This window comes from Hymenobacter psoromatis, from assembly GCA_001596155.1.
Classification (GTDB): Bacteria; Bacteroidota; Bacteroidia; order Cytophagales; family Hymenobacteraceae; genus Hymenobacter.
Window position 1 is genome coordinate 5128708 of the sequence record CP014771.1, and the last position, 115343, is coordinate 5244050.

At 59.8% G+C, this 115343-nt stretch carries 99 protein-coding genes, 1 tRNA gene and 3 pseudogenes (2 of these 103 only partly in view); 64 read left to right on the forward strand and 39 right to left on the reverse strand.

Going from position 1 to position 115343, the window contains the following annotated elements; all coding sequences use genetic code 11:
- Positions 1-2343 carry the 3' portion of an alpha-glucan phosphorylase gene (locus tag A0257_21800; GenBank protein ID AMR29903.1) on the forward strand. Its footprint begins 201 nt before the window's first position, so 2343 of the gene's 2544 nt are visible here — the last part of the coding sequence; its start codon lies beyond the left edge, outside the window; it ends in the stop codon at positions 2341-2343.
- A gap of 101 nt (positions 2344-2444) precedes the next feature.
- Here A0257_21800 and A0257_21805 read toward each other — a convergent pair whose 3' ends face one another.
- Positions 2445-2675 (reverse strand): hypothetical protein, encoded by a 231-nt coding sequence (locus A0257_21805; protein AMR29466.1) that lies wholly within the window; start codon positions 2673-2675, stop codon positions 2445-2447.
- Positions 2676-2764: 89 nt separating this feature from the next.
- Here A0257_21805 and A0257_21810 point away from each other — a divergent pair, with 89 nt between their 5' ends.
- The 3 genes from A0257_21810 (at position 2765) to A0257_21820 (ending at position 5234) form a co-directional block, all read left to right on the forward strand.
- The gene (locus A0257_21810) at positions 2765-3076 is read left to right on the forward strand and encodes a transcriptional regulator (GenBank protein ID AMR29467.1); all 312 of its coding nucleotides are present in this window, start codon (positions 2765-2767) and stop codon (positions 3074-3076) included.
- Positions 3077-3434: 358 nt separating this feature from the next.
- Positions 3435-4421, forward strand: coding sequence for an amidohydrolase (locus A0257_21815; GenBank protein ID AMR29468.1), 987 nt, complete (start codon positions 3435-3437; stop codon positions 4419-4421).
- 411 nt (positions 4422-4832) lie between these two features.
- Entirely contained in the window at positions 4833-5234 is a 402-nt protein-coding gene (locus A0257_21820; protein ID AMR29469.1) for a hypothetical protein, read from the forward strand.
- A 279-nt stretch (positions 5235-5513) separates the two neighbouring features.
- Here A0257_21820 and A0257_21825 read toward each other — a convergent pair whose 3' ends face one another.
- The 3 genes and pseudogenes from A0257_21825 to A0257_21835 all read right to left on the reverse strand — a co-directional run bounded on the left by A0257_21825 (position 5514) and on the right by A0257_21835 (position 9998).
- Positions 5514-6419: a hypothetical protein gene (locus A0257_21825; protein AMR29470.1), complete on the reverse strand. Its 906-nt coding sequence runs from the start codon at positions 6417-6419 to the stop codon at positions 5514-5516.
- A gap of 478 nt (positions 6420-6897) precedes the next feature.
- Positions 6898-7212, reverse strand: coding sequence for a hypothetical protein (locus tag A0257_21830; protein ID AMR29471.1), 315 nt, complete (start codon positions 7210-7212; stop codon positions 6898-6900).
- Between the two features lie 219 nt (positions 7213-7431).
- A pseudogene (locus A0257_21835) lies at positions 7432-9998 on the reverse strand (ATPase).
- A gap of 421 nt (positions 9999-10419) precedes the next feature.
- On the opposite strand from A0257_21835, the gene A0257_21840 reads away from it, so the two are divergent.
- Entirely contained in the window at positions 10420-10608 is a 189-nt protein-coding gene (locus A0257_21840; GenBank protein AMR29904.1) for a general stress protein CsbD, read from the forward strand.
- A gap of 424 nt (positions 10609-11032) precedes the next feature.
- Here A0257_21840 and A0257_21845 read toward each other — a convergent pair whose 3' ends face one another.
- The 3 genes from A0257_21845 to A0257_21855 form a co-directional block, all read right to left on the reverse strand.
- Positions 11033-11980: a hypothetical protein gene (locus A0257_21845; GenBank protein AMR29472.1), complete on the reverse strand. Its 948-nt coding sequence runs from the start codon at positions 11978-11980 to the stop codon at positions 11033-11035.
- A 174-nt stretch (positions 11981-12154) separates the two neighbouring features.
- Entirely contained in the window at positions 12155-12931 is a 777-nt protein-coding gene (locus A0257_21850; protein AMR29473.1) for an ABC transporter ATP-binding protein, read from the reverse strand.
- 183 nt (positions 12932-13114) lie between these two features.
- A complete protein-coding gene (locus A0257_21855; protein AMR29474.1) occupies positions 13115-13873 on the reverse strand; it encodes an ABC transporter permease in 759 nt (252 codons plus the stop codon).
- Positions 13874-14130: 257 nt separating this feature from the next.
- Between A0257_21855 and A0257_21860 the strand changes: the two genes are divergently transcribed.
- Positions 14131-15570 carry a hypothetical protein gene (locus tag A0257_21860; protein ID AMR29475.1) on the forward strand — a complete coding sequence of 480 codons (1440 nt, stop codon included), beginning with the start codon at positions 14131-14133 and terminating at the stop codon, positions 15568-15570.
- 212 nt (positions 15571-15782) lie between these two features.
- Here A0257_21860 and A0257_21865 read toward each other — a convergent pair whose 3' ends face one another.
- The gene (locus tag A0257_21865) at positions 15783-16835 is read right to left on the reverse strand and encodes a transcriptional regulator (GenBank protein ID AMR29476.1); all 1053 of its coding nucleotides are present in this window, start codon (positions 16833-16835) and stop codon (positions 15783-15785) included.
- Entirely contained in the window at positions 16813-18423 is a 1611-nt protein-coding gene (locus A0257_21870; protein ID AMR29477.1) for a PAS domain-containing sensor histidine kinase, read from the reverse strand. Before A0257_21870 ends, A0257_21865 begins: the two co-directional genes overlap by 23 nt.
- Before the next feature lie 427 nt (positions 18424-18850).
- Here A0257_21870 and A0257_21875 point away from each other — a divergent pair, with 427 nt between their 5' ends.
- From A0257_21875 to A0257_21890, 4 genes are all read left to right on the forward strand, one after another.
- On the forward strand, positions 18851-19186 hold the full coding sequence (locus tag A0257_21875) for a hypothetical protein (protein AMR29478.1): 336 nt from the start codon (positions 18851-18853) through the stop codon (positions 19184-19186).
- Between the two features lie 440 nt (positions 19187-19626).
- Positions 19627-20076, forward strand: a complete 450-nt coding sequence (locus A0257_21880; GenBank protein ID AMR29479.1) for a hypothetical protein — start codon at positions 19627-19629, stop codon at positions 20074-20076.
- Between the two features lie 198 nt (positions 20077-20274).
- Positions 20275-21561, forward strand: coding sequence for a hypothetical protein (locus A0257_21885; protein ID AMR29480.1), 1287 nt, complete (start codon positions 20275-20277; stop codon positions 21559-21561).
- A gap of 245 nt (positions 21562-21806) precedes the next feature.
- Positions 21807-22598: a triose-phosphate isomerase gene (locus A0257_21890; protein ID AMR29481.1), complete on the forward strand. Its 792-nt coding sequence runs from the start codon at positions 21807-21809 to the stop codon at positions 22596-22598.
- 1081 nt (positions 22599-23679) lie between these two features.
- Here the strand turns inward: A0257_21890 and A0257_21895 are convergent.
- Positions 23680-23877, reverse strand: a complete 198-nt coding sequence (locus A0257_21895) for a hypothetical protein (protein AMR29482.1) — start codon at positions 23875-23877, stop codon at positions 23680-23682.
- A 752-nt stretch (positions 23878-24629) separates the two neighbouring features.
- Between A0257_21895 and A0257_21900 the strand changes: the two genes are divergently transcribed.
- The 5 genes from A0257_21900 (at position 24630) to A0257_21920 (ending at position 28173) form a co-directional block, all read left to right on the forward strand.
- Positions 24630-26063, forward strand: coding sequence for a F0F1 ATP synthase subunit beta (locus A0257_21900; GenBank protein AMR29905.1), 1434 nt, complete (start codon positions 24630-24632; stop codon positions 26061-26063).
- A 258-nt stretch (positions 26064-26321) separates the two neighbouring features.
- Positions 26322-26636 carry a hypothetical protein gene (locus tag A0257_21905; protein AMR29483.1) on the forward strand — a complete coding sequence of 105 codons (315 nt, stop codon included), beginning with the start codon at positions 26322-26324 and terminating at the stop codon, positions 26634-26636.
- A 13-nt stretch (positions 26637-26649) separates the two neighbouring features.
- On the forward strand, positions 26650-26949 hold the full coding sequence (locus A0257_21910; GenBank protein ID AMR29484.1) for a hypothetical protein: 300 nt from the start codon (positions 26650-26652) through the stop codon (positions 26947-26949).
- 464 nt (positions 26950-27413) lie between these two features.
- Positions 27414-27821 carry a hypothetical protein gene (locus A0257_21915; protein AMR29485.1) on the forward strand — a complete coding sequence of 136 codons (408 nt, stop codon included), beginning with the start codon at positions 27414-27416 and terminating at the stop codon, positions 27819-27821.
- A 13-nt stretch (positions 27822-27834) separates the two neighbouring features.
- A complete protein-coding gene (locus A0257_21920) occupies positions 27835-28173 on the forward strand; it encodes a hypothetical protein (protein ID AMR29486.1) in 339 nt (112 codons plus the stop codon).
- A gap of 465 nt (positions 28174-28638) precedes the next feature.
- On the opposite strand, the gene A0257_21925 is transcribed toward A0257_21920, so the two are convergent.
- Entirely contained in the window at positions 28639-29025 is a 387-nt protein-coding gene (locus A0257_21925; protein AMR29487.1) for a hypothetical protein, read from the reverse strand.
- A 204-nt stretch (positions 29026-29229) separates the two neighbouring features.
- Between A0257_21925 and A0257_21930 the strand changes: the two genes are divergently transcribed.
- Positions 29230-29934, forward strand: a complete 705-nt coding sequence (locus tag A0257_21930) for a hypothetical protein (protein AMR29488.1) — start codon at positions 29230-29232, stop codon at positions 29932-29934.
- 363 nt (positions 29935-30297) lie between these two features.
- Here the strand turns inward: A0257_21930 and A0257_21935 are convergent, their stop codons facing one another.
- The 6 genes and pseudogenes from A0257_21935 to A0257_21960 form a co-directional block, all read right to left on the reverse strand.
- On the reverse strand, positions 30298-31548 hold the full coding sequence (locus tag A0257_21935; GenBank protein AMR29489.1) for a hypothetical protein: 1251 nt from the start codon (positions 31546-31548) through the stop codon (positions 30298-30300).
- A 66-nt stretch (positions 31549-31614) separates the two neighbouring features.
- The gene (locus A0257_21940) at positions 31615-33060 is read right to left on the reverse strand and encodes a hypothetical protein (protein AMR29490.1); all 1446 of its coding nucleotides are present in this window, start codon (positions 33058-33060) and stop codon (positions 31615-31617) included.
- Between the two features lie 420 nt (positions 33061-33480).
- Entirely contained in the window at positions 33481-34104 is a 624-nt protein-coding gene (locus tag A0257_21945; protein AMR29491.1) for a hypothetical protein, read from the reverse strand.
- A gap of 11 nt (positions 34105-34115) precedes the next feature.
- Positions 34116-34493: a copper-transporting ATPase gene (locus A0257_21950; GenBank protein AMR29492.1), complete on the reverse strand. Its 378-nt coding sequence runs from the start codon at positions 34491-34493 to the stop codon at positions 34116-34118.
- Between the two features lie 92 nt (positions 34494-34585).
- Positions 34586-36856, reverse strand: coding sequence for an ATPase (locus A0257_21955; GenBank protein AMR29493.1), 2271 nt, complete (start codon positions 36854-36856; stop codon positions 34586-34588).
- Positions 36857-37019: 163 nt separating this feature from the next.
- Positions 37020-37818, reverse strand: a pseudogene (locus tag A0257_21960) (transposase).
- A 102-nt stretch (positions 37819-37920) separates the two neighbouring features.
- On the opposite strand from A0257_21960, the gene A0257_21965 reads away from it, so the two are divergent.
- The 3 genes from A0257_21965 to A0257_21975 all read left to right on the forward strand — a co-directional run bounded on the left by A0257_21965 (position 37921) and on the right by A0257_21975 (position 40763).
- Positions 37921-38934 (forward strand): hypothetical protein, encoded by a 1014-nt coding sequence (locus tag A0257_21965; GenBank protein AMR29494.1) that lies wholly within the window; start codon positions 37921-37923, stop codon positions 38932-38934.
- 343 nt (positions 38935-39277) lie between these two features.
- On the forward strand, positions 39278-39757 hold the full coding sequence (locus tag A0257_21970) for a hypothetical protein (protein AMR29495.1): 480 nt from the start codon (positions 39278-39280) through the stop codon (positions 39755-39757).
- A 535-nt stretch (positions 39758-40292) separates the two neighbouring features.
- A complete protein-coding gene (locus A0257_21975; protein AMR29496.1) occupies positions 40293-40763 on the forward strand; it encodes a hypothetical protein in 471 nt (156 codons plus the stop codon).
- A 296-nt stretch (positions 40764-41059) separates the two neighbouring features.
- Here the strand turns inward: A0257_21975 and A0257_21980 are convergent, their stop codons facing one another.
- A complete protein-coding gene (locus A0257_21980; protein ID AMR29497.1) occupies positions 41060-41347 on the reverse strand; it encodes a hypothetical protein in 288 nt (95 codons plus the stop codon).
- Positions 41348-41365: 18 nt separating this feature from the next.
- Here A0257_21980 and A0257_21985 point away from each other — a divergent pair, with 18 nt between their 5' ends.
- From A0257_21985 to A0257_22070, 18 genes are all read left to right on the forward strand, one after another.
- Positions 41366-41893, forward strand: coding sequence for a hypothetical protein (locus A0257_21985; GenBank protein ID AMR29498.1), 528 nt, complete (start codon positions 41366-41368; stop codon positions 41891-41893).
- 127 nt (positions 41894-42020) lie between these two features.
- Positions 42021-43229 carry a hypothetical protein gene (locus A0257_21990; GenBank protein AMR29499.1) on the forward strand — a complete coding sequence of 403 codons (1209 nt, stop codon included), beginning with the start codon at positions 42021-42023 and terminating at the stop codon, positions 43227-43229.
- Positions 43229-43837 (forward strand): hypothetical protein, encoded by a 609-nt coding sequence (locus A0257_21995; protein ID AMR29500.1) that lies wholly within the window; start codon positions 43229-43231, stop codon positions 43835-43837. Before A0257_21990 ends, A0257_21995 begins: the two co-directional genes overlap by 1 nt.
- Positions 43821-44969, forward strand: a complete 1149-nt coding sequence (locus tag A0257_22000) for a hypothetical protein (GenBank protein AMR29501.1) — start codon at positions 43821-43823, stop codon at positions 44967-44969. The genes A0257_21995 and A0257_22000 overlap by 17 nt, the downstream gene beginning before the upstream one ends.
- 99 nt (positions 44970-45068) lie before the next feature.
- Positions 45069-48299, forward strand: a complete 3231-nt coding sequence (locus A0257_22005) for a multidrug transporter AcrB (GenBank protein ID AMR29502.1) — start codon at positions 45069-45071, stop codon at positions 48297-48299.
- Between the two features lie 44 nt (positions 48300-48343).
- Positions 48344-48925, forward strand: coding sequence for a hypothetical protein (locus A0257_22010; GenBank protein AMR29503.1), 582 nt, complete (start codon positions 48344-48346; stop codon positions 48923-48925).
- Between the two features lie 72 nt (positions 48926-48997).
- Positions 48998-49339: a ferredoxin gene (locus A0257_22015; protein AMR29504.1), complete on the forward strand. Its 342-nt coding sequence runs from the start codon at positions 48998-49000 to the stop codon at positions 49337-49339.
- Positions 49340-49515: 176 nt separating this feature from the next.
- Positions 49516-49896: a hypothetical protein gene (locus A0257_22020; GenBank protein AMR29505.1), complete on the forward strand. Its 381-nt coding sequence runs from the start codon at positions 49516-49518 to the stop codon at positions 49894-49896.
- A gap of 197 nt (positions 49897-50093) precedes the next feature.
- On the forward strand, positions 50094-50303 hold the full coding sequence (locus A0257_22025) for a hypothetical protein (GenBank protein AMR29506.1): 210 nt from the start codon (positions 50094-50096) through the stop codon (positions 50301-50303).
- 732 nt (positions 50304-51035) lie between these two features.
- Complete coding sequence (locus A0257_22030) at positions 51036-51464, forward strand: hypothetical protein (protein AMR29507.1); 429 nt, start codon at positions 51036-51038, stop codon at positions 51462-51464.
- Positions 51465-51731: 267 nt separating this feature from the next.
- Entirely contained in the window at positions 51732-52202 is a 471-nt protein-coding gene (locus A0257_22035; protein ID AMR29508.1) for a hypothetical protein, read from the forward strand.
- Between the two features lie 200 nt (positions 52203-52402).
- Positions 52403-53740, forward strand: coding sequence for a hypothetical protein (locus A0257_22040; protein ID AMR29509.1), 1338 nt, complete (start codon positions 52403-52405; stop codon positions 53738-53740).
- 81 nt (positions 53741-53821) lie between these two features.
- Positions 53822-54613, forward strand: a complete 792-nt coding sequence (locus A0257_22045; GenBank protein AMR29510.1) for a hypothetical protein — start codon at positions 53822-53824, stop codon at positions 54611-54613.
- A 61-nt stretch (positions 54614-54674) separates the two neighbouring features.
- Entirely contained in the window at positions 54675-55193 is a 519-nt protein-coding gene (locus tag A0257_22050) for a hypothetical protein (protein AMR29511.1), read from the forward strand.
- Positions 55194-55246: 53 nt separating this feature from the next.
- The gene (locus A0257_22055; protein ID AMR29512.1) at positions 55247-55588 is read left to right on the forward strand and encodes a hypothetical protein; all 342 of its coding nucleotides are present in this window, start codon (positions 55247-55249) and stop codon (positions 55586-55588) included.
- Between the two features lie 94 nt (positions 55589-55682).
- Positions 55683-56153 carry a DUF305 domain-containing protein gene (locus A0257_22060; protein AMR29513.1) on the forward strand — a complete coding sequence of 157 codons (471 nt, stop codon included), beginning with the start codon at positions 55683-55685 and terminating at the stop codon, positions 56151-56153.
- A 421-nt stretch (positions 56154-56574) separates the two neighbouring features.
- On the forward strand, positions 56575-56757 hold the full coding sequence (locus tag A0257_22065; GenBank protein ID AMR29514.1) for a hypothetical protein: 183 nt from the start codon (positions 56575-56577) through the stop codon (positions 56755-56757).
- A 470-nt stretch (positions 56758-57227) separates the two neighbouring features.
- Positions 57228-57476, forward strand: coding sequence for a hypothetical protein (locus A0257_22070; protein AMR29515.1), 249 nt, complete (start codon positions 57228-57230; stop codon positions 57474-57476).
- 431 nt (positions 57477-57907) lie between these two features.
- Here the strand turns inward: A0257_22070 and A0257_22075 are convergent, their stop codons facing one another.
- From A0257_22075 to A0257_22115, 9 genes are all read right to left on the reverse strand, one after another.
- A complete protein-coding gene (locus A0257_22075) occupies positions 57908-60409 on the reverse strand; it encodes a copper oxidase (protein AMR29906.1) in 2502 nt (833 codons plus the stop codon).
- An 845-nt stretch (positions 60410-61254) separates the two neighbouring features.
- A complete protein-coding gene (locus tag A0257_22080) occupies positions 61255-62613 on the reverse strand; it encodes an oxidoreductase (protein ID AMR29907.1) in 1359 nt (452 codons plus the stop codon).
- A gap of 10 nt (positions 62614-62623) precedes the next feature.
- Positions 62624-64096, reverse strand: a complete 1473-nt coding sequence (locus tag A0257_22085) for an oxidoreductase (GenBank protein ID AMR29516.1) — start codon at positions 64094-64096, stop codon at positions 62624-62626.
- 9 nt (positions 64097-64105) lie between these two features.
- Positions 64106-65989: a hypothetical protein gene (locus tag A0257_22090; GenBank protein ID AMR29517.1), complete on the reverse strand. Its 1884-nt coding sequence runs from the start codon at positions 65987-65989 to the stop codon at positions 64106-64108.
- A complete protein-coding gene (locus A0257_22095) occupies positions 65986-66306 on the reverse strand; it encodes an NADH-quinone oxidoreductase subunit K (protein ID AMR29518.1) in 321 nt (106 codons plus the stop codon). Before A0257_22095 ends, A0257_22090 begins: the two co-directional genes overlap by 4 nt.
- Positions 66303-66818, reverse strand: coding sequence for a hypothetical protein (locus A0257_22100; GenBank protein ID AMR29519.1), 516 nt, complete (start codon positions 66816-66818; stop codon positions 66303-66305). Before A0257_22100 ends, A0257_22095 begins: the two co-directional genes overlap by 4 nt.
- Entirely contained in the window at positions 66815-67726 is a 912-nt protein-coding gene (locus A0257_22105; GenBank protein ID AMR29520.1) for an NADH dehydrogenase, read from the reverse strand. Before A0257_22105 ends, A0257_22100 begins: the two co-directional genes overlap by 4 nt.
- Positions 67716-69722: a hypothetical protein gene (locus A0257_22110; GenBank protein ID AMR29521.1), complete on the reverse strand. Its 2007-nt coding sequence runs from the start codon at positions 69720-69722 to the stop codon at positions 67716-67718. Before A0257_22110 ends, A0257_22105 begins: the two co-directional genes overlap by 11 nt.
- A gap of 1 nt (position 69723) precedes the next feature.
- Positions 69724-70086, reverse strand: a complete 363-nt coding sequence (locus tag A0257_22115; GenBank protein AMR29522.1) for an NADH-quinone oxidoreductase subunit I — start codon at positions 70084-70086, stop codon at positions 69724-69726.
- Between the two features lie 904 nt (positions 70087-70990).
- Here A0257_22115 and A0257_22120 point away from each other — a divergent pair.
- Entirely contained in the window at positions 70991-71383 is a 393-nt protein-coding gene (locus tag A0257_22120; GenBank protein ID AMR29523.1) for a hypothetical protein, read from the forward strand.
- A 119-nt stretch (positions 71384-71502) separates the two neighbouring features.
- The gene (locus A0257_22125) at positions 71503-72510 is read left to right on the forward strand and encodes a hypothetical protein (protein AMR29524.1); all 1008 of its coding nucleotides are present in this window, start codon (positions 71503-71505) and stop codon (positions 72508-72510) included.
- Positions 72511-72542: 32 nt separating this feature from the next.
- Here A0257_22125 and A0257_22130 read toward each other — a convergent pair whose 3' ends face one another.
- The gene (locus A0257_22130) at positions 72543-73469 is read right to left on the reverse strand and encodes a hypothetical protein (GenBank protein ID AMR29525.1); all 927 of its coding nucleotides are present in this window, start codon (positions 73467-73469) and stop codon (positions 72543-72545) included.
- 489 nt (positions 73470-73958) lie between these two features.
- Here A0257_22130 and A0257_22135 point away from each other — a divergent pair, with 489 nt between their 5' ends.
- The 8 genes from A0257_22135 (at position 73959) to A0257_22170 (ending at position 82528) form a co-directional block, all read left to right on the forward strand.
- Positions 73959-74189 (forward strand): hypothetical protein, encoded by a 231-nt coding sequence (locus A0257_22135; GenBank protein AMR29526.1) that lies wholly within the window; start codon positions 73959-73961, stop codon positions 74187-74189.
- Positions 74190-74403: 214 nt separating this feature from the next.
- Positions 74404-74793 carry a hypothetical protein gene (locus tag A0257_22140; protein AMR29527.1) on the forward strand — a complete coding sequence of 130 codons (390 nt, stop codon included), beginning with the start codon at positions 74404-74406 and terminating at the stop codon, positions 74791-74793.
- Between the two features lie 166 nt (positions 74794-74959).
- Positions 74960-76309, forward strand: coding sequence for a metal transporter (locus A0257_22145; GenBank protein AMR29528.1), 1350 nt, complete (start codon positions 74960-74962; stop codon positions 76307-76309).
- The gene (locus A0257_22150) at positions 76302-78194 is read left to right on the forward strand and encodes a metal transporter (GenBank protein ID AMR29529.1); all 1893 of its coding nucleotides are present in this window, start codon (positions 76302-76304) and stop codon (positions 78192-78194) included. The genes A0257_22145 and A0257_22150 overlap by 8 nt, the downstream gene beginning before the upstream one ends.
- A 13-nt stretch (positions 78195-78207) precedes the next feature.
- Complete coding sequence (locus tag A0257_22155; GenBank protein ID AMR29530.1) at positions 78208-79464, forward strand: hypothetical protein; 1257 nt, start codon at positions 78208-78210, stop codon at positions 79462-79464.
- A complete protein-coding gene (locus A0257_22160) occupies positions 79442-80818 on the forward strand; it encodes a hypothetical protein (protein AMR29531.1) in 1377 nt (458 codons plus the stop codon). Before A0257_22155 ends, A0257_22160 begins: the two co-directional genes overlap by 23 nt.
- A complete protein-coding gene (locus A0257_22165; GenBank protein AMR29532.1) occupies positions 80811-82280 on the forward strand; it encodes a hypothetical protein in 1470 nt (489 codons plus the stop codon). Before A0257_22160 ends, A0257_22165 begins: the two co-directional genes overlap by 8 nt.
- Before the next feature lie 59 nt (positions 82281-82339).
- Positions 82340-82528, forward strand: coding sequence for a hypothetical protein (locus A0257_22170; GenBank protein AMR29533.1), 189 nt, complete (start codon positions 82340-82342; stop codon positions 82526-82528).
- Between the two features lie 235 nt (positions 82529-82763).
- On the opposite strand, the gene A0257_22175 is transcribed toward A0257_22170, so the two are convergent.
- From A0257_22175 to A0257_22185, 3 genes are all read right to left on the reverse strand, one after another.
- The gene (locus tag A0257_22175) at positions 82764-83318 is read right to left on the reverse strand and encodes a hypothetical protein (protein AMR29534.1); all 555 of its coding nucleotides are present in this window, start codon (positions 83316-83318) and stop codon (positions 82764-82766) included.
- 96 nt (positions 83319-83414) lie between these two features.
- The gene (locus tag A0257_22180) at positions 83415-83636 is read right to left on the reverse strand and encodes a hypothetical protein (protein AMR29535.1); all 222 of its coding nucleotides are present in this window, start codon (positions 83634-83636) and stop codon (positions 83415-83417) included.
- A gap of 80 nt (positions 83637-83716) precedes the next feature.
- Entirely contained in the window at positions 83717-84115 is a 399-nt protein-coding gene (locus A0257_22185; protein ID AMR29536.1) for a hypothetical protein, read from the reverse strand.
- 466 nt (positions 84116-84581) lie between these two features.
- On the opposite strand from A0257_22185, the gene A0257_22190 reads away from it, so the two are divergent.
- From A0257_22190 to A0257_22230, 9 genes are all read left to right on the forward strand, one after another.
- The gene (locus A0257_22190; protein AMR29537.1) at positions 84582-86000 is read left to right on the forward strand and encodes a hypothetical protein; all 1419 of its coding nucleotides are present in this window, start codon (positions 84582-84584) and stop codon (positions 85998-86000) included.
- Between the two features lie 208 nt (positions 86001-86208).
- Positions 86209-86799, forward strand: coding sequence for a hypothetical protein (locus tag A0257_22195; GenBank protein ID AMR29538.1), 591 nt, complete (start codon positions 86209-86211; stop codon positions 86797-86799).
- A gap of 179 nt (positions 86800-86978) precedes the next feature.
- Complete coding sequence (locus A0257_22200) at positions 86979-88484, forward strand: type I restriction endonuclease subunit M (protein ID AMR29908.1); 1506 nt, start codon at positions 86979-86981, stop codon at positions 88482-88484.
- 176 nt (positions 88485-88660) lie between these two features.
- A complete protein-coding gene (locus tag A0257_22205; protein ID AMR29539.1) occupies positions 88661-89683 on the forward strand; it encodes a hypothetical protein in 1023 nt (340 codons plus the stop codon).
- A gap of 28 nt (positions 89684-89711) precedes the next feature.
- Positions 89712-93035: a hypothetical protein gene (locus tag A0257_22210; protein AMR29540.1), complete on the forward strand. Its 3324-nt coding sequence runs from the start codon at positions 89712-89714 to the stop codon at positions 93033-93035.
- Positions 93036-93037: 2 nt separating this feature from the next.
- Entirely contained in the window at positions 93038-93811 is a 774-nt protein-coding gene (locus A0257_22215) for a hypothetical protein (GenBank protein AMR29541.1), read from the forward strand.
- 32 nt (positions 93812-93843) lie between these two features.
- Positions 93844-94905, forward strand: coding sequence for a hypothetical protein (locus tag A0257_22220; GenBank protein ID AMR29542.1), 1062 nt, complete (start codon positions 93844-93846; stop codon positions 94903-94905).
- Positions 94906-94924: 19 nt separating this feature from the next.
- Positions 94925-98794, forward strand: a complete 3870-nt coding sequence (locus A0257_22225; protein ID AMR29543.1) for a hypothetical protein — start codon at positions 94925-94927, stop codon at positions 98792-98794.
- A 75-nt stretch (positions 98795-98869) separates the two neighbouring features.
- On the forward strand, positions 98870-100204 hold the full coding sequence (locus A0257_22230) for a transcriptional regulator (GenBank protein ID AMR29544.1): 1335 nt from the start codon (positions 98870-98872) through the stop codon (positions 100202-100204).
- A 2612-nt stretch (positions 100205-102816) separates the two neighbouring features.
- Here A0257_22230 and A0257_22235 read toward each other — a convergent pair.
- Positions 102817-103089, reverse strand: coding sequence for a hypothetical protein (locus A0257_22235; GenBank protein AMR29545.1), 273 nt, complete (start codon positions 103087-103089; stop codon positions 102817-102819).
- 103 nt (positions 103090-103192) lie between these two features.
- Between A0257_22235 and A0257_22240 the strand changes: the two genes are divergently transcribed.
- From A0257_22240 to A0257_22260, 5 genes are all read left to right on the forward strand, one after another.
- Positions 103193-103558 (forward strand): hypothetical protein, encoded by a 366-nt coding sequence (locus A0257_22240; protein ID AMR29546.1) that lies wholly within the window; start codon positions 103193-103195, stop codon positions 103556-103558.
- Between the two features lie 100 nt (positions 103559-103658).
- Positions 103659-104162, forward strand: a complete 504-nt coding sequence (locus tag A0257_22245) for a hypothetical protein (protein ID AMR29547.1) — start codon at positions 103659-103661, stop codon at positions 104160-104162.
- A gap of 917 nt (positions 104163-105079) precedes the next feature.
- A complete protein-coding gene (locus A0257_22250) occupies positions 105080-105823 on the forward strand; it encodes a hypothetical protein (GenBank protein ID AMR29548.1) in 744 nt (247 codons plus the stop codon).
- Positions 105824-106730: 907 nt separating this feature from the next.
- The gene (locus tag A0257_22255; GenBank protein AMR29549.1) at positions 106731-107171 is read left to right on the forward strand and encodes a hypothetical protein; all 441 of its coding nucleotides are present in this window, start codon (positions 106731-106733) and stop codon (positions 107169-107171) included.
- A gap of 8 nt (positions 107172-107179) precedes the next feature.
- On the forward strand, positions 107180-108334 hold the full coding sequence (locus A0257_22260; GenBank protein ID AMR29550.1) for a hypothetical protein: 1155 nt from the start codon (positions 107180-107182) through the stop codon (positions 108332-108334).
- Between the two features lie 329 nt (positions 108335-108663).
- Here A0257_22260 and A0257_22265 read toward each other — a convergent pair whose 3' ends face one another.
- The 4 genes from A0257_22265 to A0257_22280 form a co-directional block, all read right to left on the reverse strand.
- Entirely contained in the window at positions 108664-109212 is a 549-nt protein-coding gene (locus A0257_22265) for a hypothetical protein (protein AMR29551.1), read from the reverse strand.
- A 66-nt stretch (positions 109213-109278) separates the two neighbouring features.
- Positions 109279-109719, reverse strand: coding sequence for a hypothetical protein (locus A0257_22270; protein ID AMR29552.1), 441 nt, complete (start codon positions 109717-109719; stop codon positions 109279-109281).
- A 100-nt stretch (positions 109720-109819) separates the two neighbouring features.
- Positions 109820-110428, reverse strand: a complete 609-nt coding sequence (locus A0257_22275) for a hypothetical protein (protein AMR29553.1) — start codon at positions 110426-110428, stop codon at positions 109820-109822.
- A 90-nt stretch (positions 110429-110518) separates the two neighbouring features.
- Entirely contained in the window at positions 110519-110935 is a 417-nt protein-coding gene (locus A0257_22280; protein ID AMR29554.1) for a hypothetical protein, read from the reverse strand.
- Between the two features lie 476 nt (positions 110936-111411).
- Between A0257_22280 and A0257_22285 the strand changes: the two are divergent.
- A pseudogene (locus A0257_22285) lies at positions 111412-111912 on the forward strand (XRE family transcriptional regulator).
- Positions 111913-112280: 368 nt separating this feature from the next.
- On the opposite strand, the gene A0257_22290 reads toward A0257_22285, so the two are convergent.
- Positions 112281-112550 (reverse strand): hypothetical protein, encoded by a 270-nt coding sequence (locus tag A0257_22290; GenBank protein AMR29555.1) that lies wholly within the window; start codon positions 112548-112550, stop codon positions 112281-112283.
- A 297-nt stretch (positions 112551-112847) separates the two neighbouring features.
- On the opposite strand from A0257_22290, the gene A0257_22295 reads away from it, so the two are divergent.
- Positions 112848-113078 (forward strand): hypothetical protein, encoded by a 231-nt coding sequence (locus tag A0257_22295; GenBank protein AMR29556.1) that lies wholly within the window; start codon positions 112848-112850, stop codon positions 113076-113078.
- A gap of 182 nt (positions 113079-113260) precedes the next feature.
- Here the strand turns inward: A0257_22295 and A0257_22300 are convergent, their stop codons facing one another.
- A complete protein-coding gene (locus A0257_22300) occupies positions 113261-114181 on the reverse strand; it encodes a hypothetical protein (GenBank protein AMR29557.1) in 921 nt (306 codons plus the stop codon).
- A gap of 543 nt (positions 114182-114724) precedes the next feature.
- Positions 114725-114799: transfer RNA gene (locus tag A0257_22305), tRNA-Glu, on the reverse strand.
- A 263-nt stretch (positions 114800-115062) separates the two neighbouring features.
- Between A0257_22305 and A0257_22310 the strand changes: the two genes are divergently transcribed.
- Positions 115063-115343, forward strand: partial view of a type I glyceraldehyde-3-phosphate dehydrogenase gene (locus A0257_22310; protein ID AMR29558.1) — the 5' portion only. The gene runs 727 nt beyond the window's last position; only the first 281 of its 1008 coding nucleotides appear in the window; it begins with the start codon at positions 115063-115065; its stop codon lies beyond the right edge, outside the window.

A 115343-nucleotide genomic window follows, 5' to 3' on the forward strand; every position in this document is an offset into this window, starting at 1 on the left:
GAAGTGCTGGAGCAGCGCCTCGCCGACCCGGCCTTCCAAGGCCAGATGGCGGCCCTGATGACGCAAAAGCAGCAGGCCACCGACCGCCCCAAGTGGTTTCAGGAGCAGCACCCGAACTCGCCCCTGACCTGCGTGGCCTATTTCAGCATGGAGTATATGCTGAGCGAGGCGCTGCCCATTTACGTGGGCGGGCTGGGCAACGTGGCCGGCGACCAGCTGAAAACGGCCAGCGACCTGGGCGTGCCCGTGGTGGGGGTAGGGCTGCTGTACCAGCAGGGCTACTTTCGGCAGGAAATTGACCGCCAGGGGATGCAGCAGGCGCTGTTTCCGTACAACGACCCCGGCCAGCTGCCCATTACCCCGCTGCGGCTGCCCAATGGGGAGTGGCTGCGGCTACGGATTACCCTGTCGGGCTTTCCGGTGTGGCTGCGCATCTGGCAGGCGAAGGTGGGCGACGTGATGCTGTATCTGCTTGATAGCAACGACCCGGCCAACCTGCCGCAGCACCGGGGCGTCACGACCGAGCTGTACGGCGGGGGCATGGAGCAGCGCATTCAGCAGGAAATTATTCTCGGCATCGGGGGCTGGCGCGTGCTGCAAGCCCTGGGTATCCGGCCCGACGTGTGCCACCTCAACGAAGGCCACGCGGCCTTCGTGGTGCTGGAGCGGGCCAAGACCTTGATGCGGGAAACCGGCCTCGCCTTTGAGGCGGCGCTGGCCGTGACGCGCCCCGGCAACCACTTTACCACCCACACGGCCGTGGCGGCGGGCTTCGACCACTTCAGTCCGGCCCTGATGAACCAGTTTTTGGGCGACTACGCCCGGCAGGAGCTGGGTATCGACCTGGATACCCTGCTGGCGCTGGGCCGCCAGCGCCCCGCCGATTCCTCGGAGAGCTTCAACATGGCTTTTCTGGCCATTCGGGGCTGCGGGGGCATCAATGGGGTGAGCAAGCTGCACGGGCAGGTGAGCCGGCAGCTGTTTAGCGGGCTGTTTCCGCGCTGGCCCGTCGAGGAGGTGCCGATAGGCTACGTTACCAACGGCGTGCATATGCCCAGCTGGGATGCCGAGGCCGCCGATGCCATCTGGACCACCGCCTGCGGCAAAGACCGGTGGCGCGGCGACCTGACCGCGCTGGCCCAGCACATCGGCCAGGTGCCCGACGCCGACTTGTGGCAGCTGGCGACCAGCTGCCGCCAGGCGCTGGTGGCCTACACCCGCGAGCGGCTGGCCCGGCAGTTCACTGTGGCGGGCTACCCGCCAGGGCTGGTTGATATTGCTGGTAAGGTATTCGACGACAATACGTTGATGCTGGGCTTTGCCCGCCGCTTCGTGGACTACAAGCGGCCCGACCTGCTGCTGCACGACCCCGAGCGGTTCGTCCGCCTGCTCACCAACCGCGCGCAGCCCGTGCAGCTGGTGCTGGCCGGCAAGGCCCCGCCCTTCGACGAGGGTAGTAAAATTCTGATTCAGCGGTGGATACAGTTTGTTGACCAGCACCAGCTGCATCAGCACGTGGTTTTTCTGAGTGATTATGATATGCTCATGGCCGAGCACCTGGTGCAGGGCGTGGATGTGTGGCTGAACACGCCCCGCCGGCCCTGGGAAGCCAGCGGCACCAGCGGCATGAAGGTGCTCGTGAATGGCGGCCTCAACCTCTCGGAGCTGGACGGCTGGTGGGCCGAAGCCTACACCCCCGCAGTGGGCTGGGCCATCGGCGACGGCCAGGAGCACGGCGACGACCCCGCCTGGGACGCCGCCGAGGCCGACGCGCTCTACACCCTACTCGAAACCCAGGTGGTGCCCGAGTTCTACGCCCGCGACGCCCACGGCATCCCCGTGCGCTGGGTCGAGCGGATGCGCCAAAGCATGGCCACCCTCACGCCGCAGTTCTCGGCCAACCGCACCGTGCGCGAGTACACGGAAAGCTACTACCTGCCCGCCGCCACCCGCTACGCCCAGCGCGCCACCAACCAAGGCGCGGCCGGGGCGGCCATCGTGCAGCAACGCCAGCAGATTGCTAGTGAGTGGGATAAGCTGGAATTCGGCCAGGTGCAAACGGATACCGTCGCTGGCGGCTACCGGTTTCAAATACCAGTCCGGCTGGGGGCGCTTACCCCCGCCCAGGTGCTGGTAGAGCTGTACGCGACGGGCCTCAACGGGGCCGCGCCCCTGCGAATCCCGCTAAAGCCGGACGCGGCCCCCGATGCCGACGGCCACTACCCCTACCAGGCGCTCGTCACCACGACCCGCCCCGCCGGTGATTTCACGGCCCGCATCCTGCCCGCCTACGAAGGCATCGCCGTGCCGCTGGAGGACCAGCACATTCGCTGGCAGCACTAAGGCGCGGAGGCATCCAGGAATTAGCGGAGTGAATTCTTCTTTAAAACTACAAAAGTTGCACTTATGGGCAACTTTTGTAGTTTTGTGCCGTGAGCAATAGCTCAAAGTGCCGAACCGTCATCTTCTACAAAGGCTACTTCGAGCAGTTTTTCCTGCGGCAGCGTGATAAGGTGAAAGCCAAAATCATCTGGACGCTTGAACTGCTTGAAGAAGTAGACCGAATACCCGAAACCTACCTCAAGCACCTGGAAGGCACCGAGGGCCTGTATGAAATACGCGTTCAACTGGCCAGTGACATTTTCCGCATCTTCTGCCTTTTTCGATGGAGGCAAGCTGGTCGTCTTAGCGAATGGTTTTCAGAAGAAAAGTCAGAAGACGCCAAAAGCAGAAATCGAAAAAGCCCTGAAAATCAAACAAGCATATGAGCAAGAAAAAAAATAGCGTGACTACCCTGAACGAGTTCAAGGATAAGCAGTACGGCCCACGCGGCGCAACGAAACGCGAAGAACTGGAGGCCGGGTACGAAAACTTCAAGTTAGGAACCTTGCTGCACGAGGCCCGGCTGGAGCGCGGCCTGACCCAGGCAGAACTAGCCGAAAAAACCGGTACCTCCAAGTCGTACATCTCCAAAATCGAGAACAATGTCAAAGAAGTACGTCTATCTACCTTACAGCGAATTGTGGAAGTAGGATTAGGGGGGCGTATTTCGCTGGCAATCAATTTCCAATCGTAGCGCAGTGACTTACTTCACGGCCCGCGTCCTACCCGCCTACGAAGACATCGCCGTGCCCCTAGAGAACCAGCACATTCGCTGGCAGCACTGAGGCGGGGGTAGCAGAGCGGCGAACAGTGTTAGACTCGTTTCGCGGAGTTCTCCCTCAACATAAACGTTCGTTTACAAATCGTGACAAGACTGGCTATACCGTTTTTCGGCCTCTGTTATCCAATGACATTCTATAGGAGTTGAAATACGGAGGCGAGCTAAAAATATAAGCAGGTTGAAATCGTCAGTAGGGTACGGCGCGCTAGCCGCCCGGACTACTCCCGCAAGGAGTAGTTCTTACCCCTTCCTGTACTGAGAGAAAAAGAGGATGACCAAACTAATTGCCATTGAAGAGCATTTTCTCACCCCCGCCATTCGGGCCGCCTGGGCCGCTTCGGCCATCGGCCAGGAGGGAACCGCCATCTTTGACCAAGGAGAAGTGGCAGCCCTACTGGACGACCTTGGCCAGCGGCGCCTGGCGCTGATGGACGAGAGCGGCGTGGACGTGCAGGTGCTCTCGGTCACGACGCCGGGCTTGCACAACCTGGACCCGGTGCCCAGTGTGACGCTGGCCCGGCAAACCAACGACCTGCTGGCCGCGGCCATCGCCCAGCATCCCACCCGCTTGCAGGGCTTGGCTACCTTGCCCACCGCCTCCCCGGCCCACGTGGCGACAGAACTCGCCCGCAGCGTGACGCAGCTGGGTTTCAAGGGCGCGATGCTCAGCGGCCGCACCCGCGACAAAAACCTGGACCACCCCGATTTTTGGCCCCTGTTTAAGGAGGCGGCCACGCTGGGCGTACCCTTGTTCATCCACCCCCAAATCCCGCAAAAGGCTGTGCGGGAGGCACTCTACTCTGGCTTTAGCGACTTCGTAGACCTCGGGTTTGCGACGGTTGGACTAGGCTGGCACTACGAGGCGGGCATTCAATTCGTGCGCCTGATGCTAGCCGGCGTGTTTGATGCCTATCCGGACTTGCAAATCATTCTGGGCCACTGGGGCGAGGTAGTGCTCTTCTACTTGGACCGGCTCACGGCGCTGGGGCGGGTGGCTAATTTGCAACGGCCCATTGGCGACTATTTCCGGCAGAATCTGTACGTGACCCCGAGTGGCATGTGGAGCCAAGCCTACCTGCAACAGGCGCTAACGCTGGTGGGGCCGGAGCGCCTGCTCTTCTCCACCGATTACCCCTACCAATACAAGCCAGGACAACCAGGCCGCCAGTTTTTAGCGCAAGCGGCGCTCTCCGCCGACCAGCAGACCTTATTCGCACACGGCAACTGGGAACGGCTTACTCAGCTCGCTGTGCAGTAAAAGGGGTCGCACTATACTAGAGCGGTTCCCAAGTCGGCGTACAGCTTGGTTGGTGCGGACTGCCGGCTTTTCGCCGGCTGTCCGCTCTTTAAAAGAACGAGCGGCACGAACGACAAGCGGACAGCCGGCGAAAAGCCGGCAGCCCGCCCCGTACACCGACTTGGGAACTGCTCTAGGAACGGAAAACAACGGTAGTGCGGTACAGGTATGATGAGTAGGAATAGGAGTAGAACGATTGAAAAATAATATTTTTCATTCATTAGGGGAAAGTCAGTGCCCTTCTTGGTTCTAAGAAAAGTCACTTAACGTAATGCAAGTTATAAACCCGACCTTGGAATCCGTGCGGTTTTTGGCCTCTTCGGCTGCTGCACCCGGCGTGGTACTTTGGCGTGGTACTAGGTTTTGATTAGGATGGTTACAAAGCTCATCCTGTTTTCTGCTGCTGATGTTGCCCTACCCTTACGTGCCATGAACCCCATCAAAAAACGGCTACTGCTACTGGGTCTGCTACTGTTTCTGGCATGGACGATTCCCTCGGAACCCACATTTTATGTCAGCTATTTCGGTTCAACGCCTGCGACGGTGTACATTGACGACGAGGCGGCGTTCACCGTGACGACCAACTGGTATTCAAACCACACAGCACGACTCCGGCCGGGCATTCACTCGCTGACTCTACGCCGGGATGGGACCGTGATTAGGACGTGGTTCCTCTACCTACATATGAATTCCACTGCGGTGGAGTATTCCCACTTCCAGGATAAGCCTGGGCTTACGTTGGACGCGAGTTGGCACCTGGGAAGAGTTTTGTGAGAATAAGGCATATATACCCCAGTCGAAGGGTAGGTTTGAGTATAGGTAAAGCCCTTTTACATGTTGCAAACGGTCCTTTGCAACACATAAAATTACAGCCTCAAAAGCTACCCCCCCTACTACTGTAGCACTACACTTTATTAGTATAACATGAGTTTAAACTTCTTAAAGCCAGAATCTTAATCATAAAAAACACAACAAAAAGGTTAGTCGGGGCTCTGGCTATCGGCGGGGGGTAGGGGAAACAGGGTGTGGGCAAGCCAACAAACGCCCGCTACCTCACAGCAAATAGAAGCCTTCGGGCGCGAGCGGCGCGGGCACGGCGCTTTCGTGCAGCAGCTGGCGCAGGTTGATTTCCACGGTGCGGGCCAGGGCCGTGACCGGCGTATCGGTGGGCTGGTTGCTGAAGGGGTCTTGCAGGTAGCGGGCGGTGCGCTCCAGCAGGAAGAAGGTGGAGCCGGTGGTCAGCAGCACCGGAATTTCCCACAGCCCAATGGCCTGCACCAAGCCCAGCGACAACGTGAACAGAAACAGGTAGATGAAAAAATGCACCAGCCGCCGGTAGCTGGCCGGAAACACCGTGTTTTTGAGGCGCTCGGCCTGACCCAGCGCGTCGCAGAGGCGCACCAGCGTGGCATCCAACTGCACCTGCTGGAAGGCGTTGAGCGCGCCCGCCTGGTAGAGGGTTTTGAGCTGCGCCGTGTGCAGGGCCAGAAGCGCCAGGGGTTTATTATCCTGCTTATACGCGTACTCCAGCTCGTCGGGGGGTAGGAACTTCGTGAGGGTGGCGGTGGTGTCCAGGCCGCGCAGGGTTTCGCCGAGGCAGTAGCACCAGGCTATCTGGCGGTGGGCCAGCGCCCGCAGCGGCCACGGCGCGGCGGCCAGCACGGCATCGGGCACGAAGCCGCCGGCTTGCAGCACCAGCGTACGCGAGTCGTTGACGATGGTGCCCCACACCTTGCGGGCCTCCCACCAGCGCTCGTAGGATTGGTTGGTTTTGAAGGCCAGCAGCAGCGAAATCAGGCTACCCAGGATGGTGGGCAGTTGCAGCGGCACGGGCGGCAGGCAGGCCCCAATCACGCGCTTGAGCAGGTGGAAGAAGCTGGAAATCAGCAGCACCCGCACCAGGTCGGGGCGGATGCCCCGGAAGAGGTAGGCGGCCGGGAGCCTGGTATTGAGCAGCATAGCGGGTACGGAAAAGGGCGGACCTACGAAGCTAGCAGCATCCAGGTGGCCAGCTCGTCCCACATCAGGCGCGCGGCGCGGCGGTCGTCGCGCAGGCGGTGGCAGTGCTGGGCCGGCAGCACGGCTAATATTTGCTCATAGCCGGCCTGGGTCGAGGCCAGCGTTTGCTCGGCTCCCAATAGGCGTGCAGCAGGTCGTCCGCGGCATCGTAGTCGAGCACGAGGGTAGGAGATGCAGATAAGAGGCGGTGGCGCATACGGAAAGCGCAACTGTTTAGGAATTGGTAAAGCTTCGGTTGAATGTCATGCTGAACGCAATGAAGCAGGACGTTCTCCGTGATTTACAGCAAACCCCTACCCCCCGCAAAAGCGCTAAAACAGGTCGGTAATAGCGCTCACGCGGATGAGCTTTTTAGTAACGTCCTCGATACCCAGCCCGGCCAACTCGCGGCCGTAGCCCGAATGAGGTGCTTGAAGAATCAGTAAGCAGCTGTTTTTCCCTTCAGGGCCTGCATTAGCTCGTTTGAAGCGGTGGCGCTGTGGATGCCGTAGCCGTTGACCAGGGTGCCTTTTAGGTTGAAGGTGGGCGACGAGATGGCGTACACCACGGCCTCCCCGTCGGGGTTGGAATCACCTTCAAAGAGATAGTGCTTATCCACCGCAAACTCGTGCGGCGACAACCAGATGGCCGAGCGCCGGCCAGCCAGGTAGCTGTCTTGCAGGTTGAAATCCTCGGTGTAGCCCTCTTTTTTGAGCTGGGCCAGTAGCGCCGCAAGGGTGGTCATCGGTTCCATAGCAAAGCAGGATGAGCAGGATAGGGAGGAGAATATTTCCTTACTGCTGACCAACTCAAAGCTAGTGGCGCGGCCCCGCCGGAAGCCTGACGTAAATCAGTGAAAAACAGAATCTTTAGCAGGGTAGGCATTGGCTTCACGGCGGTGCTTGCTGGCCTTTTCAGGCGGCCCGCTATGCCCGGCATCAGCGGCCAGCGGCGATAACCCGGCCGGCGCGGCACGCCGCCGGATGAGCAGCTTTTGCAGCTCTATGGCCCAGAACGCAACGCTCGAAACGGCGACCGTCAGCCCTAGCTCACCCCAGGATAAAGGACTGGTAGTGAAAATTTTATTAAAGAAAGGCAGGTAGATAATCAGCAGCTGCAGCGCCACCGACAGCGACAGCGCGCCCAGCATAGGCTTGTTGGAAAACAGGCCGAGCGTGAACAGCGACTCGCGCGAGGAGTGGATGGCCAGCACGCTGCCTAGCTGCGTAAAGCAGAGCACCGTGAACGTCATCGTTTGTCAGTGCGCGTCGCCGTCGTGGATGGCCCAGGCCTGGGTACCCAGCGTGAGGCCCCCAATCAGCAGCCCCACCCAGCCGATAAACCAGCCCAGGCCCGCGGTCAGGATGGGTTGGTCGGGGGCGCGGGGCGGGTGCTGCATCGTGTTGGCCTCGGCGGGCTCGTAGGCCAGGGCCAGGCCGGGCAGGCCGTCGGTGAGCAGGTTAATCCACAGAATTTGAATGGCTAGCAGCGGCATGGGTAGCCCGAAAAACGGAGCCAGAAAAATGGCCCAGATTTCGCCCACGTTGCTCGATAAAATATAGCGGATAAACTTGAGAATGTTGTCGTAAATCCGTCGCCCGTGCTGCACCGCCCGCACGATGGTGGCGAAGTTGTCATCAAGCAAAATCATATGCGCGGCCTCCTTCGCCACCTCCGTGCCGCCGATGCCCATCGCAATGCCGATGTCGGCGTGCTTGAGGGCGGGCGCGTCGTTCACCCCGTCGTCGGTCATGGCCACGAACTGACCTTTGGCCTGCAACGCGCTGATAATGCGTAGCTTCTGGGCCGGGTCCACCCGAGCATACACCCGCACCCGCGCCACGATGGCAGCGAAGGCGGGCTCGGTAAGCGCCGTTAGCTCGGGGCCGGTGAGCACCAACTCGCAGCCCCGGCCAGGATGCCGAGCTGGCGGGCAATGGCCTGCGCGGTCAGCTTGTGGTCGCCGGTAATCATGACCGGAATGATGCCGGCTGCCTGGCAGTCGGCCACGGCCTGGCGCGCCTCCTCGCGGGCGGGGTCCATGAGGCTGGCGAAGCCGATGCAGGCCAGACTGGTTTCGAGGGTAGCCGCGTCAAGCTGCTGTGGCATTTCGGGCAGCAGCTTGGCAGCGTAGGCCAGCACGCGGTAGCCTTGGGCAGCCTGGGCGTTGGCGCGCTTTTCGAGGTCGGGCAGCTGGGCTTTTTGGTCGGCGGCGAGCTGCGCGAACAGCACGCCCGGCGCCCCTTTGGTGAGCACCAGCACGCCATGCGGGGTCTGGTGCAGGGTGGTCATGCACTTGCGCTCGGCGTCGAAGGGCAGCTCGGCAAGGCGCGGAAACCGGGCTTCGAGCGCGGGGCGGGGGTAGGCGTAGTCGGCGGCATAGCGGGCCAGCGCCACTTCGGTCGAGTCGCCCAGCCACTGGCCGTTGGGGCCTTCGCTGGCATCGGTGTTGAGGGCCATCGCGGTCAGCAGCGCGTCGCTTTGCGCCAAAACGGGCAGGGCAAACGCCGGGTTGGCGTACACTTCCCGCGTCGTCATCTGATTAAGGGTCAGCGTGCCCGTTTTGTCGGTGCAGATGTAGGTGACCGAGCCCAGCGTTTCCACGGCGGGCAGCTTGCGGATGAGGGCGTGGTCCTGGGCCAGCCGCTTGGCCCCCAGCGCCAGGGCGATGGTGACCACCGCCGGCAGCGCCTCCGGAATGGCCGCCACGGCCAGCGAGATGGACACCAGCAGCAGGTTGCCCAGCGGCTCGCCCCGCCACCAGCCCGCCAAAAAAAACACCGCGCAAATCCCTATCGCGCCCGCTGCCCGCCACTTGCCAAACGTGCCCAGCCGCTGTTGCAGCGGCGTCGGGATTTCGGGGGTTTGCAGCAGGGCGGCGATTTTACCCAGTTCGGTGCCCATGCCGGTGGCCACCACGTAGGCCGTGGCCCGGCCGCTGGTCACGCTGGTGCCCTTGTAGCCCAGGTTCAGGCGGTCGCCGAGGGGGTAGGGGCCGGCGGGCAGCGCGGCCGGGTTTTTCGCCACGTTGGCCGATTCGCCGGTTAGCGACGACTCATCGACTTTCAGGGCGTGGGTTTCCAGCAAGCGCACGTCGGCCGGAATCACGTTGCCGGCTTCGAGCAGCACCACGTCGCCGGGCACCAGGGCGGCGGCGGGCACGGCCTGGGGCTGGCCGTCGCGGAGCACCTGGGCCTGCGGCGGGGCCAGCTGTTGCAGGGCAGCCATTGCCTTATCAGTCCGGTATTCCTGCCCGAAACCCAGGGCCGCATTCAGCACAATAATGGCCAGGATGACGTAAGCCGACTGCGCCTCGCCTACCACAGCCGAGATGCCGGCCGCGGCCAGCAGCACTAGTATCATCACGTCCGTAAACTGATGCAGCAGTAGCCGCCACCAGGATTTCTGTTTGTTGTCAATCAGCTGATTAGGGCCGTATTCGGCCAGCCGCTGGGCAGCCGTAGCCGCATTGAGGCCCGTAGGGGCGGTGCGCAGCGCGGCGGCTACTTTGGCCACGGAGATTAAGTAATACTCCATCAAAAGTGGTTGCGGATTGCCAGGAAGGGGCGGGAGAAAAGGGAATTAAAAACTAAAAATGAAGAATTAAAAACCTGACTAGCAAAATTTTAATCCTTCATTTTTAATTGCTCGCCCGCAAGGTTCCGGCAAGCACCCTGGCCGGCCCATGACGAAAATCATCCATTGGCCTGACGATAGTTAGGGCCGCGCGGCGGGTGGCGGCGGAACCTTTGCTAAACCGCTGCCGGCCCGCGCTGCCGCTGGCCGGCGGCGGCCTCCCCCACTTTTTAGCTTACTTCCCATGATGTCCGAAAAGCCCAAAAACAAGACTGGTAAAGTCCTCCTCACCGCCCTCGCCGGGGCCGGCTTAGGTGCCCTCGCCGGCGTTCTGCTCTACTCCGAAAAAAGCATCGAGCGCCGCCGCAAATTCCGCAACCTGCGCGTGGACCACCGCCTGCGCCCGCGCGGCGACTGGAACCAGCTCAAAGGCAAGCTGCAACAAGCCTACCCCCATCTCACCGACGAGGACCTGACCTACGAGGAAGGCAAGGGCCACGAACTGGTGGGCCGCCTGCAAGCCAAACTAGGCAAGCGCAAACGCCAAATCGTCAAGCTGCTGAACGCCTTGTAAAGCGCGCATTAGCTGACGCACCACGCGCCCCCCGCCGGGCGGCAGTGCCGGACCAGGCTGGCCCGGCTGCCGCCCGGCGGGGGGCGCGTGGCGTGGCGGTAAACTATTGATAAAGACCTTCTGCGCACCTCCTACTCCTGGTAAAAAAGTAGTTGAAAAATGGCGGGGTAGCTAAAGGCTATAATTAAGTACTCTTGCAAAAGTAAACGGATATAAAAAGAACGTCATTCCGAGCTTGCCGAGGAATCTCGCTCGGGCCGTTCGGACTTTGTTCAACGACGCACGCGAGATTCCTCGGCAAGCTCGGAATGACATTATTTTTATATCCGTTTACTTTTGACTGACTACTTAAGCAGGACTTACGCAAAATGGTTAACGCCCCGCTGGGGCTAAAAAAACAGCTCTTTGCGTAAGTCCTAAACTCTTACCTCTTACCTCTTAACTCCAAAGCCTCGGCGGCCTTGGCCTTCTTTTTGGCCTGCCGGCGGAAGTAGCCGCGCAGCAGGAAATTGTGTTTCAGGGCTTCCATATTCTGGTTGAAGCCGGCCGCGCCCTGCTCCACGTTGCCCAGGGTTTGGCGCAGCTGCCCGCTCAGGGCCGTGTCGGTGAGCAGCGTGGGCAGCGGGCCGTGGCCGGTTTGCACCTGCCGCTGCAAGCTCTCCACGGTGCTGGCCAGGGCATCGGAGCCGCGGGCCAGCTGGTGGGTAGCGTGGCGCATCTGACCCGCGAACTCCTTGTCGGTCAGCAAGTAGCCGGCCGGCCCCCGGCCCTGGCGGATGCCGCGCGTGAGGTGGCCGATGTCGTTGGCCGAAGCCTGGAGGGTAGCGGTGGCGCGGGCCACGTGGCGCAGGCTCTGGCGCACGTTGGCGGCTATTTTTTGGTCACTGAGCAGCTCCCAGAGCGCCCGGCTGCCGTTGAGCTTGCCCGTAATCTGGTGCAAATCTTCGGTAATGCCGACCAGGTTTTTGTTCGATATGCTCAGCGTTTTCAGCATCTCGTCGATGGCCGGCGCGGCGGTTGTGCGCAACACGTCGCCTTCGGCGATGAGCGGGGCCGGCGCGGCCGTGGCGGTCAGGTTCACGATGGTGTTGCCCACCAGGCCATCGGTGCCCACCGAGGCCACGGCATTCTGGTGCAGGTAGCGCCGCACGTCGCGCTTGAGGTGCATGACCACGCGCACCGTGGTGTCGTTCAGAACATTAATCTCTTTCACCGTGCCCACCGTAATGCCGGCCAGGCGCACGTTGTTGCCGGTGAGCAGGCCCGAAACGTTGCGAAAATCGGCCCGTACCGCCAGCGTGGAGCTGAACAGATTCTGCCGTTGCCCCAGCAGCACGAGCGTGGCCGCCAGGCACGCCAGGCCCGCCAGCACAAACAGGGCAAGACGGATAGGATGACTGGCAGTAGGCATCTGGTTGAATTATAAAGTAGAAATTATGAAGTATGAATTCGTTTGAGTGCCGTGCGGTAGGGTAGGGGGCTGGTCCCCACCCGTCGTTGTTCAGGGGGGTAGCAATGGCGGGCGGGGGCCAGCCCCGCACCCTACTCAGTCGAAAAAGGCGTGGACGGTGGGGTCGGGGCTGGCTAGCAGCTCGGCGTAGGTGCCTTCGGCGTAGTTGCGGCCTTCCGAAAGCAGGATAACGCGGTCGGAGGTGAGGCGCACGCAGTTCATATCGTGCGAGATAATGAGGGACGAGGCGTGGTATTTCTGCTGCACGTGGCGGATGAGCTGGTCAATTTCGCGGGCTGTCACGGGGTCGAGGCCGGTGGTGGGCTCGTCGTAGAGAATGATTTCGGGCGGCACGATGAGCGTGCGGGCCAGCGCGATGCGCTTGCGCTGGCCGCCCGACAGCTCGGCGGGCAGCTGGTCGATGGTCTGGGGCAGGTCCACGTCGTCGAGGGCCTGGCGCACCAGCTCATCTTCCTGGCCCTGATGACTAGCCAGCCAGTGCCGGCGCAGCGGAAACAGCAGGTTTTCGCGCACCGTCATCGAGTCGTAGAGCGCGTTGCTTTGGAAGAGGAAGCCCACCTTGGCCCGCAGCTGGTCGAGGGCCGCGTGGCCGAGGGTAGCCACGGGCTGGCCCAGCACCGTGATGGTGCCCGCGTCGGGCGTAAGCAGGCCAATAATGCACTTGATGAGCACCGACTTGCCCGAGCCCGACTTACCCAGCACCACCACATTTTCGCCCCGGTGCAGCGTCAGCGAAAAGCCTTGCAGCACGTGGTTATCGCCGAACGATTTGCGGATGTTGTCCACCGTCAGCACTACCTCGGCCGCCGGGAGGGGGGTAGGGAGCGCGGCGGGGGGTAGGGCGTTTTCCAAGGCAATGGATTCTTTTTCAGTTAATTAGAAATTCAGCAAGGTCAGCAAATTCATTTTTAATTTATTCGGGACTTACGCAAATTGCCTTCAACGTCAGGTTCCCGCAGAGGCGCGCAGAGGAAAACGCGGAGGTGCGCAGAGCGCTACTGGTGATTGGCGCAAGTCCTATTATCATTTTTGATTTCAAATAAGGCCGAACGCGCTGCTGACACCAACCGCCACCAGGTCGAGCAAAAAAATCAGGAGCGAGGACAGTACCACGGCCGAGTTGGCGGCCACGCCCACGCCCTGGGTGCCCTTGGTGGCATAGTAGCCTTTGTAGCAGCCAATCAGGCCGATGGCGAAGCCGAAGAAGAAGGTTTTGACCACCGCCGGCAGCACCTCGCCGAAGGTGAGGCGGTCCAGGATGTTGTTGGTAAAGAGCGCCACCGAAGTCACGCCCTGCAGGTTAATGCCCAGGTAGCAGGCAAACAGGCCAATGGCATCGGCCAGCAGCGTGAGGATGGGCACCATGAGCGTGGCGGCCAGCATTCGGGTGACTACCAAATACTTAAACGGGTTGGTGCCCGACACTTCCATCGCGTCAATCTGCTCGCTCACGCGCATCGAGCCCAGCTCGGCCCCGATGCTGGAGCCCACCTTGCCGGCCACCATCAGCCCCGTGATGATGGGACCCAGCTCCTGAATGATGGTGAGCCCCACCATGACCGGAATCCACGAGGTGGCCCCGAACTGCACCATCGTGGGCCGCAGCCGCAGCGTGAGCACCAGCCCCATGATGAAGCTGGTGATGCCCACCAGCGGCAGCGACTGATAGCCAATGGCATAGCACTGGTTCAGCAGCTCCTGCCACTCGTAGCGCGGCCGGAATCCCTCGCGGAAAAACCGCCCGGCAAAGCCCGTCATGGCCCGCAGCTCGGTGAAGAAGGCACTGGCGGGCATGGGGGGGGTAGGGGACTGGTGAGCGGGTGGCGTTGGCGGGGCAGGCGGCGCGGGGGCCAACGCCGCCGACTCGCATAACCCGTTAAGTAGCCAAGTTTTTACTCAGCAAAGGTGGGGCTCGCACTGGGGGTAGGGCATGACGAAAATCAGGTGCCGGCCTGACGGTTGTCAGCGCGCCGGCCCCGGCCAGGATGGAGCTTTGTCCCTACCCCCAGCCTGGCGGCTGGCTCGCCAGCGCCCTTTTCCACTCCTCTGCCATGCACATGCCCCTTGAACTGCCCCCCGCCGAAACCGGCCTGGCCGATGCCAATATTCTCACCGCCGTGGCGCGGCTCTTCGCTCAGCCGAAGGGGGTAGGCGCGGCCCGCATTGCCACGGCCTGCCACGAGGGCATCGTGGAGCTGACCGGCTTCACTGATAACCTGTTGGCGCGGCAGCGCGCCGCCGAGCTGGTGAAGGCCATTCGCGGCGTGCGCGGGGTGCTAAATGAGGTGTGCGTGCGCACCCCCGACGTGCCCGACGGCGAGCTGCTGGGCCGCGTGCGGCAGGCTCTGGCCCAGGACCCGGCCGTAAGTAACTATATACTAGACTGCCGGGCCTGCGCCGGCACCGTGACGGTGGAGGGCATCGTGCAGTCGTGGGCCGAAGCGCAGCTGGTGCTTTGGGTGCTATTTGGGGTGCCCGGCCTGCGCCAGCTCCACAATCACCTGGTGGTGCGCGGCGGTCCGCTCACCAATTCGGATGCGGAAATCACGGCGCAAATCCAGGCGTTTCTGGCCTGGGATATTCGGGTGCAAACTACTTGTTTAGAAGCGCTTACCGTAGAGGGTGTGGTGTACCTCACGGGCACGGTGGGCTCGGCCGCCGCGCACGACGAGGTGGTGGCCACGGCCTACGCGGCCGGGGCCCGCCGCGTGCAGGCCAAAGAGCTGCACGTGGCCCACCGGGCGCACGACCCGGCCCTGAACCGCCGGAAATTTGCTTCCAGGGCCGATGCCGACGTGGCCCAGGCCGTCCGGGATGCGCTGCGCCACGACCCGCGCCTCGACCCGCTGCTCCCGGCGGTGCAGGTGCGCGCCGGGGTAGTCACGCTGCTGGGCACGCTCAGCAACCTGCGAGCCCGGCAGGCCGCCGAGCAGGATGCCCGCGACGTGCCGGGCACCTGCGAAGTACATAACCTGCTGAAGGTGCGCAGCGCTCGCCCCGAACCCGACGCGCACATTCAGGCGCAGGTGCAGGCGGCCCTGCTGCACGACCCCTGCGTGAGCCACCACTGCTTTGAAGCGCGGGTGACCAATGGCCGCGTGCGGCTGGCGGGCACCGTGCCCGACCACTTCGACCGGGAGCGGGCCGCCGACGTGGCCGCCGGCATCAGCGGGGTAGTCGAGGTGCTTAATAACGTGTGCCTGGCAGCGGCTCCCGGTGCCCAGGTAGCCCCCGTCACCGGCGCGGCAGTGCCCTCTACTCAGGCCCCGCTCAGCCGGGAAGACTTCGATAATCAGCTGATTCAGCGCCTGCACCAGCACTTCCACTGGTCGGCCCTGCTCCACGACCAGCCGATTACCCTGGGCGTGCGGGCCGGCCGCATCACGCTCAGCGGCACCGTAAACTCGTGGCTGGCCCGCCAGCAGGCCGCAAGCGAAGCCTATGCCTGCGGGGCGACGGAGGTGAATAATCACCTCCGCATCAGCGTTTAACCCGTGGCTTGATACTTAGGTCTGGCCAGGTCTGGCGCGAGTTCGCAGCAAGCTCGCGGGCGGGTCGTTCTGATGCGAGGCGCAGCCTCGCCCAAATAAAAGGCACGAGTTACGCTGCGCTAAACTCGCGCCAGCACCGTGGTTTTTTAATTATGAATGATAAATTATGAATTTGAAATCCTAATTCATAATTTATAATTAAACCTCCTCCCTCACCAGTGGGCGCGGCGGAGCTTTTCCGGTTCCAGGACCCGGATATTCTTGGGGGTCAGCTCAATCAGGCCATTTTGGCTGAACTCGCTCAGGGTGCGGATGAGGGACTCGGGGGCGGTGCCGACCAGGGCGGCCATATCGTCGCGCAGGAGCTGGATGCGGGCATCCGGGTCGCCCGCCGTGGGCTCGGAGAGGCGCAGCAGCATGTCGGCCACGCGGCGGCGGATGGAGCCGTAGGCCATAGACAGCAGCAGCTGCTCACGCTCGCTCACGCGGCCCGCCAGCAGGTGAATAAACTGCTGGCTCACGGCCGGATTGCGCAGCAGCAGCTGCGAAAAATCGTCCGGCGGAATGTAGATTAGCTCCGAGTCATCGACTGCCACGGCCGAGTCGGCGTGCGGGGCATTTTCCAGCAGGGCCAGGTAGCCAAAAAACTCGCCGGGGCCATAGAAGCCGGTAATCAGCTCCTTACCCCCCTCGGTGGTTTTGACGGTTTTGACGCGGCCGGCTTGCACGAAATAGACCCGCGACGGCTCGTCGCCTTCGAGGTAAATATCCTGCTTGCGGCGCACCGGGTGCGCGCGGCGGTCGGCCGAGAGGCCGGCCAGGTTGCCCACGGCGCGGGCATCGTCCAGAAACTCGCCCAGGCCGCCGGCTTGCAGGTCGTAGTCGGGCTTGAGGTGCTGAAAGCGGTCGAGGCGGCCACTCACGGCGCTCAGCAGCTCGTTCTCGCTAAAGGGCTTGGTGAGGTAGTCGTCGGCCCCCAGCTCCATGCCCCGGCGCTGGTCGGCGCGCTCAGTTTTGGCGGTGAGGAAGATGAACGGCACGCCCGCCAGCTGCGGGTTTTGGTTGAAAATATGCAGCACGCCGAAGCCATCGAGCACCGGCATCATGATGTCGCAAATAACGAGGTCGGGCCGGGCGGCCAGGGCGTCTTCCACGCCGAGCTTGCCGTTTTCGGCGGTGCGCACGCGGTAGCCAGCCAGCGCGAGCAGCTCGGCCGTACTTTCCCGGATGAAGGCATCGTCCTCAATCAGCAGAATCGTTTTCATAGGGAATGGTGACGGTGACGGTGGTGCCCTGGCCCAGGACGCTACTGAGCGTAATAGTGCCCCGCATCAGCTCCAGGTACTTGGCAATGATGTAGAGGCCCAGCCCGGTGCCAGGCACGGTGCTCACGCTGCGGGCCCGGAAAAAGCGCTCGAACAGGTGCTTCTGGTCTTCTGGGGAAATCCCTACCCCCTGGTCTTCCACGCTCAGCACCAATTGGTTGGCGTGGCAATTGGCCCGCACCGTGACGACGGCGTTGTCGCCCGAATACTTGAGGGCGTTGGAGAGCAGGTTGACCAGGATTTTGCGCAGCAGCGAGGCATCGAGGGGAAAGGGGTCGGGGCACTCTATCAGCTGCGCGATGGTTTGGCCGGGCTTGCGCAGGCTTTGCACGTCGGCCAGGATTTCGGTGAGCAGCGTGGTCAGGTAAAAGGTGGTCGGCCGCGTCGCCAGCGCGCCTTCCTCGATGCGGCCCACCGAAAGAAACTCTTCCAGGATGGCATTCAGGTGGTTAACGGAGGTTTCGATGCGCGCCAAGTGGCGCACGCGCTGGGCCTGCTGGTCGCCGCCGGCGTACTTGCCGATGAGCGTGGCCGAGAGCAGCACGGCCGTGAGCGGGGTGCGGAACTCGTGCGAGGCCATGCTCACGAAGCGCGATTTCAGCTCGCCCAGCTCCTGCTCGGCGGCCAGGGCCAGGGCTAGCTCCTGGCCGCGCTTTTCGAGTTCGGCCAGGGTGTTGAGCAGGGCGTGGGTGCGGTCGGCCACCTTCTGCTCCAGCTCGGCGTTGAGGCGGCCGATGTGCTGGTGCTGGGTCACTAATTCCTGCTCGGCGGCCTGCTTGAGGCTGATGTCGAGCAGGTAGGCCACCACGTACAGCTCCTCATCGAGGTAGAAGTAGCTCAGGCTCACTTCCACCGGAAACCGGGAGCCGTCCTGGCGCTGGCCCCGCAGCACGCGGTGCGCGCCCAGGCGGCGCGCCGGCGGGCGCTGACTAAAGAAGTGGCGCAGCTGCTCGGGGTAGTGGTCCGCGTCGTCGGGCACCAGCACTTCGAGGGGCTGGCCCAGCAGCGTGGGTAGGGAGTAGCCAAACAGCTGCCCCGCCAGCTCGTTGGCCGACACCATGATGCCGGCCTTATCGCAGACGATGATGCCGATGGTGGCGTTGGTAAACACGGCCTCGAAGCGGCGCACGCTGTGGGCCAGGTCGCGTTCGGCCCGTTGCAGCGGGCTTTGCTCGGCGAAGCACACGAGCAGCGAGGGCCGGCCCGCGGCCTCAAAGTACGTGAAGCGCAAATAGACCTGAAGCGGCTCGCCGGTGTGGCGGCGGATGGCGGCCTCCATCTCGTGGTGGTCTTCGCGCCGAGTGAGTTCGACCAGCGTCGCCCACTCGTCCGCCGTCCAGGGCGGCAGGCGCAGCGAGTGGTCGGGGTCAGTGAGGAAAGCGTCTTCCGAGGCGTAGCCCAGCAGCCGCACGGCCGCAGGGTTTACCTGCGTAAACCAACCCACCTCCACATCATAGATACCCACAAACTCCTGGGATTGCATGTAGAGCAGATTAGAGAGGATGGCGGTATAGGCAGCGGAAAGCATGGGCGGACGCGGCAGGAAAAAGGGGGCACCAGGCGGCACCTGCTGCCCGTCAAAGGTCGGCAGTAAGCCGGTTGCTAACCATGACGAACGTCAGCTAATTAGCCGGCCGCCGTCATGTCCGCCGCCGGGCCGGGCCGCTAGCTTTGCGACCCATGCCAGCCGGTACCGGGCAGCGGCTCGCCCCGATACCACTTGGCCCGGAGTTTGTCAACTCGCCGGCAGCGCCCGCATAGCCCGCTGTTTTTCTGCTGCCCGGCGTGGGCGGCCTGCCCGCCGGCTAAGCTGGTCATCCCCGGTAGGTTGTGCGGAGATACCGTTAACCTTGACTGGAAGTAACATGATACCTGTCAGACATTTAAGCAAGCAGACTCATGTTGGGGGGCGCGGAAAGGCACTAATTTTACCGCTACCTACTTCTCTCCTGCTCATGCCCATCCCTACCCCCCTGCCAACTGCTGCCCTGGCCGCCGATGCGGCGGTGCTGCTGGTGCTGCTGCCCCCGGTCGGCACGGCCCCGCCGGTGCGGGCGGCCACGCTGACGGCCCTCCAGGGGTTGCAGCAGCGGCTGGGCAGCGCTGTTCGGGTGCTGTCGGTGGACGAGGCCAGTCACCCGGTGGTGGTGCGCAGCTTCCGGCCGGCCGATTTGCCGGCCTTCGTGCTGGTGCGCCGGGGCGTGGAGCTGTGGCGGCAGCAGGGCCTGCCCGAGGGCGAGCTTATCGTGCCCCAGCTGCTGGCCCGGCTCGCCCTACCCCCCGCCGGCTAGGCCATCGGCCGGGGCGGGGCGGGCGCTTGAGCGCAGCTGGGTGCCGAAGTAAAGATTAAAACGATAAATTAAAAATCTGGCACTCAGATTTTTAATTTATCGTTTTAATCTTTACTTCATTTCAAAAGAGCATAAGTACCCGTTAATAAATAGTTTATGTTAAAAAAGACGGTCATGCTGAGCTTGTCGAAGCATCTCTACCGCGTAACTAACTCTTAACGTCGAAATTACTTTCGCGGTAGAGATGCTTCCTTCGTCAGCATGACGTTCTTTAACATTAAGTTAATTACCAACGGGTACTTATTGGCCTAAAAACCACAACCGGATAAGCCTGGGACGGGTTGATTACCAGTCTCGGTGCGTAACTTCCCTGGCTTTAAGCGCTGCGTTGGCCAGCGAGGGTACCCTCCACGGTAGGCTGTCATTCACTTGTTGCCGTCATGGGCCTGTACCACCTCCTCTACCATAGCCAGGCCCTCCAGCCCTTCGACACGCCGGCCCTAGCGGCCCTGCTGCTACAGGCGCGCACCTTCAACCGCGGGCACCACCTCTCGGGCCTGCTGCTACACACGCCCGACGACCGGTTTTTTCAAATTCTGGAGGGCGAAGAAGCCGAGGTGCGGGCGCTCTACTACGACCACATCGTGCCCGACCCGCGCCACCACCACTGCCGCCTGGTGGGGGCCGGGGCCTGCGCCGAGCGCAGCTTTGCCGACTGGAACATGGGCTTCCGGGTGGCCAACGCCGCCGAGCTGCACGCGCTGCTGGCCGCCGGCACGCCCCACGCGCTGGTGCTGTTTGCCCCGCAGCCCCGCGTGCGCCCCGAGCTGCTCCAGCAGCTGCTGGATTTCGTGGCCCACCACGAGCCGGAGTCCATTGACTACCCATAACCATTTGGTTGTTAGGCCCGTCGTGTAGGGTGCGGGGCTGGCCCCCGCCCGTCGTTGAACGGAATCGGTGGCTTGGCGCGAACGTCCGGGCGGGGGCAAGCCCCGCACCCTACTTCGGAATACAAAGTAGCAGCTGTGGTTTGTCACCCTGGGGCCTGATTTTCGTCATGGGAGCCGTTTTAAGGAAGGCGTAATCTTGTGGTGCGCTACCCGCACCGCGCCGGCTGGGCCGGCGGGCGGCAGTTGGCGCGTATCCCTACCCCCCTTCTGGCGGCCGGCCTACCCCGGCCGGGCCAGTGTCGGCGCTGCCTGCGCGCGCACGCTCACCCACTGCCCTTTAGCGAATTAGCACTTATGGCTAACTTGGCCGACTTCTTTCAGGACCAGGCGGAAGCCAGCGCCCACGTTCAGTTCGTGTATGACCTGGCGGCGGGCCGCGTTATCTTCATCAACGCCGCGTATGAGCAGGTTTTGGGGGGCAAACGCGGCTTGGTGAATGCCGAGCTGCCCGACCTGCTCCAGCGCCTGCACCCCGACGACCGGGCCTACCTGGCGCATTACTGGGCGCGGTGGCAGCAGGGCCAGCTCGCCAACGAGGTGGAAGTGCGCCTGCTGCACGAGGGCCAGCCGCCCCAGTGGTTTTGCCTCACGCCCGCTTACCACCAAGATGCGCGGGGCCGGGTGCTGCTCGGGGGCACCCTGCGCGATATCAGCGTGCTGAAGCGCTACCAGGAAAACGCCGACCTGTTCAACAGCCGCAAAAACGCCACGCTCGAAATTCTGTCGCACGACCTGAGCGGCGCGTTCATCATGGTGCAGCAGATTGCCGAGTTTCTGCGGGAAGAAGTGACCGCGCCGCTCGATAGCCGGGTGCCCGAGATGCTGAACGTGCTGGAAACCACCAGCCGCGACAGTGTAAAAATGATTCGCGACCTCATTAACCTGGAGTTCCTGACCTCGGCCAACACCGACCTGAAAGTGGACCGCGTGGACGTGGGGGCCGTGCTGCGCGTGCCCCTCGACCAGCTCCAAACCGGCCAGCGGCTACTCGGCCACGAGTTTACTTACACGCTGCCCGCCGAGCCGATATACGCCCACATCGACGTCAATAAATTCACGCAGGTGCTCATCAACCTCATCAGCAACGCCTTCAAATTCACCCCCGATGCCGGCCGCGTGGCCGTGCACATTGAGCCGGGACCCGGCGTAGTCCGCATTCGGGTGGTGGACAATGGCGTTGGCATTCCGCTGGCCATGCAGCCCTACTTGTTTGAGCGGTTTACCAAGGCCCGCCGGCCGGGCCTGCGCGGCGAAGCCACCACCGGGCTGGGCCTGGCCCTCTGCAAAACCATCGTGGAGTGGCACCACGGCCACATTTTCGTGGCCAGCCAGGAGGGCCAGGGCAGCACGTTTACTATCGAAATTCCGCGGGCCGAAACCGTGGACGTGCTCGCCCCGGTGGGCGCGGTGGAGGTGGTGGGGTAGGGCCCGGTGGGGCCCTCCGCGGCAACCTCACCCCCTAGCCCCCTCTCCTGCGGAGAGGGGGAACTAGCTTTAGCTGTAATATTCTAAAAGTTAATTTATTAGAGCTAAAACTAGAAGCTAGTCCCCCCTCTCCGCAGGAGAGGGGGCTAGGGGGTGAGGTAACCCGTGGAGGGCGAGACACCAGCACTTAACAGCGCTACTCAACTCACCTTGCCGTAAGTTTTCACCCTTAAAATCAACCCGTCATGCGCAAGAAAATGATTGCCGGCAATTGGAAGATGAATAAGACGCTGCCCGAGGCCACCGCCCTGCTCACGGCCATTGCCAAAGGGCTGCCCGCCGATGCAGCGCCCGGCGTGACGGTGGTCGTGTGCCCGCCGGCACTGTACCTGGTGCCGGCCCTACCCCTGCTGCAAGCCGGCAGCGCGGTGTTGCTGGGCGCGCAAAACTGCGCGCAGCAGGCCGCGGGGGCTTACACGGGCGAGATTTCGGCGGCTATGCTGCACTCCGTGGGGGTAAGGTACGTGGTGCTGGGGCACAGCGAGCGGCGGCACTACTTCGGCGAAACCAACGCCCTGGTGGCCGAAAAAGTGAGTATTGCGCTGGCTAATAAGCTGCTCCCTATTTGCTGCTGCGGTGAGTCGGCGGCGCTGCGTGCCCACGGCGACTACCTCGGCTTCGTTATAACCCAGCTCAGTGAAAGCCTTTTTCACTTGTCGGCCGCCGCGTTCGGGAAGGTCGTGGTTGCCTACGAGCCGCTGTGGGCCATCGGCTCGGGGGCACCAGCCACGGCGGCGCAAGCCCAGGAGATGCACGCCGCCCTGCGCCAGCACATTGCCCAGCACTACGGGGGGGCGGTGGCTGCGGCCACGCTCATCCTCTACGGCGGCAGCGTTACGCCGTCCGATGCTGACCCCTTCCTGCACGCGCCCGATATCGATGGAGCCCTAGTGGGCGGGGCGTCGCTGCACGCTAATGAATTTATTGCTTTGGTGCAGGCGGCACAGCGGACGGTGGCTGCGCCAGTTGCCTCCTAGAAAATTCTCCGGTTGCTGTATCAGGTTGCCCTCCGCATAGCTTTACCCTCGCTCCCTAGACCCTACCCCCCTCGGGAGAGGGGAGCCGAACGAGTATTCACGGTTGCACCGCCGAGGTTACTCTTTTCCGAAAGGCAGCGAACTCGGATTCACTCAGTTTGTGGCTGAGATTCGCGGGAGTTGAGAAGCTGTTTTAAATATGAATTAATCCAATAACACCCGCAAATAAGAGTCCAATGCCTACTAATATAAACAGTCGCTCAAACCATATCTTTTCCTCAGCTAAAATAATATAGTCATTATAGTCGGTCGGATTATAAAGAATCGAAATAACCTGCCCCGTTTCAAATCTACTTGCAATACTTAAGTCGCTATAAGTAACTGTCACCCAATGATGGTCTACAGTCAAGAAGCTTATAGCAGGCACCGACCTAGTGTAATCGTCGTAATCTTCCTCCTTTTTATCAATTCTAACAACTATGCCTTCAACCGGGATGCCCTGGCTTTGAAAAAACTGCTTTCGTCTACGTAATTTAATGGCTGTAAAAAAGAAAAACGGGCTAGGGCGTGAGGACAATAACGCCGGTTAATATATCTTTGTTGTTAATTTCTGATTTATGCGCCGTCACGAAGTTTCCGATGCCACTTGGGCCTTGGTCGCCCCTCACCTTTCCGGCAAAGCCACCGATTGTGGCGTGACGGCTACAGATAATCGCTTGTTTTTCAACGCTGTACTCTGGATTGCGCGTACCGGCTGTCCGTGGGCCGACTTGCCTGAACGCTTTGGCAAGACCAATTCCGTTTGCAAACGCTTTCGCCGATTAGCCCAAAAAGGGGTCTGGCTCCGCTTATTTGAGGCCGTCAAAACGCCGGATTTGGACTGGGTCATGCTCGATTCGACAGTCGTGCGGGCCCACCAGCATTCGGCTGGCCAAAAAAAAGCGACCCCGTTACCGAGTGCCTGGGCCGCAGCCGGGGCGGCATCGGCACCAAAATCCACGGCTGCGTCGACGCCTTAGGCAACGCCGTGCGCCTGATAGCCACTGAAGGCCAGGCCGGTGATAGCCCGCAGGCCCTGCCACTACTGGCGGACTTGGCACCGGGTAAAGTACTGGCTGACACGGCTTATGATAGCGATGAAACCCGCGCTTATTGCGCCCAACAGGGCATCGAGGCGGTCATTCCGAACCGTCCCAACCGACTGGAGCCAGCCTCGATAGACGAAGAAACCTACCGCGACCGCAACAAAATAGAGCGGTTTTTCGGTCGCCTCAAGCAATACCGACGACTGGCAACGCGCTATGAAAAAACCGTTGTTTCGTTTCTGGCTTTTTGGCATATGGCAGCAGCCATAGATTGGCTTCGATAATTGTCCTCACGCTCTAGCTAGAACCAACGCTAGAGGCGCTAAAAGCTCATTGATTAAGTAGCTTGACATAGTAATTATCAGAAATAATTAGCCAGCCTTAACCCAGATTTAATTCCTTCATGTCAAAGTAGCACACGTCGCAAATGAGCTTGATTTGAGCAAAGTTTTCCGACTCTTCATTCCATTCTCCAACTCGTGTTAGCACTTCGTCGCAAGCATCACACCACGCATTGAGTTCGTCGTTTGCATAAGTCACGCTTGGGTCTGAAGCTAATGGTTCGTAAAAGCCGACCGGCGTATGCAAATTCAGATGCTGGCAAACATAGGCGGGGTATCTATTGCCATGTGTACAGCATTCTACTACGTGGGGTTCTTCGCTCATCTGATGAAGTGGGTTTGGTAATTCTGTTCAAAAATAGCTATCCAAACTCTCCCTTGAGGCCAGCCCCAGCCGCAGGCATGATAAACATCAGGTTTTCCGCAAATTATCGTCAGCGGATGGGCTTTAGGAAACGGCCAACTTTGCCAGGGCCGCCCCGCTGATGGAGGCGGCGGCTGCTTGCCGGCCTACGCGCCTACCCCCTATGAATTCTCCAAGCCCCTCGCCGGCCGCCGGCGCGGCAGCGGCCCCTACCCCCCCCGGTGCCCGCAACCAGGGCCACGTGGTGGCGGTGCGGGGCACCGTGGTCGATGTCTGGTTTGCGCACGAGCTGCCGGCGATTTACGACGTGCTGCGCACCACCGCCGCGCCCCTGATTACCGTGGAAGTAGCCACCCAGCTCGATGACCACACGGTGCGCGGCATTTCCCTGAACCCCACCCAGGGCCTGGCCAGGGGGATGCAGCTGGTGACTGAGGGCCAGCAGCTTACGGTGCCGGTGGGCAAGGAAATTATCGGCCGGATGTTCGACGTGTTTGGTAATACCATTGACCACGGGCCGGCGCTGCCCTCGCTGCCTCGGCGCAACATTCACCAGGTGCCGCCGCCGCTGGCGCAGCGGCTGACTACCTCGCAGATTTTCCTCACCGGCATCAAGGCCATTGATGTGCTGGTGCCGCTGGAGCAGGGCGGCAAGGCCGGCTTGTTTGGCGGGGCGGGCGTGGGCAAAACCGTGCTGCTGACCGAGCTGATTCACAACATGGTGGGCCACACCAAAGGGATAAGCCTGTTTTGCGGCATCGGCGAGCGGTGCCGCGAGGGCTACGAGCTGTACGACCAGATGAAGGAGGCCGACGTGCTGAAAAACATGGTCATGTTTTTTGGGCAGATGAACGAGCCGCCCGGCGCTCGGTTTCGGGTGGGGCATGCGGCCCTGACCGTGGCCGAGTATTTCCGCGACGACGAGCACCGCGACGTGCTGCTGCTCGTTGACAACCTGTTCCGGTTTATGCAAGCGGGCATGGAAGTGTCGGGTCTGCTGGGCCAGATGCCCTCGCGCCTGGGCTACCAGCCCACGCTGGGCACCGAGCTTTCCAAGCTGGAAGAGCGCATTACCAACACGGCGGCCGGGGCCATTACCGCCATTCAGGCCGTGTACGTGCCAGCCGACGACCTAACCGACCCGTCGGCCGTGCACGCTTTTTCGCACTTGTCGGCCTCGTTGGCCCTGTCGCGCGAGCGGGCAAGTGAGGGGATGTATCCTGCCGTGGACCTTTTGAAGTCGAATTCCAAAATGGCTACCCCCGGCATCATTGGCGACCGGCATTATGGGCTGGCGCAGGAAATCCGGCGGGTGCTGTCGCAGTACGAAGACTTGCAGGACATTATCGCCATGCTGGGTATGGACCAGCTTTCGCCCACCGACCGCCGCCTGGTGGGCCGCGCCCGCCGCTTGGAGCGGTTCCTGACGCAGCCCTTTTTCACCACCGAGCAGTTCACCGGCCTCAAAGGCGTCGATGTAAGCCTGGAAGATGCCCTGAGCGGGTGCGAGCGCATTCTGGCCGACGAGTTTAAGGACCTGCCGGAGAGCGCCTTTTATATGGTAGGCACTATTGACGAAGTGATAAAGAAAGCCGCCGACCAAGCTAAAAAGCCAGGGCCGGACGCGCCGAAGCCGGACCCATCCAAGCCGGACGCGCCGGCAACCGCCGCGTAGCAACCAACTTAAAAAAGGCCGTCATCCTGTGTTTGTGGTGGCACCCCCATAGGGCCACGCCGAAGTACGTCATCGGTTTCTCAGACCGTTCAGCATGCAGGCCCCCAATGGGTCGCCTGCTCCAGGAGCCCGAACAGTTCAGTGGTCATCGCAGGCCGGATGAATGATGGTGGGAACGGGGAGGGCACCCGCCATCCTTAACAGTTTCTTCCCCCCTTTTTTATAGAGTATCTTGGGCTAGACATCAGCCAGGACTACGTGGATGCCGACCCGCCCGGCGGCGTGCAGCGCCTGGACCAAACCCCGGCCAGCTACGCCCGGTTGGTAGCGCTGTTGCCCACCGAGGCGACCTGCGTGCTGGAGGCCACCGGCCCCTATGGGCTGCGCCTGCTGGCTGTGCTACATCAGGCCCGCCGGCCCGTGTGCGTGGTCAACCCCTTGCAGGTGCGCCGCTTTGCCCAGAGCCAGCTGCGGCGCAGCAAAACCGACCGCACCGATGCCCAAATGCTGAGCCAGTCCGGGCGGGCCTTCACGCCCGCCCTGCGCCAACTCAACCCACTGTGGCTCATTTAGTTGTAGCAGCAACATGCCCTGCTGGAGCTGCTCAAAGGCCAGCGTACGGCCCTGGGTAATCACCAGCACGCCCTGGCCTGACCCGGTGAGTACGAAGGCGTTGGCAGCGGAGCTGGCCCGGCTGGACCAGCAACTGACGGAGTTGGGAAAGGGTCTGGCCCAGGATACCCAGGCCCAGGGCGGGGCCGACTATGCCCGGCTGCAAACCATTCCCGGCGTGGGGCTGCGCATCGCCCTGGCCCTGCTGCTGGCGGGGCCGGGGCTGCGCGCCTTTACAGGCTGGCGGCAGGCCGTGGCCTATGCCGGGCTGTGACCGCGCCACTATGAGTCGGATAGCAGCGTGCGGAGCCGCCCGCCTGCTGCGCCAGGCCTGGGCTTTGCGCACGCATGAGCGCGATTTCGACCCTAAGTTTCATCTTTCGCTTGCTTTGTAAACACAATTCATGCTCATCTGGCGTCCGCTTGTCGAAGCATCTCTACCACCAGGATAATCTTAACATTTAGAGTTAGTTACGCAGTAGAGATGCTTCGACAAGCGGACGCCAGATGAGCATGACCGTCTGTTTTAACCCAAATTAGTAGACTTGTTCCCGAATAAGAAATCGGTCATTTTCCAAGCAGTATTTGGAGCTAGAAACGGCGGCTGCCCGAAGAGCCAGCGGACACTGCCTTAGCCAAGCAAAAAGGTCTTCCCAGCTGCCTGAAGCGGCGAGAATTTTCAGCCATTTCTTATTCGGGAACAAGTCTAGTATCTTAGAACAGCGCTTTACGGCCCAGATGACATTGCTATGCTCGATTCCTGGTATTGGGCGCAAGCCAGCGGGTATGCTGCTGCTTTTTGCCGGCGGCTTTACGCACTTCGATAGCTATCGCCAGGTGATTGCCCTGGCTGGTTTATCGCCGCGCGAGCATACTTCCGGCACTAGCATTCGGGGCAAGGTGCGTATTACCAAAATGGGCGGTGGCTTGATTCGCGGTAAGCTATTCATGTGCAGCCTTTCAGCCAAAAAAGCGAACGCGGTCTGTGCAACCCTCTTTGACCGCCTTGTGGCCAAGGGCAAGAATAAGAAGCTGGCACTGATTGCCGTTTGCAACAAGCTGCTCAAGCAAGCCTTTGCTATCATCAAATCGGGCGTGCCCTACCAAGCTGATTTTAACTTAAACCTTGCCCTCACCTCCTTTTAACACAGTTCATCCCATGCTCAAGGTAATAGAAGATGGGCGCGTGGTAGGTGCCAGAGGCTTCTGGTTAAAAGCTCACCGGCAAGCGAGCGGCCATCTCTACCTCATCTATTATACCGCTACCCGTGAGCAGCGCTACATCCACGTCCACCGGCTGACTGCGCTTTGCTACGTACCAAACGCAGACCCAGCGACCTTAATCAAGGTTGACCACATCGACACCAATCCAGCGAACAACCACTATACCAATCTGCGCTGGGTAACCGCCAGGCAGAACTGTCAAAACCTTGCTAAGAATAAAGAGGGGAGTACTAGCAGCCAGTACATTGGCGTAAGCTGGAAGAAACGGGAGTAGCGCTGGGCCGCTCAAATTTGGCTTGACGGTGAGAACAAGGGGCTCGGGCAGTTCAAAGATGCTGTTGATGCAGCTTGTGCATACGACCAACCCCTGATAGGGGCAGGCTTGAACCCCGTCAACGTCCCGCCCAACAACGCGTGACGATACGTCACGAGAACGCTAGCAGTACAGAAATGCGGTACAGAATTACCTGCTCAGACGGTACAGACTAGGTGCTGTATTGTACTTTAAAACGAAAAAATCCTCTCAGATTATCTGAGAGGATTTTTATATTGTACTTTTTAGTGAAGATTGTAGTCCGTAGGGGAATATCACCTACATAATAAGTTAGGGAAAGAATAATGGCTAAAATGGCTTATTCTCGCTGAATTAGGTTGTTTTTGTGAAATGTTATTCCAGTCATATTATGTATTTTCATCCTCAATACGGGGTCTTTGTACCCTGGGCTGTACCCTAATTTTATTATTGTCGTAACTTCGTAGTGACAGACAATCCTGATTTATGGCATCCATCTCTTTTCATCTGAAAGAGCCAAACAGCGACAAGCCTACGGCCCTCTTCATCTGGTTTAATCCTCAAAACGGGGCTAGCCGCGTTCGGCTTTATACGGGTGATAAAATCCATCCTAACCAATGGGAGGGAGGGGAGGTGCAGCGCGCCCGAACACCGAAGCGTAGTCCCGAAACGGAGCGCAACAAGGCTGTCAATGCTAACAACGAGCGCATGAGCAAACGCCTCCTGACTTATTGGGGTGAGTGCCGCGCGCGGGGCGTACTGCCCTCGCCCGAAGAGTTGCGGGCAGTTATTGAGCCCGAAGCTCCTGCTGCCGTTGCACCAGCCCAGCCCCAACCCGTGCCTGACTATGCTGCTTTCTTAGCCCGTAAAGTAGGAAATTATGCTGATAATACAATAAAGTCTCATACTACTACTTATAATCACTTGATTCGTTACGTTTCCCTCTCACGCCGTCCGTTCAAATACGCCGACTTTACCCGAGAATAGGTGGAGAAATTTGGCGCTTGGTTATCGGCAGGCTATGGGGTACGTGAATTTATGGCCGACGGCAGCGTAAACAAGCAGCTCAAGAACCTGAAGGAATTTTTGAAAGATGCCGCTAATCGAGGCCGCACCCCACGTATTGATGTAATAGGCTGGGGGTGGAAATTTGTCGAGCCGGAAGCAATGGCTCTTACTACTGCCGAGCTGGCTTGCATTGAATCTCTTAAGGATTTGCCTCCCTATTTGGAAAATGCCCGCTGCTTATGGCTGCTGATGGCCTACACTGGCTTACGCTACTCCGATGCCATGAAATTGAAGCCTGAACACGACAAGGGGGAAGTGTTACGATTTGTGCCTCAAAAAACTACTGATATTTCAGCGACTGTTTACATCCGCAAAGTAACCCGCGTACTACTCAGTAAATGTTGGACGGGGGAGGTGCATGAAATCAGCAATACCAAATTGAACGATTTTATTAAGCTAGTGTGCCAGCGGGCGGCTATTGATGAATTGACCGAAAAAATAAGCTATTATGGGCAAACAAGCCGTCCTAGAAAAGAAGTATTTAAAAAATGGGAGTTGGTCAGCTGTCACACTGCGCGCCGCACCTTTATCACACTTTCTTTTTCTAAAAAAATACCACTAGAATTAATTATGATGGCTGCTGGCCACACCAACGCAAAAACAACGTTACGATACAATCAAAATACAGAGGCGCGGCAGATTGAGGTTTCTCGCCTTGCTTGGGATGATGAGTAGGCCCTAATTATCAACCAGCTTTGTAGCCGGTAGAACTGCTATAAATGGGTGTGCAGTTCTGATAAAAAGTGGGGAAAAACGAAGCTTAGGATATAGTCCTAAGGCGTGATAGTCTATCAATTCACTGTCCGTTGCAAGTAAAATCATCCCAACTACTCAGGGTAAGAGGCTTTGTACTCCGACTTGCATATACCTCTCAGTTTTCGCTAATTTCACCAACAAGTAAAAACTCCGTTAGGAAATCTATACGCGAAACGGCTATGTATTAAAAAATATACATGCCGTGTTCGCAAGGGCTTGTGGGCGGATAGTAACCAAGAAAAACCGCCTCTATTATCGGGTCATTCAACATCGTTAGTTGGTCTAGGCAACCGAACGCGCAATCTTGCGCATCGCCGCCGGCGAGTCGCCAAACCTGCACAGCGCCTCGCAGTGTTGGCGCAGCTCCGAAAACAGGATGTAGTGGATGGTCGCGCCGGCGGCCCGGATGGCGGGCCGTAAGAGCTGCGTCTGCACCTCTTTTTCGCGGGCATCGGGCACTACTAGGTAGAGCGCGGTGGCGTGCTCGGGCATGGAGAAAGCTAAATCCGTCAGGCGCAGGATACCGCTGTAGATGCTGGTACTTTTCTCCACTTCAAAAGCCGCTACTACCCGGCTGGTACCAGGGGCGAACCACACGATATCAACAAGGCGGATAGTACTGGCCACCTCGGCTGGCACGGGTAGCTCGGGGTGCTGGTCGAGGCAGAGAAACGACAACTTCTGCCCACCGTAGAGGCGGTTGCGGTCGTTGATGGCCGTGGTTACGTCGCAGCCCAGCGCCTTGCCGATGCGCAGCAGATGGTGCTGCATTTCGGTGTGCTGGTTCTCTTCCTGCGCTTCGGTCTGGACTTCTTTGTGGCGTTTCTGGGCCTGCTGCTGGTATTTATCACGGTCCTCGTCGGTGGCAAATTGCTGCTCGCCGGCAATTATTTTCCGCACGCCTACGTCGAAGAGTAGGCCGCTCAGCGCGCCGTAGTCGAGGCTTAGGTGCTGGCGATGCTCCTGGTTAAGGTCGCGCAGTCTCTCGCGCATTCGCAGGTATTCGGCCCAGGAGCCGAGCTTGATTTTCTCCCCGAACAGGGCATTGAACCCGTTGACAATGGCCGTGTTGCAGGGCGGCATCAGGGTAGGGTGCAGAAAATAGAGGATGCTGGCCACGGCCGGCCCCAGTCCTTTTATTTTGCGGCGGTCCAGCAGGTCAATTTCGCGCAGTAGCTGCTGCTCGGTGGTGGCGGCCAGGCAGCTTTCCAGGAACTGGCCGAAGGCCCGCTTGTTATCCTCGTGCTCGTAGATATCGGGGATGCGTAGCTTGGGCTTCCAGTAAAAGGGATGCGCCGCGCCCTGAAACACCTGCTTCTGCTCGCTGATGACGCTGAGCACAAATTCGAGCGAGGTACCCTTAAAATCATTGCCGAAACTCCCGGCCTTGATATCCTTTACTACCTGCTGCACCCCGCGCCGGATGGAGCGAAAAGCCTTCAGCCGCTCCTCATTGTTGATAAACCAAGTGTTGTAAACGGACTCGGAATCAGCTTTGTATTGTTGGATAAGCGGTGGTAGCGCGGCAGACATAAAGTAGGAAATGAGTAAGTAGAGCCACTAAGATGCGCCAAAATTGGGGGGCGCAGGCGGAGATACTTAAAAACTGGATTGCGAGTCGTCAGTACTCCGGTTAATAAGGGCTGGTAACTGGTAGAGCATCTCCCGAGGAATGCCTAGCATCTCTCGTTTTTCCGCGTAGTTTTCTAAAAATAGGGCGAAGGGATGAATAGCCTGCATAAGCCGCTGCTCTTCCTCGGCCGGGGTGATACCAGGCCAAGCAGGGGCTGTGAGGTAGGCGATGTATTCTTCCAAAACGTCTTCAAATACTAAGCGGCCATCGCGGAAATCCTCGTGGAAAGCCAGCAGCGTATCAGCGTCAATAATAATGAGCGGCCGGACATGGTGCACGGGCAGCCCGGCTGCGTCCAGCGCAACTACTTCACCCTGAAACCATTCATTCACCACTGCGTTCAGGCCCGGCTGATTGTAGAGCCGGTCGTGCACGACCAAGACCGGGTAGATAATCAGGTCCGCTGGGTCGAAGTCGGTATCGAAAGGTAGTTCTTTTCGCAGCAGGCGGCCGACGTTATTGGCTAATTGCTTTGCTGCCTTGGGATGCCCTTTTTCGTCCTCGTAGAATTTCTTTCGTAGCTCCTGTAAATAGGTGGCAAAGTCGTGGCCGGCCTTTGCGTCCTTATGCACCAGTACATCTTTCGACTCAAAAAGCACCGCCCGAGGGCCATGCCGAAAATAATAGTCCGGTTCCGACTGCCCTTGTAGCTTCCACCCGGCCATGATTGCTGAACCGCTCAGCGCCCGGCCGCGGCCGAGGAACGTAGCTTTCAGCAGCATGTAAAGTAGGTGCTGTTCAGAAAATAAATCACAGTACACTGACCGCCAATCCTTTTCCCGCTCGGCTTTGGGTAGGGACTGATTGGCGCGGTTAAACTGAAAATACAGCCCTTTGTGCATCGCTTCCAGTACCAGCACCGGGTAGGCCAGTACGAAGGTGCCCGGCATTTCTTCTACCAGGGGCGTAGTACGCAAACTGGTAAAATCGGCCTTGTCCAAGGCTTGACCTTCGGGCAGGGCGAAGTTCCGCAGAAAGGCGCAGTCCGCTTCAAAATCGGGGCCGTCGGGTACCTCCACGGAAATTCGACCCGAATTTCCCGCTTCCGTAATAGGCTTGGTTACGCCACTGAGCTTGCGAAAGTATTCGGGCCAGTCGCGGCACCCGAACCGACGCAGGAAAGTTTGTAAAATCGGGGTAAAGCGGGCGTCAGCTTCCAGAAACTCAAATAGTTGCACCGACTTAATTAGCTGTAAGAGAGCAATATTTAGCAAGCGCAGGTTGACCAGCTCAAAATCGGAGAAGGTCCCGGCCAGGGCCAGTGCTGCGAGCGGCTGCGTGGGCAGCAACTGCTTGGCGGCCGTCATGGCTTGGGCCTGTTCCTCGATATAAGGCCCGTTCAGCACCAGGCACGCTTTGAACAGGCTCTTTTCCAGCTCGGCCTCCGTCTTGGTATTGGCCTCGTCGGGCAACTCGAAGCAGTAGCTGTAAAGCTGGAGTACCGTTTTGGGATGCAGGAAGCTGAGTGGGGACTGGACGCGGTTCTGCAACGCTCTAGCCCGGTAATAGACCTCATCCGCAAAGAGTTGGTTATGCGAGCCGAAAAACTGCCGCATATCGGTGAGGTGGGTCCGCTCAGGAGTTGGTACCTGACTCAAATAGCCTAGCAAGTGCGATACGCACTGTAAGCGCACGTGCCGACTAATTCCGGCCAGGTACTGCGCTATGGGTAAGGCAGGCTCGGAAAAGAGATAGGAGAAGTTGACGAGTAATTTTCGGGTCATTCGCGGGAATTTATCGAACCGGTGCGGGATAAGACAATTGCCCAGCTTAACGCCAAAAAGCAGCCCGACGTTAAAAGCCGCACTGCTCTTCGCTACTCTATCAAGCCTTCAAATCAGCGAATCCAGGCTGCGGCGAGCGTGGCTGGCGGGACCCAGCTTCTGAAATTCGGTGGGCGTGAGGCCCGTCACCTGTCGGAACTGCCGCGAGAGGTGGGCCGGGCTGCTGTAGCCTAGTTGCTCGGCCACCTCGGCGATAGGCAATTCGCCGTAATCAATCAACTCCTTGGCGCACTCCACCTTCTGGCGAATGATGAACTTCTCAATCGTGAGCCCCTCCGAAGCGGAGAACAAGTGGGATAAATAGTGATAGTCTTTGTCTAAGTGCTCGGTTAGATAGTCGGAGTAGTTAAGCAGGCGGGGGCCGGGCGGGGGGTAGTGAACCAAAGCCACCAGCAGGGTTTTAATGCGGTCCACTAATTGGTCGCGGGGTTCTTCGAGCAGCACGAAGCCCACTGCGGCCAAGCTAACGCGAATGGCCGCCAAGTCGGGGGCCGCGTCATCGGGCGTGAATACGTCGGCCTCGCCCAGCGCCACGCGGGCCACGCGCAGGCCCAGCGCCGTCAGCTTTTCGCCCACCACCCGAATGCACTGGGGACACACCATATTTCTAATCAGCAGCCGATATGAGCCGGCTGGCGGTAATACGTGCGCAATACTTATATTGGACTTCATACCCAGCCGCCTTATTTCACCACCAGGCTACCCCGCAGCATCCCCATGCCGCAGGTGAAGGGGAACGTGCCGATTCTCTCGGGCAGCAGCTCTACCAGCGTGGTTTTGAAAGCGGGCAGGTCGCGGCGGATACTGAAATCGGGCAGCAATAGCTCCTCCGAGCAACTGCTCTCCTCGTCGCGGTAGAAGCTCAGCTGCACGGGCTGGCCTTTTTTTACCTCAATGATGTCGGGCGAGTAGCCGCCCTTCACGGTTATAGCCACCTCCTGTACGCCGCCCGACGAGGAAACGGCGCTGGCCGTTTGGCGGGTCGAGAATAAGAAGTACCATAGCACGAACGCCACCAGGCCGAGGCCAACGATGGTAACAATAACCTGGGAAGTATCCATACTTTTTAAGTAGAAATTATGAATTAAAAATTAACTACAAGAGAAGGGCACCGGTGGTCTTTTCGTGACGTAGGCAGCCCCATTTTTAATCCTTAATTTGAATCTGGGTCGAAGCTTCTTAGGCGCAGCGAGTTGGTCAGCACCGACACCGAGCTGAGGGCCATTGCGCCGGCCGCCAGCATGGGCGAGAGCAGGATGCCGAAGAACGGATACAACAGCCCGGCCGCGATGGGGATGCCCAGCGAGTTATAAACGAAGGCGAAAAACAAGTTCTGCTTGATGGTGCGGATGGTCTGGCGCGACAGCTCGATGGCCGTGACTACCCCGTTTAAATCCGAGCGCATGAGCGTGATGCCGGCGGCTTCCATTGCCACGTCGGTGCCCGAGCCGATGGCCAAGCCAATGTCGGCCTGGGCCAGGGCCGGCGCATCGTTGATGCCGTCGCCCACCATTGCCACGGTGCGATTTTCAGCCTGTAATTCCTTCACCTTACCGGCTTTGTCTTGGGGTAGCACTTCGGCAAAATAGCGCGTGATGCCTACCTGCCCGGCCACCTGGGCGGCGGTTTGCGGGTTGTCGCCGGTCATCATCACCACTTCTATGCCCAGGGCTTGCAGCTTTTGGATGGCGGCGGCCGAGGTGTCGCGCACGGTGTCGGCCACGCCCACCAGGCCCACGGCCTGCCCGGCCACGGCCACGTAGAGCACGGTTTTGGCCTGGCTCAGCAGCTGCTCGGCCTGGGACGTGAGGGTCGGCGAGAGGCTGATGCCTTCGTCGGCCAGCAGGCGGCGGTTGCCGATGAGCACGGCCTGGCCGGCTACCGTGGCCGCCGCGCCCTTGCCTTCCACGGCCCGAAAGTCGGTGGCGGCCAGTTTATCGCCGCCCTGGTCGTCGGCGTGGCGCACCACGGCTTCGGCCAGCGGGTGCTCGCTTTGGCGCTCCACGGCGGCCACCAGCTGCAACAGGTGGGGGCCATGCTGGCCGGGGGCCACGAAGTCCGTCACGGCCGGCTCGCCGCGGGTGATGGTGCCGGTTTTGTCGAGCAGCACGGTGTTCACCTGGTAGGCTTTTTCCAGCGCCTCGGCGTTGCGGATGAGCACGCCGTGTTCCGCGCCCTTGCCGGTGCTTACCATGATGGCCGTGGGCGTGGCCAGCCCCAGGGCGCAGGGGCAGGCAATGATGAGCACGGCTACGAAGCTGACCAGTGCCAGCGGCAGGCGGGTGGTTGCCGGGGCCAAATCGAACCAGAGCACGAACGTGAGCAGGGCAATAACGACCACCGTGGGCACGAAAATGGCGCTCACCTTGTCGGCCAGCCGCTGAATGGGCGCGCGGCTGCCCTGCGCATCTTCCACCAGCTTCACTATCTGCGAGAGCATGGTATCGGCCCCCACTTTAGTGACTTTAAAGCGAAAGGAGCCGGTTTTGTTGAGCGTCGCCCCGAATACCGGGTCGCCGGTCTTTTTCTCCACGGGCAGGCTTTCGCCGGTCAGCATGGCTTCGTCGAGCGACGATTGGCCTGCCGTGATGAGGCCATCGGTGGCCACTTTTTCGCCGGGGCGCACCACGATAACGTCGCCCAGCTGCACCTGCTCGATGGGCACGTCCACTTCCTGGCCGCCGGGGCGCACCACGCGGGCCGTTTTGGCTTGCAGGCCCATCAGGCTGCGGATGGCGGCCGAAGTCTGGGTTTTGGCCCGCAGCTCCAGCACCTTGCCCAGCAAAATCAGGGCGATGATGGTAACCGTGGTGTCGTAGTACACCTCCGGCCGGATGCCCCGGCTCGTAAAAAAGCCCGGCACCACGGTAGCCGCCAGACTGTAGCCAAAAGCCGCGCCGGTGCCCACCGCAATGAGCGTGTCCATGTTGGCGGCCCGGTGCTTAAAGCCATTCCAGGCCGACACGTAGAACTCGCGCCCGCTGTAGGCCAGCACCGGCAGGGTAAGGAGGAGGAGCAAATAATTGAGCCACTGCACATTGATGCGCTGCATCATCGCCGGCCAGAGCATGAGCATACTGAGCGGCATAATGACTACGACCAGCGCCACGGCCACCCAGAAGCGGCGCTTAAGTTTTTGATAGGCCAGGGCCTTCTGGCGGTCCAGCTCGGCGCTGCGCTCGGCGGCGCTGGTGTCGGGGGCGCGCTCGGTCACGCCATAGCCGGCGTTGACGACGGCCTCCTTGAGGGCGGCCGGGGTAGCCTGGGTAGGCAGGTAGTCCACGGTGGCCTTTTCGGTGGCGAAGTTGACCATTGCCCGCTGCACGCCCGGCGTGCGGCTGAGCGACTTCTCGACGAAGGCCGCGCACGAGGCGCAGGTCATGCCTTCGATGTCGAGGGTTTCGGTTTTAGTGGCGGGTTCCATAACAGCAGGTTACTTCGTGGTTGCCGGGCGATAGGTACTCAGGGGAGCAAGCCCACAGCCACTCTGTAAAGGAATGGCGCTGCTACAGAGAAGTTGGTATCGAATACCACCGCAGAGTTGCATAATTTGACGAGTTGCCAAAGTCCTTGCTCACTAGAGCCTGTTATGCACTATTGGCGTGTCTGGCGAGCATAATACAGGCGAAGACGGCAGAGTGGGGTTGTTGCAACGTGCTGCTCAAGCGCTCGTAATCGCGGGCCAGCCGCCGGAAGCGGCTGCACCAGGCAAAGCTGCGTTCGACCACCCAGCGGCGGGGCAATAGCACAAAGCCGGTGTGTCCTTCCGGCTCGGTTATCACCTGCAAATCAATATCGTGTACGGCAGCCTCGTACTCCAGGTCTTCCCCCGCGTAGCCCTGGTCGCCGAAGCCCACTTCGACCGTTTGACTCGTGATTTCTTGTGCTCGCTGGCAGAGTTCGCCCACCTGGGGCCGCTACTATTCGTTGGCCGGGGTAATGACCACGCTGAGCAGGTAGCCCAGCTTATCGACCGCGATGTGGGCCTTGCCGCACTCTGCGCCTTTTAGCCCCGTCGTAGCCGGCGCGGCACCCACTCTCGGGGGGGGCTTTGTAGGGTGCGCCCGTCGAAGATGACGGCCGTGGGCGTGACCGTTTGGCCCAGTAATATGCGCTACAACTCATTCAAATCATGGACGATAGCCTCGGACGCAGGCATCGCGTCAGCGCGTCCACTGCTGGTAGACCGCCAACCAGGGTGGCAGGTCGTGGGGTAGGTAGTGCCACTGAGAGCCGGCGTGGCCCAGGTAGCGCAAGCCGTTAAACAAGGCCCGTAACGGGTGGTCGCGCTGGGGCACTTCTTCCCCGCATCAGGCACAAGGAAGGGGCCAAAAAGGTCCATTCCTTATCCAACACATCGCTGGGGTAACTTCGCGTAACGACCATAGCCCAACTTTAACCTCAAGTGCAGAACAGGCTCTAGAGAACTGCTGAACCTGGGCCAGCCGGTCGCGGCGGCCGGCACTACATAATTTCTCTACTACTGTTATGACTTACTCCTTACTGCTGGCGGGCGTTGGGCTGGCGGGGCTGGCTATCCTCGACCTGATTAAAACCACGCTCTCCTCCCAGGGTGGGGCCTGGGGTACGCGCATACTGGCCCGGACTGTGTGGCGCGTTTTCTTTGTTGCGGCTGGCCGGCGGGGGCAGGCCCGCCTGCTCGACCACGCCGGGCTGACTATTCTGCTGAGCGTATTGCTGAGCTGGATTGCGGGTATGTGGGGCGGCCTGTTTCTAGTGCTACTCGCCGATGCGGGCTCCGTCGTCAGCAGTAGCACCCACGCCCCTGCCGGTGCCATCGAGAAGCTCTACTACGCGGGCTCCACGCTCTCCACGCTGGGCAGCGGTGACTACGTGCCTACTTCCGACACCTGGCGGCTGGTGACGAACGTGGCCAGCTTCGCCGGACTGGTGTTCATCACTACCTCCATTACCTACTTCGTGCCGGTACTCTCGGCCATCAGCTTGCAGCGGCAGCTCAGCCTCTACATCAACGGCCTGGGCGAAACGCCGCTGCAAATCGTGGCCAATGGCTGGGACGGCACTGGCTTCACGGCTTTGCTCGATAGCGTGCCGCCGCTCTGCCAGCTTATTCTCCAGCACGCCATGAATCACCGGGCCTACCCCGTGATTCACTACTTTCACAGCCGCCAGCCGCGGCAGGCCGTGGTGCTGGCTCTGGCCCGCCTCAGTGAGGCGCACCTGCTGCTCGCGCACGCCATCGCGCCCGCGCACCGGCCTCCTGCCCTGCCGCTGCATATGCTGCGGGCGGCGCTGGACGAGTACCTGGCCGTGGTCGCGGCCGGCTTCCCGGCGGCGACCACGAAGGAACCCCCAACCCTGCCGGCCCTAACTCAGGTAGCGGCCCGGCCGCTGCCCCTGCGCAACCCAACCGACATCCTGCAAGCGCTGGCGGGGGAGCAGCCGCGCCGGGGCCAGGTGGGCGCGCTGCTATACGCCGATGGCTGGACCTGGCCGCAGGTTTACCAGCCGCCAACGTAGCGCCTGCTGCGGGCCGGTTGGCCGCGCTGCTCGTTTCACCTGCTCTTTACTACCCCCATGCTCGGTGCCGATGGCTACCTCTGGGTCGTTGGGTACCGGGGCACCCCTAAAACCGGGGGTGCGCCGGTACCCAACGACCCCAAGTTGCTGGCCTTTGGTATCACCACGAATAAGCTGGTGCGCATTACTCCGCTCGATGCCTACGTAAAGTCCACCAGCTAGCTTCGTGGATGATATGCGCCTTCCCGGCGACATGCTGCTGGCATTGGGCCTACAGCCGTTGCAGCGCGGAGTTCACCTGACTGAGACGAAAAAGCATACTCATCTTCCCCACAAAGCATAGATGGAACCCAAATTCAACGCGGCTACGCCGCAGCGCCCTGCTGGCGACCGGCTTTTGGACGCCCCGTTGCTCCTAGCTGACATCTCCTCCCTGGTGGAACAGCTCCACCGCGAAAGTATCTGGGAGGAAAGCGACCGAAACGCCATTACCGTGTTCAAGACCGCCGGGCTGACCATCGTGCTGGTTATTTTGCGCGTAGATGCTATCCTGAACCTGTGCATAAGTGAAGGGCTACTCAGCCTCCACCTGCTCAAAGGCCAAGTGCAGGTAGTGGCGGATTCCGCAGAGCCCTTACCCGCCCTGAGCCAGGGCCAACTGCTGACCCTGCACGCCGGGGCACCGTACCGGGCGCTCGCACTGGCAGAGGCCACGCTACTTCTGACCGTGGCAGGCCAGACGCGCCCCCCCGAGGCGGGCGGGCCACCCTACCTGCTCCGGCTGGCAGAGGACGCAAACGACATTGGTAACCTGTTGGGATAGACTGAGTGACTTGTTGGGTAGATAGCTACTGTTGGCCTTAGTTAAAAGTTTGGTGTAAAAGTCGCATCTGGCAGCATTAGCCGGGGCTCAGAAGGGCTAGCCAAGGAACTCAACGCCCCCTTCAGGGCCCTCCATTAGTTATCCGGTGATGTGGAGAAGAGCGGCGAGGAGAAGCGCCCGCTGCTGTCCGACCTACGCGAGCCCAGCAGCTTGGAGCGAGATTCCGACTGAATCGTCTTTCTCTGGCGCGGCCAATACTTTTCCAGCGGCCTCGATGGCCTTGTTAAATATTTATACCCGATTTGCTTGTAAAATTTGGCCGTAGACTTACATAATTTTGCGTATAACGTCCGCCAATAATATCAATCAGGAACACTTTAGCTAATAGCTAAAAATCTGATAATTAGTTGGTAAACTAATAAATTAGCAACTCTGAGTTTTCTACTATTTGGGGCTTTTGGCTGACAGTTTATGACAGTCACATTCTAGCCCTACCTTGGGAAAGTCGTAATTTTGCGAGCGCTTAGTGCCCTTTATGTTCCGTAGCCTGTTTCCCTTTCGCCGTTTGCTGGCGACGAGCTTCCTGCTCGTCTTCGTCAACGTGTTTGTGGGGCAGTGTTGGTGCGCAACGAGTACCTCGATGCAGTCGGCCCCGCCGATGGCAGCCAGCAGCCACCACGCGGAAGATAAGCCCTCGCATCCGGGCTGTCACGGGCATAGGGCCGTGGCTGAGCACCGCGGCAAGCACGAGCATTCGTCCAAGCCAACTAGCAGCCGCGACTGCTGCAAGGACAAGTCGGCTTCGCTGCTTTCATCCCTGACGACCCCCGCCCAGAAGCATCTGTTTACGCCTGCCCCGGCTGTGCTGCCGACGGCAATTGAGTTTTACTTCCAGCCCCTGGCTGGTAAGTGGGACCGCGCGGCGGTGGTTACCCTGGTGCCGCCCCGGCACCTGAAGCCCAAAATACCGGATATCCGCATTTTCATTCAGTCCCTGACTGTTTGATTCTTTTGACGCGCTAAGGCTCGCGCCGGCATAGTTACGCTATGTCCGGGGCGGGCCTTTTCGTTTGCTCGTCCGCGTGGCCCGGCGGGCCGCGCTTTCCTCCCTCCTTTCCTGGTTTTACCTCCCCAACAATGAAGAGTTGTTGCCAAGAAGCGGGTGCGCCGCCCCCTCGGGGCACGGGCCGCCGCTGGCTATCCTACCTACTCTACGCCGGGCTGGCGGCTGCCTTGAGCTTCGTGCTTTGGCAGCAGTGGCAGGCGTAGCCCAACCGGCCTTCGCAAGGCCGCATTTCCCATTCATCTCCCGTTTCCATGAAGCGCCTTTTTGTTCCGCTGCTGGCCGCTGTCAGCCTGTTTACCGTTGTCAGTTGCTCTTCTGATTCGAGCAGCAGTAGTGCTACTAATACCGTTACGACGCCCACGGGTACGTTGCCCGACAGCCTGGCCGACCATGCCGGCGGGCACACCAGCTTTGAAGTCCCCGGCCGATACCGGGGACTTCTGCAACTCGACCACGGCGGACAGATTCACACGGCTGATTTCACCGTCACCGTGCGGGCTTGAAACCACCATCAATTTCTCCATAATTTTTTTCCTGTTCCCATGAAAGTTCTTCGCTCTTTTGCCGCCGCCGCCCTACTGCTGGCCGCTGCCCCGCTCGTTACCCACGCCCAGCACGCCGAAACTGCCGCGGGCGAATCTCACGCCCACGTAGCCCCGCACGGCGGGGTCGTGCGCTCCGCTGGCTCCTATCACGTGGAGTTGGTGGCCCAGCCCACAACGCTGACTTTCTATCTGCTGGGGGCCAAAATGAGTGCCCAGCCCAACAACGGCATGAAGGGTTCGGTGCTGGTGCAACTGACCAATAACAAGACGGCGACGCTGCCCCTCAAGCCAGCGGGCACCGACCAACTCACCGCCACGCTGCCCGCCGGGGCCAGCGTGCGCACGGCCATCGTGACGCTGACTCCAACTGGCGGCAAGGCCATCACGGCCCGCTTCGAGAAGCTGGACGCGCCCCGTGCCCACCAGGCCGTAGCGGCGGTTTACGTCTGCCCCATGCACCCGGAAGTGACGAGCGATAAGCCCGGCTCGTGCCCGAAGTGCCACATGGCTCTGGTCAAGAAATAGTAATTGCCGGCCGCTGCTAGCTTTTCGCTACCCCCGGCCACCGCGCTCCGTACCCGCCCGCCGGCCTTCGGTGGGCGGGCTTACGGCTCAACCTACGTTCATGAAATACTTTTCAATCTGCCAACGATTGCCGGGGCTGCTGCTGCTGGGGCTGCTGGCCGGGCCGGCGCGGGCCCAGCAGGTCGTGGTGCACCTCGACAGCGCCGAGCGCCAGGCCCTGCGCCGGCACCCGCGCCTGCGCCAGTCAGTGCAGGAAATTGAGGAGCAGCGCGCGCTGAAGCGGGGTGCCTTTTCGCTTACCAACCCCGACTTCCTTTACTCGGCTCCTTCAGGCTACCAGTGGGCCGCCGGCGTGGTGCAAACCATCGACTTTCCGACCGTGTACCGCCGGCAAGCCCAGGCCGCGCAAGCCGGCATTTCGCTGGCCGAGCAAGGGCTGGAAGTGAGCCGCGCTACCGTGCGGCGCGACGTGCGCCAGGTCTACCTAAGCCTGCAATTTACTGAGGCTCAAGTACGCCAGCTTACCTACCAGGACAGCCTATTTCGGGCTTTGCAAACGGCTACTGACCGCCTGTTCGCGGCGGGCGAGATAACCGGCCTGCAACAGGTGAGTACCGATGCCGAAGCCCGGCAGGTGCGCAACCAGCTGGAGCAGGCCCGCGTGGACGAGCGCGCGGCGCAACGGCGGCTGGGGCTTCTGCTAGGCCAGCCCGAAGCCAACCTAACCGCCGAAACCGACCTGCGGCAAACCGGCCCCGAGCTGGCCCAGGCCGGCGCGGAGCTGCTCGGCACGCTGCCCGCCCAGGACAGCGCCGCCGTGGCCCGGAGCCCCACGCTGGCCTACTACGGGCAGAACGTGGCCTTGAGCCAGTCGGGCATCAGTCTGGTGCGGGCTCGGCGCACCCCGGCCCTGACGCTCGGCTATCAGAACCAGGGGCTTAATGATTCGCCGACGCGCTACCGCTTCCAGTTTGGCGTGTCGGTGCCCATCTGGTTCTGGACCTACCGCGCCCAGCTGCAAGCGGCCACGGCCCGCGGCCAGGCCGCGCAGGCCCAGTTGCAGGTGCAGCGCCTCGACCTGGGTACCCAGTACCAGCAGGCCCTGGCCGACACCCGCAAGTTTGCCGCCTCGCTCACCTACTACGAGCAAACTGGCCTACCCCAGTCACGGGCCATTATCAGCCAGTCGCAACGGTTGTTCCGGGCCGGCGAAATCAGCTACCTGGTGCTGATTCAGAGTCTAAATCAGGCTTTTACCATTCAGAATACGCACCTGACCGCCATTCGGGACTACCGGCAGGCCATCATCGCACTTAACTACCTGCGGGGCTACTAATGAAGAATCTTCTCCTGCTGCTACTCACGCTGCTGCTGGCCACCGGGGCCCGTGCTCACGGTGGCGAAGACCACGGCGGCGCGGCCAAGCCCTCGGCCGGGCCGGTGGCCACCACGTTTTCGGTGGCCGCGCTCTCCGAAAATTTTGAGCTGCTGCTGCGCTTTGAGCCGCTGACCAAGGGCCAGGACGCCGACATGCGCCTGTTCGTGGCGGACTACGCCACCAACGCCCCGATTAAGGGCGCGAAGCTAACCGTGACCTGCCCGGAAGCGGCTGACTTGCAGTTCACCGTTAGCGAGCAGTCGCCGGGGGCCTACCTGGTCGAGGGCGTTTTCCCGGCCAATCAGACTTATAGCCTGGCCGTCAATATCGTGGCTGGCGATAAAGCCGACTTGATGCTGCTCTCAGGTATTGAGGTAGGCAAGCGCCTACCGGCCGCCGCGGCCCCGCCCGTCGCGGCTCCGGCCCTCATCGGCTCCTGGAAAACGGGGCTGCTGCTTTTCGGGGCCTTCGGGCTGGGTATCGCCGTGACGGCGCTGTTCCTGCGCCGTCGTCGTCCCGCTACTATTTCTTCCTCCACGGCTCCCGTCTATGAAAACCACGCCTAAATTTCTCGCGGCTGCGGCCGCTTTGGGGCTAGCCTTCGCGGTCCTGCTGCCGCCGCCCGCCGCGCTGTGGGCCCACGGCGGCGAAGACCACGGCGGCGCGGCCCCAGCCGCCGCCGGCGTTGCCCTGACCGACGCGGTGGCGCTGCCCAAAGAGAGCCAGTTTCTATTCGGGGTGCGCACCGCGCTGGCCGGCTACTCCGATACCTACTCCCGCCTCACGCTCTACGGCACCGTATCGTCGGCCGCTGGGGGCGAAGGCCGGGTGGTGGCCCCCCAGACCGGGCGCATCGTGAGCCTGGCGGCCAAAGTGGGCCAGCAAGTGCGGGCCGGTCAGGTGCTGGCCGTGGTTGACCAGACGCTGGACGCTACCCAGCAAATCGGCCTCAGTACCGAGCGGGCCAACGCCCAGGCCGAGCTGCGGGCCGCCCAGCAGGATTACGCCCGCTTGCAAACCATTGCTGACATCGCCGCTCGTAAGGACGTGGTGGCCGCCGAGCTGCGCCTGCGCCAGGCCCGCCAGAACGCCGCCATTCTCAACGGGCAGGGTCGCAACCGCCGCGTGCGCATCACTTCGCCCATCAGCGGCACGGTGGACTTGTTTACCCTGGCCGTGGGCCAGCAGGTGACGCAGGGTGATGAGCTGCTGCGGGTATTCAACCCCAGCAAGCTGCGGGTGGAGGCCCAGGTTTTCGCCCAGGACCTGGCTAAAATTCCCGAGGGGGCGCAATTCCGGGTGGAGGGCCTGCAAGGGCAGGCGGGCAGTGCCCCGGCTCGGCTAGTGGTATTCAGTAACGTGGTGAACCCCGTGAACCAGGCCCGCCAGCTGGTGCTCGAACTCGCTGATGCGGGCCGCAACCTGTTCCGCGCCGGCCAGGCCGTGAATGTGCAGGTGCTGGGCCGCAGCGGCGCGGGCCAAAAGCAGCTGGTAGTACCCACTTCGGCCCTGACCGACCTCAATGGCAAGCCCGTGGTCTTCGTGCATACCGACCCGGAAATCTTCAAAATTCACTACGTGCAGCCCGGCCCCGCCAATGGCGAGCAAACCGTGCTGACAGGCGGCGACGTGCAGGAGAATGACCGGGTAGTGAGCGTGGGCACTTACCAGCTCAAATCCATCTACCTTAACCAGTGATTTTTAGGATGTTAGCTACTAACTGATAGCTAGTAGCTTTTTTTAAAATCACCGATAAAAAGGCTAACAGCCATTAACTAATGGCCATCAGCTAAAAAGATGCTCGATAAAATCATTCGCTTTGCTTTGCAAAACCGGCTACTCCTGCTGGCGTTTGCCGGGGGCCTGCTCATTGCCGGCACTTACACGGCCGGGCAGCTGCCCGTGGACGTGCTGCCCGACCTGGACCGCCCCCGCGTGACGGTGTTTCTGGAAGCGGCCGGCATGGCCCCCGAGGAAGTGGAGGCCCTGGTGACGCTGCCCGTGGAAACGGCCCTGAATGGGGCCACCGGCGTGGAAGCCGTGCGCTCCAACTCGGCCATTGGCCTGGGCCTGGTGTTCGTGGAGTTCGACTACGGCACTGATATTTTCACGGCCCGCCAGATTGTGGCCGAGAAGCTGCAAACCGTGAGCGGGCAGCTACCCACCGGCATTACACCGGTGCTGGGACCGATTTCCTCGGTCATGGGCCAGATTATGCTGGTCGGGCTGTCGGGTGATACTACCTCGGCCGCCGACCTGCGCACGCTGGCCAACTACACCGTGCGCCAACGCCTGCTCAGCATTCCGGGCGTGGCGCAGGTTATTCCCATTGGCGGCGACAACCTGCAATACCAGGTGCTGCTGGATATGCCCCGCCTGAACGCTACGGGTCTGACTATCACGCAGGTGGAAGAAGCTTTGCGCCGCTCCAACCTGAATACTACCGGTAACTTCTTCGACCGCAACGGCTCGGAAGTGCTGATTCGCAACCTGGGCCGGCTGCGCTCGGTGCCGGACATTGAGAACATCATTGTGGGCTACCGGCAGGGCTCGCCCATCAGCGTGAAGCAGGTGGCCAACGTGGCCTTCGGGGCGCGGTTCAAGCGCGGCGACGGCAGCGTGAACGGTAAGCCCGCCGTGATTCTGAGCATCGAAAAGCAACCCGGCACGGCCACCGTGGGCCTGACCGAAGCCGTGGAAAAGGCGCTGGTCGAGTTACAGCCCTCGCTGCCGAAGGACGTGCGGGTGAACACGCGCCTGTTCCGGCAGGCCGATTTTATTGAGTCGTCGATAAGCAACGTGGAGGATGCGCTGCGCGACGGAGCCATTCTGGTGGTTATCGTGCTGTTTGCCTTCCTGCTGAACGTGCGCACCACGTTTATTTCGCTGGTCGCCATTCCGTTGTCGCTGCTGGTTACGGCCCTGGTGTTCCGCTTCGCCGGCATCAGCATCAACACCATGACGCTGGGCGGGCTAGCCATTGCCATCGGCGAGTTGGTGGACGACGCCATTGTGGACGTGGAAAACGTGTTCCGGCGGCTGCGGGAAAACCAGCACCTACCCCGCCCTAAACCCGCTTTGCGGGTGATTTACGCGGCTTCCTCGGAGGTGCGCAACTCCATCGTGTACGCCACCATCATCGTGGTGCTAGTCTTTCTGCCGCTCTTCGCGCTCGAAGGTATCGAAGGCCGCATTTTCGCGCCGCTGGGCGTGGCCTACATCACCAGCATTGTGGCCTCGCTGTTCGTCTCACTCACCGTTACGCCGGTGCTCTGCTACTACCTGCTACCCCGCATGAAGCAGATTCGGGCGGCCGAGCAGGAAGGCCGGCTAATCCGCTGGCTCAAGCATAAGGATACCCGGCTGCTGCATTGGGGGCTTAGCCGCCCGAAAGTAGTGCTGACCGTCACTGGCCTGCTGTTCGCGGCGGCCGTCTCGCTGGTGCCCTTTTTCGGAACCGAGTTTCTGCCGCCCTTCAACGAAGGCTCGCTGACGGTGAACTTCTCCGCGCCCGCCGGCACCTCGCTCACCGAGGCCAACAAGCTGGGCACATTGGGCGAGGAGCAGATTCTGAAGTTGCCCGAAGTGGCCTACACCGCCCGGCGCACCGGCCGCGCCGAGTTGGATGAGCACGCCGAAGCGGTGAACAACTCCGAAATCGAAGTAGCCTTTAAAACGGCCGAGGAGCTGAAGAAAGCGGGCAAAACCCTCCGAAGCCGCGCGGAAATCCTGGCCGATTTACGCCAGCGCCTGGGCCTGATTACGGGGGTAAACGTGAACATCGGCCAGCCCATCTCCCACCGCCTCGACCACCTGCTGAGCGGGGTACGGGCGCAGGTAGCCATCAAGGTTTTCGGCAACGATTTGCTGGAGTTGCGCCGCTACGCCGACGAAATCCGCACCGTCGCCGGCGCGGTGCCCGGCGTGGTGGACTTGCAGGTGGAGAAGCAGGTGCAGATTTCGCAGTTGCTGGTGCGCCCTCGCGACGCGGCGCTGCGGGCCTACGGCCTGGAGCGCGGCCAGGTAGTAGCCACCCTCGAAACCCTGTTTCAGGGCGACGTGGTGTCGCAGATACTCGACGGGCAGAAGCGCTTCGACCTGCTGGTGAAGCTGCCCGAAAACCAGCGCAACGACGTGACCACTATTGCCCAGACCCGCATTGAAACGCCGAGCGGGGCGCTAATTCCGGTGAGCCAGGTGGCCGACGTGAGCTACGAGCCTGGCCCCAACACTATCAACCACGAGAATATCCAGCGCCGCATTACCGTCTCGATGAACGTGGCCGGGCGCGACTTGGGCAGCACGGTGAAAGAAGTGCAGGCCCGCATCAACCAGCAGGTGAAGCTGCCGGCCGGCTACTACCTCACCTACGGCGGGCAGTTCGAGAGCCAGCAATCAGCTTCCCAGAAGATTCTCTGGCTGAGCCTGTTTTCGCTGGCTGGCATCTTCCTGGTGCTCTACTCGCACTTCAAGTCGGGGCTGCTGGTGGGGCAGATTATGCTTAACATTCCCCTGGCCCTTATCGGCTCGGTGGCGGCGGTGCTGCTCACGGGCGGCACGTTCAGCATTGCCTCGCTGGTGGGCTTTATCACCCTTACCGGCATTGCCTCGCGCAACGGCATCATGATGATTTCGCACTACCTCCATTTAGTAGAGCACGAGGGCGAAGTATTCGGGAAGGAGATGATTATCCGGGGTTCGCTCGAACGCCTGGTGCCGGTGCTGATGACGGCCCTGGTGGCGGCCCTGGCCCTGGTGCCGCTCACGCTAGCCAAGGATGCGCCGGGCAAGGAAATCCTCTACCCCGTGGCCACCGTGATTCTCGGTGGTCTGCTCTCGTCCACCTTCCTCGACATCGTGGTGACGCCGGTAGTCTTCTGGCTGGTCGGCGAAAAGGCCCTGGCCCAGTACCGCCGCGGCCACAACGAGGTCAGCCTTGATGCGCACCCCCAGCCGGACGCCCAAGAGCTGGATGCCCAGCCCCTTACCCCGCTGGCCGACCAGAACACTATTCCATCCGCTGTCTAACGCCCTGCCTCGTGCCTTTCTCCTCTTCAGACCAAGCCGATAGTATGCTGTACGTCAAGAACATGGTGTGTATGCGCTGTATTCAGCGAGTACAGCACGAGCTGGAAAGCCTGGGTCTGCGGGTGCTGGCGGTGCGCCTGGGAGCTGCCAAGGTAGCCGGCCCGGCTGCCGAGTTGAACTGGGAGCGCGTCCGGGAGACGTTAGCCGCGGCCGGTTTCATCCTGCTGGAAAATCCCCGGCACGCCAGGGCTACCCAAGTCAAGCAGTTAGTTACCGACTTGTTGCGCCGTCCTGAATTACGGCCCCGCGACTTCATCCCGGTTCTGGCCCAGGAAGCGGGCTTGAGCGTGCGCCAGTTGCACGGCATTTTCGCCCGGCTGCCGGGTCCCGAGAGCCTCGTCAGCCACATTAGTGAGCAGCGGTTGGCCTACGCGCAGGAGCTGCTGGCGGGTTCTCAACTGAGTATCAGCCGCATTGCCCGGCAGCTGGGCTACGGTAGCCTGTCGCATTTCTCCAGTCAGTTCCGGCGGTTCGTAGGGCACGCCCCATCAGCTTACCGGCAGCAAATGGACCAGGCAGCCGCCGCGGCTGCCTCAGCCGCCAATGCGCTAAATAATGCAAGCTAATGGGCGGCTTGGTGCAAACCCGAAGCGGAAACGTTTAGGTATAAGTAGAGAAACCACCTAATTCCTTTTCCCATGCCCACCCAAAACCAATCCCTGCTCGACGCTCTCAACGCCTGCGTGGCTTCCTGCGAGAACTGCGCCACTGCCGGCCTGCGCGGTGACGATATCAAAATGATGGCCCGTTGCATCGAACTTGACCGCGACTGCGCCGACTTCTGCGCCCTAACGGCTCGCTTCGTGGCCCGCGACTCGAAGCACGCCCAGCACTTGCTGAAGGAGTGCGCCGAAATCTGCAAAGCCTGCGGCGACGAGTGCGAAAAGCACGCCGCCCACATGGAGCACTGCCGCGAGTGCGCCGAAGCTTGTCGCCGTTGCGAAGCAGCTTGCCGCGAGGCGATGAGCATGGCCGCTTAGTACAAGCAGCCATTCGATTTCCAGCCAAAGCCCGGTCGTTCAATGGCCGGGCTTTGTTGTTTTTGTCTTGTACTACCCCATTGCCTCCGTCCCACTGCCGAACCTGAATCACTTTGGTAGCAATAGTGTCTTATTTATCAACAACTTCCGTAACAAATTCAACTTTCCCCTACCCCATGAAAAACGCATTGAAACTATTGCCCGTGCTGCTGCTCAGCGGCGCTTGCCTCCAGGCCCAGGCCCAGACCGCCCCCGCTACCCAGCCAATGAGTGGCCAAATGGCTCACGGTCAGATGGCCATGACCGGCTGCACCATGAAAGATGGCAAAATGATGATGATGCACGGTAGCAAAATGATGCCCATGACTAAAGACATGGCCATGAGCGACGGCAGCGTCTGCAAGACTGACGGCACCTGCATCATGAAAGATGGCACCAAGATGACCATGAAGGATGGCCAGTGCATGATGATGGACGGCAAGATGACTACGATGGCAGAGATGCATAAGAGCGGCAAAATGAAGCCGGACGCCAAGATGGGCAACATGAAAATGTAGCCTCCGCGACTTCCCGGAAAGAGGCCGCGCTGAAGCCGGCGCGGTCTTCTTCGTTCTAGCGCCTCACTAGCTCCTTGGTCGCGAAATCATACAAGCCCTAAACCTAATCCTGTACCCCTACTACGGCACTGGCGGCTAGCTTTATTTGTTTTAATTCCGTAGCCTGACGTGCTCAGCTACCCTAACTTTTACTCACCATGAAAACGCTTCAGTTCAAAACCAACATCAATTGCGGTGGCTGCATCAAGGCCGTTACCCCTACCCTCAATAAGGAAGCCGGGGCCGGCAACTGGCAAGTGGACACCGCTAACCCCAACAAGATTCTCACCGTCAACTCCGACCAGCTCACGGCTGCGCAGGTCATGCAGGCCGTGGAGCAAGCCGGCTTTAAGATTCAGGCTGCCTAAGGTCCTGCTTTGTTTGCAGAAAAACGCCTGGTATTACCGGGCGTTTTTTTTGGCAGCTAGTTGCCAAAAGCTCTGGTACCGGGCAGCCAGCACTTCGCTTTATAGCGGACCTATCCGGTTATAAATTAATACCGCGTCCTTGCATAATTTCAAGCTACACTGGTCCCGCTACCGTTAGCTTTCGACCCACATATTCTGGAATGGCTGTTTTATGTGGGCCACAGCACAGAGCGTGACTAACCTGAGCCGTAACCCGGCACTGTTTCCGGGGGTTTAGTCGGTACCTGGGTTCTGCTGCTGGTTAGGCTTACCAGTGGCCTAGGCAACCCTAACCGGCGGGGTTACGCTTGAAACTCGGCAGTTTCCAACGTGTAGTCCGGCTAGCCTGATACCTTTTCCAAACCCTTATGCTGCATACTATTGCGCTTATTTCACTGCTCGTGGCCGGACTGTGCGTCGTCATCGTTGGCATTGACATTCTGAATGGTCACCGTCAAAAGATGTGGATTATGAATTACGTCTGGCTACTCACGCCGCTCTATTCCGGGCTGGTGGGCTTACAAGCTGGGCCGGCCCCAGAGTCACCCACCGGGCCAGGGCGACCAGCAGAAAGACCAAGATAAATCGGGCCAGGATAGCCAGCAAAAGGGCCAGAAGTCCAGCCAAGGACCGGGCCAAGGTAAGGACCAGAAGAAAGAAGATGACAAGCCTAAAAAGCCCTTCTGGCAGAGCGTGGTGGTGGGCGCGCTGCACTGCGGCAGTGGCTGCACGCTGGGCGACATCATAGTGGAAACCTTCGTGCTATTTGTGCCTTTTGTGCTGTTCGGGCACGCCATTTTCGGGGCCTGGGTGCTCGATTACGGCCTCGCTTTTCTCTTTGGCATTGCTTTTCAGTACTTCACCATTAAGCCCATGAAAGACCTCTCGCCGGTTGAGGGGCTCAAAGCAGCGATTAAGGCCGATACGCTTTCGTTAACTGCTTGGCAGGTAGGAATGTACGGCTGGATGGCCATTGCCAAGTTCGTCATTTTCAAGCATGAGTTGAAGGCAAACGACCCGGTGTTCTGGTTTATGATGCAGCTGGCCATGCTGTTAGGATTTATTACGTCCTACCCCGTTAACTGGTGGCTGATTAAAAAGAAAATTAAAGAAGCCATGTAGTCGGCGCACTAGCTGCCGACCGTCAACCATCCCCCAGCCGCGTTGGTCGCGGTCGGGGGATGGTTGTAAAATGTGCCGGATAGACTTGCATAATCTTGGTCTGACTACACCAAATTGGCAATTGCTTTATTATGTAAACTACTTATTAACAGTAGCTTATTAACTATCAGTCGCTGTCTAGCTTACTTAAAAGGTGTAACCCTGAGTTAGTTCTCGCGGTTTACGAGTCACCTAATATTCATCTGTTTCAGCCACCTAATCCCCCGAATGCTGCGTAGCCTCTACCGTTTCCGCCGCCTGTTGGCCACGACCTGCTTGGTTATGTTTGCCAACGTGCTGGTGGGGCAGTGCTGGTGCGCAAGCCCGCGCCCGGCGCGGACCCGACGGTCGGTAGCAGCTGCGCATTCGTGCTGCCAGCAAGCAGCGGCCGACCCGGCTAGCTGCTGCCAGCCAACTGCCTGCGTGCGGCTTACTAAACACCCGCCTTTAGCTGGCCGCCACTCGCATTCGGGCTGCTGCCGCGACCAGAAAGCCTCGCTGCTGGCCAAGCTGAGCCAGCCGAATGACCAGGGAATATTCCTGCCTGGCCCGGCTTTGTTGCCGGCAGCCCTGGCCCTACCCCCTCGGCCCTGGGCCAGCCGCTGGAGCCGTACCCAAGCCGTGCGCTTGGTGCTGCCGCGCTACCTGCCCCCCAAAATCCCCGACCTGCGCATCTTCCTGCGGTCCCTGACAGTCTGATTTTACCTGTGCGCCCCGGCTCGCGTCGGTACGGCTCTGCCGTGCCCGGCGCGGGCCGGGGCGCAGCTACGTCCAGCTGAGTGGGCCTTTGACCTACTGTTTTGGGACTTTCACGGCTTGCGTTGCCTCATTTTGCCGGGGCAGGACGAGCACGCAAAATATTGCTAATTAACTCTTTTTACCCATTTCCACTCATTACCATGAAACCTATTCAACCACTTACCCTGGGATTAGGGTTGTTGCTGGCCTCGTGCTCGGCCAGCCACACCACTACTGAGCCCCGCAAGGAACTCAGCTACATCCGGGGGCCGTACAACGCGGCGTTTTTTCGTCGGCACGGCCCTTCCGAAGCCTACTCGGCGGGCTTCCACTACCACCACGGCAAGCAGCACGACTTGCTGCTGCAAACCAAGCTGGCCGACCGCGAGAAGGTAGATGCCGACTTCGATGCCTCGGTGTTCGATTACGTGAAGAACAAGAAGTCCAAAGTTGGCCCCTCCATGTCGCTGTATGGCCCCTACACCGCACGGGTGGCCTGGAAGCTGTTTCGCACCATTGACTGGACGCACCAGCACCACGAGCAGACCTACGACATTATGGCCAGCCAGAAGGTGGCCTGGGACAAGAAAAAGGAGTGGACCGACCGCGCCGTGAAGCTCTACCTGGCTCGCAACAAGGACGTGGCCCGCTCGGTGGCTCCGCTCGACATCACCATGCGCCGGGCGGCCTGCATGATGAAGCCCTACTTCACCTACTACCGCAACTTCTATCCCAAGTCGAACTCCGAAGCCTGGGTGGCCCACTGGTGGCACCCAGCCATCTACGAGGCGCAGATGATAAGCGGTAACGCCGACGGGGGCCAGGAGGCCGCCCTCAAGGCCGTGAATGATTTAATGTTCGCACAGGTGTACCCCAACCGGCCGCAACGCATGGTCCTGAGTCGTGAGCTGATGCCGCGCTACTCGCGCATGTCGCCCGAATCGGCCAACATCTTCGACAATCTGCACATGCTGCACGGGCTGGCTTATGATATTCTGGCCTACGAGGGCTGGACCGAGCAGCAGCAGCGCGACGAATTGTACCGCGTCATCGCGGCCATGAGCTACCAGCCGGGCGACGAGAAATACGTGCGCAAGTTCGACCTGCCCCACCCCGACGTAGACCCGCGCCAGTACCCCGCCTGGATGGCCAGCTCAGAGGGCTCGATGTCGAAAATCATGAACGAGATGATGGACGAGATGATGCCGCTGATGATGCCGGACATGACCCCCGATATGAAGGAAAAGATGATGGCGCAGTTCCAAATGAAGATGCGCCCCGGCATGGAGCCCGGTGAAATCGAGGGCTCCCTGCACGATGCCATGATGAAGATGATGCCCGGCATGAAGATGATGCCCGGCGGCCTGGAGCCCGGCAAAACGCCCGAGATGATGCGCGATACCATGCTCAAGGGCTGGCAGGAAAAGCACGGTGATATGCCCGACGTGCCTTCCCTACCTATGAACGTAGAGCCGACTTTGGCGGCCTTCGGCAAGTAACCCGCTTCGTTTTCTCAGCAAGGTAAGTACCCGGTGCGCTGGGTACCCCACTCATTTTTTCATTCCGAATTAATTATTGACATGACCTTTTTTGTATTTTTTCGCGCAATAGCAGTCTTGCTGTTGCTGCTTTGTCTGGCACCACTGGCCCAGGCCCAATCCGACCAGCTCAACCTGGAAGGGGGCTTCGGCACCCGCCTGGAAGATGCCTACGCCACGGCCTACGGTAACCGCGAGCTGCAACTGCCCGTGACGTACCGGCGCAGCCGCGACGGCCGCAACCTGGTGCAGTACGTCCCCACGCTCGAAATCGGGCCGTTTCGTAACACCCAGTTTTCGGTGGGCGTGCCCTTGTACAGCGGTAACGGCGACCGCACGGGCAGCGGCAACGTGCAGTTTAAGGGCCTATATAATTTCAACACCGAGGGCCGGTTCGTGCCGGCGATGGCCGTAGCCGGCGAGCTGGACCTGAGCACCGGCCGCGACAACTACGGCACGGATTACGCCGGCACGTTTATTCTCACCAAGGGTATTCTGAGCCGGTTGGGCCTGCACCGGCTGCACGCCAACCTGCTCTACCGCCGCAACAACCAGCCGCAACTGGTGGCGGAGGGCGGCGAAATCATCGGCGAGCGCCTTGACCGCTTCACGTTGCTGGTCGGTTATTCCGGGCGCATTTTTCCCCAATCAACGCTCATCGTGGACTTCGTGCGCGAGCAGCTACCCCTGCGTGGCCAGTTAGGCTCGTCGGTAGAGGCCGGCCTGCGCCGACAGATGAATCCGCGCATGGTCATGTCGGGCGGGGTCGCGGTGGGTGTGGGTACCGATGCGGACAAGTACCGCCTCAACCTGGCCATTCAGCAGTCGTTCTAATGCGCGGCGGCTGGTAGCTAAGACCGGTCGCCGCCTATTTTTCTTCTTAACTCCTTTTTCCATGCTTACCCGTCAATCGCTGCTACTGTGGTGGGGGCTCACCGTCACGGTGGCCTACCTGCTGACTGAATACTTTGGCCACACGATGGAACACGGCCACCATGCCGTGCTCTATACCTGGACCGCCGCCATGCTGGTGCCGGTGGCTCTCACGCTGGGGCTGGGCGGCCGGGCCAATGCCTTGGTGTGGGTGTGGGCCGGGGCCACGGTGCTGGCGATGGTCGAAAACTTCGGAGCCCACGCCTCTGAATCCAAGCCGCTGATGCAGTTCAGCTTTCATACGCTGTGGTTCTTGTTTGGGGCTGTCGGCTTCGCCTACACTGCCGCTGTGGTCGAGGGTAGCACCCGCAAGCGGCTCTACGCCGTTGCCGCGCTGCTCAACCTCATCGGAGCAGGTCTGCTGCTGGTCAACCACGACTTTTTGAAGGGCTACCAGTTTATTGTATTGGCCCTGATTCAGGGCGTGCCGATGCTGCTCGACGTACCGCTGCGCCGACAGCACGAGGCACAGGCGGGGTAGGAGGCCGGCTCGGCTGACTTTTTCCTGTTCGTTTATATTTCATCGATTCACTCATGGCCATTCAATTCATTTTCGCCCCCGACCTGCTGGCTTCCCTGCGCTGGTACGCTGATGTGCTCAACCTGCCCGAAGAGGCTATGCAAGCCGACCCGCCCACGCTCCAGGTACCCGGTGCCGACACGCTGGTATTCTCCACGCAGGGCCGGCCGGGGTCGCACGTTCTCCCGGTTGGTTCGGCCGCTACCGCCCGGCAGCGGTTTGAGCACCGCCCGCTGGTACCGGGCGAAAATCAGGGGCGGATAGTGGCGGCCGGCCCCGGTCACCTCTCCCTGATTGACCCGGCCAACAACCAACTCACGCTCCTGGAGCCGGACAGCGGGGGGCTAACCTCCTGAATACCAGGCTTTAAAGCGCCGGCCTACGGATTAGGCAGATTCCTTGGCAGTCAAGCCAACACACTTCTCTCTTCTAATCTATTTTTTCGTCCTAATGGAACACAAAACCCCTTACTCCCGCTTTTTTCTGATGCTGGGCACCTCCCTGGTGGCCATGTACGCCGTGATGTACCTGAACGTCTACGAGTGGGACCACGTGTATTTCAGCCTCACCCGCGTATATATGGCCCTGCTCATGCTAGTGCCGATGACCCTGATTATGATGGGTTTTATGTGGAGTATGTACCCTAACAAGCAGGGCAACGCCCTGATTATGGGGGGTAGCCTAGTAGCCTTCGTGGTGGTCATCATTATGGTGCGCTCCCAAACCTTTATTGGCGACACACTCTGGATGAAGGCCATGATTCCGCACCACTCCATTGCCATCATGGTCAGCAAGCGTGCGGATATCAAGGACCCGGAGGTGCGCCAGCTGGCCGACAGCATCATTGCGGCCCAAGAGCGCGAAATTAAGCAGATGCAGCGGATGCTGGCCCGGCTGGAACGGGCGCGGGTCGCGCAGTAGCCAGCGTCATCCGGGGGCAGACCCGGAAACAGCGCCAGTAGTTAGGGGATTATGGTCAACCGAAAAACCGGGGTAAGTAGCTAATAATCTGCGCGCTCTGCTGGTTTGCGCCGTTATTCTTGAGGTGCTGACAGGGGCGGATAAGTTATTGATTGATGTTACGCAAGGCTCATCCACCCGGACCGTGCGCGAGCTAAAGCCGAGGGCATCACCAAGCTGGCCATGCGCTCGGGCGATAGAGAAGAGACACGCGGGTACGATGTGGGAAGCGGTGTTTGCCGACGTGGGCGTGGCTTTGCTGGCCATTTTGAACGCCGTGCTCATTCGGCGCATGAATCTTCTCTCGCCTCCCACCTTGCCGCTGGCCGCCAACCGATAGCCTCGACTTGCCTGCCGCGTCTTTCGCCTAATACCAGTACCCATGATTTTACCCTTACTGCTCCTACCCCCCGCCGCGCCGGCGGCCCTGGCCTGGACCACGATTCTGCTGTTTTCGCTGCTGCCCGCCGTGGTGATGGTGGGGGGCGGTAGTGGCCGTGCAGCGCCCGCCGGGGCCGGCGCTGCGCCATTCTGCATTTCGCGGCCGGCGTGGTGTTCTCGGTAGTGGCCGTGGAACTCATCCCCGCGCAGCTAAAGCTGCCAGTGCTGGTAGCCGTGTCCGCGCCGCCCGCGTTGCGCCTGGCTCACCGCTCGCTTACCCCCACCTACCCGGCCGATGAGCCGGCCGCAACGCCGTGATTGGCAACTACTGCCCCGCCGCCCGCCTGCCCCGCCTACGTGCGGAGCCATGCCTTTTTGGTTTAGCTTCTGGGTGTTACTTTATGCTCCCGGTCCGTCGGCCGTGGGACTTTCGTGCGTGCGGCTGGGCACGGCCGGCGCGGTGCCCGTGCTCGGCGGCTTGCGGCCCGGCGACCGGCTGGCCGGGGCCTACCTGCTGCAAGGCGAATTCACCCTGCGCCAGGGAGCCGGCGACGACTACATGAGTGGCCTGGCCAGGTAGCGCCTCAATTGATTTCATCACCTCCGTTTCGGGCTGCGGTTCAGCCCTGTGTCTTCCTTTTTTTCAACAATCCCATGAGTAAGTTCCTCACCTACGGCCTGGCCCTGGCCAGTCTGACCCTATTTGCCACCGGCTGCTCCGACAACAAGAGCCCCACCGAAACCACCACGGCTACCCCCGTCACTGCGGCCGCCCCCCCCGACAGCACCGCCGTACCCGCTGGCCTGGCTACCCAGTACACCTGCCCCATGCACCCCGAAGTGGTGGCCGACCAGCCCGGCAAGTGCCCGAAGTGCGGCATGAACCTGGTGGTGAAAAAGTAAATTGACGGAGAAGGAGTCACTTTTATATTATTATTGAGGTCATAAATTTAACTTCATGCACTCTCATAAAGTAATATTTCTCTCATCTGGTGCTGCCCGCCGTGCCCGTCGTAGCCGATATGGTCCCCGACGACGTGGGCCAGTAGGCCTACCACTGCCACACGAGCAACCACGCGGCGGCGGGTATGGCCACTTTTATGCGGTAAATCCGTAATTAGTCCTATAAAGCGTAAAACAGCAAGTCTGGTAGTCGACTTGACTTCCAGGCTTGCTGTTTTACGTTTGGTTGGTAGGCACGCGAAGTCGCCGGCTTTTCTGTGTTTATCAGCACCTGGCAGTGGCTGCGGAATGGCTCACGCAGCCAATAAGCTTACCGCTGATGGGTCCTTCGCTGGTGAACACTATCAAATTGAAGCCAGCCCGGAAGACCGCTAAAACCGCACCCTCAGGCCGCCACCGCCGCCAAAGCGGTTATCGTAGCTACCCATCAGCGAGAAGTTGCGGGAGAGCATATACTCTAGCCCGCTGTTCCAGACTACTTGCTTGGAGAAGTTGCGGTTGTTTTCCAGCTTGTTTACCCACCCAAAGTCAACCTGGTACTCATAATAGCCGAACGCCAGCAGTCGGGGGAAAATCATAATCTCGCGGCCCAGGCTGATGCGGGGGCGCAGCTGGTTGTCGATACGGGCATCGAGGCTGAACAGGTAGGGCGTCAGGAAGCGCAGGCCGACTACGGCCGTCGTGGTGGTTTTAATCACCACCTTGCCGTTCACCTGTTCTGTGGCGGGCGACATCATTCGTTTCCGGAAGTTCTCTACGTTTACGCCCCCAAACACGCGCAGGTAGTCGTAGAGGTAACGCTCGTAGGTAGCCTCCGTTTCCATATTGCGGTTCCAGCCGTTCTCCACGCTCAGGTTAAACTGGTTGCGGATGTTGGACGATACAAGGTTCAACGTGCCCATGTGCGAGGCGGCGTCGAGCAGGCCCCAGGTATAGTACTTATCAGTCTCGTGTAGTAGTTTGCTCACCGGTGAGCCCTTCAGGCGCGGGTCGCGGGGCGTATCGTAGCTCACGATGCGGGCCATGCCACTGGTGAGGTGGTAGAGAATGTGGCAGTGCAGAAACCAGTCACCCGACTCATCGCCCAGCACCTCAATCGTGACCTGCTTCATGGGCGGCACGTTCACGACGTTCTTCAAAGGTGAGTACTCGCCGTTTTCGTTGATGACCCGGAAAAAGTGCCCGTGCAGGTGCATGGGGTGGTGCATCATCGTCAGGTTGTTGTAGGAAATACGCGTAACCTGGTTGCGCCGAATCGGGATTTTATCGGCCGATTTCAGGGGCACGCCGTTCATGCTCCAGACGTAGCGTTGCATGTTGCCGGTGAGGTTGAGCAGCACGTTATGCACGGGTAGGCTGTCGGCGTAGGCCGTCCGCTTTAGCGCGCGCAGGTAGTCGTAGTTGTACTCCGAAAACATGTCCATGCCGCCCATGCCGGCCATCTTCTTGTCGCCGCCCATGTCCATGCCGGCCATCTTCTTGTCACCACTCATGTCCATGCCGGCCATTTTCTTGTCGCCGCTCATCGACATATCGTGTCCGGCGTGAGCCGTGTCAGCGGCCATCTTCGTGCCATCCATCTTCATGCCGGCCATATCGGGCTTAGATGAAGTCGGCTGGTCGCCCATCTTCATGCCGGCCATTTTCTTATCGCCGCTCATGTCCATGCCAGCCATCTTCTTGTCGCCATCCATATCTATGCCGCCCATTTTCTGGCCGCCGCTCATATCCATGCCAGCCATTTTCTTGTCGCCGCTCATGTCCATGCCGCCCATGTCCCCTTTTTTATCCTTTTTGCCCATCTGCATGCCCCAGTTGGCTTTCATCTGCTGAGGGTCAACGTGGTTGGGCCGGAACTTGAGGGCCGGCGCGCCCATGCGCATGTCCATCTTGGCCATCTGCTGCATGAGCGCGATTTTATCGGGCCGGACCAGCACCGGGCCAGCCACTACCGGGCCCGTGCCCAGGTAGGCCACGGTAGTGCCCGAACCGTCCTGGGCCATTGCCCGCAGCTCCAGCTTACCGGTGGGCGGAATGGTCACCAGAAAATCGTAGGTTTCGGCCACCGCGATGAACGTCTTGCTGTGCTTGACCGGCACCACGTCTTGTCCGTCAGAAGCAACCAGCAGCGGGTCACCGCCCAGGCTCGTCCAGAACTGGGTCGAGGCCGAGCCGTTGACGACGCGCAGGCGCACCCGCTCGCCGGGCTTCAGGTCCGGATACTGCTGTTCCGGCTGGCCATTGACCAGGAAGGCATTATAGTACACGTCGGCGATGCCGAAGGCATTCATGCGCTGTTTCCAGAAGTTGAGCTGCGCCCCGAAGGCCCCGCGGGCAATTACGCGGTTGAGCGGCGTGGCCGTGCCCTTGGCGATGTTGTACCAGTCGGTGCCCCGCTTGAGGTAGCGCAGCACGTTTTTGGGCTTCTGATTGGTCCAGTCCGAGAATACCACTACCAATTCCTTGTCATACTTCAGACGTTCCTGCTTGGCCTCAATGACGATAGCCCCAAATTCCCCGCTCTGCTCCTGTAGCATCGTGTGCGAGTGGTACCAGTAAGTGCCGGCCTGCTTGAGGGGAAACTGGTATTTCTGGGTCTGGCCCGGCTCAATGGGCGGCGTGTTGAGGTAGGGTACGCCGTCGTAGAAGTTGGGCACCAGCAGGCCATGCCAATGCACCGACGTTGCTACGGACATCTCGTTCTTGACGTAGATAACGGCGTAGTCACCCTCCGTGAAGTGCAACGTAGGACCAGGAACGCTACCGTTGACGGTCATACCCATCACGGGCTTGCCCGCCTTGTTCACCATCTCCTCCCGCATAGTCAGGCGGTACACGGTCGTATCGGTCTGGGCCCCGGCCGGCCGGACCATGAGCAACAGGCCGATTACAGCCAGGATTTTACTAAAAGTAGAAGTCATTACGAAAATTATTTAATGGCCCAGAAGGCCCACCAGCTACCGGAAATAACCGGCGCTGACCTATGCAATGGATTGGGTTTCTGTTACTCTCTCCGGGAGAATACAGTTTGGTGCGATTACGCAGCCGACTTGCATAATTTGCGGAGGACAGGTTAACTGCCAGGCCACAGCTAGTGCATTCTTCACGGCTGCTTAACCCGGATTGTGGAGTAGAAAGAAGGCTAAAAAAGCTATTTCAGAGAGAAAGAGCTACGTCCCTTCAGGTGCTTCGTCACGCAACAGCAGTCCTCGTCGCCGCTTGCTACCCATGCTGCTCTCAACGACGTCCGCATTACCCGAAAGAAAGCAGGGTTTTAGCATTCGCCTCATGCTAGTTGCTTGCGCTGTAGTAGAACAGACTGTAGCAACGCGGAAGTTTCATCAAAAACACTTTTGCGTTGCCCAGCGTCATTGGGGCGATAAGCATTAGTCGCCCTCTGGCGCGGGGGTAGTAACGACAGCCACGGGGTCGCCCGATATCTGGGTAGAGTCCGGCGGTCCGGTACTCCTTGCGGCTGCGTTGGGGAAGGCACCGAATAAGGAGCCTGGTAATAGAGAGTGATAAGGAGTGGGATAGTCAGGGCAGAAGGTCATCGGCACCGGGGCTGCTGGTAATAGCCGAATACCGGAGGCCCATGCTCTTACACACGGGTACGCCTCCCAGGGCAGGGTAGAAGCCGCGTGACCGCGATTAACCTTGCGTTTCTTGTGAACCAGTAGGCATGAAAATATTTTGTACTATTACGAGGCAACACAACTCAGAAAAAGGTCTGCGCCGCCAGCGTGAGCCCCAGCGTAACCAGCAGGCAGGCCACGACGACCGTGCGGATTTCCCAGGCGGGTGCCAGCGGCGCTGGTGGGCCGCCGGGCGCGGCGAAGTACATGGCCACGATAATCCGGCTGTACACGGCCAGCGCGATGGCGCTGTTGAGCACGGCGATAACGGCCAGCCAGGTGTAGCCGGCCGCCATTGCCGACTCGAACAGCAGCAGCTTGCCCGTGAACCCGGCCAGGGGCGGGATGCCGACCAGCGAGAACAGGAAGACCGTCATGGCCAGGCCCGTGAAGATGCGCGTGGTGCCGAGGCGCTTAAAATCAGCCAGCGTGCGGCCGGTGTGCAGCACGATGGCAAACGCGCCCGTGTTCATGGCGGCATAGGCAGCGGCGAATACCACCAGGGCCGGCAACGCCATCGCCCCGCGCACCCCCACCAGGGGCAGCAGAAAATACCCGGCCTGCGCTACCGTGGAGTAGGCCAGCAGGCGCACCACGTTGGTTTGCAGCAGGGCCAGCACGTTACCGAAAGTCATCGACGCCACGGCCAGCAGGGCCAGCACCAGCGGCCAGTCCACCGCGGTGGCGGGCAGCGACCGGCACACCTGCGCCAGCCCGAAAAAGGCCCCAATCTTGGGCACCACCGACAGGTAGGCGGCCACCGACACCGGGGTCCCCTCCAGCGTGTCGGGCGTCCAGAAGTGGAAGGGAAATACCGACGCCGCGTACCCCAGGCCGGTGAGGAGGGCCACGAAGCCGAACGCCAGCAGCGGCGCGGGCAGGTTGGGCTGGCTCAGCGCTCTCAACAGGGTGCTGCCCGTGATACCCACCCAGTAGCTCAGCCCAAAAACCAGGATGGCCGTCGTGACGGTGCCGTAGATGAAGTACTTCAGCGCGCCCTCGGTGCCGGCCTCGGTTTTGGCGTAGGCCGCCAGGGCAAAGCCGCTCAGGCTGGTCATGAGCAGGCCCAGCACGAGCAGCATCACGTCGCCGCTGCCGGCCAGCACCAGCGCCCCCAGCGTGCCGAAGCAGAGCAGGCTGTAAACGGTGCCTTCGCGCGGAGTGCCGCGCAACTCCTGTCGGGCCAGCAGGCAGCACAGCACCGCAGTCGGACACAGAATCAGCACGCTCCAGTGGTTGAGCAGCCCGACCCGGAACGTGCCCGAAAACGCCGTGGCCTGCACCGCCAGCCGGCCGGCGCTCACCACCGTGGCCGCCCCCAGGCCCACGGCCACGGTGGCCAGGCCCGCCCGTCGCCAGCGCAGCATCTCGGCTACCAGGGCCAGCATGGCCGTCAGCAGCACGATAAGCTGCGGCAGCACCAGGCGCAGGTCCTGGGCCATGCTCCCGCCGCTATTCATGGCCCAGCACCTGTTGCGTGGCGTGAATGACCCGCAGCAACGCCTCGGGGTAGAGGCCTAGCCCCACAATCAGGACGATGAGCGGAACGATGGCCCACAGCTCGCGGCCGGACAAGTCGGCCGGGGGGAGGGCGGTGGCGGGGGCCTCCCCCAGAAATACCCGCTGGATGGCGCGCAGGTAGAGGGCCGTGGTAAGCAGCAGCCCCAGCAGCAGCAGCGCCGTCATCACGGGCGCTACCTCGTAGCCTCCCAGGAAAATCTGGAACTCGGCGGGGAAGTGCGCCAAAGCCGGCAGGCCCAGCGAGGCGAAGGCCGCCAGGATAAACAGGCCGCTCAGCAGCGGGTAAACCTGCGCCAGCCCGCCGAGCTGGTCCATTTCGCGGGTGTTGGTCCGGTCCTGGATGGCCCCGATTAGCAGAAACAGGCAGCCGGTGACAATGCCGTGGCTGACCATTTGCAGCACGGCCCCGTCGAGCCCAAAGGCGCTGCCCGTGGTGGTGAGCGCCGCTGCCCCGACCCCGAACACCACGTAGCCCATGTGGTTGACGCTGGTGTAGGCCACCAGCCGCTTGATATCGGTTTGGCCCAGTGCGGCCAGCGCCCCGTAAATGGCCGAAAACAGGGCCAGGGCCATCACGTAGGGCGCAAACTGCCGGAAAGCGTCGGGGGTCATCTGCAAACTGAAGCGGATGAAGCCGTAGCCGCCCAGCTTCAGCATCACCCCCGCCAGAATGACGCTGCCCGCCGTTGGGGCCTCGGTGTGGGCCACCGGCAGCCAGGTGTGAAAGGGAAACAGGGGCGTTTTAATGGCGAAGGCCAGGAAAAAGGCCCAAAAGGTGAGCGCCGCCGCCGTGCCGGTCAGGGGCGGGTGGGCCAGCAGCATCCGCATATCGAAGGTGTGCGGAGCGGCATTGAGGTAGAGGGCCAGAAAAGCCAGCAGCAGGAATAGGCTGCCCACCAGGGTGTAGATGAAAAAGATGAGAGCGGCCTTTTTGCGGTTCTCGTGGCCCCAGCCGGCAATGATGAAGTACATGCCCACCAGCGTCAGCTCGAAAAAGACGTAGAACAGCAGCAGGTCCAGCGCCAGGAAAGCTCCCAGGCAGGCCGTTTCCAGCAGCAGCAGCAGGGCCACGAAGCTGCTGGGCTGTTCCGAAACCTTCGCCGAGTAAATCATGGCCACCAGAAACAGCACCGCCGTGAGCAGCACCAGCGGCAGGCTAATGCCATCGACGCCCACGCAGTAGGCGGCCCCCAGCGACGGAATCCAGCGCAGCTCCTCCACCTGGGCGAAGCCGCCAGGCACGCCGCGCACCCAGATGAGCGCGGTGGCCACCACCGTAAGGGCCGTGGTGCCGATGCCCAGCGCAAAAGCCAGTGCCCGGCGCTGGGTGCGAAGCAGCAGCAGCACCAGCGCCCCCAGCAGGGGCAGAAAAATACTGATGGAGAGTAGCGGAATATGCTGCATAAGTGCGAGTTAGAGAAGCGTAAAAAACAAAACGGCCCCCAGAACCAGCAGCCCGGCCACCGTCCACAGCAGCTCCTGGTGAATCAGCCCGGACTGGGTTCGCCGGCTAAGCTGCCCGGCTTTTTTTACCGCGGTGCCTACCTCGTCAATGGCCCCCGCGATGCCGGTCTCCGCCGACTGGCGAATGCCGTCCGCCAGTGTCAGGGTGCGGTGGCCCGCCGCCTGGGCGGCACTACTTAGGCCGGCATCGGCGGCGGCACCGACGGTGGCCAGGCTCAGCGCGGCCTGGCCTACCCCCAGCACGAGCTGGTGCAGGCTCAGGTCGAAGTCCCGGCACCAGGCCGCCAGGGCCAGCACCGGCCGCCCCACCACGGCCTCGAAGCCGCCGGCCAGGGGGTAGTTCTGCTGCGCGAACCGGAGCACGGGCTGCCGGAAATCAGCGGCGCGGAACAGGAAGAAGCCGACTCCCAGGCCCCCGACCGCCGCCGCCAGCCCGCTGAATTGGGCCGTCGCATTTTCCGGCAGTGTCAGCCCCACGAAGCGGAGCGCCGGGGCCAGCAGGCCCCCGCCCACTACCACGCCGCCCACCAGCAGCGCCAGCCCCGCCCGCATAAACCAGATGCCGCGGACGGCGGCGGTCGGCGGGCGCTCGGGACCAGTCCAGAGCAGCCGGAGGGAGCGCCCCATGTAGAGGGCCGTGAGCGCCGCCCCCAGCACCGCCACGCCGAAGTACGGCCCCGGATGGCCGGACTGGTAGCCGGCCGTCAGCACCGCGTCCTTTGACCAGTAGCCCACCAGCGGCGGCACCCCGGCCAGCGCCAGGCCGGCCAGCGCCCAGCCGCCAAACGCCCAGGGTGCCCACCGGCCGCTGCCGCTGATGCGGGGGAAGGCCGTGTCGTCGTTTTGGTGCTGAAAGATGCCCGCACTCAGAAACAGGCTGCTTTTCATGAAGGCGTGCGCCAGCAGGTGCGCCACGGCCGCCGCCGGCGAACCGGCGGCCAGGGCCAGCAGCATAAACCCCAGCTGGCTGGACGTGGAGGCGGCCAGCAGCTGCTTGATGTCGTTGCTGACCAGGGCCGTCAGGCCGGTCAGCACGATGGTCAGCCCCCCCACGGCCCCCACGAACGGCAGGCTGGCCGGGGGCAGCAGCGGGTAGGCCCGGAGCAGGAGCACCACCCCGGCGGCCACCATCGTGGCCGAGTGCAGCAGCGCCGACACCGGCGTCGGCCCCGCCATCGCCCCCGACAGCCAGCTCTGGAACGGCACCTGCGCCGACTTGCCCATCACGGCCAGCAGCAGCGCCAGCGCCCCCACCAGCGAGAGCAGCTGGCCCGGCTGCGGCTCAATGAGGTTGGTGCCGGTTTGCAAAATGATGAGCACCACGCCCAGATAGAGGCCCAGGTCGGTGCCGCGGGTGAGCAGAAAGGCTTTAAAGGCCCCCTGCCGGGCTTTTTCTTCCCAGTGCCAGGTCGCAATCAGCAGGTAGGACGCCAGCCCCATCAGCTCCCAGCCGGTGATAAACAGCAGCCAGTCGGCAGCCAGCACCAGCAGCTGCATCGCGGCAATGAAGAGCATCATGCTGCTCCAAAACCACACCTTACCCCGCTCGCGGGCCATGTAGCCGCGGGCGTAGGTCAGAATCAGCAGCGCCACGACGGCCACCACCAGGGCCAGCACCGCCGTAAAAGGCGTGGCTTCCAGCCGAAACGGCAGGCCAGGCAGACCCGGCAGCGTGAGCCCGGCCGCCGTGTGCTGCCGCACCTGGTAGAGCAGGCCGCCCGCGCCGGCCAGCGAAGCCAGCCCGCCGGCCAGCCCCAGCGCCGCCGGAAACCGGCGCAGCGCCACCATCAGCAGGCCCGCCAGCAGGGGCGCAAGGAGAATCAGCGCTATCATACGCCTTCCTCCTTTAAGTCAGCTGCCTCTTCTACCTCCACCGAGCCCCGGCTGCGGAAGCGCTGGGTCGCCAGGGCAAAGCCCACCGCCGCTTCCAGCGCCATCACGGTCATCACCACCAGCACGAACATTTGCAGGGCGTAGGTGTGGGGGTGCAGCAGCCGCCAGAACGCCACCAGGTTCAGCATGGCCGCAGCCAGCATCAGCTCCACGCCCATCATAATCATGACCAGGTTCGTCTGGCTGATAACGCCATACAGGCCCAGGGCAAACAACACGGCGGCGATACTCAGGCAAATCAGGAGAGCCATACTCAGTCGGGTTGCGGGGGATAAACGAGGGCGGTAGCCGCGGCGGCTATCATGGCCACCAGGATGGTGGTGCCGGCGGTTTCAAAAATCATCATGGAGCGGGTCATCAGTTCGATGCCCAAATCGTGGTTCTGCTGGGTGGCGGTGGGCACCCGCGCGAGCGGCGCGGGCCAGTTGGTGCTTAGCAGCAGGGCCAGCACCAGGGCGGCCACCGCCGCGCTGAGGGCCGTGGCGGGCTTCTGCTGGTGGGTCATGTTCATGTTGCCCAGCCCGCCGGGGTCCATCATGAACATCATCATGAAGAAGGCCATGATGCTCATCTCGGCCGCCATCATCATGATTTGCAGCACGCCCAGAAACTCGGCCTGCAACACCAGAAACATGGCCCCCAGCGCTACCATGCAGGCCAGCAGCGACATGGCCGAGCGCACCATCGAGTGGGTGCGGAACACCCGCCAGCCAAACCAGACGGCGGCCAGGCCAAACCCGGCCAGAAAAAACAGTTGCAACGGGTTCATAGCAGTAGTAGAATTCCGACCCACAGAATATTTAAAAGCGCGGCCGGCGTGGCGTACTTCCAGCTCCACTCCAGCATAAGGTCGTACCGAACCCTCGAAACGTAGCGGCCGACCCCGAAAAAGGAGGCCGCGACCAGCAGCGTTTTCAGGAGCGTCCAGACCACGCCCGGCAGCCCGGAACCCTGCCAGCCGCCCAGGTAAAAGACGGTAATGGTAACGGCCAGGCTCATCACCAGGCTCAGGCGCCCCAGCCGGAGCACCAGCCGCCGGGCCCCCGTGAAGTCGGCCCAGGCCCCGCCAGCCAGCTCGCCGGCGGCCACGGGCAGGTCGAAGGGGGGTAGGAAGGCCAGGGCCAGCGCCGCCAGGTAGAACAGGCCGAAGCCGACCGGCTGGTAGATGATGTTCCACAAGCCGCGCTGGGAAAGCACAATCTGCACCGGCACCATCGACTCGGCCCGCATCACGGTGGCCGTCAGTGCCATCACCATCGGCATGGAGTAGGCCAGCAGCTGCCCCAGAAAGCGCCAGCCCCCTATCATGGCGTATGCGCCGTTGCTCGACCAGCCGCCCAGCACCAACGCCACCATCACGTAGGCAAACGCGGCGTTGACGAACAAAGCCCCCGTGGCCAGGCTTAGCAGCGGCGCGCTGGCCGACCAGGGCAGCACTGCGGCCGCCAGCGTGCCGGCGGCCAGCAGCAGCACGGGCGCGGTTTCGTAGAACACGGCATCCCGCTGGCGGGGCTTGATTTCCTCGCGCGCCAGCAGCTTCAGCGCCAGCCGCACCGGCCTAGTCCAGGCCAGTCGCCCGGCCACCGACCAGTATTCGAGCACGGCCAGCGCGTACACGCCGCCCGCGAAAAGCAGCACGACCAGCAGCGTAGTAGCAAGAGTAGCGCTATTCTCCATCGGCGGCTGTATAGTGGGTCAGTTCCCAGGGCGAGATGTCCAGGGAGGCAATGGTTTTCAGCGCGTCGCCCAGCTCCAGTTCCCGCACGCCGGCCCGCACCAGGGCCGCGTGCGGCACGGAGGGCGGGTGCAGCACCGCGCTCACTACCTGGCCCGCCTGCACCTGAATAGTCAGCGTGGCCGTGCCGCGGGGCGTTTCCACGGCGGCGCTGCCCTGTCCGGTGCCGGCCAGGTCGGTTAGCAGCGGGGCCGCCGCCGCCGGGCCGGCGTGGTTGGCCTGAATGGCGCGGAGCAGCTGCTGGCTCTGGGTCAGCTCGTCGAGGCGGACGAGCAGCCGCCCCCAGGCATTATTCTCATCAATTACCAGCGGCGCAAAGCCCAGCGGCTGGTAGGCGGGGTCGGTCAGGCGGGCATCGTGGGCCAAGCCCGCGGCCCTGGCTACCGGCCCCCGGCAGTGGTGCAGGAGCAGTTCGGGCAGCTCCCCGACCGGGCTCAGGCTGCGCCGCAGCAGCGGCAGCTGCTTGACCCGCCGCACAAATTTCGGTAGCTCATCCGGCGTGGCGGTTCTCCGCACCATGCGGCCGTGCAGCCGCGCCGCCGCCTGTTGCAGCCAGTGGTTGCCAATCGTCAGACCGAAGCCCGCCAGCCAGTTGAGGTGACTGGCGAGGCGGGTCTGTTCCAGCTGGCTGACCTGCCAGCGTTGCGCCGCCGCCGGGGCCGGCTGCCCCAGGGCCTGGCTGAGGGCGCGGTGCGCCAGCACGCGGTAGGCCGCCGGGGCCAGCTGGTCGTGGCCCGCCAGCCACTCGGCGAACTGCGCCGCCAGCACGGGCAACAACGGGTAGTCAAGAGCAGCCGTTCCGGGCACCAGCTGGGCCTTCGTCACCGTGTCGCCGTCCAGGTGCAGGCGCAGCTGCAAGCCACCAGGCAGGCCGGGAAAGAAGGGGCCGAACGCAACTTCCGTCGCTTCCATCGGCAAACCGTCGGCACTGCGGGGCAGGTCCTTGGTCATGGCTACCATTGACATGAAGCCCATATCCATACCGGCCATATCTCCACCGGGCATATCCATACCGGCCATGTCCATGCCAGGCATGTCCATACCGGCCATGTCGCCCTGCTTCGTAGCCATCTTACCGCTCATGTCGGCCATGTCCATATCGTGCGCTCCCATGTCATGCGCACCCATATCCATTTTTGGCTGATGGTCAGTCATATTCATATCGCCCGCCGCCGTATCTCCTGCTTTTTTACTTTTCCCCTCACCGCTCATATCCATGCCGGCCATGTGGTGGTGGCCGCTTGGTGGCGGCTGGTGCCCTGCCGGGTGAGACTGGTCGGCGGCCGGTGGGGCCGGCGTGGGGCTGGACTGGTCGGGGGCATGGTGCGCGTGTTGACCGACTCCCGCTGCCGGGGGCTCCTGCGCGGCCCCCGGGGCCGGCATGGCATGGTGCCCATGCACACCGAGTTCGGGCGGGGCCGGTTCGGCTGGCTTTGATTCCGTAGTAGGCGAAGAGTGGTGATGGGCGTGGTCGTCCGCCGGGGGCTTCTGCTCTTCGGCCTGCCGGATGAACGCTGGCTCGTAGGGGCGGGCATCGGGACTCCAGCCGTGCGCCGCTAGCTGCTGGCGGCCGGCCGGGCCAAGCTCCAGCAACCCGGCCTGGTGCAGCGGAATCACCACGTCGGGGGCGGGTAGCGGCGGGGCGGCCTCCAGGCCGGCGAACACCAGCAGGCGGGGCCGGGGCATCTGGGCGAAGAGTACGGCAGCTTGCTCGGCGAGCCTGGGCGGCAGCGGCCCGGTCACCAGCAGCACGTCGGCACCGTTGGGGGTAGCGGCCGTTTCCAGGCCGGCCGCGCCCAGGTCCAGGCCCAGGGCGCGCGCCACGTCCGGCCCCGGCACCACCAGCACCCGCAGTACCAACGCGCCAGCGCCCAGCAGCCACTTCTTCAGCGGACTCAACAGGCCCAGCCGGGCACCAGACAGGAGCGCATCTGCCATATTATTGCCGTTTCAGTCCGCCCTGGTTCCAGGTGTACACTAGGCCCAGAAATAAAATAAGCAGGAAAACACCCATGTCTAGCAGGGCCGTGATACCCAGCTTCTTGTAGACGACCGCCCACGGATACATGAAGGCCATTTCCATATCGAAGCACAGAAAGAGCAGGGCAAAGCCGTAGTAGTGAACGTGGTACCGCACCCAGGCGGGTTCCACGGCCAGCCGGCCGCTTTCGGCAGGCACGTCCTTGCCCGGCTCAGCTACCGGCGGGCCCAGCGAGAATTTAACCAGGTAAAGCAGCCCGGCAAAGACCCCGGTGCAAGTCAGCATCCCCAGCAGCAAGAGGTAGTGGGAGTCGTTGGCCATGAGAGCGGAGCAGTTTCGTGGGGATACTTCCGGGACTTGCTATCCTTATTATACTGGAAAAAGTCGTTACAGTTTGCGTCTGCCGGACCGCTGGTTACTACTACAGAGGCCGGTTTATATCCGGTCGGATGGTTTTGCCACGGGTAGTAAGGCACCAGGATTTTGGCGATGACATCTTGAATTTATTTAATCGCGCCGCATTCAAGCGGGCTTTTTGCCCATATGCTTCTTCGTATTAGATAAATTATTGCAGCCGTGAATTTACGGCGCGAATCGGGGTAAATTAGTCGGTGCCGTGTCGTCGCGCCCGGCAAAAGCGGTCGCTGTTCAATGGCTGCCTGGTGAATTATGCAAGCAGATACTACGTATTATGCAAGCTGCCCGGCGTTCGCACTGGCTTTGGCAGCCTGGCGGCGGGTCGAACAACAAGCGGCCGGATAAGCGGCCCTGGCTGCCTGGTTGGAAAAGACCACCTCGTCCGGTCGCCAGCGAGCTGTTTGGACTTTTCCCGAGGAAAAATATGCACTCAAGCCTCTATTAAGCAGAGCACAAGGATGAAATGCGTCTGCTGGCCGCTCCCAGTGGCGGTCGGGATAGCCGGCAATTGTATAAGCTTACCAGGCAAATCATGCACAGGGCGCAAGCGTAGCGTTGGCGTGCTGTGCGGCCCCAATTCAGTAAACCAGGCCCTACGCCAAAGGAAAGACAATCTTCTTGGTGCAGCCTGTTCAGCAGGCTGGGGGTAGGGCAAAATTTTTGCATGTGAATCGCGGAATGCTGCATAACTATGTGTAATGATACCTCATTTATATATAACATAAGACTTATATATAACATGCGCCAATGTGCTTCTACTCCAGACCCTGGCGAGTTTAACTTTCTCCTAACCAATTCTTTATTCATCATGGAAACAGCCACAAAGACCTTGACTACCACGCAAACCTTTCCCGTGGAGGGAATGCTTGCGGGGGCTGCGTCAATAGTGTGCAGCGCGCCCTGGACCGCGTGGCGGGCGTCAGCGCCGCCACAGTTGACTTGCGGACAGCTTCAGCCACGTCAAGTACGACCCAGCGATAGCCGATTCACCACTTTGCAAAAGGTCGTCGATGACGCAGGTTATGCCCTAAGGCAGCCCGGTAGTGCGCCGGTTGACTCGGCTAAAAAATCCGGCGGCGGCTACACCATCATTTACATCAAGAATAAAATGAACGGGGAGATGTCGGTGTATTGGCACGGGGTACTAGCACCTAGTTTCTACAATGGCGTGTCCTTTGATTTCAAGGTGTTGGCTGCTTGACTTTCTGAATTAAACTGAATCACAAAAGCTGCCTTTTTAGGCAGCTTTTGTGATTTTTAGAATTTAGCTTCCTAGGGACGGGTATCAACCCCGTATATACAGTAAATAACTTCAGTCCCATGATAATTAACGATTATAACCCTGCTCACAAAGGCACTCAGCCTATTCGGGTACTCCAATTTAATTTAACCGACCGCTTTGAGAATACTAATCCCGACTTTGCTGAACAAACCCGGCAATTAATGAGCAGTTTGGACTTCCAACCGGGAATCACTTATCACTGTAACGAATTGCCAATTCGGACCATCGCGGACGGTCATTTTGGCCAAACGCCTTATATCACCGGTAGCCAAACTATACACATCCACGAAACTTTTTTATCCTATGTGTGGTGCGTAACTTATTCGCTGGTTACGCTTTACGAAGAAGCCGTAGCCAAGCCAAGCCAGAATCAAGTCACTGGTCAGAACTTACACATTCCTAACCAACAGTTAATCCGCCAGGCGAATGCTTTGATGGCTTATGCCCAAGGGTTGATGGATACATTCGAGCCGTGGGATAAGAATTTGCCTAACCCTGAACAATACGAGGCGACAGCGGCGGACTGGATTAGAAAAATCAACGGTGTGTACCTCTACGCGATAAATTTTATCTTAGTACATGAATTCATGCACGCTAAACAGCAACACGTCGCCCAACTCGGAGAGGCCAAAATGCGGGGAATAACCGAGGACAAACTGTATGCGCTTCAGCGCGATTTTGAACGTGAAGCTGACCAACTTGCCATTAAAGCACTGCAACAAGGGCACTTGTTAAAAGACGCTGAAGTCACTCCTTCTAGTAACAAGATTTCTTCCGAACTTGGTAATTTAGTGGGTTTGTGCTCGCTGCTATTCTTTTCTCGCTCCGTTAATACTAGTCGTTCGCACCCTGGGGTGGCGGAGCGAATTGATGCCTTTATGCAGGAAACATCCCCGGAGCCTCAGAGCGGCTTGTGGGGCTTGGCTTGCGTAGCGTTCAAATTATGGGCAGCGAATTTTGGGCTGATACAGCAGTTGCCGGACGCTATTGACGGGTATGAGCAGCTTTATGTTTTGATGCGAGATGCCGCTAGGCAACTGCCTTAATAAACCACTTCATTGAAGTTCAAACTGAGGCGCTAATTACACGCCTGCACCAGCGCCGTCACGCTCAGCGTAGCCGTGGCATCGGTCCTGATATTGTCGTTGTTGACGCATACGTAAAGCCGGCGCGTTCCTGGGGCAAGCGTGAGGGGCCGGGTCTCGGTGGGTGTATTTTGTTCTGCTCGATAGCACGCGCCGGGCTTAGTGATGGTACCCTTCGTATCCAGAAACTGTTGCACAGCCTCGGGGTCGGCGGTAATGTACCAGCGGCACTTCGTGTCTTTAGTTGGGGGCTCCCCAGTCCCTTGCTTCGTGAGCGTCGAAGCTGCCATTGTAAGCAGGGTCATCGTTCCGGTGGCGGGGTTGCTCAGCGCCCCCGCCAGCCCCAACGCCGTTGACCACGACACCGCCGGCTGCCCCTCGTCGCGCACGTCCAGCTTATACACGATACCCACCGTGCCCGCCGGTACGTCCACCTCAAATACTTTGCGGCTCAGATACATACAAGTCGAACAGTGAATATTGGCCTTGCTCAGTGGCAAAGCATCTCGCGTCGTATAGCGGCACTTGATTTCGCGCCCGGCTTCATTCCAGCTCTGGAAATCGGCTTGTGCCTGCCCGTTCGCATAGGTACCCTGAAAGCTGAGCTGCCCACTCTCATGCCAGCCCGTGCAGATACCCGTGAGCACGTCGGGACTCTCGCTCAGTAACTTGCCCGCGCCCTGTTTTTTCCAGGAGGGGTAGAAATAATCGCGCACCGTGCCTACTGGTTTACCAGCCGCTGTCCGGTGCGCGATGCGGGCGTAAGCCACTTCTTCCACCGTTTCGGTGCGTGCCCAATCCCGGTCGAAATAGATGGTATCAGCCGGCAGCAGCGTAACCGCGGCGGGTCTGGGCCGCTGGGCTGTAGCGGGTAGATTTATCAGTACGAATACAATGCTGAGCCAGTAGATTTTAGTCATAAAGCGTGATGGTTTTTTGGGGCAATTAGCGATAGAATGGCGCTGTGACAAGTTAGATGCCATTTCAGGCATTAGTAGGAATATGGCCTCGATTAAAAGTTTGGTCCAAATGGTACATGGCTGGCGCGCACCCCCGAATCAGGGTGCCGGAAAGTCGCTAGAAGTGCCTATCAGATACTTTAATTGCCGCCATGAGCTTCGGATACCGCATTTCGTCGTGCTAGCAGCCATCCGGGGCCAGCGGGTAGCTGGTACCTGAAAACGCCTTTTCGTGCTCATGCTTCAAAATCAGCGTGCTGCGCAGGCGATGTAACATTTGGACCAAACTTTTAATCGAGGCCAAAACTGCTCTTCGGCAATATATCTGTTGCGCTCACGCTGCTGGACGTGGCCCTGACGCTGGAATTACTCTCGCTGGGTCTGGCCCGTAGCCGTGCAGCTGCGGCAGCGCGACTACGGGCGCGGCCGGGCCGTGGGCATCGTGGGGGCTTGTCGCTGTCGCAGTCGCTGTTGGTGGGCGTGGGCCTGGGCACCACGCTGCTGAGCGGGGCCAGCGGGGGCGTGCTGGAAATCGTGCTGTCCTTCGGCCTGGCGGCGCTGCTGTTTCTGGTGACCCAGGAGCTGCTGACCGAGGCCCACGAGGAGCCTGAGTCGCCGTGGCTCACGGCCATGTTCTTTTTGGGCTTTCTGGTATTTCTGCTACTAGGCATGGTTGCCTAGGGCCAGCCGCTCAGTCTGGGGTGGAGTCGCTCTAAAACCACGTACCGGAAACGGAAGTCGGCTGGTCTGTGTTGGGTAGCAGACTTTTGCGGTAGCTCAGGAGTTCAGCATCGGCCCACGAATTATGCAAGCTTAACGTCTGAACTCTACAAATCCTTCCCCGACCGGCCGCCGTAATTTTGCGCGTAGTTATTCCCAACGTTAATTCCTCCTTTTGAAACGCCTGCTTAGTCTGCTGCTACTGTGGAGCTACCTGTTGGCCAGCCCTGGGCTGGTGTACAGTATGCACTTCTGCGGCCGGACCATAACCGGCGTTTCGCTGGCCGGGCCGGCGCATTCGTGCTGCTGCCCGGTACCCAAAAAGCCCGCCGGCTGCTGCCACGACCAGAAGCTGAGCAGTACCCTCAAGGACGTGAAGCTCACCACCGCGCAGCTGAAGCTGCCGGTACTGGTAGCCGTGCCCGCGCCGCCCGCGCTGCGCTTGGCCTACCGCCTGCCTACCCCCACCTACCCGACCGACGAGCCGGCCGCAGCGCCGCTGGCGACTGCCGCCCCGCCGCCCGACTGCCCCGCCTACGTGCGGGGCCACGCCTTCCTGATTTAGCTTCTGGGTGTTGCCTTGTGCCCCCGGCCCGTCGGCCGTGGGGCTTTCGTGCGTGCGGTTTTTTGAGCGGTTAGCTCTTTCCCAAACAGTCCCGGCGCGCTATCCTTCACTTATCAGGCAGAAAAAGCTGACAGCTATCCGCTGTTAGCTAGCAGCTAACAATCAAATGATTGAGCGACTTATTTCCCTTTCCCTGCGCAACCGGGGCGTGGTGTTGGTGGTGGCGGCGGTGCTGCTAGTGTGGGGTATCTTTTCCATCCGGGCCAGCAAGATTGACGCCATCCCGGACTTGTCCGAAAACCAGGTCATTGTGTTCACGGAGTGGGCCGGGCGGGGGCCGCAGATTATTGAGGACCAGGTGACTTACCCCCTCGTCACCAACCTGCAAGGGCTGGCGCAGGTGCGGTCCGTGCGGGCAGCGTCCATGTTCGGGATGAGCTTCGTGTACGTTATTTTCAACGACAACACCGACATCTACTGGGCGCGCGAGCGGGTGCTGGAGCGGCTCAACTACGCCCAGCGACTCCTACCGCCCGGCCTTACCCCCACCCTCGGCCCCGATGGCACGGGCGTGGGCCACGTGCTCTGGTACGTGCTCAAAGCCCCCAAAATGGATCTGGGCGAGCAGCGTGCCCTGCAAGACTGGTACGTGAAATTTGGCCTGCAAACCGTGCCCGGCGTGAGCGAGGTAGCCAGCTTCGGCGGCTTCCAGCCCGAGTACCAGGTGACGGTGGACCCCACCAAACTGACGTATTATAACGTGAGTTTACCGCAGGTACTAGCGGCGGTGCGCAGCAACAACAACGAGGCCGGCGGGCGCAAATTTGAGCAGGCCGGGGTGGGCTACATCATCAAAACGAGCGGCTATATTCAGGACGTGGCCACTCTGGAAAATGTGCCGGTGCTCACCCGCCCCAACGGCGTGCCGCTGCGCCTGCGCGACCTCGGCACGGTGCAGATGACGGGCGAAGCCCGCCTCGGCATCTTCGACCACAACGGGCAGGGTGAGGCCGTGGGCGGCATCGTGGTGATGCGTTACGGCGAAAACGCCGACGACGTGATAACCCGCGTGAAGGCCAAAATGACCGAAGTCGCCAAGGGCCTACCCCCCGGCGTGTCGTTCGACATCGTGTACGACCGCAGCGGCCTCATCAAGGAATCGGTGGCCAACATCGAGCACACGCTGCTGGAAGAAATGGGCGTGGTGTCGCTGGTGGTGCTGGTGTTCCTCTTCCACTGGCGCAGCGCGCTGAGCATCCTGCTCCAGATTCCGATTAGCATCGCGGCGAGCTTCATTCTGCTCAACGCCTTCGATATCTCGTCCAACATTATGTCCCTGACGGGCATTGCCTTAGCCATCGGTGTCATCGTGGATAATGGCATCGTGATGGCTGAGAATGCCTACCGTAACCTAGCGCTGCACCAGGCGGCGGAGGAAGCGGCCGCCTCCGGGGCACCGCCCGGCCCGGCCGCCCTCGCCAATAATTCATCCCTTCAGCCCGTGCATCATGACTAACGACGAGCGCCTCGCCATTATCGAAAAGTCCAGCAAGCAGGTGTCGCGGGGCATTTTTTTCTCCACGATTATCATCGTGGCCTCCTTTCTGCCGGTGTTTTTGCTCACCGGGCAGGAGGGCAAGCTGTTTCACCCGCTGGCGTTTACCAAGACGTTTATCCTGCTCATTGATGCCGTGCTGGCCGTGACGCTGGCCCCGGTGCTGCTGTCCTTTTTTATGAAGGGCCAGTTCAAAACCGAGGAGCAAAACCCCATCAACCGGGGCCTGGAGCGGGTGTACGCGCCGCTCATCAACTGGTGCCTGACCTGGCGCAAAACTACCATCGGCATCAATCTGGCGCTGCTGGCGGTGAGCGTGCCGCTGCTGCTGAGCCTGGGCACCGAGTTTATGCCGCCGCTCGATGAGGGCTCGATTCTGTTCATGCCCGTGGCGCAGCCCGACGTGTCGAACACCGAAATCAAGCGCATTCTGCAAGTGCAGGACCGCATTATCAGCCAGGTGCCGGAGGTGAAAGGCGTGCTGGGCAAGGCCGGCCGGGCCAGCACCGCTACCGACAACTCGCCGCTGAGCATGATTGAAACCATCATCCAGCTCAAGCCCCGCGCCGAGTGGCGGCCCGGCCTGACCAAGGCCAAGCTGATTGAGGAGTTGAACGGCAAGCTGCAAATTCCGGGGGTAGTGAACGGCTGGACGCAGCCCATCATCAACCGCATCAACATGCTGAGCACCGGTATTCGGACCGACGTGGGCGTGAAAGTATATGGCCAGCAGCTCGATACGATTTACAACGTATCGCAGCGGGTGCGGGCGGCGCTGCGCGGCGTGCCCGGCGTGCAGGACCTGTACGTGGACCCCATCACGGGCGGCAAGTACTTACAAATTGACCTGAAACGCGACCAGCTGGCCCGCTACGGCCTGAGCGTGGACCAGGTGAACGAAGTAGTGGAAATGGCCATCGGCGGCGCGCCGGTGGCCAGCACCGTGGAGGGTCGGCGGCGCTTCGCCATCGGCGTGCGCCTGGCCGAAGACTACCGCAACAGCCTGCCCGCGCTGGGCCGCATCCCCATCCAGACGACCGCCTACGGCCCGGTGCCGCTCTCGGCCGTGGCGACGCTGCGCTTCGAGAATGGCCCGCCCATGATTAACTCCGAAAATGCGCAGCTGCGCGGGGCGGTGCTCTTCAACGTGCGGGGCCGCGACCTGGGCGGCACCGTGCAGGAAGCCATGCAAAAAGTGCAGGCCATGCAGGGCAAGCTGCCCGCCGGCTACTACCTGGAATGGAGCGGGCAGTACGAAAACCTCATCAGCTCAGAGCGCACGCTGCTGCTGATTTTGCCCGTGGTACTACTCGTGATTTTCGGGTGTTTATACTTCGCCTTCCACTCGGTGCGCGAGGCGCTGCTGAGCTTGGTTACTATCCCGTTCGCGCTCATTGGCGGGGCCTATCTGGTGTATTTCTACGGGGTGCATTTGTCGGTGGCGGTGGCCGTGGGCTTCATCGCCCTCTTCGGGCTGGCCGTGGAAACGGGCGTCATCATGGTCATTTACCTCAACGACGCCATGCAGCAGCTGGTGGCCCGCAAGGGTAATTCGAGCGAGACTATCACCAAAGCCGACTTGCGCGAAGCCGTGTTTCACGGCGCGGCCAAGCGACTGCGGCCCAAGCTGATGACGGTCTCGGTGGCGCTGTTTGGGCTGGTGCCGGTGCTCTGGGCCACGGGCACCGGCTCCGACGTGATGCTGCCCATCGTGCTACCCATGATTGGGGGCGTGTTCACGTCCTCGACACACATTCTACTGGTTACGCCACTCATTTTTCTGATGACAAAAGAGTATGAGCTGCGCAAGTTTGGCAAGTTGGACGTGCTGGCGGTAACTCATTAAAGCTTTTGATGCTATGGCTTATTTCTTGAAAATTCTGTTCGTCGTGGGACTGCTGGGGCTACTAGTTGTGCCCGCTTCCGCCCAGCGCGTGCTTTCGCTCGATTCGGTGCTGCGCACCGTGCGCCAGCGCAACCCTGCCCTGCGCCAGTACGACTACCGCGCCCAGGCCAAACAGGCCGCCGTGGCCGGGGCCAACACCTGGGAAGCCCCCAAGGTGAGCGCCGGCTACTGGATGACGCCCTACAACCAGCGTTCCGTCAGGGAGATGAACAACGGCCGGAGCATGGGAATGCAAATGGTGTCGGTGGAGCAGGCGCTGCCCAACCCGGCCAAGCAGCGCGCCCGGCGCGAATATTTATCCGGCCAGGCCGCCGTGGTGCAGGCCGACCAGGCCGCCATCTTCAACGAGCTGCGCGCCCAGGCCCGCACCCTGTACTACGAGCGAATTATTCTGGAAAAAAAGCTTAAGGTGCTGGACGAGAGCGCCTACCTGACGGATTTTCTGCTGAAAATTGCGCAGGCCCGCTACCCCTACAACCAGACCACGCTGGCCAGCATCTACCAGGTGCAGGCGCGGGTGGCGATGCACGCCAACGACCACGCCGTGCTCTACGGCCAGCTGCGCCAGCGCACCATCGCTCTGAACGCGCTCATGGCCCGCGACCCCGCCACCGCGTTTGCCGTGGATACGCTGCTGCCTACCCCCCCGCTAGCCGCGCCTTCCGACACGGCCGCGCTGGCTGCTCGCCGCTCCGACGTGCGCGGCCTCAACGAAGCGCTGGCCGTGGTGCGCCTCAGCCAAGCGGTGGAAACCAGCCGCCGCCGGCCCGATTTTGGGGTGCGCTACGACCATATGCGCGGCATCGGCAGTACGCCTAACCAGTTCACCGTCATGGGCATGGTCACGCTGCCCTTCGTGCCCTGGGCCGCTCGCGAGTACAAGGCCAACGCCGCCGCGCTGGGGCTGGAGGCGCAGGCCGTGCAGCAGCAGCGCGCCAGCCTGCTCAACGACGCGGCCGGGCGCGTGAGCACCCTGCAATCGGACCTGCTCACCAAGCGCGAGCAAGTCGCCAACTACGAGAAGGGCATTTTGCCCGCCCTGCACAAAAGCTACCAGGTCACGCTGCTGGCCTACCAGCAAAACACCGCCCAGCTGCCCGCCGTGGTCGAAGCCCTCGACGCCTGGCTGCGAACCCGCCTGCAAGCCCTCGATACCCAAAATGAACTCCTTGCCCTCACCGTGCGCTATGACCAGGAACTGGAGCAATAAGCCCTTACGCCAAGGGGTAGCCGCCGCCCTGCTGGCCGCGGCGGCCCTGCTGGCGGGCTGCCACGGCCAGGCCCACGGCCCCGCCAACGTGGCCGAAACCCCGCCGGCCGCCACCAGCGCGGCCATGCAGTACACCTGCCCTATGCACCCCCAAATCGTGCGTGAGGCCCCTGGCAGCTGCCCCATCTGCGGCATGGACCTGGTACCCAAGGTGCTCCGCAACGCCGCCGCGCTGGCCGACCCCGGCCTGGCCGACGTTAGCCAGTCGCCCGACGCGGCCGTGGTGGCGGCGGTGACTACCGTGCGCCCCGTGGCCGAAAGTGCCGGGGCCGACACCCTCACCCTACCCGGCACCGTGGAATATGACCCGCGCCGCAGCCGGGTGGTGGCCGCCCGCTTCGGCGGGCGCATCGAACAGTTGCTGGTGCGCTACAACTACCAGCCCGTGCGCCGGGGCCAAAAGCTGCTAGCGCTCTACAGCCCCGAGCTGGTAACGGCCGAGCAGGAGCTGATTTTTTTGCTGGAAAACGACGCGGCCAATGCGCCGCTGGTCAACGGCGCGCGGCAGAAGCTGCGCCTGCTGGGCCTCACCGATGGCCAGCTGCGCGACCTGGCCCGCACCCGTCGCGCCAGCTACCGGGTGGCCGTATTCAGCCCTTACGATGGCTACGTAGTTGAAACCCCATCCGCCACCGCGCCCGCCGCAATGCCTGACGCTGCCGCCAGCGCGGGCGGTATGAGCGCCAGTCCGGCCGCGCCTACCCCTGGCCTCACGGCGCAGCCTACGCCGCTGACCCTCACGGAAGGCGCTTACGTGAGCGCTGGCCAGAATCTGTTTCAGGTGGTGAATACCGACCAGGTGTGGGGCATTTTCCAGCCTACCCCCCCCGAGCTGGCCCGGCTGCGACCCGGCCAGCAACTGCGCGTAGTGGCCGAAGGCACCGGCCTACCCCCCGCCGTGGCCCGCCTCGATTTGGTGGAGCCCGAGTTTCGGGCTGGGGCCAATGTGGCGGCCGTGCGGGTGTATCTACCCAACCCGCAGGGCCGGCTGCGGCGCGGCCAGCGCCTGACCGGGCAGCTGGTAGCCGGGGCCGCGTCGGCGCTGGCGGGCAGCTTCTGGCTGCCCCGCGCCGCCGTGGTGGACCTGGGCACCCGGCAGGTAGCCTTCGTGCGGCGGGGCCGCACGTTTGGGCCGGTGGCCGTGCAGGTGGGTCAGCGCACGGCCGACCGCGTGCAGGTGCTGCGCGGCCTGCGCGGCACGGAGGACGTGGCCGCCAATGGTCAGTATTTGATTGACAGCGAAGGTTTTGTACAAGCCGCTTCGGATTCCGCTAATTTTTCAGCCCATGAATAAGCTAGTGCCTTTACGTCGCTTTACCGCCCGTTGGGGGGTAGGGCTGTTGCTGGCTGCGCTCACGCTGGGCGCGGGCGCGTGCCAGCAAGCCAAACCTGACGCCGCCACGGCTGCCAAGCCTGGCCAGGCGGCCTACTACACCTGCCCCATGCACCCGCAAATTCACGCGGAGGAGCCCGGCAGCTGTCCCATCTGCCACATGGACCTGATTGCGGTGGCCCCTACCCCGGTTGCCGCGGCCGCGGCGGCCCAGCCGGCCGCGGCAGTCGGGTACACCTGCCCCATGCACCCGCAAATCCACGCCCACGCGCCGGGTAGCTGCCCTATTTGCGGCATGGACCTGGTGAAAACGTCGGCCCGCCCGACCATCAATAAGCTGCCAGATAGTGACTTATCCACCAACGACCTCATTCTCACTGCCCAGCAGCTGGAGCTGGGTAACATTCAGGTGCGAACGCTCCGCCCCGAATCAACCCCCCAAGCCGAAGCCTTGCCGCGGGCCGATGCCCCGCCGCAGATGGTGCTCACCGGCACCGTCACGGCCGATGCCCAGCGCACCGAAAGCATCAGCAGCCGGGTGGCCGGCCGCCTCGATAAGCTCTACGTGCGCCAGACCGGGGAGCGACTGCGCCAGGGTGCCCCGCTGTTTTCGGTGTACAGCGAGCAACTGCAAACCTTGCAGCGCGAGTACCTGCTGGCCCTGGCCGAAGACCTGCAAGTAGCCGGACCCACTTACCGGCACCTGGCCGAAGCCACTGCCCAAAAGCTGCGTCTGCTGGGCGTATCGGCCGCGCAGCTGCGCGAATTGGTCCGCCGGGGCCGGCCCTCGCCGCTCGTTACGTACTACAGCCCGCGCGTCGGCACCGTGCAAACGCTCGCCGTGACGCAGGGCCAGTACGTGGCCGAGGGCTCACCCGTGCTCACCCTCACCGACTTGAGCCGCGTGTGGGTCGAGGCCCAACTCTACCCCGCCGAAGCCGGCCGGCTGTCGCTCGGCCAGACGGTGGCCGTGCAGGCGGCGGGCCAGGCGCGGCCGGTGCGCGGCCAGGTCGTGTTCCTAAGCCCCGAACTGAGCGGCGAAAGTCAGTTGACGCTGGCCCGCATTGCGGTAGCCAACCCCGATGGGCGCTTGCAGCCCGGTGCCCAGGCCAACGTGCTGCTGACCGGGTCCGCCACACCTGCCGCCCGCTCCGCCGCATCCACCGCCGCAACCGGGCTGCCAGTGCCCCCGGCCGCCGTTATCCACGACGGGGCCAACAGCTACGTGTGGAAGCAAACTGGTGAGCGGCAGTTTCGCCGGGTGCGCGTGCGCTTAGGCGCGGGCACGGCCTTTGCGGTGCCCGCCCTCAGTGGCGTGCGGCCCGGCGACCGGCTGGTAGTAGCTGGGGCCTACCTGCTGGAGAGCGAATTCACCCTGCGCCGGGGGGCTGGCGACGACCATATGAGCGGGATGGCAATGTAGAAATATAATCGAGTGCAATCGTTGCCGACTAAAAAGGCTCGTGCGCGTTGAACTTTGTCATGCGCCTAACCCATTACTGCCACGGCCTGCTGGTGGCCCGAGGCCAGCAGGCCGTGGCGGATTTTGCCCTCTCAGTGAGGCATCCCCAGTGCTTCGCCCACTGCCAGGTGGGTGGGGTACAACGAAAGGTTTACTTTATTATAGACCAGCTTTGCGCCAAGCGATGGACGATTGAGCAGTACTTTTAGAAACCAAAGGTACTCGACTCCGGCCTGGTGGACAAGCACTTACCCTGCTCTCACAACCCGCGCAAGTTCGCGGCCCTGGTCAGCATGGCATAATGACTGCTGCCTGAGCGTAGGCACCCTGGCCAACTAGAATTTGAGTAGGTAATCAGTGAGGAGGAAACCCAGGTAATCCCGCCGCAGTTTGCTGCAAAACTGCTTTATCTGATTGAATAAGGGATTTCCTCTTGGTAATGCATTAGCTAATTGGCCAAGGGATAAGCTTCTTAAGCAGGCGCTCGGCTTCTGGACTACCGGGGGCAGGCCCTCCGCCGGGGACCCCTGGTGGTAGCCAGTGGCTACCGGGCAAGTCCCAGCGCTGGGCCTGCACGACCTGTTCAGCCAACGGATGGGGCGCGGTGATGCGCCGTAGCAGCGACCCAAGCTTGGGGCCGCAATGGACGGACTGGGTAGCCAGTTCGGTCAGAGCACTAGCAGCTAGTTCGCTGGTGAATAGTACGTACTGGGCCAGCTCAAGGGCGGGCAAGCCATACAGAGGTGGGTTGAGTAGCGGCAGCTCAGGTGCGCTGGCCAAGTACTGCACGAGTTGGGTTAGGTCCTGGCGCGCAAGCGTGAGATGGGACCCGGTGAGTAGCAAGTTGGGCCGGAACTCGTCCAGAGCGCGGGCAAAAGCACGTGTGGGCAAGGTGGGGAAGTGGAGCCGCAAGCGAGCTTGCAGGTAGCGTAGGACCTGGGCTTGCTGTGTGGCCGTAGTCTGGGCGTAGGGGAGGAGCGAGGTGGTAAGGGGAAGCATTGAAAATCAATAGCAAGAAGTGGTAGGGCACGTGGGGGGTTAGCCACTGAGAAGCCAGTGGATAAGGAAAGTTTTGAAAGGGTAAGGGGAAACCGCTCAGGAAGAAGCTGGCCCAACAACCGAAGCTGGGCGGGCACGTAAGCGCTCGCCTTCCTGCCAGTTCAGCAGTTGCTGTCGGGCCTCAGCCTGGAGGGCCTGGCGGCGGTCGCGCAGGGCCTCGCGCAGAATGTCCACAAACGGGGCCGCCGTAAGGCGCTCGACGGCGATGGTCAGTTGCACCGAGTTGGCGTGCAGCGTAACGGCTGTGATGCCCACCAACTCAATAGTGACCAACTGGCGCTGCTGATGCTTGGCCAGCTGGCGGGCGCGGCGTAGCTACTTGAGGTCGCGGCGGTAGCTCATGGGCGCACAGGGCTAAGCAAATGGGCCAAAGCAAGAGAGTTGGCCGGCTCAAAGCGGGCGGCGGACCTGCGGTCGAACGTGCTGGCGCGGTGGTCGGCGCGGTTGGGCAGGGGAGTGCCGGGGACCCAGGCGGGGACGGGCTCCGGCTGGCGCGGGCGGTGACCCCGGAAGCCGAGCGGGTGCAGTCGGTCCAGCGTGGCGCGCAGGTTGGCGTACCGGCGGGCGAGGCGGGCTAAGTCCTCGCACTGGTGGATGAAATGATTGACCCGTAGATGCTCGGCTGCGCTAAACAGCAAGTTGCCGAGAAGGGTAGCCTGGATGTGCTGGCGCAGTGCGCCCAGGCCGGAGGGGAGGACGCTGGTGGGCGCACTCGCCTTGATTACATGGTTTGCCATGTAATTTTTGGATTAGGGTTGACCAAAACCCAACCGTAGTACCTGGTCCTAACAGGTGCTATATCGGAGGCCATCCCTTGCCGGGGGTGGCCTCTTTCGCTCACTACGGAGTGGATTGTTCGACTTGAACGCCGTAAAGATAGTGAATGAATAGCGTAACACTAGCGTAAAGCCAGCTGATTAAGTGAACGTCATTCTTTAATTGTTCAGGGCATATTAGGGCTCAGTACATTTGCGGGATGAAGACCCCAGCAAGCAAACCTTCGCGTAGGCCCCTACTCAGCGTAGAATGCGATAGCGAAGACCAAAGGGAATACTTCGGCCGCATAGCCAAGGCGCGAGGCGTGAGCGTGGCAGCTCTGGTGCGCTTGCTCCTGCTTGATGAGGGGCGGCGGTTGGGTGTAGCCTAAAGCTTTGCATTTGACGAGTTGTCGCTGACGAAATCGCTTCGTAAACTCCCTCCCTAGTGGCCCCGACCCTATTACCCCCGCACCCCCATAAGCGCTCCATTGTCAGCCAGCTTAACTATACTATCCACCGCGCCGAGGCGCTGTATGCTGCCGTTGGCTTCTGGAGCGTTGGCCCCGATTTCTTTGCTACTGATTTGGTGGCGTTGCTGAGAAAGAAGGACTCTTTCTGCATTGCCGACATTCACTCGCCCACCAACGTGGATAAGCTAAACCTATTCCACGCCCAGGGTGCGACCCGGTTCTCTCTCTTCTTCAAAGAGTTGCATCCTAAGCGGGTCGATGCCTTTATCGAACGGCATCTGATGCATACTAAAATGCTGCTCTTCGACTTGCCCGAGGGTAAGGCCGAGCTATGGGTGGGCAGCCACAACTTTACCAAGCAGGCGCTTACGGGCATAAACCGCGAAGCCAGTTTGGTGATACCCTGCCACCAGCACGACGGGTTATACTCCCAGGCGCTAACCTACCTACACAGTATCCGGGACGATAAGGACTGCCACCCCTTCGACCCCAACCAACTCGACAACTACAAAAAACTGCAAGGGCTGCCCGAAGAGGAAATTGAAACCGGCGTCGTGCTGCTGCCTATTTCGTGGGACTCATCCGAGTGGGGTACCCCCGCCACCCTGGCCCAACAGCTTATTCTGCTCGTGGGCCACCGCCAAGATGAGCGCCGGCAGTTCTCCAATATCGGCGAAAACACGCTGCTGGCCATTCGCACCCACGACCTGGCTACTGGTCGCATCCAGTATTTTTCTGCCGCGCTGTTCGGAGCCAACGACATCGACCCCAACGACCCCGGCTCTTATCGGATAACCCTTAGCGAACGGCACCTGGCTGTGCGCCGCGATTCTCAGCTGCCTTTTGTGGCTCCGCGCGAGGAAGAGCACGCTCAGGCCACCCTACGCCAGTTCCGCTATTGGGTGTCCCTGCGCGTGCTGGATGAGTTGCCGGCCGATTTGGAGTTTGTACCTAATGCCCGGCCGGCCGATGCGGAGTGGGAAGAAGACCCCGCTGCGACTGACTTGTTGGAGCAGGCGGGAATGCGCGACGAAGCCCGCCCCTACGCCGGCCTTGAGCAGTTGCCGCTGGCCAGCGAATTACCGGCTATACCCGACCGCGACACCCGGATTTTGCTGTGGCAGCAGCTGGCGCGGCAGCGACGCTACCGCGCGGCTCCTTCCGAGCCGACGGCTCACCGCGCCGCTTTTCGGCCCGTGCAGCGTACTAGTGCCCCACCCACTGCCCTTGCCGACCTCGACCAACAGTTTGCAGCCGATAACCTGCCGGCTTTGCGGCAATACTACGAAGCGCCTTTGCGGGCCGCTTACTACCAAGGCCACGAAGCCGCGGCCCCTGACAACCGGCGAACTCCACAAGTACGGAAGCTGCTGAAGCGCTACCGGCTGCTCTAGCTATAATTGCCTGCAAAGCACTCAGAAAGGCATTTCCCAACTGGGAAACGCCTTTCTGAGTGCTTTGTGTTTAGATGTTTTTACTTTACACAAGCATAAAATAAAATTATCTAAAAAATAAATCATCCTTAGCGTGTAACAAAAAGCAATTCGTGCGAGTATCTTCGCCGCAAGCTAGTCCCTCAGCATCCCGCGCCCCGCTACCCGTATGCACCTATCCGAAGCCTTCACCGTCAGTTCTGGCCAGCAGGTGAGCACGCAGCCAACCGCTGACTACCGGCCGCTGGCCGAGCCGGTTAATCTGCTGCAACTCTCCGATTTCAACGACGACGGCCAGCCCTACCAGCCCTTCCGCACCCAACTGACCAGCCTGCCCCCGGCCGCCGAAAAGCACCTGCTCGAAGCAGGCCAGCTCCTGCTCACGGCTAAGGGGGCGCGCCTGTTTACCACTTACGTGCGGCCCGACTGGCTGCCGGCGCTGGCTTCTACCAGCTTCTTTGTGCTTACGCCCCAGGTGCCGCACCTGCTACCCGAGTTTCTGGCCCTGGTGCTGAACCTGCCCGATGCCCGCGAGGCGTTGCGCTCCCTGTTCGCCACTACTACCATTCCTACCCTCAGCCGCCGGAGCCTGCTGGCGCTGGCCCTGCCGCTGCCCAACCCGCTGCCGCCCCGGCCGGTGCAGCAGCGCGCCGTGGAGCTGCTGCACCTCTGGCACCAGGAAAAATCCTTGCTGCTCCGCTACCTGCCGCTGCGCGAGCAGCGCGTGCATAGCCAGCTGCAACAGCTCGTTGCGCGGTAATTCTTCTTTTCTTCCTTCCCTCCCTACCCCCCATGCCCCGCCCCAAGAAAAACGCCCCGCCTGCCGGCCCTACCCTCTTTGCCCAGGAAAACCCCGAAGCGGCCGCCGTGGCCGCCGTGGAGCTAACCCCCGAACCCGGCACCGGCGAAACGCCCGCCGAGGGAGCCGATAAAACCAAGATACTCAACGCCGTGTGGCGCGCCTGCGACTCCTTCCGCGGCGTTATCGACCCGAGCTTGTACAAGGATTATATCCTGACGTTTTTGTTCGTCAAGTACCTGTCGGACTTGTGGAAGGAGCGCACCGAGCACTTTGCCGCCCTCTACGCCACCGACCCCGACCCGGCCACCCGCCTGCGGCGCGCCCTGCGCAACGAGCGGTTTCAGGTGCCCGACGAAGCTACCTACGAGTATTTGTTTGCGCACCGCAACGACGATAAAATCGGGCAGCTCATCAACGTGGCCTTGCAGGCGCTGGAAGATGCCAACGGGCTGGCCCTCGATGGGGTGTTTCGGAGCATCGACTTCAACTCGGAAGTAGTGTTGGGCAAGGAAAAGGAGCGCAAGCGCCGCCTCAAAAATTTGATGGAGGATTTCCAGGGTATTGACCTCAAGCCCTCGCACCTCAGCTCATCCGACATTATCGGCGACGTGTACGAGTACCTGATTGCCTTTTTTGCCTCGGATGCGGGCAAGAAGGCGGGCGAGTTCTACACGCCCGCGCCGGTGTCGCGGCTGCTGGCCCGGCTGGTGGCCCCGCTGCCCGGCGACCGCATCTGCGACCCCACCTGCGGCTCGGCTTCGCTGCTGATGCGCGTGGGGCAGGAGGTGAAGCTGCGCCACGGCTCCGACAACTTCTCGCTCTACGGGCAGGAGCTGAACGGCGGCACCTACTCGCTGGCCCGCATGAACATGGTGCTCCACGGCTTCGACGATGCCGTGATAAAGTGGGGCGACACCCTCAACGACCCCCAGCTGCTCGACAACGACGCGCTGCTCAAGTTCAACGTGCTGGTGGCCAACCCGCCCTTCTCGCTCGATAAGTGGGGGGCCGAAAACGCGGCTTCCGACCGCCACAAGCGCTTCTGGCGGGGGGTGCCGCCCAAGAGCAAGGGCGACTTCGCCTTTCTCTCGCACATGATTCACGTGGCCTTGCCCCAGGTGGGCCGGGGCGGCGTTATCCTGCCCCACGGCATCTTGTTTCGGGGCAGCGCCGAGGGGCTTATCCGGCGCAAGCTGCTGGAAGAAGGGCTGATTGAGGCCGTGGTGGGCCTGCCGGGCGGCATGTTCTACGGCACGGGCATCCCCACGGCCATCGTGCTGTTTCGGCGGCAGCGCGCCACCACCGACGTGCTGTTCGTGGATGCCTCGCAGCTCTACGAGGAAACCCGCGGCCAGAACGCGCTCACCGATGCTCACCTGACCCGCATTGCCGACACCGTGGAGCAGTTTCGGGACCAGCCGGCCGGCCCGGCGGGCGTGGTCGAGGCCCGGTTTGCCTACCGCGCCGACCTGGCCGAAATCGAAAAGAACGGCTTCAACCTCAACATCGCCCGCTACGTCGATACGTTCGTGGCCGCCGAAGCCGTGGACATGCCCGCCGTGCAAGCGGAGTTGGATGCCATCGAAACCGAGCTGGCCGACGTGCGGCGGCGGATGCAGGGGTTTTTAGTGAAGCTGAAATAACGAAAGGGCATTATCACATGAAATATTCCAGCTTTGACCTTCCTGTTGGTTGGTCTAGAAAAATGCTCGGTGAATTTGCCCGCACATATTCTGGTGGTACGCCTTCGCGGGGAAAACCAAGCTACTTCGGTGGCGATATTCCCTGGATAAGGTCGGGGGAGCTTAATCAGCAATTTGTGTACGAAACCGAAGGGACGCTGACAAAAGAGGGATTCGATAACTCCTCCGCAAAAATGGTTTCACCTGGCACCTTGCTGTTAGCCATTTACGGCGCTACCGCTGGTGTGCCTGGTATCGCGCATATCGAAGCGGCTATCAACCAAGCAATTCTGGCTATTGTGCCTAATGAAGAGGCTGATTCAATGTTTCTCTTTCATTGGCTGACGCTTAACCGTCAGCAAATTATCAATGAATACCAACAAGGTGCTCAACCAAATTTGAGCGCCGAGATTGTGAAAAGTCTGTTAGTTGCGTTGCCTCCGCCAGAACAGCAAGGCAAAATCAACGAGACAATAGCCATTTGGGATGAAGCTATCAACCTCCAGACGCGCCAGCTTCAGCAGTTGCGGCGGCGGAAAGAGGGGTTATGCGACGAGCTTCTTTCGGGTTCCACTCGTCTGCCAGGCTTCACGGAGAAGTGGGCGGCGGATAAATTAGGCAGCTACTTTGCTGAGCGAGTTGAAAGAGGGAATATTGAATTGCCCCTACTTGCCATCACCGCGAGTCAGGGAATTATTCACCGCGACAAACTAGAGAAGCGGGATACCTCAAACGAGGATAAGAGCAAGTACAAGCGGGTACGAGTGGGGGATATTGGGTACAACACCATGCGAATGTGGCAGGGGGTCAGCGCGTTGTCCAAGTTCGACGGGATAGTAAGCCCGGCCTATACCATTCTGCGCCCGCTTGACGGCTGCGACGCTGGTTTCATGGCGTATTTCTTCAAGTGGACCCCAATGATTCACCGTTTCTGGCGGCATTCGCAAGGTCTGGTAGATGATACGCTGCTATGCAAATACGACAGCTTCAAAACCATTCCCGCCGAAGTCCCCGACCTAGCCGAGCAGCGCGCCATTGCCGAAGTGCTGAACACGGCCGAGGCCGAAATTCGCCTCACCGAGCGCCGATTGGCGGCCCTGCGCGAGCAGAAGCGCGGCCTGCTGCAACAGCTGCTCACCGGCGCAATCCGGCTGGCTTAATTCTCCCTTTTCAGCTCCCTACCCCCCCATGTCGTCCGTACCCTCCACCCGCGAAAACGAGGCCAGCCAGCTGCCGGCCCTGCTGCTGTTGCAGCAGCTCGGCTACGTTTACCTGTCGCCCCGGCAGGCGCTGAAAGCGCGCGACGACCGCGCGGCCGAAGTGCTGCTGCCCGGCCGGCTGCGCGCCTGGCTCAAGCAGCACAACCGCTTCACCTACCGGGGCAAGTCCTACCCCTTCACCGAAGCCGCCATCACGGCCGCCATTGAGGCTCTGCGCCGGCCCTCGCTCGAAAAAGGCTACCTGGCCACCAACCAGGAAATCTACGACCGCCTCACCCTGGGCTTCACCACGGAGCAAACCATTGACGGCGACACCAAGAGCTACACCATCCACTACCTCTGCTGGCAGCCGGCGGAGCTAACCCAGAACGAGTTCGTGGTGACCGAGGAGCTGGCCGTGCAGCGCACCGGCCGCCCCGACCATTACCAGCCCGATATCGTGCTCTACGTCAACGGCATTCCGCTGGTGGTGATAGAGTGCAAGTCGCCGCTGCTCAAAAAGCCCATCCACCAGGCCATTTCCCAGCACCTGCGCCAGCAGCAGCCCGACGGCATTCGGCCGCTCTACCTCTGCGCCCAGCTGCTGCTGGCCGTGGCCGGCCCCTACGGCACGGCGGCCCCTACCCCCCCCGCCGCCGCCGATGACGACGAGGAGCCGGGGGCCGAGCAGCGCAACCCCGCCTACGGCACCACCGCCACCCGCGAGGAGTTTTGGGCCATCTGGCGGCACCGCCCCCAGGACGACCCCCAGGATGCCGACCGCCGCCGCCAGGAGCTGCAGCAGCTCAAAAACGACAGCCTCAACCAGCCCGCCGCCTGGCTGGCCCTGCAAGCCAACGCCTACTGGGCCAGCCGGCCGAACCCCAACGCCGGCAGCCTGGGCCAGCCCTGGACCATCACGCCCCAGGATGATTTGCTGTACGCCCTCTGCCAGCCGGCCCGCCTGCTCGACCTCATCCGCAACTACGTCGTGTTTGACGGGGGCCAGAAGCTAGTGGCCCGCTACCAGCAATACTACGGCGTGTGCGAAACCCTGCGCCGCGCCCAGGACCAGCGCGGCGGCGTGCTCTGGCACTCGCAGGGGTCGGGCAAGTCGCTAACGATGGTGATGCTGGCCCAGCTGCTGGCCGCGCAGCGCCCCAACGCTAAAATCATCCTCGTGACTGACCGCGTGGAGCTGGACGAGCAGCTCTACGACACCTTTAAGCGCTGCGGGCGGGCGGTGGTGGCCGCCACCACCGGCAACAAGCTGGCCGCCCTGCTGCAAGACCCCTACTCGACCGACCTCGTGGCCACGCTCATTCACAAGTTCAACGCGGCCGTGAAGATTTTGCAGCGCGACGACACCCCCGTGACCCGCCCCGACGTGTTTGTGCTGGTGGATGAAGGGCACCGCACCCAGTATGGCCGCCTGAGCGCCCAGATGAAGCAGGCCCTGCCCGAGGCCACTTTCATCGCCTTCACCGGCACGCCCCTCACCAAGCGCGAAAAGAACACGGCCCACGAGTTTGGGGGCATCATCCACACCTACACCATCACCGATGCCGAGCGCGACAAAACCGTGCTGCCCATCATCTACGAGGGCCGGATGCCCGATTTCAGCACCAACGACGGCCCGCTGAACGTCTTTTTTAACCGCATCGTGGCTCACCTGCCCGCCGACGAGCAGTTTCGCCTGCGGGAGAAGTACAGCAGCCAGGCCCGGCTGAGCCACACCGCCCAGGTTATTTTCGCCAAAGCCTTCGACATTTCGTTGCACTTCAAGGGCAGCTGGCAGGGCAGGGGCTTCAAGGGCCAGCTGGCCGCGCCCGGCAAGCTGGCCGCCATCCGCTTCCAGAAGGCCCTGGATGAAATTGGCCTGGTGTCGTCGGCCGTGCTGATTTCCAAGCCCGACGACCGCGAGGGCAACGACGACGTGCACGACCCCAGCACCGACGAAGTGCTGACCTTCTGGCGGCGCATGATGGACACCTACGGCACCGAGGCCCGTTACGAAAAAACGTTGAAAGACGGCTTCCGCGCCCCCTACGGCGCGCCCGATATCATCATCACCGTCGATAAGCTGCTCACCGGCTTCGACAACCCCCACAACGTAGTGCTCTACCTCTGCCGCCGCCTCAAAGAGCACACCCTGTTTCAGGCCGTGGCCCGCGTGAATCGCTGTGCCCCCGGCAAGCACTTCGGCTATGTGCTCGACTACGAAGGCGTGACGGAGGAGCTGCGCGCCGCCCTGCACCAGTACGGCAGCCCCGATTTCGACGTGTACGACCTCGGCGACCTTAGCGAGGGCATCCGCCTGGCCGCCCTGGCCGCCGAAGTGGCCCAGCTGCCCCAGCTCCACGCCAACCTGGTCGAGCTGTTTCAGGCAGTAGCTACCCGCCACGATCTGGCCGCCTACACCTCGCACCTGGCCGACGAGGCCCGCCGCCCCATCTTTTTTGAGCGCCTGCGGGCTTTCCAGCGGGTGCTGCACCGGGCGCTGTCCTCGGCCCACTACCTGGCCAACACCCCCGAAGCCGAAGTGGACGGCTACCTGCGCGACCTGGCCTTTTATGCCAACCTGCGCACGATGGTGCTCCAGCGCTACAACGTGGACCCCGACCTGAGCCGCCTCGAACCCCAGATTCAGAAGCTGCTCGACACCCACGTATCGGCCGCCAAGATGCTGCCCGTGGTGCCGCCCATCAATATTTTCAGCCCCGAGTTTGCCAGCCAGGTAGCCGAGCGCACGGCCCCCTACGGCGAGTCAGCGGAAGGGGAGGAGGGCGTGGCCTTCGAGATTGCCACCCAGCTCGTCAAAACCCTCACTGAGCAGCTGGACGAGAACCCCGCCAAGTACCAGGAGTTTATCGACCGCATCAAGGAGGCCATCCGCCGCTACCAACAGGAGCGCCGCGATGCCGCCGAGCTGCTAAGGAGCGTGGTGGCCGTGCGCGAGGAATTTCAGACCGGGGCCGGCAGCACCCGCCCGGTGGCGCTGCACGGCCGCCAGGTGGCCGCCGCCGTGTTCGACCTGCTGGAAAAGTCGCTGGCCAACATCGCCCCCGAAGCCGTGGCCCAGTGGGCGTTGGCCGTGGAAGCCACCATTTACGCCAGTGTGCACGACCCCGACGGCACCCGCCTGGTGGACTGGCACAAGCCCGGCAGCAAGGTGCTGCGCAAGCTGCGCCACGAGCTGGGCGAGCAGCTCTGGAACTTGCGCGCCCACGACCCCACCCTGGACGAAGCCACCCTCGATGACTTCGAGCGCCAGCTCGAAAGCGTGGCCATCGCCCACTACCAAGCTCCCTGACCATGCCCGCCCCCGCCCCCGAGCAGGGCCAGATTCAGTTTGGCTCGGCCCGCATTGCCTACACCGTGGAGCGCCGCAACCGCCGCACCCTGGCCCTGCACGTGCAGCCCGACGGCCGCCTGACCGTGGCTGCCCCGCTGGCTACGTCGGCCGCCGCCATTGCCGCCGTCGTCAGCAAGCGTGCCCCCTGGGTGCTTACCCAGCAGGAGCGGGCCAGCAGCATCCCCGCGCCCGCCGCGCCGGCGCACTACCGGAGTGGCGAGTCGCTCTACTACCTGGGCCGTCAGCACCGGCTGCGGGTGCTGCCCGGCACCCCCGGCACCGTGGTGCTGGAGCCCACGCGCCTGCTCGTTACTACCCGCGACCCGCGCCACGGCCCCGCCGTGGGCCGCCTCGTGGAGCGCTGGTTTCGCCAGCAGGCCCAGCAGGTGCTGGCCGAGGTGTTCGGGCGCATCCTCGCGCAGCTGCCGCCGCTGCTGTTTCCGGCGGCTGCGCACCCCACCCTGCGCCTGTTGCAGATGCCCCGCCGCTGGGGCAGCTTCGTGGCCCGCACCAACACTATCCTGCTGCACCCGGCCCTGGTCAAAACGCCCCGCGCCTGCATCGAATACATCATCTTCCACGAGCTGGCCCACCTGCGTCACCCCCACCACGACCGCGCCTTTTACGATTTGCAAACCCGGCTATTACCGGACTGGCAGCACTGGGAAGCGCGGTTGCAGGAGCTGGAGCCGCTGCTGCTGACGGTAGCGGTGGCCGGTGGGGGAGGGGAGTAGTTTGTTTTTACTATGTAATGTAAATTCTAAAAATGGCAAATACTAAGCACAAGCGTAGAGTTCTATTTTTCAAGTTTGCTGAACATCTTAATCTTTTGAAAGCAAACGGCTTCCTCAAAGGAACAACGTTGAAATATCCGTACACCTACATTTGCCCAATTTGCTTGGGGCAGTTTTCGGAACAAGACTTAGACCCTGGCTCACCCAATATGCTCACCATCGAACACGCGCCGCCGGAAGCATCGGGAGGGCATGGGGTGGCATTGACTTGCAAGCGCTGCAATAGCATAGCTGGCCACGAGATAGACTTTCACTTAACGGAACGCCTACGCGAAGCAGATAGTAGAAAATTTCTGCCCAACACCAATATGCAAGTTAGAGCTACTAATCGGGGCTTGACTGTGCAGGCCACAATAAACATAGGAGCAGATGGCACTGTGAAAATGACTCATAGTGCTAAGAACAACCATTTTGTAAAGGTGGAAGAGTTTGCCGAAGCTGTCAATCCTACTGATAATGCGGAAGTCAATATCGAGTTCGGTAAAATTCGCACTGAATTTCATCGCTTTGAAATTGGCCTGCTTAAAACAGCTTACATTCTGGCCTTTGCAAAATTTGGCTACTCATTTCTCCTCGATGGTGTGTACAATGTTGTTAGAGAGCAGCTTTTGAGCCCGGCCGAAGCTATCTATCCCCAAGGGTTTTGGACAAAAGACCTACCGATATTTCCTAAATACGAAGGGATTCATCTCTGCACTACGCCAATTGTGGAAGGCTTATTCGGAATATTTCAGATAACTACTTCAGCTAAGGCACATTATTTCGGCGTGTATCTTCCGATGCCTATGGTAATGCCTAGTATCGCTATCGAACGGCTGCGAATAATGGGAGCAGGTAGCGAACTGAGCTTTGACCAAACTAACTGTGAAATTGATTATTTATCTGATTTAGATAAAATTAATGACTTGACTAATTGGTTTTTGAAAGTAAGATTCTCAAAAATAAATTTAAATGATAAACGTAATATCCCCACGGCGATAAATTATCTACGGTACCCTCAACAAAAGTGGGACTACAAATTACCTTATAAATAAGCTTTATAATAATTACGTCGTGCTCCACGCCCTACTCGCCAACGCCTCCGACCTCGACCACTGGGCCAGCCTGCTCGAAGGGAAATCCACCTTTCCCGAACTGCTGCGCCGCCTTATCCGCGCCACTACGCCCACGCTCACCAGCCTCAGCTTTCCATCGGCCGAGGGCGTGCAGCTCGAAGGCTGGGACGGCCTCACTACGGCCAACGCGGCTACCCCCTACGTGCCGGCCAGCCCCACTGGCTGGGAGCTGGGCACCAACAAGGACCAAAAAGGCAAAGCCGATGACGACTACGCCACCCGCACTGCTAATCCGTTAGAGCTGGTACCGGCCGACTCCGCCTTTGTCTTTTGCACCCCGCGCCGCTGGGGCCAGCGCAAGAAGTGGACTACCGCCCGCCTCAAAGAAGGGCACTGGCGCGACGTGCGGGCCTACGATGCCGATGACCTCATTACTTGGCTCACAGAGGCTCCCGCCACGCATATCTGGCTTTCCCGGCTCTTACACAAGCAGCCCGATGGCGTGCAGGACCTAGAAAACTGGTGGTTAGATTGGGCCAATCAAACGGCCCCCGTCATGCAGCCCGACTGGCTGGTGGCCGGCCGCACTGCGGCCCAAACCCGACTAGCCAACTGGCTCGCAGATAACGACGCTGCCCCCAAGCCGTATTCCGTGTTTGCCAGCACTGCCGACGAAGCCCGCGCCTTCATCGCGGCCTGCATTATGAAGCTGTCGGATGAGCAGCGGCAGTATTGGCTGGCCCGCACGGTGGTGGTTACCAGTGAGCTTTTTTGGCACCAGCTCGTTCAGAGTCAGCAGCAGCTATTGCTCATTCCCCGATTCAGTTCTGACCAGTTCGGCCAACTCTGCGCCGCCGCTACCCGGCAGGGGCACCGCGTGGCGGTGCCCCGCCCCAGCACCGAGGCCAAAACTACCGACGAAGTAGTGCCACCGCTGGGCCGTGAGGCGCTTCAAGAAGCGTTGCAAAGCGCGGGGATTGATAAGCTCGACGCGGCCGAAAAAGCCAGCCTGGCCCGCCGTAGCTTCACGGCTTTCCACCGCACGCTACTCACCGATAAATCCTTGCAGCCCCCGTGGTGGCAGGAGCCAGCCAGTACCCTCCAGCTGCTGCCGTTGGCGCTGCTGGGCCGCTGGGTTGATAGTGAAGCCGGTGACCAGGCAGTGGTTGCCAGCCTCACGGGCCGGCCCTACGCCGAAGTGCAACAGCAGCTTGCCGAGTGGGCCGCTCGGCCCAACGCGCCCGTCCGAAAAATTGCTGACGAATGGTTCATCATCGACCCCGCCGACGTGTGGGAGCAAACGGCCCGGTTTCTCTCCCCGGCGCTTTATCAAAAGTTTGGGGACGCCATTCAGCAGGTGTTGGCGCAACCGCTGGTTCGTTTCTCGCTGCCGCCCCATGAGCGGCGGTTCGCGGGCCTGCGCTCCGCGCGCGATGCCTACTCGCGCACGCTCCGCGAAGGGATGGTAGCTACTCTCGCCCTCGTCAGCAGTAGCCTCGGGATAGAAGCCGGCAACCAGCCAGCGCTGGTGGCCTGGGTGAATGAACAGCTGCGGCAGTTGCTTGACCAGGCGTTCGCCGAGCCTTCGGGGGCGCTGCTGGCCTCGCTCAACCACCACCTGCCCTTACTGGCCGAGGCCGCCCCCGCCATTTTTCTGGCCAGCTTGCTCCGCGAGCTGAAACGCCCAGCCTCGGTATTGCCCATCATCTTTCAGGAAGAGCCGGGAATTCTGCACAACGTCTCGCACCATACGGGGCTGCTCTGGGCTTTGGAGAGCTTAGTGTGGGCTCCGCAATACCTCTCGGATGCGGCGGCCGTCCTGGCCGGACTGGCCCGCCTGGACCCCGGCGGCCAGCTTTCCAACCGGCCCGCCAATTCCCTGCGCCAAATATTTCTGGGCTGGCATCCGCAAACCAACGCCTCGGTGGCGGAGCGCCTCACAGTGATTGACCGGCTCCGCCACGAGGAGCCAGCCGTGGCCTGGAGCTTGCTACTACGGCTGCTACCTCAAGGCAGTGAAACGAGCTGGCCTACCCATACTCCCGCTTTTCACTGGCGCGACTGGCAAGTGAATCCTAGCCCCGAAGTCAGCTGCGACGACTATTTTGAGTTTATAGAGGGCATTGCCCAGCGCCTATTGGACGAGGCGGGCACTGACGCCGACCGCTGGGCATCGGTAATTTCCGAGCTGCCGGAGCTGCTCGGCAAGCTGCACCCCGACCTTCGTCGGCGTATTCTCGCGCAAATTGAGACTCTGGGGGCATTGGCGCTTCCGGCCGAACAGCAAGCCAACCTGCTCGGTGAGCTGCGCAAATTTCTCCATCATCACCGCTCGCATCCTGATACTGACTGGGCTTGGTCGGAAGCCCGGTTAGCTCCCTTGCAGCAGCTCTACGACCAGCTACTGCCAACGGATTTACTTCAGCGTAACGCCTGGGTTTTCGACCAGTCGCCCCAATTACCCCAGGGTGTCGTGTACCGCGGCAGTGCTCATCTTGTGCCGATTATTCGGGAGGCACAGGCCAACGCGCTTGCTGAGCTGCGAGCGGCCCATGACCTGAATTTCCTGCCCGACTTCTTACCGCTAGTCCCGCAACCCTATTTCGTGGGCGATGCCATCGGGCGTAGTCCGCAAATCAGCGAGGCGGAAAAAACGGGCTTGTTGCAGCGGTACCTGGTTAGCCATGATGAGCGCGAAAGTCGTTTTGCCCTGGGCCTGGCCAGTAGCTACGCCTGGCAACTGGGTGCCGAGGCAGCCGGTAACTTTATTCGGCAGCAGGTCGGCTATTGGACTCCCGCTCAAGTAGCCAGCTGGCTCCAGGTAATGTCCTCTACTCCGGCTACTTGGCAACTGGCCCAGGAAGCCGGGGCAGAAATAGAAGAGCAGTACTGGTTGGTCGCCTCAGATTACGTCGAGAATAAGGAGGATAGCGCCACTGCGGCCCGGCATCTTTTGCGGCATGGCCGCCCGCTTGCTGCGGCTCACATCCTGTCTCACCTTCACGGCGACCAGCCAGTCCCTAACGAGCTAGTGCTCGAAACACTAGAGTTTATCGCTAAGCATGGGCACGGAGCCGACGAAGGGAAACATCTGCGTGGCTACGAGTTGAGCGAGTTGCTGGATGAATTAGTCAATACGCCTGCCCAAAACCGTAACCGAGCCATCACAATGGCATTCATCTTCAGTCAGCAGGCTTCTTCCCAGCGGCTACCAACCGTTCTCGACCAGGCGTTGCGAGAAGACCCCGGCTTCTTCGTAGAGGTGCTGGGCTACCTCTACAAACCCGAGGCCGATGCGACTACCGAGTCAGCCACGGCAGGCGATGAGATTTTACCCGAAAGTGAGCAGGAAAACCCGATGCCGGACGATACCCGCATCCACTTTGCTACGCTCGCTTTTCATATCCTCCACGATTGGAAAGCCATCCCCGGTAGTCAGCCCGATGGCATCTTCAACGGCGACAATTTGAAGCAATGGGCGGCAGAGGCAAAAAGTATAGCAGCCGCTAAAAAGCTATCTCGCCATTTCAGCTCCCAGCTTGGCAAAATTTTAAGCCACGCCCCCGCTGGCCCGGACGGGACGTGGCCCCATCCGGCGGTTTGTGAAATGCTGCAAGTGGAGCGCGATAACCAAGAGTTGCGCGATAACTTTCGGACTGGCTGCTACAACCGGCACGGCCGAACGCACGCCGTTACCGGCGGCTTACGCGAGCAGGCCATTGCCGACGAGTATGCTACCTGGGCCAGTCACTATCAGATAGATTACCCAGCTGCTGCCAGCCTACTCCGCGAACTGTTGGACACCTTCCAGCGCATGGCCGAAGACGAGCGCTTGCGCGCCGCCCGGGAAGACCAATTCGGCTCGTAAGTTCTCAAAGTAGGAGAGAGTAAGCGCTCTCCCTGAATTCACTTTTTAAAAGGAGGTTGTTTCTTCCTCGCTCGAATGTCGCCTACCTCCCACGAAAGCCAGCACACCGAATGGAAGGAGTCGTGGCGCGACGAGTATATCAAATGGCTCTGCGGTTTTGCCAACGCCCAGGGCGGCACGCTCACCATCGGCAAAAATGACCAGGGCCAGGTGGTGGGCATTGCTAACGGTCGCCAGCTGCTGGAAGAAATTCCCAATAAGGTCCGCGACCTGCTCGGCATTCTCGTGGATGTACATAGCCTGAGCGAAGGCGAACTGACGTATCTGGAAATCGTGGTGGAGGCCTACCCGTACCCCATCAGCTACAAAGGCCAGTACCACTACCGCAGCGGGAGCACCAAGCAGGAGCTAAAGGGTGCGGCGCTCGACAAGTTTCTCCTGCGCAAGCAAGGCAAACACTGGGACGGCGTACCCGTGCCCGGTGCCGACGTGGCCAGCCTGAGCGCGTCGGCGCTGGAGCTGTTCCGCCAGCGCGCCCGGCGCAGTGGCCGCGTTGATGCCGATGTGCTGCTCGACGCGGACGAAACCTTACTGGAAAACCTACACTTGGCGGAAGGCTCCTACCTGAAGCGAGCCGCGGTGCTACTGTTTCACCCTACCCCTGAACGATTCGTGACCGGGGCCTACCTGAAAATCGGTCGCTTTGCCACCGATGACGACCTGCGTTACCAGGATGAGGTGCACGGCCCCTTGCTCGACCAGATTGAAAAAGGTCTGGACCTGCTGCTGACCAAGTACCTGGCTGCTGGCATCACTTATGAAGGAGCCCACCGGACCGAGGAAATTATGTTCCCGAAGGCGGCTCTGCGCGAGGCCCTACTGAATGCGTTGGCCCACAAAGATTACAGCAGCGGCTCACCGGTGCAGATAAGCGTGTACGACGAACGGGTAATCTTCTGGAACGACGGCTACCTACCTGACCACTGGACGGTGGACACGCTGACCAAGAAGCACCCGTCGCGGCCCTTCAACCCAGACTTAGCCAATACCCTGTTCCGCGCTGGTTACATTGAGTCCTGGGGCCGAGGTACGCTCAAGATGATAAATGAGTGCCGCATCCACAACCTACCGGCCCCGCGCTACGCATTTGAGGCCGGCGGTTTTCAGGTGGAATTCGTGCGCTATACAGTTGATTACCTGCAAAGCCAGGGGTTGCGAGCGGAACTAGCGGCTATACTCCTGAATGTGCAGCAACACGGTGTGACGAACAATTCCATCGTGCAGCAGCAGTTGGGTGTCAGCAAGCCCACTGCCACCCGTTACCTAGGTGAGCTGGAAAAGAGGGGCTATCTGGTTAAAACCGGGACCCGTGGGGCAGGCACTGAATATCATTTAATTGGCTCAGTATAGGCTCATGAGCAGAGAGTTTAACACTGAGTAAAGAAGTAAAAACTACTGCTCTGCTCTCCTATGAGGGTTTCTGAGCGCCAGCGGCTGGTTTCGGATTGGCTCACGCCTAACTCACCATCCGTGAGGATAAAGTAGATTGTGGGCGATAAGGAAAGCTAGGTAACTATGTTGAGAAATCAGCCACTTTTGTCTGAAAAATACCGGGCAGTTGCGACAATGGTAATATGAACTGTCTATGCCCCGAAGGTACTCGGGCGTTTTTAGTAGAGCGCCGATTACGATATCTTGACACCCAGTATGACGGTAGGGGACTTCTGTTGTAGCGCTACCTGACGCTTTAGTAAGCGTTGCACCGCTATGACAAAGAGTGGCTTCCCTATGCACGTGCGATAGCTTTTGGCATCCATCCTCCTCGCAATCTATTGCAAGGCATATACCTATGTCAGGAGCAGCCCTCCAAGTCGCGCCCCTCTAATGGTCTTGCCGGTTTGTTCGCATATTCTACTGCTGAATGTGCCGAGTGTTTTCTGTGGCTACCAATGCAAGGGTGGCCGGTGTGCTTCTTCCAACGAGTAGCAGTAGTATCTGCTTGGTCAAGCCTGATGCGGACTAGCTGATATTGCTCATAGAGGCTGAGGATTCCTATGCTGAATGCCTTCGCCCTCCTTCACTTACGAGAATTTGCCGCGCTACAGGTCAGACGTGTATTTCGCGTAGGTCAGCGGGGATATTCGAGAGCCAATTTACTCTCTTGGTATGGAGTGCACATCACCTGTAATCCAGGCATAAGTAATAAAAGTCAATCTTTTTTTATCCTGTTTTGACTTGTTAAAAATTTTGTATGTTCCTCTTTTAGTGCTAGATACTAAAGTGGAATAAGAGAAAAGCATTTGCCAGTATCTACCGGTAGATACCGGTTTTTGGAGAAGCATGGCTAGAACGCTGAACTATGTACTGCGAACGCCAATCGCGGTGGGAGAGTCCCCCGGATTTTTAGCGGGCGCACCAAATTTTATGGAACAGCCTAAGTTTTTTTATACTCCTCCAATGCGGTGGGCAGAAGTATTAACTGCACTCTTTGACGAAATTGCTCATCAGTCTCGTCAAGTAGCACGTGAAGAATACGAAGTGCTAATAGCTGAAAAAGCTGCTGCTGTGGAAGAGGCCAACCTACATGATGATATATTGACGGTTGCCGATGTTGCTAAGCTGCTGAATATAAGTCAGCAAACTGTTTATCAATGGGTAAAAGAGGGTAAGCTACAAGCATTCCGACTTGGACGTGCTGTGCGTTTCAAGCGCGGACAGGTGCTGGCAGCATTACAAACCCAAATTCGCACGGATGGTCGCCGCAAATATGCGCGTCGTGTTAATAAAAAAGCTTGTTAGCCGATGAAAACGACTAACAAGCCCGAAAATTTTGTCGCGTCTGGGGAGATTGCTGACAAAGATAGCTCTTCAATGCCGTTTCTTGGCCAAGAAATAGCACCTGTTTATTCAGTATCTGGTACTGAGTTATTTAGCTACTTTAACGCTGGCATTCAAGGTAATCCAGCCCCTCACGCTGCAATTACTGTAGCGCAACTTTATTCTATCATCACTGACCCACCACTTGACTTGCAGCGGTTAAGTGACGCTGCGCGGATTGAATTCTCGAACAATGGCAACAGTGATTTCTATAAGAAATTAAAGCGTCAGCTTCATCATGTAGCACCAGCTGGTACGTTTGCTCCCCACCGCGATGGCAAACATTTATCAGCACGTTCGAAGTGGCTAGTGCTTGATTTTGACCATCTCCCCGACCTAACTGTCGCTCGCGATACCTTGCTGACTGACGAACTGCTAAAGTGCGAAATTGGAATCCTATTCACAAGCCCAAGTGGTGCTGGGCTTAAAATTTTAGTTGCAGCAGACTTGAATAGTAGTCACCTCGATAATTTCGAGGCGTATGCGGATTATTTGACCGAGCATTACGCTTCAATTGGTTTAGTGCCAGACAGAAGTGGTAAAGATATAGCTCGCGCTTGCTTTGTGCCTCATGCGCCCGAAGCTTGGTTGAATCCAATCTATTCCTAGTCTACTAGTAGCGCATGGATATTACTAAGCTGCGGGCTGCAACAGATGCCACCCGCGCCGCTAGAATAGTGGCCCGACCTCAACCCAACATTTTTCAAAATGCAACTAGAATACCTCGACCCGTACTCAGCGAGCCAATAGTTCCGGCTGACGCACTAAACTGGTGCTTGGCTTATTTCAACCTGGGTGCTTGCCCTCCCGATGGCCGCAATACTTGGTTAGCAACCTTTGCTAAGTTTTGCAACGAGCGAGGTGTGCCAGAAGCAGAATTACTAGCTTGGTCAGAGAACCACGACGCATTACGAGGACATGGAGAAAAAAGAATTCAAGCAACGGTAAAAGGTATTTATTGCCACGATGCCGAGACTCATAATAGCAAGCCCTATACGCCTTTAATTAATCGGAAGCAATACCGTCCTCCTACGCCTGATACAGTCAATGGTTTTCTTCAACAGCCCATAACGCGCATTCGTACTGCTGAGCAATGTCTACTAGATGCGAAAAATTCTCCGCCGTTAATGCAGTTATTTGGTTGCTTATGGCAGACACCAGGCATAGCTATTCTTGCTGGTGACACTGGGGTTGGCAAAAGTGTACTGGCAGTACATATTGCTAATCTTATAGCTTCTGACCGAACAGAGTTTTTGGGTTTTAGATGCGAGGAAAGAAGGAGATTGCTTTACTATGATTTTGAATTGACTGACCGGCAATTTGAAAAACGATTTGCAAATCTCTCTTTCTGCGATGATTTTCTGCGAGTCGATACTAATCCTAACGCAGAAGATGTAGCTACTTTCACATTCGAACATATTAGTGCCGACCTTGAACGCACAGGTGCTCAAGTAATTGTTCTTGATATAGCGGATTCGCAAACAGTTAAGCCACTATCAGTTACTTGTCGTATTAGCGTTTATGAACCCGTACTCGCTTGATTTACGTACCCGGGTGGCGGCGGCCTGCCAGGAGCCGGGGGCCAAAAAAGCCGCCGTTGCCCGGCGCTTCGATGTGAGCCGCTCCTTTGTCAAAAGCCTGGTTCGCCAGCAGCAACAAACCGGCTCACTGGCCCCCAAACCGGCCAGTGGCGGCCGGGCCCGCTACCTCGATGCCGCCGCCCAAGCCTGGCTCGTGGCCTACGTGGCGCAACACCCCGATGCTACGCTGGCCGAGCTAAACCAGGCCTGGCAGGCCAGCGGGGGCCGCCCCGTGGGCCAAACCTGCCTCTGGCAAGTGCTGGACGAACACGAGCTGCGGCGAAAAAAAAAGCCCCCACGCGGCTGAACGCGACACCGAGCGCGTACGCCAGGCCCGTCAGGACCATGTCGAACAGGTCTGCACCCGCCCCGATGTTGCCCGGTTCCATTTTCTGGATGAGACGGGCTTGCGGCTGGATTACGCCCGCACCCACGGCCGGGCGGTGGGTGGGCAACGCGTCCGGGGGGCCGTGCCGCTGCGTCGGGGCCGCTCCTACACCCTTATTGGTACGCTGTCCGTGCGCGGGCTTGGAGCCCTGCAATTGCTCCATCAGCCCCTCAACAAGCACAGTTTCGCCCTCTACGTAGGCCGGTGCCTGGCCCCCACCCTGCGCCGGGGCGATGTGCTAGTGCTCGACAACCTGCCCGTGCACCACCTCGCGGGCCTGCGCGAGTGGCTGGCCAAGCGGGGCGTGGACGTGGTCTTTCTGCCCCCGTACTCCCCCGATTTTTCCCCCATCGAGCAGGCCTGGAGCAAGCTCAAAACCAAGCTGCGCACCTGCGCCGCCCGTTCCTACGAGGCCCTAAAAGAAGCCGTACGTGAGGCCATCGACTGGATTAGTAGTCAGGACGCCCAAAACTGGTTTGACCATTGTGGCTACCACACCAAACCTGCCCAAAAAGCGGTTTAAGCGTTTGCGAATTCGCTATAACATTACTGCTTTAGCATTAAAAACTACCGCCGATGCTGATACAAGCATTGGTATTATGCGCGGGTTGAAGCGATTGCAAATAGAAAAAGGAATTTCTAGTTTAGTATTAGCTCATACCCCTAAGTTGGCATCTGGTGTTGCTCTTTCTCTAAATCATCTAGCTGGCAGTAAAAACCTATCAAACTTTGCTGATAGTGTATTTTTCATTGGCCGGTCAGTGCAAAACTCTACTACACGATACTTAAAACAAGTTAAGAATCGCACAGATGAAGAGTTATATGGGATAGTAGTTTGTGAATTGAATACAAACGCCGGATATTTGGGATTCGAAATGGTAGGATTAGATGCGGAAGTTAATCATTTAGCTACATTAAATGAAGAAGTAGAGACATGTTCTCGAAAAGCTCCACTTGCTAATATTGTAGAAAAATTGCCTTCATTGCTGATTACCCAACAGTCAGCCAATCAACTCGAAAATCAATTAGCTAAACAATTTTCAACTGATGTCCGCACAATTCGCAAACGTTTGGCAATACTAACTGCGCCAGGCGCTGACTATCTGTTGGATGAAGCTGGCGGTTTGTGCGTGCTAGTCAAACAACAAGCTGGACGAGAAGTATTTTTCTCGCTCCGGCCAGTAGAAACCCCTTGACGTTGGAAGCCGGAAATTTCCAACGATGTATTTCCAGCGTGGGATAACATCGGAAGCTGGAAACTGGAAGAACGACTAGGAATAGGTTAATCTGGTTTCCAGCTTCCAGTATTGCTTCTCGGGCAACATATGTCAACGAGGCGGGGAGATAAGTTCTTGAATAATGGGTATCCAGCTAGCGCTAGCAGTGAAATTATTGCTGCTATTAAAAGTATTTGATAATAATTTCAACGTTTTTTAACTTATGAGCACCATTATAGCGTTTACTAATCAAAAGGGTGGCGTAGGAAAAACTACGTCTACTGCCAATATTGGGGCAGGCCTATCTCATATTGGTCAGCGTGTTGTCCTGGTAGACCTTGACCCACAGGCGAATTTAACCAAAGGTCTAGGCGTAGTAGCGGCCGAAAAGAATGTGTACGGAGCCCTATTAGGCGAATACGAGTTAGAAGTCTACCCGCTCTTGAAGAACTTAGCACTGGTAGCCGGCTCACCAGCTCTATCAGGGTTCGACAAGGCCAAGGGGGACGAAGTAGACCGGGAGTTTTTACTCAAAGAATTACTCGAACCGTTGAGAGAGCAATGCGACTACATCTTACTGGATTGCCCCCCCGGTCTTGGACTGATTACACTCAATGCCTACGCCTGTGCCCAGGTCCTGTACGTCCCCTTAGAAGCGCAGATGTACGGAGTCGATGGTCTGGAAAAAGTCCTAGATTTGGTCAGACGAATACAGCGACGAGTAAACCCAGAATTGGTAATGGGTGGCTTCTTCTTCACCCGTTATAATAAGCATAAAATCCTGCATCGGGAAACGACTGAAACATTGCGAAACCAATATGCCGATTTACTCTTAAAAAGCGTCATTCGGGAAAGTATCGCATTGGGAGAAGCTCCACATTTCGGAAAGGACATCTTTAGCTATGCACCTAATAGTGCTGGTTCGGCCGACTACCAAGCGTTGGTAGCAGAGATTATTAACCGCTAACTCGGGCCTTTTTATCACTATCACTCATGGCTAAGACTTTTAAAAATTCACCGCTTCCTGCTTTAGTTGCCCATGCTAAGCGGGCTTCGGAACGGGACTTCTTTGACCTGACTGACGACGCCGAGCCAGCTAAAACGTCGGCGGTAATTCCCGCTGTTGACCCTAATTTCAATAACATTGATAATACGGTAGTATCAGGTAATACTAGTAACTCTGGTGTTATGCATAACACTGGTATCAAGCGGGAAGGTATGCAGACTATAAAAAGAGATGATACGAGTAACGCAGATAACATCGGTAGTACTAGTAACAGTAGTAAACCTGGTAATACTACTGAGAGAAATTTGGGTAAGGTAGAAGCATCAATCCTAATTGGAGACGTTCGTCAAACCTTTGTGTTGAGTCGATATCATCTGGAACATCTACGAGATTATGTACACGCTCGCCGGTCTGGGGGTAATTATAATTACTCTCAGAAGCAGGCATTACAGGAGGCGTTGAGCCTGCTTTTTGCCAGTACTCCCCCAGTAGAAAGTCGGCCTATCCAAATCAAGGAGTTGGAGCAAGAGCGTCGGGAACGTATTCAACAGGGCAGATTATCGCTACCACCTGGATAACGATGATGGAAGGTGGTATGGGGATAATATAAGCGTCTTTAGGGTGGCTAGAAAGATTTACGAAGAGAACAGGACGGTCTGTTTGTGAAAGCCAGTTTGGCGATACAAAGTGATGGCCTTAACTTGAGTGTGAACGAGGGGTCTGATTGATTTTAGGGGAGGTAGGATGTAACACACTATACAAAGGCTAAAAGACACACTCGCTTTTTGGCAATCTATCTTTCATCTTGAGGTTTTTAGCAACTTGTTTAATCCATTTATTAGGCCTTACAGCCGCTCATAATCACCATATGGCAGACGCTATTATTCGCATCGAAAAGATAAAGACCAGACAAGGTATTGGGCAGCGCCAAGCTCATAATAACCGCAGCAAATACACGCCAAATGCTGATGAAGAGAGACGTCATATGAATCAGGAGTATTTGAATGTCGAGAACCAGCCCATCGTGAAATTGGTAGATGAACGCATGGAAGCGGCCAAATTAGGTAAGCCGCGTGAGGGGGCTGTATTATGCGTGGAGGTGCTAATAACCGCCGGGCCGACGGCGGAAATTTGGCAGCGGGATAAGCAGACGGGGCAGGCGGCGGATATGCGCGGCAGTGAGTGGGAGAAGCAAACTCTGGCTTGGGCCAAGCAGCAGTGGGGCGATAATCTAGTTGCCATGAAGTTGCACCAGGACGAGAAGTCCCCTCACTTTCAGTGTTTCGTGGTACCTAGGGTGGTGGGCTAGCCGGGGAAGTGGGGTTGAATGAGAATAAGGGCGCACGTCTCTCGGCTCGGGACATGTTCTCTCCCGAAACCCTGTCAAAACTGCAAACCGATTTCGCGGAAGCTATGCAGCCCTTTGCGTTGGAGCGAGGTGTCAAAGGCAGCCGAGCAAAACATAAAACGATGCGTCAGATGTACGCTTTGGGGGGAGAAAAGGCAGCGGAATTAGCGCCGCTGGTGAAACCCAATGAGCCGCAACCCTACGTGCTGCCCAAGCCACCGCTAATAGGTCGAGATGAATGGCAGCGGGAGAAACAAGCGGAGATTAATGCAGAAATCGCCCGTCAGGTAAGGCAGGTAAACGAGCGGCTAGGTGTGGTCGGGGCGGTGGCAGTAGCTGCATCAGGGGCCGCCGAACAGTCGGAGCGGTCACGTACTTGGGCGAGCGATTCGCTCCATAAAGCCGATGCGGCGCGAGCTGAGATGACCAAGGAAATTAATCAGGCGCAGGCTGAGCGGGAGCGCCACGCAGTTGAGCGGGAACGCCACACTGCTGAGTTGAATAAGCTGCTTATGCAGGTTGCTCAAGGCAATTTGCCGGCCGACCTCCTAAAAAGGGGGCAGGAGCTAGCTGCGCAACAGTTAGACGACCTACGCCAGGCTTGGCCAGTAGCATCAGTTTTGCGGGTGCAGGCTGACCAAGCGGAGCGCGCTGGAGATTATGGCCTAGTGGCAGAGTTACGCTATGGTAAAATCCCGGAGGCGGAACAGCAGCTGGCGGAATACCGGGTCCAGGCGCAGGCTACCCCAGGGGGACGCGCACTCCTGACCGAATTGGAAGAAAACGACCGGGCTATCCAAGCAATGGAGCAGGCAAAAGCGCGGCAGACAGCCGAAGGCCGTGAGCAGGAGCGCCTAGCTGAGCAAGAGCGCCAAGCCCAGGAACGAGCTGCCGAGCGCGCGCGCTACGTGCAGGAGCAGGCCGCACAAGAACAGCGGGCCGCACAGGAAGAGGAGGCGAGAAAAGCCCAGCAGGAAGCCATTGATAAAGCTGCCGCTGAAAAAGAAGTAGCCAAGCGGTCGCAAGACACCACTGGCTGGTCGCAGGGTACTCAGAATGATTTATGCCGCGTACAAATTTCCGAGCAGCAAATAGAAGACCAGGAAGAAGAATATGATATGTAACCCTATTTAAGGTGTAGGAAAAAGCAACTGTGATGATTGACGTGAATCAAGATACTCCCCTGTGTTTCTCTTGGCGCAGCAGTAGGTAGTGCTGGAGACAGTTTGCCCGGTAAAGTTATATTTTTTTGCAATCAACAGCGTCAACTTAATCTGTCTATTTTGGTCCGGTATTTAGTCTTGGTGGTGCTGACCTATGGAATGGTAATCATGCAGGCCAGCATTATTAGCCGAAGAATAGTGTATACGGGTCACATCCTGAAAGGAGAGCGGCTATCAAGCATATGAAGTGTCACGGGCTTAATGGTAGCCAGTTTTACCAGGAGAATAGTCTACCTCAACAGCTTCGCTTTTTGCGCGTCGTATTCGGCTTTGGTAAGCACCTTTTGGTCATAGAGCTTTTTAAGCTTGAGCAGCTCGTCGGCCGTACTCGGGGGCGGAGCCATGCTGGCCGGCGCGGCGGCCGAGACGGCAGTACTCCGGGTGTGGGCCGTGATGATTTCGCCCGCCGCCTCGGCCGCGTTCAGGTCCACGCAGCCATTGAAGGTGTTGGCCTTGATGACGGCCACGGTCTTGTCGCCGAAGTTGCGAGAGCGTTGCAGCCGAATGTCCTTCACCCGCACCGAGAGATTGCTCATCTGAGAGGTGAAGTTTTGCTGCTTGCTACCGGTAAACATATTTTCCGGCACGAATACGTACTGAAAGTCACCGGTGGGCAGCGTGCCCCGGCCCAGGCGTAAGGTGTCGCCGGTGTGAATCACCGTGCCGGCGGCGGTAGTGAACTCGGGGACGGACTTGCCGATGATCTGGGCCTGGGCCGGGCGGGGTAGGGTGCCGGCCAGCACGCCGCCGAGCAGGAGCAGGGAGATAAAATGCTGCATGAGTTAAGGATAAACAGGGAAGAGTCGGGTCGCGGGACCCGGTTAGGTAAGCTGCCGCCTGGCGGGCTACTGCGGGGGCTGGGTCGGGGGAAATAACTCATCGAGTTGGGCCACGTTGAGCAGGTATTCGCGCAGCTGGGGATTAAAGAGTACTGTCACGCTCGTGCTGGTGTAGTGGCTGCCTTGCGGTTGGGTGCTATCGAGCAGGTGCCGGGGAACGTAAATCTGCTGGGTAGGCATCTCGAAGAAAAAACACACTGAATCCAACTGGTAGAGCGCGGTGCGGGCCTGTTCTTCCTGAGTGCAATCCTCGGAAGCGACGGCCACTTCATCTAGCGGGAACACGTAGGACTCGCGCACCACGTAGCCGTCCGTGCGAATTTGGTGCAGCACCCGCCCCATCAGGGCGTGCACGGGGTCAGTGGGGCGGAACCGACGCAAAAAATGCTTTTTCCAGTGGGCACGCACCTGCTTGAAATCAGCCAGGTCGAAGGCCAATTGCAGCACGAACGGTACGGCGTAGGGAAGACGAGAAGGGGGCATGAGTACCGGGAGTGAAAGGGGTGAAACAGGAGATGGTAGCCGGAGCCGGTCTTAACCCAGACCGCTATGGCTTGTCCAGGGCGTTATCCACCTGCATTTGCGCTTGCCGCTTCGCCAGCTGCACCGTCAGCAGCGGTTTGCTGTACACTTCCAGCCAGCACTGCACGGGAAACGTTAGCTTTTCGGAATACTTTACCAACACCCGCTCCCCTTCCCAGTCTAGGCCGCTCATCTGGTCGTTGCGGTCTTTGCCAGGGCCGAAGAGGAAGCGGGCTTCTTCGCGCATGGCCGTGCGATTGGCCCCGATGCCCGTAGTGACGGCCCGGAACATGGCGAATTTGCCGTCCTGAAACTGGTAGTAGGTCGAGAAATCCTTAGCGTGCTTGCCGAACCAGCCGCGCTCCTGGCCGCTAGGCAGTTGATAGACGCGCACGCCCTGCTCATCCTCTTTCGTGACAAGGATGAGCTTTGGGAAATTACTGAGGGGCTCGCCGAAGCGGTGGCCCTGCATCCCGTCGAGCGAGTCGGCCCGCGTGCCGTAGGAGCGCGGCGCGGCAGCAGTAGGGGCGGCCGGGGTAGCCGTAGTTTCAGAAGGGGCGTGGGAGCAGCTACTCACCAAGGTAATAGCTAACATAGAAGTGGTCAGCGAAATAGCAATAAAGCAAGTATGCATGGTTGGTAAAATAGGAGAGTAGGAGAGAGGATGTGGTAGGAAGCAACGGTGCGGCGGCTCTCGGAAGTGGCCACTCACACGTGGGCATGCTCAGCGTAATAGTTGGGTACTTATCTCTAGCCCCAGGCCAAATACCAACAGGCTCATGATGCCGAGCCAGGCCCAGCGTTGGGCCGCTGAGTCGCAAAGCCGGGCCAGCCAGCCCATCGTAAGTAGCATAAGTAGGTACTTGGTCCAGGCCGGTAAGTCATTAACTGGGAAAATTAGGCTGCTCGCAAGCCCACCGAGCAGTAGGGTTAGTGCTGTATATGCCCCGGTGATTGGAGATTCGAACAGGCGCGCAAACGAGGTGTGCAGGGCTGGTAGGCGGAATCTGGACATCAGTTCAATATGGCTGAGTGGTGGTAAGGTAAAAAGATAAGTGGCATCTACTTGAATAAAGTAGTAAAACGGATTCAGCTCCTCGTTCACAAGGGCAGAGGATAATTGTCTGTGCAAAGCCTCCAAGCGTGAGACATAAATGGCTGAATGGATTAGCTGACTCTGCGAGGGGCTCGCTGACAGCTGCCCTTGTTGCGCGACACATGGTTCGGGTTGTCGGATACTGTTTTCTTGGTCATGTGTTTGTTTAGAGTGCAAATATGGAGCTAATAGCGGGCTTTTCAAAGCGAAATACCTAAAATATTAGCGAGGTACGGCGAGAGCGCACGGGGACCTTTGAGTCCTAAAATTTACCCTTACTCATGGGGCTCTCTACCGCTAGTTCCGCGATCCACCGTGTGTTAGCTGATAATATTCGGCGAATCCGTAAACAGCGGGGCTTCACGCAGGAAATCCTGGCTGAGACAGCGGGAGTCAACCAAACGCACGTGGGCAACATCGAGAATGCCCGCAATAGCCCTAGTGTGGAAATCATCGACCGCTTGGCTTTAGCGCTGGGAGTACCGATTGCTAAGCTCTTCGGGGATGAAGGAAGCCAACCGGTGCCGAGCAACCCAGAGAGCAGTAAGCTCTCACCTCTCGACCGGCTCAATGCCTTACTTCCTTACCTGCGAGAATACCAGCGCTTAGCTAGCGAATTCGGCATTGTAGATATTTTTCAGGATAACGGGGGTAAGCTCCTCCAAACGCTCATTATCACCCAACTCCGCAACTTACCAGGTAGTGCAGATAATGATGCACAGGACGAACAGGGTAATGAGTACGAATTGAAAGCAGTAAACCGAAGTCTAACCGCAGCTTTCTCTACTCATCACCACTTAAGCCCTGATGTCTTAGCCAGATATCGTCAGGTGAATTGGCTTTTCTGTGTGTATGCCGGGATTGAGGTTGTCGAACTTTATCTGGCACGCCCTCAAGTGCTAGAGCCCTATTTCAGTACATGGGAAGCCCATTGGCAACGTGACGGTGAGACTAGCAGACGGGCTCTCAATAATCCTAAAATTCCAATAAAATTCGTCCAAAAAGTTGGCCAGCTGATTTATCAAGAATCCACTGACGGACGAATCACCCTTAGCCCAAGATTAGCGCGCTGGTTCGCAGATGGTTCACATTCCCAATTAGGATGAGATAGTAGAACGGACGTGAGATTAATAACCTATGATAAGCATAAATAATAAGTGATTAACTTTTGTCGATTATGACTAGTATCAATGCTGTAGAGATGCATAAGACATATTCTGATGCCTTCAAAGCATTTAGAATGTTAGAATTAGATGATATTCGTGATGACCTTGATAAGTGGACGAAGAAATATATGTCGACTAGTTGGGAGTCCTTTGGCAGGCATCTGAAGCGTATGGAGAACTATTTAGAAAAAAGTAAATTAGATAGAGATAAGAAAGAGAAAATATTAAAAATTATTGATTCGCAGAGGGTGTACTATAATTCGGGCGTAGAATGGCCGCATCAACGGAATTATATAAATGTGGAAGATAGAAGGGATTTGTCTGACTACCGAACCTATTTGCTGCGAGAGTTTCCATTTCACGAAGAGGTATATACTTGGTCTCATGATAAGGTTAAAGGGCTTTCCTCTAGTCAACAAAATGCTTTGATGTCTATCAAGGAATTTAATTGCAGAATAGAAGTAATAGATATAAAGCTTAAATACCCTAAGCATATTTTGAATTCCTTTTCAAACTATAGTGAAAGACTCCATGCATCAGCGGAGAAAACTCTGCTGCGTGCTAATCCACTAGACAATAAAGAAAATAAGTCGGCTGGCAATAAGGTCTCTGAAGAAGCTATATTATCGCTAGCAAGCTTATGTATTCCAACTGGCAGAGAGACTCAGGAGGAAATAGCTGATTATGCAAAACAATTATGGATTGGATTACCTTCAGGGATACGAAAGAGTCCTAAATCTGTCTCTACTAAAGTAAAATATAGTGCGTCTGCGGTAGCTATTTTCAGACTTATGCAATACCTTGGAAAAATTAGCAAAGAGGTAGGACTTGAGAGTTGGAGAATTATTTTGGAAGAGGAGTGGGGTATTGTTATTACCGAGAGCATATCAAAATATACAATTAACAATAATGACACTAAGCAATTTGTAAAGGCAGTAGTTTCTGCCTTTACGAAAATTAAGAAAGGTAATTATCGGGATTGGATAGGAAGAGAGAATGAGTTGCCCGAAGATTATAAGTAATTTAGGTAGTCCTAAAAGTGTAATGCTGCGTCGATTCTCGGCCGCTATGAAATCAGCCACCGGATAACTGAAACGGCCCCATGCTAAACTACCGCCAATTTAGGCAGCATTACATTTTTAGGACTACCTAAATTATTTCGTTGGTTATAAGCCGGGGTGGTCGAGTGCCAGTGGACACGAAGCTAAGGCAGGTTGTTAAAACGGTAGTGGAATTCGAATTTGAGCCGGGTGCAGTACCATAGGGCGGAGTGCAAGCGTTGGGTGTTGTAGTAGTGGTCGAGGTATTCCGCTAATTCCAGCCGGGCTTCTTGCAGGTCAGCAAAGCAGGCCCCACGGGGCAGTAGCTCTGTTTTGAGTATGCTCCAGCCACTCTCGGCCAGGGCGTTATCATACGGATTACCAGGCCCGCTCAGGCTGGCAATGGCCTGGGTCCGGTCAAGTAGGGTGGTGAAGGCCTCACTGGTGTACTGGCTGCCGCGGTCGGTATGCACGAGCAAGCCAGGCGGGGGCTGGCAGATAGCCACGGCCCGGTAAAAAGCGGTCAGAATCAACTTCGTATGCAGCGATTCACTCACATGCCAGCCGACGACGCACCGGGAGAAGGCATCGCGCCAGCAGGCCAGATACGCCCACTGGCCTGTGGCCAGGGCGAGGTAGGTGATGTCGCCGACCCAAATTTGGTTGGGGGCCGTGGCCGCCGGCCTAGTGGCGGGCTTATTGGCGGCGGCGATAGCCTGCTGGTCGACCTGGGTAGTGCGCGGCGGCCGGGTGCCGACTCGGGTGCAGAGGGCGCGTAAGCTACTGCTGCTGAGCCAGCCACGCAACCGCTGCCGACCCACTGCATACCCTTCCCGCCGCAACTGGGCCCGTAAGCGGCGCTGGCCGTAGCGGCCGGCATGCGTGGTGAACACGCGCTGGGTCGCTACTTGCCAGGCGGCAGGTGCGGGCTCGCTCGCCGGGGTGGGCGTGCGTTTCCGCCAAGCATAATATCCGCTGGGGCTGACGCCCAGCACCTGAGACTGCTGCCGCGCGGGCCAACAGTCGGCGTGTAAGGCAATGAACGTGGAGCGTTTCATCGGCCCATCTTTTGTGAAAATGCGCATCAAGCATTTGGACGATGGTCAGCGCTTTTTTAAATATCGCGCTCCATCTCCGCTCGGGCCAACTGGGCCCGCAACTGCTTGTTCTCCTGCTCCAGCGCCTCGCTACCTGCGGGGCGAATAGCTTGGGCCCCGGGCGGCACGCACCCAGCGCCCGAGTAGCGCCTCGCTTATGCCCAGCGCCTGCGCCACACGCGTGGCCGCTTGGCCATCCTGAGAGTGACGCGGCGGACCGCCTCAACCCGAAAGGCCGCATCATAATTGTTTTTAGGCCGTTTGCCGGCTGGTTTTGCTGCTTCCATGACAAGGAAAAGTTACTTTCGTCGTGTCCATTTCTACCCGACCACCTCAGCCAAAGCCAGCTACCGCATTGCGGAGGCCGCGCTGGCCCAAGCCGTCGACGCGACCTTGTAACTCCCCAACCTTTACCCAGCGGCAGTCTAAGACCTTAAGGCGAGCGGCTAAGATTTGAAAAAAGTTGACTTGTACCCTATGTTGTACCCCAAACAATAAAAAAGCCGCCCTACGTGCTGTAGAGCGGCTTTTTAGTAGTCCGTAGGGGAATCGAACCCCTGTTGGTAGAATGAAAATCTACTGTCCTAACCCCTAGACGAACGGACCGTTTTTCGTTTTGGTGGTGCAAAGATACGGCGACGGCCTTTCAAACCAAATTAAGGGCCGAAAAAAATGCGCTGGCAGCAATAAGGACGTTGATTTTCAGGTGAAAAAAATCGAAGACCCTACCAAATGAGGTCAGTAACCGTAAGAATGCTGGTCTGCTGGTAGCGGGATAACGGTAAAGCCGTCAATGCCCGTACCTTCGCAGCGCGTTATCACCTGGGCTGCCATAGTGGCCCGCTACTCTTTCTATTTTTTCCAATATCATGGCAAAAATCAAAGTCGCCATCAATGGCTTTGGCCGCATTGGTCGCCTCACCTTCAAGTCGCTGCTCGGGCGCGACAACGTGGAGGTTGTGGCTATCAACGACCTGACTGACAACAAAACGCTGGCTCACCTGCTCAAGTATGACTCCGTGCACGGCCGTTTCGACGGCACGGTGAGCTACGATGACAACAGCCTGACCGTGAACGGCCAGCATATCGTGGCTCTCGCCGAGCGCGACCCTAAATTGCTGCCCTGGAAGGCAATGGGCGTGGATATCGT

Coding starts and splice junctions, on each gene's coding strand:
- A0257_22130 (AMR29525.1), bottom strand. CDS start 73,469: ATGACTAAAATCTACTGGCTCAGCATTGTATTCGTACTGATAAATCTA.
- A0257_21815 (AMR29468.1), top strand. CDS start 3,435: ATGACCAAACTAATTGCCATTGAAGAGCATTTTCTCACCCCCGCCATT.
- A0257_22230 (AMR29544.1), top strand. CDS start 98,870: ATGTCGCCTACCTCCCACGAAAGCCAGCACACCGAATGGAAGGAGTCG.
- A0257_22090 (AMR29517.1), bottom strand. CDS start 65,989: ATGATAGCGCTGATTCTCCTTGCGCCCCTGCTGGCGGGCCTGCTGATG.
- A0257_22120 (AMR29523.1), top strand. CDS start 70,991: ATGGAAACAGCCACAAAGACCTTGACTACCACGCAAACCTTTCCCGTG.
- A0257_21930 (AMR29488.1), top strand. CDS start 29,230: ATGGCCGACGGCAGCGTAAACAAGCAGCTCAAGAACCTGAAGGAATTT.
- A0257_22005 (AMR29502.1), top strand. CDS start 45,069: ATGCTCGATAAAATCATTCGCTTTGCTTTGCAAAACCGGCTACTCCTG.
- A0257_22010 (AMR29503.1), top strand. CDS start 48,344: ATGCTGTACGTCAAGAACATGGTGTGTATGCGCTGTATTCAGCGAGTA.
- A0257_21955 (AMR29493.1), bottom strand. CDS start 36,856: ATGGAACCCGCCACTAAAACCGAAACCCTCGACATCGAAGGCATGACC.
- A0257_21975 (AMR29496.1), top strand. CDS start 40,293: ATGTTCCGTAGCCTGTTTCCCTTTCGCCGTTTGCTGGCGACGAGCTTC.
- A0257_22000 (AMR29501.1), top strand. CDS start 43,821: ATGAAAACCACGCCTAAATTTCTCGCGGCTGCGGCCGCTTTGGGGCTA.
- A0257_22025 (AMR29506.1), top strand. CDS start 50,094: ATGAAAACGCTTCAGTTCAAAACCAACATCAATTGCGGTGGCTGCATC.
- A0257_21860 (AMR29475.1), top strand. CDS start 14,131: ATGCACATGCCCCTTGAACTGCCCCCCGCCGAAACCGGCCTGGCCGAT.
- A0257_22255 (AMR29549.1), top strand. CDS start 106,731: ATGGCAGACGCTATTATTCGCATCGAAAAGATAAAGACCAGACAAGGT.
- A0257_22035 (AMR29508.1), top strand. CDS start 51,732: ATGCTGCGTAGCCTCTACCGTTTCCGCCGCCTGTTGGCCACGACCTGC.
- A0257_22160 (AMR29531.1), top strand. CDS start 79,442: ATGACCAGGAACTGGAGCAATAAGCCCTTACGCCAAGGGGTAGCCGCC.
- A0257_21865 (AMR29476.1), bottom strand. CDS start 16,835: ATGAAAACGATTCTGCTGATTGAGGACGATGCCTTCATCCGGGAAAGT.
- A0257_22145 (AMR29528.1), top strand. CDS start 74,960: ATGATTGAGCGACTTATTTCCCTTTCCCTGCGCAACCGGGGCGTGGTG.
- A0257_22165 (AMR29532.1), top strand. CDS start 80,811: ATGAATAAGCTAGTGCCTTTACGTCGCTTTACCGCCCGTTGGGGGGTA.
- A0257_22070 (AMR29515.1), top strand. CDS start 57,228: ATGAGTAAGTTCCTCACCTACGGCCTGGCCCTGGCCAGTCTGACCCTA.
- A0257_21985 (AMR29498.1), top strand. CDS start 41,366: ATGAAAGTTCTTCGCTCTTTTGCCGCCGCCGCCCTACTGCTGGCCGCT.
- A0257_21965 (AMR29494.1), top strand. CDS start 37,921: ATGACTTACTCCTTACTGCTGGCGGGCGTTGGGCTGGCGGGGCTGGCT.
- A0257_21825 (AMR29470.1), bottom strand. CDS start 6,419: ATGCTGCTCAATACCAGGCTCCCGGCCGCCTACCTCTTCCGGGGCATC.
- A0257_22290 (AMR29555.1), bottom strand. CDS start 112,550: ATGCTTAGGGTATTTAAGCTTTATATCTATTACTTCTATTCTGCAATT.
- A0257_22015 (AMR29504.1), top strand. CDS start 48,998: ATGCCCACCCAAAACCAATCCCTGCTCGACGCTCTCAACGCCTGCGTG.
- A0257_22060 (AMR29513.1), top strand. CDS start 55,683: ATGGAACACAAAACCCCTTACTCCCGCTTTTTTCTGATGCTGGGCACC.
- A0257_22150 (AMR29529.1), top strand. CDS start 76,302: ATGACTAACGACGAGCGCCTCGCCATTATCGAAAAGTCCAGCAAGCAG.
- A0257_21915 (AMR29485.1), top strand. CDS start 27,414: ATGACATTGCTATGCTCGATTCCTGGTATTGGGCGCAAGCCAGCGGGT.
- A0257_22220 (AMR29542.1), top strand. CDS start 93,844: ATGGCAAATACTAAGCACAAGCGTAGAGTTCTATTTTTCAAGTTTGCT.
- A0257_21950 (AMR29492.1), bottom strand. CDS start 34,493: ATGGATACTTCCCAGGTTATTGTTACCATCGTTGGCCTCGGCCTGGTG.
- A0257_22250 (AMR29548.1), top strand. CDS start 105,080: ATGAGCACCATTATAGCGTTTACTAATCAAAAGGGTGGCGTAGGAAAA.
- A0257_22215 (AMR29541.1), top strand. CDS start 93,038: ATGCCCGCCCCCGCCCCCGAGCAGGGCCAGATTCAGTTTGGCTCGGCC.
- A0257_22295 (AMR29556.1), top strand. CDS start 112,848: ATGCAATACCTTGGAAAAATTAGCAAAGAGGTAGGACTTGAGAGTTGG.
- A0257_21880 (AMR29479.1), top strand. CDS start 19,627: ATGGGCCTGTACCACCTCCTCTACCATAGCCAGGCCCTCCAGCCCTTC.
- A0257_21830 (AMR29471.1), bottom strand. CDS start 7,212: ATGGAACCGATGACCACCCTTGCGGCGCTACTGGCCCAGCTCAAAAAA.
- A0257_21910 (AMR29484.1), top strand. CDS start 26,650: ATGCCCTGCTGGAGCTGCTCAAAGGCCAGCGTACGGCCCTGGGTAATC.
- A0257_22040 (AMR29509.1), top strand. CDS start 52,403: ATGAAACCTATTCAACCACTTACCCTGGGATTAGGGTTGTTGCTGGCC.
- A0257_22300 (AMR29557.1), bottom strand. CDS start 114,181: ATGCGCATTTTCACAAAAGATGGGCCGATGAAACGCTCCACGTTCATT.
- A0257_22175 (AMR29534.1), bottom strand. CDS start 83,318: ATGCTTCCCCTTACCACCTCGCTCCTCCCCTACGCCCAGACTACGGCC.
- A0257_21820 (AMR29469.1), top strand. CDS start 4,833: ATGGTTACAAAGCTCATCCTGTTTTCTGCTGCTGATGTTGCCCTACCC.
- A0257_22115 (AMR29522.1), bottom strand. CDS start 70,086: ATGGCCAACGACTCCCACTACCTCTTGCTGCTGGGGATGCTGACTTGC.
- A0257_21875 (AMR29478.1), top strand. CDS start 18,851: ATGCCCATCCCTACCCCCCTGCCAACTGCTGCCCTGGCCGCCGATGCG.
- A0257_22265 (AMR29551.1), bottom strand. CDS start 109,212: ATGCAGCATTTTATCTCCCTGCTCCTGCTCGGCGGCGTGCTGGCCGGC.
- A0257_22185 (AMR29536.1), bottom strand. CDS start 84,115: ATGGCAAACCATGTAATCAAGGCGAGTGCGCCCACCAGCGTCCTCCCC.
- A0257_22195 (AMR29538.1), top strand. CDS start 86,209: ATGCACCTATCCGAAGCCTTCACCGTCAGTTCTGGCCAGCAGGTGAGC.
- A0257_22110 (AMR29521.1), bottom strand. CDS start 69,722: ATGGCAGATGCGCTCCTGTCTGGTGCCCGGCTGGGCCTGTTGAGTCCG.
- A0257_21890 (AMR29481.1), top strand. CDS start 21,807: ATGCGCAAGAAAATGATTGCCGGCAATTGGAAGATGAATAAGACGCTG.
- A0257_21995 (AMR29500.1), top strand. CDS start 43,229: ATGAAGAATCTTCTCCTGCTGCTACTCACGCTGCTGCTGGCCACCGGG.
- A0257_22050 (AMR29511.1), top strand. CDS start 54,675: ATGCTTACCCGTCAATCGCTGCTACTGTGGTGGGGGCTCACCGTCACG.
- A0257_21980 (AMR29497.1), bottom strand. CDS start 41,347: ATGGAGAAATTGATGGTGGTTTCAAGCCCGCACGGTGACGGTGAAATC.
- A0257_21920 (AMR29486.1), top strand. CDS start 27,835: ATGCTCAAGGTAATAGAAGATGGGCGCGTGGTAGGTGCCAGAGGCTTC.
- A0257_22075 (AMR29906.1), bottom strand. CDS start 60,409: ATGGTCCGGCCGGCCGGGGCCCAGACCGATACGACCGTGTACCGCCTG.
- A0257_22065 (AMR29514.1), top strand. CDS start 56,575: ATGATTTTACCCTTACTGCTCCTACCCCCCGCCGCGCCGGCGGCCCTG.
- A0257_22155 (AMR29530.1), top strand. CDS start 78,208: ATGGCTTATTTCTTGAAAATTCTGTTCGTCGTGGGACTGCTGGGGCTA.
- A0257_22055 (AMR29512.1), top strand. CDS start 55,247: ATGGCCATTCAATTCATTTTCGCCCCCGACCTGCTGGCTTCCCTGCGC.
- A0257_22080 (AMR29907.1), bottom strand. CDS start 62,613: ATGGCCCAGGACCTGCGCCTGGTGCTGCCGCAGCTTATCGTGCTGCTG.
- A0257_21810 (AMR29467.1), top strand. CDS start 2,765: ATGAGCAAGAAAAAAAATAGCGTGACTACCCTGAACGAGTTCAAGGAT.
- A0257_21935 (AMR29489.1), bottom strand. CDS start 31,548: ATGTCTGCCGCGCTACCACCGCTTATCCAACAATACAAAGCTGATTCC.
- A0257_22100 (AMR29519.1), bottom strand. CDS start 66,818: ATGAACCCGTTGCAACTGTTTTTTCTGGCCGGGTTTGGCCTGGCCGCC.
- A0257_21870 (AMR29477.1), bottom strand. CDS start 18,423: ATGCTTTCCGCTGCCTATACCGCCATCCTCTCTAATCTGCTCTACATG.
- A0257_22235 (AMR29545.1), bottom strand. CDS start 103,089: ATGTTCGAATGTGAAAGTAGCTACATCTTCTGCGTTAGGATTAGTATC.
- A0257_22045 (AMR29510.1), top strand. CDS start 53,822: ATGACCTTTTTTGTATTTTTTCGCGCAATAGCAGTCTTGCTGTTGCTG.
- A0257_22170 (AMR29533.1), top strand. CDS start 82,340: ATGCGCCTAACCCATTACTGCCACGGCCTGCTGGTGGCCCGAGGCCAG.
- A0257_22105 (AMR29520.1), bottom strand. CDS start 67,726: ATGGAGAATAGCGCTACTCTTGCTACTACGCTGCTGGTCGTGCTGCTT.
- A0257_21945 (AMR29491.1), bottom strand. CDS start 34,104: ATGAAGTCCAATATAAGTATTGCGCACGTATTACCGCCAGCCGGCTCA.
- A0257_21970 (AMR29495.1), top strand. CDS start 39,278: ATGGAACCCAAATTCAACGCGGCTACGCCGCAGCGCCCTGCTGGCGAC.
- A0257_22240 (AMR29546.1), top strand. CDS start 103,193: ATGAACCCGTACTCGCTTGATTTACGTACCCGGGTGGCGGCGGCCTGC.
- A0257_22210 (AMR29540.1), top strand. CDS start 89,712: ATGTCGTCCGTACCCTCCACCCGCGAAAACGAGGCCAGCCAGCTGCCG.
- A0257_22085 (AMR29516.1), bottom strand. CDS start 64,096: ATGCAGCATATTCCGCTACTCTCCATCAGTATTTTTCTGCCCCTGCTG.
- A0257_22125 (AMR29524.1), top strand. CDS start 71,503: ATGATAATTAACGATTATAACCCTGCTCACAAAGGCACTCAGCCTATT.
- A0257_21855 (AMR29474.1), bottom strand. CDS start 13,873: ATGCCCGCCAGTGCCTTCTTCACCGAGCTGCGGGCCATGACGGGCTTT.
- A0257_22275 (AMR29553.1), bottom strand. CDS start 110,428: ATGCATACTTGCTTTATTGCTATTTCGCTGACCACTTCTATGTTAGCT.
- A0257_22020 (AMR29505.1), top strand. CDS start 49,516: ATGAAAAACGCATTGAAACTATTGCCCGTGCTGCTGCTCAGCGGCGCT.